Raw genomic sequence first — 110,877 nt, forward strand, 5'->3', positions numbered from 1 at the left:
GGACACGGGCGACGATGCGGCTGCGATAGCGTGCAGATCGAGCCTGCCCGGCGTCAGTTCGTAGAGCATGTCCTGCTCGACCGCCCGCCAGCGTGCGCACGGCCCCTCCAGCGGCTCGGACGCGAAGGCACGCCCGCCATGATCGAGGCAGTCCGACAGATAGAGCGTGGGCGCCTGACGGTCGTCGGCAAACCGGAACGCAAAAATCCGCGTCCCGTCGCTGAAGGCGCAGGTCAGGCGGATCGGCTGGCCGGCCGTGCCACGCCGCTCGGCAATGGCAAGCAGCTGGTCCAGCGTCTTACGCAGCGCCGCCGGCGCATCCACGTCCAGACCGTTGGACAGCATCATCAGGAAGAAGAGTTCGGAATCGGTCGTGCCCCGGCGCAGGGCATAATAGTTATCCCCGATCAGCGCTTCCATGTCCCGCCGCAAATGTCCGAAATTGCCGATGCCGCCATTGTGCATGAACGCCCAGCGCCCATGGGTGAACGGATGGCAGTTCTCGCGCGACGAGGCACCGGTGGTCGCGGCGCGCACATGCGCCAGGAACAGGCCCGAGCGCACCAGCCGGCAGATGCTGGGCAGATTGGTGTCCGCCCAGGCCGGCAACACGTCCTTGAACAGGCCCGGCTCCGGAAGGTGGCCGTACCAGGCGATCCCGAAACCGTCGCCATTGACGCGCAGCTTCGCCTCCTGGGCGTCCTGGCTCTGCACCAGCAGCGAGTGGCGCGGCCGGGCGATGATATTTTCCAGCGGAATTTCAGTACCGATATAGGCAGCCAGGCGGCACATGGCGGCAAACCCCAGAAACTGCCGGAAATGCCGGCAACAGGGCCCGATAGCGGGAGATGGGTGATCGCGGACCCGATACGGATCCTAGCGCGAAGTGGGTAACAAACCGTGTCGAATTTTCGGCAGGACACCCGACGTTCCGCGCTTTTGCGCAGGTTTCGCGCAACGGCGAAGGCGGAGCGGCTCCCCTTGTTGGGCGCAGCGTTCCGGCCTATGTCGCGAGAAATGGATTGCGGCCGACGTGAGTCGGCTTGCACCATCGGCATTCACCGCGAGGAAATCCGAGGAGCGGCGACGCGATGAGTGAAGAGACACCCAACGAGCCCGCAGCAATGGGCGATGGCAACGGGATCCTCGTTCCCCTGCCCTCGCGGGCGGTCCTGCGCGTCGCTGGGGCGGATGCGCACGGCTTCCTGCAGAACCTTCTGACCTGTGACATGGACGATGTCGACGCGGATGGCGCCGGTTACGGCGCCCTGCTGACGCCCCAGGGCAAGATCCTGTTCGACTTCCTGGTGGTCGCGGACGAGGCCGGCTACCTGCTTGATACGCTGCGGGAGACGGCAGCGGACTTCGCCCGCCGGCTCGGCTTCTACAAGCTGCGCTCCAAGGTCGAGATCGCCGACGTAAGCGAGACCTGCAAGGTCGCGGCCTCCTTCGGGCAAAAACCCGAGGCCGATGGCTGCATCGCGGTTGCCGACCCGCGCCTTGCCGGGTTCGGCTGGCGCGTGTTCGGCCCGCCCGCCGTCATCGACGTGCTTGCCACCGGCGAGACCGAGACAACCTATCACGCGCGCCGCGTCGCAGCCGGCGTACCGGAAGCGCCCTTCGACTTCGCGCTGGGCGATGCGTTCCCCCATGACGCGGACATGGACGATCTCAACGGCGTTGCCTTCGACAAGGGCTGTTTCATCGGCCAGGAAGTGGTGAGCCGAATGCGCCATCGGGGCACCGCGCGCCGCCGCATCATCAAGGTCGCCGGAGAACGCGACCTACCCGCCTCCGGAACGGAGATCCTTGCCGGAGACAAGCCCGCCGGGACGCTCGGGACCATCGATGGCAGCGCGGGCCTTGCTCTGGTCAGGCTCGACAGGATCGCCCAGGCACGCGCGCGCGGCGAGCCGGTGACGGCAGGCGGCGTGCCGCTGGAGCCGGCATTGCCGGATTTCGCCCGCTTCACCTGGCCGGAGACTGCCGCAGCTGCGGAGACCACCGAATGACGGCGCCCCGTTCGTGAGCCGCCCTGCCGGAAAGAAAGCGGAGCCGATGCGCGCCTGGCAGCGGATGCTGTCCGGCCGCCGGCTCGACCTGCTCGACCCTTCGCCGCTCGATGTCGAGATCGAGGACATCGCCCATGGCCTTGCGCGCGTGGCGCGCTGGAACGGCCAGACCATTGGCGACAACGCGTTCTCCGTCGCCGAGCATTCGCTTCTGGTGGAGCGGCTTGCACTGCAGATGGAGCCGGGCCTTTCGCCCGACAGCTGCCTGACCATCCTGCTGCACGATGCACCAGAATACGTCATCGGCGACATGATCTCGCCGTTCAAGGCGGTGATGGGCGGCAGCTATAAGGAGATCGAGGCCCGGTTGCAGGCGGCGATTCACCTGCGCTTCGCCCTGCCGGCAACAACGCCTGCGATCCTGCGCAAGCTGACCAAGAAGGCCGACCATGTCGCCGCCTATTTCGAAGCAGTGGAGCTTGCCGGCTTCAGCGACGAGGAAGCCTGCCGCCTGTTCGGCGAGCCGACCGGTTTCCCGAAGCGACGCGGGCAGCCGCCGCGCCTGGGGCTACACGCCTTGCCGGTCGCGCAGGCACAGAAACTGTTCCTAGACCGCTTTTCCGAACTCGAACGTGTTCGTGCATCGGCAAGCCGGTGACATGGGCGGCTGCAAGCCCTAAATAATTCAGGTGGACGCCGCGGCATCGGATGCGGTGTCGGTGCAGGTCAGGAAGACACAGGGAACGCCATGATAACCGTCTGTTCGCTCGCCCGTTTGCAGGAAACAGTGGAGCGGACCGGCGCGCGCAGAATGATCACCCTGATCAACGCAGGTACGCGGGTCGACCGGCCCGCCAGCATCGCTGCCGACGACCATCTTTTCCTCGCCTTCAACGATATCACCGCTCCCGCCGAGGGACTGACCCCTCCCGGGGAAGCGCATGTGCGCGAGCTGCTCGACTTCGTCGGCGACTGGAACCGCTCAACACCGTTGGTGATTCACTGTTTCGCCGGCATCAGCCGCTCCACCGCCGCAGCTTTCATTGCGACCTGCGCGCTTGCTCCCAAGGCGAACGAGATGGCGCTGGCCGGCGCGCTGCGGCGCGCTTCGCCGTCGGCGACGCCCAATGCCCGGCTGGTGGCGCTTGCCGACACGCTGCTGGAGCGTGAAGGCCGGATGGTCGAGGCGGTCCGCTCCATCGGCCGCGGCGCGGATGCCTTCGAGGGCACCCCGTTCACCCTGCCGGTCGCACCGAGCGATTCGCGAGCGGGTCCGGGGCGCGCATGATCGAGATCGGTCTCAACGCCGTCATCGTTTCCGTCGCCGCACCGCAGCCGCAGGTTCTCACTATCGCGGCCCCTCCAAACACCAGCGTTCCCTCGCTGCCCTTCGGCCCGTTCGATCCGACCCGCCACCGGACATTCGAGATCGGCCTGCGCGAATGGGTGGAGGAACAGACCGCGCTGAAACTCGGCTATGTGGAGCAGCTCTACACGTTCGGCGATCGCGGGCGGCATCACATCCATTCCGACGCCGGCCCCCATGTGGTCTCGGTCGGCTATCTGGCCCTTGCCCGCCAGACGCCAAAGTCGGACGAGGCCCTCACCCAGCAGAATGCGCAGTGGCGTTCCTGGTACTCGTTCTTCCCCTGGGAGGACTGGCGCGACGGCATGCCGCCGATGGTCGAACGCGAGATCCTGCCCGCGCTGAAGCGCTGGGCGGAGGCACCTGTTCCCGAACACAGCCCGCCGCGCGGCAACACGCGGGAGGACCGCGTCCATCAGGCCTTCTCGGTCACCGACGGAATGTGGAACGAGGAGCGCGTCCTCGACCGCTACGAGATGCTCTACGAGGCAGGGCTGCTGCACGAGGCGCAGCGCGACGGACGGCCGGCTGCGCAGGAGCGCGCGGGCCAGCCTCTTCTTGGCCAGCCGATGCTCCACGACCATCGCAGGATCCTGGCGACCGCCATCTCGCGCCTGCGGACCAAGCTGAAATACCGCCCCTTGATCTTCGAGCTGATGCCGCATGCCTTCACGCTGACGGACCTTCAGCGCTGCGTCGAGGCGATCTCCGGCCGGCACATCCACAAGCAGAACTTCCGCCGGCTCGTCGAAAAGGGCGATTTGGTGGAACCCACCGGCGAGACCTCGACCCAGACCGGAGGACGCCCGGCCGCACTGTTCCGCTTCCGCCACGAGGTGCTGAAGGAACGTCCCGCCCTCGGGCTGCGGGTCGGCGGTCGCTAGCCTATACCGCTTTCCGGACATAGGTTCCGGTTGCTGCCTCGGCCTCTTCGAGCAGGTCCCAGAGCTGGGCCACCTTCTCCGGTCCCATGGCCCGGCGCATCGCCCCTTCCGCCCGGCGCCAGCCAGCAACCGCCAACTCAAATTCCGCCCTTCCGGCCACGGTCACCGCGAACCGTCGCTCGCGGCGGTCGGTTCCGGACGCTCCGGCCACAAGGCCCGACGCATCGAGACGCTCGAGTGCGCGTGTCAGCGTGCTCCTGTCCGCTCCCACAACCTCGGTCAGTTCGGATGCGGTCATCGCGTCCGCCTCCGCAAGTGCCGCAAGAACGGCAAATTGCTGAGGCGTAAGACCACTGCCGCTGTCGGCAATGGCCCGCTCGTAAAGCCGTGTGACGACACGGCCGGCCCGATGGATGCGGTGACAGGAGCACAGGAGGTTCGATGCCATGCCCCAGCGTATCACAGCGGTATATGCGTGCATAGGCACGCAATATCCGCGACAAGACGATCTACAAACGTTTTCTCGTCTTGCCACGCCCACTTGCACCGCGTCGCATCACATGATTAGGTGCATATGCACGCTTAAGGGAGACGGCAGCAGATGAACATCGAGACGCGCACTTTCGGCCTTGCCGACCCGGCAGAAGCGGCAAAACTGACGGGCATCGGCCAGCTGGAGGCAATGATCGCCGGCCGTTTTCCGGCCCCGCCGATCTGCCGCACGATGAACTTCATCCTGACCGACGCGAACGCCGAGGGCTTTGCGCGCTTCGAGGGCGAGCCCTCCTTCGATCACTACAACCCGCTCGGCACCGTTCATGGCGGCTGGATCGCCACCATCCTGGACTCGGCTCTCGGCTGCGCGGTTCACGCGACACTTGGCATGGGCGAGGGGTACACGACTGTCGAGTTCAAGGTGAACAACGTCCGGCCGGCCTTCGAGACCAGCGGCCTGCTGACCTGCGAGGGGCGCGTCCTGCATCGGGGCCGGCGCATGGCGACCTCCGAGGCCCGGCTTGTCGACAGCGCGGGCAAGCTCATCGCCCATGGCGTCGAAACCTGCATGATCTTCCCCGCAGGCGAGGCCCGCTGACCGCAAGCCGCTTGCACTGACGGCGTGCGGGCGTATTGATCCGCCCATGTCGAGCCAGTACCCGCCTCAGATCCGGCCCCTGCCCGAGCGCAGCTACGCCCCCGAGCGCGAGCCGTTCCTTGTCGTGCTGCATTGCGACGACGACATCCTCGTCGTCGACAAGCCAAGCGGGCTCCTCACCGTTCCGGGGAAGGATCCCGCGCTTGCCGACTGCGTCGCGGCGCGGGCGCTCTCGCTCTACCCGCAATCGCGCATAGTCCATCGCCTCGACATGGACACATCCGGCGTGCTTGTGCTGGCGATGAACCCTGCGGCGCACCGCCATCTCGGCCTGCAGTTCGAGCGGCGCCATGTCGCCAAGACCTATCTTGCCCGCGTTGCCGGCAGCCCGTCCCAGGACGGCGGCACGATCGACCTGCCGCTGCGCTGCGACTGGCCGAACCGCCCCCGGCAGATGGTCGACCCTGAAGAGGGGCGCAGCGCGCTCACCCACTGGCGCGTTGTTGAGCGCGAGCGGCACGCGACACGGGTGCAGCTCGAACCGCTGACAGGTCGCTCGCACCAGCTGCGGGTGCATCTGCTGGCCATCGGCCACCCGATCCTCGGCGACCCGCTCTATGGCGACAGCGAGTCGCGCCAGGCGGCATCCCGGCTGCAACTGCATGCGCAGAGCCTGACATTGCACCATCCCAACGGCGGCGAGCGCATGACTTTCTCGGCTCCCTGCCCGTTCTGAAAAGTCCTGTCCGGCAAACAATTTCCCCCGATCCGGCAACACTGTCATTAACCAAGAACAGTGCCCCTCCCCTCCGCCTTTCGAAAGATTTCCGCGGTGTTTTGACCGCATTAACTCTCTCTCAAGGTTAAACGGCGACGATCAATTCAATCGATCTCGCCGTAGGCCCGTGTGGTCCGGCGCCCCAGACACGCTAGCCGCATGGACCGGAGTTGCCGCGTATGACTGGCACGGTGCAGACCTTCGACCCCCGCCAAGCCCCGCGGTGGCTTCGTACACGCAGCACCGGCACGCCGGGCCGCTACCGGCGCCAGCCGGCGGCGAAGCGCTCGAAATGGCGGCTCGCAGCCCTTGCACCGGCGATCTATCTCGCCTGGTCGGGCGGCATCGGTCAGCAGGACATCACGGCCCTTATCGAGGCAAGCCGGGGCAGCGCGCCGCGCTGGATGTCGGCCATCGAGGCCGCACCGCATTCCAGCAGTGTGACGCCGAGCTTGGTGCTCGCCGATGCCTCCCAGGGGCGCCAGCAGGATGCGCCGGATTACGCGATCACCAATGCCGCTCCGGGCACCGATGCCGCCGTCATTCGCGGCCTCGAGAACTTCGCCAAGGAAAGCGCGCCGAAGGCCCCGCCCGCTCAGACGCCGGTCAATCGCAAAGCCAAGGGCGACCGCTATGTCTCGCTTGCCCCGGACCGCCAGATGACCGGCGTCGCCGCCGGCTCGGTCTATGCGATGAGCAGCATGATCGGCAGCAAGACCCCTTCGGACATGCCGCGCGTCGCCTTCGTGCGTCCCAACCTGCCGGCCGGACTGTCCGGCACCGCTCTGGCCGCTGCCGGTGGCAAGACCGAGGGCGAGGCTCTCGATCTCGTCCGGCTGGCGATGGCCCGCAACGTCGCCGCCACCAGCGTCTCCTATGCCAGCGCCTATGCGCCCCAGGGCATGGACAATGTCAGGGCGCCGTTCGAAGCGCTGCTGGGCGGTTCCGGCCTGCCCCAAGCGGCGGAGGACGAGGCCTCGCTCGAGACCAACGCCAAGAGCGATCCGTTCTGGTGGGCGAACCGCGCCCTTCCCGCCAGCGTCATCACCTCCAAGGAACAGCGCTGCCTTGCCGAGGCCGTCTATTTCGAGGCCCGCGGCGAGCCGCTCGAGGGGCAGGTCGCCGTTGCCCAGGTGGTGCTGAACCGTGTGCGGAACCCGGCCTATCCGGAGACGATCTGCAAGGTCGTCTACCAGAACCGGCACCTGCGCAACCGCTGCCAGTTCTCGTTTGCCTGCGACGGCATTCGCGACAATATCGGCGAGAAGCCGCAATGGGAGCTGGCGCAGAAAGTGGCTCGCGAGACCGTTTCGGGCCAGCGTTATCTGGAAAAGGTCGGTGCTTCGACCCACTATCATGCGACTTATGTGAGCCCCCGCTGGGCCCGCTACATGAAGCGGCTGGACCGGATCGGCCAGCACATCTTCTACCGGACCAAGGGCGGCGGCTGGAGCTGAGGCAAGCCGCTCCCCGTCTCCCGTTTTCCCCAGTATCCATATCCGCAAGGCCGCCACGGGTTCGTTGGCGGCCTTGCCTTTAACATTTGCCCCTTAAGCCCTCCCGGCGAGGCCAGTTGCGGCCCATTGGCGACAATTCGTTTTAATTGCTGCATTTCCGGGAGAGGACGATTTCATGTTTTTCGTGGATGCATCTGCACGGCTGGCCCCGCGCCTGTCTGCAGTCATACCGTCATCCTTTTCAGGCATGCTCCGCAAATATCTGACCGAATCGGCCCACCCTCCGGCGCAGGCGGCATCCAGGGAACGTCTCCTTGCGTGTGCACTCCCCTCCCCGCAACGCGATGCGCCCCAGGAAGATCAAGCCGAATCTCATCCGGAAGAGCGAGCAGAGGCATCGGGAATGAGCGAAACCTCCCATCGGATCGCCGCCGCCTGGCAGAGCGCACAGAGCCTGCCGCTGTTCATGACGCAAGCGGAAGCTGCGCTCGACTATGCGTTCCAGCCGATCGTCGACATCGATTCCGGCGAGGTCTACGGCTACGAGGCGCTGCTGCGGCAGGTGGAGAAGCTCGGCTTTCGCGCCCCGCGCGACGTCTTCGACCACGCCCATGGCATCGGCTGCCTTGCCGAGCTCGAAACCCTGCTGCGCCGCAAGGCCATCGCCAAATTCTCGCGCATGAAGGCTGCCGAGAAGACCAAGCTGTTTCTCAACATCGATGCCCGGAACCTCGCTGCAACCGAGGACATGCTGGACAGCACCATCGCGGCGGTGACCGCGCACGGCCTGTCGCCCTGGAACATCTGCCTCGAAATCCCGGAAATCCACGAGCGCCTTGCCCAGGACGATCTGCGCGACCTCGTCAGCCGGGCACGTGATCGCGGCTTCGGCATCGCGCTCGACGATTTCGGCCAGGGCTATTCACAGCTGCGCGTGCTCTACCAGTACGAGCCCGGCATCCTGAAGATCGACCGCTTCTTCATCACCGCGCTGCAGAACGACGCGCGCAAGCGCCTGTTCGTGTCGAGCGTCGTGGAACTGGCGCATGTGCTGGGCATCCGGGTGGTCGCCGAAGGTGTCGAAACCCCGTCCGAGCTGCGGGCCTGCCGGGACGTCGGCTGCGATCTGGTCCAGGGCTATGTGGTCGCCCGCCCCTTCACGGATCTTGGAGAGGCACGGCCGAGCTACCCGGTGCCGACCGACCGTCCGCTGCGCTCCGACATGCGCAAGGTCGCCGAGCGCGACTTTCTGGAGCGCGAGATGGTCAAGCTCGCCGCCATCAGCGAGACGGGCAGCATCGCCCACGCGCTCGAGATCTTCCAGGCCAATCCGCACCAGAGCGTCCTGCCCGTGCTCAACGCCGCCGGCGAGCCGCGCGGCCTGATCCGCGAGGCGGACCTGAAGAGCTTCCTCTATCTCTCCTTCGGGCGGGATCTGCTGCTCAATCCGACGCTCGACAATCACCTGCAGCGCTTCGTGCGGCCCTGTGCGGTCGCCGACATCAACGCTCCGCTCGACCGGCTCGTCGATCTCGGCACGGAGGACTTCTCCGACGGGCTCCTGGTGACGCGGGCGGGGCGCTATGTCGGCTGCCTCCTCGCCGGATCGCTGCTCAAGATTTCCAACGAGGTCCGCCTGCAGATCGCCCAGGACCAGAACCCGCTGACCAAGCTGCCGGGCAACTCGGCCATCGCCGACCATGTGACGCGGGCCTGTGCCGAACCTTCGCGCGACCGGGCCTTCTGCTACATCGACTTCGACAATTTCAAGCCGTTCAACGATGCCTACGGCTTCCGTATCGGCGACCGGGCGCTGATCCTGTTCGCCGAGCTGATGAAGCGCCGGCTCGACACCTTGCGCGCCTTTGTCGGACATATCGGCGGCGACGACTATTTCGTCGGCCTGGAAGAGTGGACGCCCGACCGGGCCGGCCGGCTGATGGCCGAGCTTCGCGAGGAATTCGCCCGCAATGTGGAGAGCCTCTACAGCCCCGAGCACCGGCGCCAGGGCTATATCCTTGCCGAGGACCGCAAGGGGCGCGTCCAGACCTACCCGCTGCTGTCCTGCTCCATCGCGATCCTGCACATCCCGACCGGTCTTTCGATCGAGAACCTCGACCTCTTGAGCAACCACATCGCCCGCCTCAAGCAGCGCGCCAAGGCGGAGCCGGGCGGTGTCGCGGTCGCGACCTTCGGGGCCGACAGCGAGGACCGCAGCGCGGTGGAAGCGCTGCACAAGACGGCGGAGCGGCTCCGGGAAGCGCTTTAGGCTATCCGGAGCGCTGCTGCGTCAGCCGATCTCGATATCGAGGCCGAGATCCAGCACCGGCGCCGAATGGGTGATCCAGCCGACGGAAATCAGGTCGACGCCCGTTTCCGCAATGGCCGCAACGGTCTCGAGGCTGACGCCGCCCGAGGCCTCCAGCACGACCTGCCCTCCGGCGATCGCAACGGCCTCGCGCAGGCGGTCCGGCTGCATGTTGTCGAGCATGATCACATCCGGCTTGGCCTCCAGCGCCTCGCGCAGCTGGTCCAGCGTATCGACCTCCACCTCGATGCGCACGAGATGGCCGGCAAAGCGACGCGATGCCTCGATGGCCTGTCGCACCCCGCCGGCAACCGCGATGTGGTTGTCCTTGATCAGGATCGCGTCATCCAGGCCGAAGCGGTGGTTGGCACCGCCGCCGCAGCGCACCGCGTATTTCTCGAAAGCCCTCAGGCCCGGCGTCGTCTTGCGGGTACAGACGATGCGGGCCTTCGTGTGGGCGACAAGATCGGCGAAGGCAGCCGTCGCCGTTGCCACGCCCGACAGATGGCCGAGATAGTTCAGCGCCACCCGTTCGGCCGACAGCATGCCGCGTGCCGGTCCCGACACGCGCATCACGAGATCGCCCGGCTCCAGCCGGTCGCCGTCGCGCGCCAGGATCTCGACATCGATGGCCGGATCGCTCAGGCGGAAGGCAGCTGCGGCCAGATCGACACCGGACAGGCGTCCGGGGCGGCGGGCCGCGATCACCGCGCGCGCGCCGATCTCCGGCGACAGCGTCGCCTGGGCGGTGATATCACCCGCCCGGCCCCAGTCTTCCAGCAGTGCCGCGCGCACTGCGTCCTCTACCATCAGAGCAGGGAGCACCGGCAGGTTGGTTCCAGCACTGGTCATCATGCGTCTCCGACGGCCGGCAGGGCCTCGACGGCCCGGCGGCCGATGTCGCTGTCCACCGCCTTCCGCACCACGCCGGCAATGTCCTTCGCCGTCAGATAGGTGCGGCGGGCGAAGGCGGGATCCTCCTGCGGATAATCGGCGCGCGAATGCCCGCCCCGGCTTTCGCGGCGCAAAAGCGCGGCCGCGGCAACCGCCTTGCCCGCGGTCATCATGTTGCGGATCGAGCGGCGCTTGCAGCGCGCCTCCAGCGCGTCGATCACGGCAAGCGCGCCCGTCAGGCCCTCGGCCGTGCGCACCACACCCACACCGTCCGCCATGGTCCGGCGCAGCAGGCTGATCGCCTCGCGCTCCACCTCGTTGCGGCGGCTCGGCTCCTGGATGTGATCGTCGATGCCCGGCCAGTGCGCCGTGCGCGGATTGGGCATCTGGTTCTGGATGTCCTCGGCAACACGCGCGGCAAAGACCACCGTTTCCAACAGCGAGTTGGAGGCAAGCCGATTGGCACCATGGGCACCGGTCGAGGCGACCTCGCCGGCCGCCCAGAGATTGTCGAGAGAGGTGCGACCGTTGGCGTCGGTCAGCACGCCGCCCATGTGATAGTGCTCGGCCGGCGCCACCGGGATGGGCTGGCGCACCGGATCGATGCCGGCCTCCATGCAGGCGGCATAGACGGTCGGGAAGCGCTCGGGAAAGCTCTCGCCCAGCGCCTCGCGGCAATCGAGGAACGCCCCGCGTCCGGCAAGGTTCTCGGCAAAGACCGCCCTCGCGACGACATCGCGCGGCGCCAGTTCCTTCAGCGGATCGACCGTCTCCATGAAGCGGCTGCCATCGGCGTTGATGAGCGTTGCCCCCTCGCCGCGCAGCGCCTCGGAGGCGAGCGGCGCCGGGTCGCGGCCAACATTGAGGGCGGTGGGGTGGAACTGGACGAATTCGGTGTCGGCGACCACCGCGCCGGCATTGAGGGCCATGGCGAGGCCCTGGCCGTTGGCTTCCGGCGGATTGGTCGTCACCGCATAGAGGTGCCCGATGCCGCCGGAGGCCAGAACAACCGCGTGGGCGGGGAAGGCAAGGCGCTCGCGGTCGCCGCGGCGACGGGCGAGCACACCGGTGACGATCCGGCCCTCATGCAGCAGTTCTTCGCCCAGATACCCCTCGACCACCCGGATCGACGGCGTGTTGCGCACCGCAACGACCAGCGCGTCCATGATCGCACGACCGGCCATGTCGCCGCGCACGCGCACGATACGGTTCATCGAGTGCGCCGCCTCGCGCGACAGCTGCAGCCGCCCTTCCAGGTCCATGTCGAAGGGAACGCCGTAGCCGAGCAGGTCACGGACGCGCTCGCCCGCTTCTTCCGTCATCAGGCGGACGATCTTCTCCTCGCACAGCCCGCCGCCGACGGCGATGGTATCGGCTGCGTGAGCGGCCGCGCTGTCTTCGTCGGACACGGCTGCGGCAATACCACCTTGCGCCCATGCGGAGGACGCGCCCTCGCCGATGGGAGAGGCGGAGAGAATCGTCACCGGGCGCGGCGCCAGCTTGAGCGCGCAGAACAGGCCGGTCAGACCGCCGCCAAGAATGACGACATCATCGATATGGGAAGTCACGGGACGTGGCGACGTCATGAATTTCGTCCGGAAGGCCGGCAGCCGGGCGGCGGCCGGAGGAACGACGGTCGGGGCGGGCCGCCACGCGGCAATGCCGGACGCTGGCCGCGCCCGGCATTGGCTGTGTTGCCGTTGGAAGGACGATCACATCTTGAGGTTGATCATCCGCTCGACCGCAGTGCGCGCCCGGGCGGCGACCTGCGGATCGACCGTCACCTCATCCCGCATTTCCAGCAGGCAGTCCAGGATCTTGGACAGCGTGATGCGCTTCATGTGCGGGCACAGGTTGCACGGACGGACATAATCCACGCCCGGCGTCTCCGAGGCAATGTTGTCGGCCATCGAGCACTCGGTGACCAGCATCACCTTCTCCGGCCGATTGGTCTTGACCCAGTCGATCATGCCGGCGGTGGACCCGGTGAAGTCGGCCTCGTCGACCACTTCCGGCGGGCATTCCGGGTGAGCGATGATCTTCACGCTCGGCTCGATCTCGCGGTATTCGCGCAGCTCCGCCGCGGTGAAGCGCTCGTGCACTTCGCAGGCACCGGCCCAGGTCAGGATCTCGACATCCGTCTGGCGCGCCACATTGGCCGCCAGGTACTGGTCGGGGATCAGCAGCACGCGCGGCGCACCGAGGCTCTCCACCACCTGCACGGCATTGGCCGAGGTGCAGCAGATGTCGCACTCGGCCTTCACGTCGGCCGAGGTGTTCACATAGGTGACGATCGGCACGCCCGGGTGCTTTTCGCGCAAGGCCCGCACGTCGGCGGCGGTGATCGACTCGGCCAGCGAGCAGCCAGCATTCATGTCCGGAATCAGGACCGTCTTGTCCGGATTGAGGATCTTGGCGGTCTCGGCCATGAAGTGCACGCCGCACTGGACGATCACGTCCGCGTCGGTCTTCGCCGCTTCCTTCGCCAGCGCCAGGCTGTCGCCGACGATGTCGGAGACACCGTGGAAGATCTCCGGCGTCATGTAGTTGTGGGCGAGGATGACGGCGTTCCGCTCCTTCTTGAGGCGGTTGATCTCGTGGATCACGGGAGCAAGCACCGGCCACTCGATCTCCGGAATCAGGTGACGGACCTTCTCGTAGATCGGCGCGGTCGCTTCCGCGACTTCCGGCGTGTAGGCAAGATGAGGACGCGGCAGCATCGAATAGCCGCTGGCCCGTGCGGGTGCGGCGGTCGAGCATCCGGCATTGCTGCCGATATCGAGTGCGATGGTGGCCATGACGACCTCCCTTGACTTCGTCCGGGCCTCAAGCTCGCGCAGGGCCCGACCTCTACCGAGCAACATGACCGTTTTGCGAGACCTTTCGGTCGATCCGGTCATTTTGCTCACTTTGAGCATAAACTGCCGTTTAAAAAACGCGTCCTTAGCCGACGCTTATGCTCCCACGGGGCATATATAGGCACGTGCGCGTTCCTTGCCAATGCGTTTATTGGTCCTGACCCGGCTTTTTGTAAGACAAATCAAAAAATCCTTTTTAAATCAGCCATCTGATCACCCTCACCTGCGTCAATCTCGCGCATTTTCCGCCATTCGTTTCCGGCAGTTCGAATTTTTTTCGCGGTCCCTGCATCCAAACGGCCTCTTGGGAGAGTCACGGGTGTGCAGGTGCTGCGGATCGGCCGCAGCCCATGGATACGAGGATCAGTTCAAGTGACCAGGACGACTTTCGCTCTCGCGACCACCGCACTCATCGCCCTCGCCACGGCAGCTCATGCTGCGGACAACGACGGCCTCACCGCAATCGCCCTGTCGGGCGACAAGACCCTTCACAAGATCGACGCATCCACCGCCACGGTCACCGCCACCATGGATGCCCAGGGCGTCGACCGCCTGCTCGGCATCGACCTGCGGCCGGCCAACGGCCAGCTGATCGGCGTGACCGAGACGTTCCAGATCGTCGAGATCGATCCCGAGACCGGCGCTACCACGGTGATCTCCACCATGGACAAGGAACTGCCCGTCGCCGAGGGCGGCGCCGTGATCGTCGACTTCAACCCGGCGGCCAACAAGCTCCGCTTCATGTCGGGCACCACAAACCACCGCGTCGACATCGAAAGCGGCGCCGTGACCGTTGACGGCAGCCTTGCCTTCGAGACGGCCGACATGCATGCGGGCGAGGCGCCGGCCATCGTGGCGGCGGCCTACACCAACTCCTTCGGCAAGCCCGAGAAGACGGCGATGTACGACATCGACAGCACCATCGTCGCGCTGATCCGTCAGACCTCACCCAATGACGGCACGCTGGCAGCCGTCGGCAAGCTCGGCATCGAGGGTTCCGACGTCTATGCCTTCGACATTGCCACCGACGAGGCCGGCACCAACACCGCCTGGCTCGTCTCTGGCGGCGGGCTGCACACCGTCTCGCTCGAGGATGGCAAGATCACCCAGAGCTGGCCGCTCAAGGGCGCCGAGGGCGTAAGCGTGCGCGACATCACGTTCATGACGGCGAAGTAAGCCGCGAGGCTTTCGGGTTTTCGGGGTCGGCGCCGCCGGGTGCCGCCCCTGCTCCCTCCTCCCCGCATCGCCGGTGCATCGCCATGGCATCCCACACCTTTCCGCAGGTTCCCGCCGAGGCGGACCGGTTGCCAGCTGCTCCGGATTTCCTTTGCCAAGTCGCAGCGAAAGCTCCACCATCGGCACCGACTGCGAGGCGAGCCGCAGCCCCTCCTCCCGGGCAGGTTCGCGATGACCGGCTGAAGAAGAGCGGGACCTTGATCGACCACAGCGCCCTTGTCGCAGCCTGCGCCGCCGGTGACCGTGCCGCGTTGAAGACCCTTATGGACCATGAAGGCAAGCGGATGCTCGGCGTTGCGCTGCGCATGCTGCGCCGCCGCGACCTTGCCGAGGACGCGGTGCAGGAAAGCTTCGTCGCGCTCTGGCGCAATGCCGGCCAGTTCGATCCCGCGCGCGGCAGCGCCACGGGCTGGATCTACACGATCCTGCGCAACCGCTGCCTCACCCTGCTGCGCCAGGGCGAGAGGGATGTGCCGCATGGCGATATGGAGGCCTTCGACGAAGCGGCGGACGAAAGCGTGCTGGAAAACGCCTATCACCGGCTGGATGCGAACAGCGACCTCAGGCGCTGCCTGTCCGCCCTGGAGCCGAGCAAGCGCATGGCGATCCTTGCCTCCTACGTACTCGGCTACAGCCATGGCGAGATTTCCGGGCGCATGAAGGCGCCGCTCGGCTCGGTGAAGGCGTGGTTGAGGCGTGGCCTCACTCAGTTGCGGGAGTGCCTGTCATGACGCAGCGCCCGCTTGACGAACGCATCGACGAGGTCGTGCTCGGCCTCGCCAGCGAGGCGGAACAGGCCGAGATCGAGGCGCTTGCCGCCGCCGATCCTGTAGTCGCCGCAAGGCTGGAGCGCACCCGCGTCCGCTTCGGGGAGCTGGATGCGACCGCCGACGAGGTTCCCCTGCCCGACGGGCTCTGGAATCGTGTCGCCGCGCGTCTCGACGAAGCGCCGGCCGAGGCCCAGAAGCCTGCCGGTAATGTCGTTCCACTTGCCGCCAGGAACCGCGGCGACAAGCCTGCAGACACCCGCTGGCGCCTTGCCGCGCTGGCCAGCCTCGCCGCCTCGCTGGTTCTGGCCGTCGCGCTCGGCTGGTCGCTTCTCACCATGCCGCAGCCGACCGTGGTCGCCGTCCTGCTGGATGCCGGCGGCAAGCCGGTCGCCCTCGTGGAGGGCGCAGCCGACAACACCACCTGGATCACCCTGCTGGACGGCGCCGCCGTGCCGCAAGGCCAGGTCATGCAGGTGTGGACCAAGCCGACCGAGGAAGGCCCGCCGGTCTCGCTCGGGCTGCTGCCGAGCGGAACGGGCACGCGCCTGTCGGTGGAAGGCCTTCCGCCGCCGCGCCGCGACCAGCTCTACGAGATCACCTTCGAGCCGGAGGGCGGCTCGCCGACCAACCTGCCGACCGGTCCGATCCACGGCAAGGGCCTCGCGCAGCAACCGATCTGAGTGCGTCTGCCGCCGCGAAACCCTCCGTGAATTCATCAGGGATGTGAAAGCGAAACATGAAATTGTTTCGCTTTTTCACGGCCTGCGTATCGAGCATAATCCCGGCAACCGGCTTCGTTTGTCTCGCGCTGCCCTCCCGGGCGCGCGGGCGGCAAGCCCCCCTCAGCATGCCGGCAGGCGGCAGCAACGCTCTTCAGCCGAGCGGACCCTTTGCCCTGACCTGCCGCAGTGACAGGACCCTACGACGTGACCACCTCCGCGACGCGCGCGCCGTCTCCCGGCTCGCCCCTCCCCAAGGCCTCCGCCAACCTGCCGCTGATCATCATCTGCGGTTGCCTGATCGCCCTTCTCAGCTTCGGCCCGCGCTCCGCGCTCGGTCTCTTCCTCACGCCGATGACCGAGGCGCGCGGCTGGTCGCGCGAGATCTTCGCCCTGGCGCTCGCCATCCAGAACCTCATGTGGGGCGCGGCCCAGCCGATTGCCGGCATGATCGCCGACCGTTTCGGCACGGCGCGCACCATCGCTTTCGGCGGCGTTGTCTACACGCTCGGCCTCCTGCTGATGGCACAGGCGGAAAGCCCCTTGCTGCTGCATGTCGCCGGCGGTGTGATGATCGGCCTCGGCGTTGCCTTCTCGTCCTTCTCGCTGGTGCTCGCCGCCTTCGGGCGCGCCGTGACGCCGGAGCGCCGCTCGCTCGCCTTCGGCATCGGCACGGCGGCCGGTTCCTTTGGCCAGTTCCTCTTCGCTCCGCTCAGCCAGGGCCTCATCGACGGGCTCGGCTGGCACGACAGCCTCTATGTGCTGGCCGGCCTCATGGTCCTCATTCCCTTCCTGGCGGTGGCGCTGAAGGGCAAGCCGGCTGCCTACGTGCCCGGCTCGGCCATTGCCGACCAGAAGCTCACCGAGGCGATCTCCGAGGCCTTCCGCACCCGCGGCTTCATCCTGCTGACCTTCGGCTTCTTCGTCTGCGGCTTCCACGTCGCCTTCATCACCGTGCACCTGCCGCCCTATATCGCGGATCTCGGCCTCGACCCGAAGTGGGGCGCCATCGCCATCGCGCTGATCGGCCTGTGCAACGTGTTCGGGGCGCTTGCCGCAGGCTATATCGGCGGGCGCTGGTCGAAGCCCTATTTCCTGTCGCTGATCTATCTGGGCCGCGCCATTGCCATCACCCTCTTCCTGATGGCGCCGGCAACGCCGCTGACCGTGCTGATCTTCGCCGGCACGATGGGCTTCCTGTGGCTCTCCACGGTGCCGCCGACCTCCGGCCTCGTCGCGGTGATGTTCGGCCCGCGCTACATGGCGACGCTGTTCGGCTTCGTGTTCTTCTCGCACCAGATCGGCTCGTTCCTCGGCGTCTGGCTCGGCGGCCGGCTCTACGACCAGACCGGCTCCTACGACGTGATCTGGTATCTCGGCATCGCGCTCGGTCTCTTCGCGGCCATCGTCCACTGGCCGATCAAGGAAGAGCCGGTCGCACGGCTGGCCGGCACGCCTGCGGAATAAGGCGGGCGGCATCTGCCGCATCCGGACATGAAAAGGGCGCGGGACCTGCCGGTTCCGCGCCCTTTTTGCTGGTTCTGAAACCGGCCCGTCAGCCGGCGATTCTCGAGAAGTCGGCAACCTCGCGGGTCGCCTCGCGGATCTCGGCGAGCAGCCGCAGGCGGTTGAGGCGCAGGTCCGCATCCTCGGCATTGACCAGGATGTCGTCGAAGAACGTGTCGACCGGCGCACGCAGGCCCGCCAGCGCCGTCATTGCGCCGGCGAAATCCTCGCGCGACAGCGCATCGCGGATCTGCGAGCGGGCCGTGTCGATGGCCGCTGCCAAGGCGATCTCCGCCGGCTCGGCCAGATGGTCGGCATGGGGCGCACCGCAAATGGCGGCGCCGTCCTTCTTCTCCTCGGCGCGCAGGATGTTCGCCGCGCGCTTGGTGCCGGCCAGGAGGTTCGCGCCGTCCTCGGTCGCCAGGAACGCGCCCAACGCCTCCACCCGGCGCACCACCATCAACAGGTCGTCCTGCCCCTCCAGCGCGAAGACCGCGTCGATGAGGTCGTGACGGGCGCCCTGCTCGCGCAGATGCACTTTCAGACGGTCGGCAAAGAAGGAGAGGAGATCCTGGCGCAGCTCGCCGCCGGCTGCCGCCATCGCCGCGTTGGCGCTGGCAAGCAACTCGGACATCCGTAGCCGCAGCCCGTTCTCCAGCACGATGCGGATCACGCCGAGTGCAGCGCGGCGCAGCGCGAAGGGATCCTTGGAGCCGGTCGGCTTCTCGTCGATGGCCCAGAAGCCAGTGAGCAGATCGAGCTTGTCGGCGAGCGCCACGGCGACGGCGACCGGATCGGCCGGCACCTCGTCGGACGGGCCCTGCGGCTTGTAGTGCTCCTCGATGGCGCGGGCGACGGAGGCATCCTCGCCCTGCAGCTCTGCATAGGTGCGGCCCATCTGGCCCTGCAGCTCGGGGAACTCGTAGACCATCTGCGTCGGCAGGTCGGCCTTGGCAAGGCGCGCGGCGCGCGCCGCCTTTTCCACATCGGCTCCGACCAGCGGGGCGATCTCGCGCGCCAGCGCCTCGAGGCGGTTCACCCGCGCGCCCTGCGTACCGAGTTTTTCGTGGAAGACCACGCTATCGAGCTTCGGCAGCCGGCTTTCCAGCGGCGCCTTGAGGTCCGTTTCCCAGAAGAAGCGGGCATCGGACAGGCGGGCGCGGATCACCTTTTCGTTGCCCGCGATGGTCGTCGCGCCGCCATCGGAGGCGACGATGTTGGAGACGGCGACGAAGCGGTTGGACAGGCGCCCGGTTGCCGGATCGCGCATCACGAAGCACTTCTGGTTGGCGCGGATGGTCAGGCGAATGACCTCATCGGGCAGTTCCAGAAACGCCTCGTCGAAGCTGCCCACCAGTACGACCGGCCATTCGACCAAGCCGGCGACTTCCTCGAGCAGGCCCTCGTCCTCGACCAGTTCCAGGCCCAGCGCCATGGCGCGGTTGCGCGCATCGTTGACGATGATGTCCTTGCGCCGGTCGGCGTCGAGCACGACCTTCGCCTTCTCCAGCTTGTCGGCATAGTCCTCCAGCCGCCGCACCTCGAAGGCATCCGGCGACAGGAAACGGTGGCCGCGCGTCGTGTTGGACGAGACGATGCCGTCGATCTCGAAGGGCACCACTTCCGGCTCCTCGGTCTCCGGCCCGAAGGTCGCGACGATGGAGTGGAGCGGGCGCACCCAGCGCAGTTGTCCGCTGCCCCAGCGCATCGACTTCGGCCAGGGGAAGCCGCGGATGATGCCCGGCATCACTTCGGCGACGATGTCCGGCGTCGAGCGGCCGGGCTTCTCGATCACCGCGACGTAGAAGTCGCCCTTCTTCGGATCGGAGACGACCTGCGCCTCGTCGATGGAGGCAAGCCCCGCGCCGCGCAGGAAGCCTTCCAGCGCCTTTTCCGGCGAGCCGACGCGCGGACCCTTGCGCTCCTCGCGGGTCGGCTTCGAGCCGGCCGTCAGCCCGGCGATATGCAGCGCCAGCCGCCGCGGGGTGGAAAACGCCTTCGCGCCCTCATAGGTGACGCCCGCCTCGACCAGCGCATTTGTCACCAGCGACTTCAGGTCCTCTGCAGCGCGGCGCTGCATACGGGCGGGAATTTCCTCGCTGAAAAGCTCCAGGAGAAGATCGGGCATCGGGAGGTCTCGAATGGTTGGGCAGCCGGGCAGCCGGCGACCGTGACTGTTGCGCGTCCGTTAGCAAGAGCGGGGGAAAAAGTCACCCCCGCGCGTGAGAGCGAGGGCCGATATGCCTACCAGCCACCACCGCCACCGCCGCCGCCGCCGCCGCCGGAAAAGCCGCCTCCGCCCCCGCCGGAGCTCGACGACTTGGGGGCAGGAAGCGAGGAGGAGAAGGTGCCAGACATGGCCTCGACGCTCTTGCCGAGCGTGCCGGAGATGTTGTGCGCGTCGAAGCCGCGCCCCGAATACCAGCCCGGCGCATAGGAGGCCGCAGCGGCCGCCCCGGCCGCCGTCAGCAGCCAGGCCTCGAAGGCCTTCGACCAGGGCTTTTCCACATCGAGCGCCACCGCGTAGGGCAGCATGGTTTCGAAATGCGAGGGGCTCATCTTTGGGGCGCCCTGCATGTTCATCCGGCCCTTCTCGGCGACCTGAAGATACATCTTCAAGCCCTCGATTTCGTCCATCGCGCTGCGGCCGAGCGCGGTCGGGGCCCCGATCAGGAAGAAGAACAGGATGTTCACCGACAGCAGCGCCACGGCGATCAGCGCGAGCGGGGGAATGTCGCCCTGCAGCTGCAGCAGAGCAGCCGATGCGATCAGGTGCCCCATGGTGATGAAGCTGAACACGACGACCGTGATCGCGACGCGCAGCACCATGCCGGCGGAGCGCCGGAACGCCTTGCCGATCTGCACCGCGAACATCACCACGACGAAGGTCACCATGAAGATCGGGATCATCAGCGCGATCTGCTCCTCGCTGAGATTGCCGAAGGCAAGCAGCACGAAGATCGTCAGCACGGACAGCGCAACGCCCGGCACCAGGTAGAGCCGGTTCGTCTTGTAGTAGCGGTTGCGGTTCTCGCCCTCGATGGCACCACGGAAGTTGTTGCCGAGCTTCTGGACCGAGGTCCCGTTGGCCTTGGACACGGTGAAGCTGCCATCGCGGTTGTCGAGCCAGCTGGCAATCGCCTTCTCGCCCTTGGGCAGCCCGGCATAGTCGCCGCGCGTCCCTTCCGGCCGGGTCAGCGTCAGGTCGCCGGCCAGATCGTCCAGCACCAGCTTGCCCTTCACTGCGAGGCTGAGACAGGCCGCGGAGAGAGCGCGCCAGCCGCCATCGCCGAAGCCCTTACGCGCAACATAGTTGGACAGGGCCGGAGAAATGCCTTGCGGTCCCTCGAAGCGCGGGAAGATCACGCCCTTCGGCGGATCGCGGCCCACCGACCACCAGGCCCAAAGGTAATAGGCAAGGACGAGGACGAGGCCTATGCCGCCAAGGATTTCGGCCAGATGGTCCTGCAGGAAATAGCCGAACGCCTCATCCGCCGTCGGCTCCGTGACGACGCCCTTCGGCATCTCGGCGACGACGGTCAGGCCCTCGCGCGGCCCCAGCGGCCGGGTCGTGGCGAACACGACGCTGCGTCCGCCGTCCTCGAGCCGCGACGTGTAATCCTGGCCGGACGCGCCATAAGGTCCGGTATAGGCCGTATGGGCGGCAATGGCCGCCCCTTCCGGCAGCACGATGCGCGCCGTCGCCCGGTCGATCGGAAAATCCCACTCGTTGCCGGTCGCGTTCCAGTAGACCTCGTCGTGGTTCTCGAAGAAGCGCACCTGACGGTCGGTCCGGTAGACGATGGTGTAGGTGTAGGTGCCCGGCTGCAGGAACGTCTCCTCGCGGCCGATATAGATGCGCACGCCGCTTCCGCCGCGATTGACCGAATAGCCGTCCTCCTCGCCGTCCCGTTCCACCGAGACGAGGTCGAAGCCGGCGCGTGCCTTGCGGCCGCTTTCCGTCTCGAAGACCAGCGGGATATCGCGAAAGATGCCGCGGCGGATCTGGTTGCCTTCGGCGCGCACGCGGATGGTTTCGGTGACGGTCAGTTCGCCGTCGCTCGCCACCTCGATGGTGGAGTTGAAGGCGAGGATGCGCTCGTCCGCATGCGCCGCGACAGGGGCGAGCACCAACAGGCCTGCAGCGCAAAACGCAGCAAAGGCGATCAGGAAGGCGGGCGCGCGCATGGCAGGACTGCCCTTTTAGAAGCTGACCTTGGGCACCGCCCGCTCGGCCGGGTCGTCGATCTCGAAATACTCCTCCTGGGTGAAGCCGAACCGGCCGGCCACCAGGTTGGAGGGGAAGCTCTCGACCACGACATTGAGCGCGCGCACCGCGCCGTTGTAGTAGCGACGGGCCAGTTGCAGCGCATCCTCGACGCTTTCCAGCGACGACTGCAGCTCCCGGAAATTGGCGCTGGCCTTGAGGTCCGGATAGGCCTCGGCCACCGCAAAGAGCCTGCCGAGCGCCTGGGACAGCATGCCCTCGGCGCGCGCACGGCCGGCAACGTCCGCCGGATCGAGACCCGCCGCCTGCGCCCGCATCTCGGTGACCGCCTCCAGCGCCGCCCGCTCGTGCGTGGCGTAGCCCTTCACCGCCTCGACGAGGTTCGGAATGAGGTCGGAGCGGCGCTTGAGCTGGACGTCGATGCCGCTCCAGCCTTCGCGTACCATCTGCCGCTTCCGCACCAGATCATTGTAGATGTAGACGAGGTACAGGCCGATCAGGGCGATCAGGGCGAGCACGATCCAGGTGGCCATCAGGCGATACCCTCTCCAGTCACATTAAGCGCGTAACGCTACTGCAAGCAGGCTGCAGTGGAAACCGGATTGGTTGAAGGGAATGTGACGCAGGTCACCGGCAGCGCGAAAGCGGCCCGCGCAGCATTGCCCGTCTCAGCCGGTGGAGCACCCGACGCTGCCGGCTGTCTCTCAGCGATAGAGAAACAGGATTTCCTGCTTCGGGCTGCGACGCCAGACCTTGGGGTCGGAGGTAGCCCCGAAATAGTCGGTGAAATAGCGCTTGTGGATCCAGCCGCAGGAACTCCACTTCGGTGCCCGCACGCACATGTAACCGGAGAAGCCGCCGGCATCGTCGACAAGAACCGTGCCGCCCGGCAGCGGACGGCAATTCAAGTCGACCGGCTGGCCCTTCTTCGAGCTGGCAAGAGCGCTGCGGGCGGCCGCGTTCTTGTCCTGCCGGTTCGGGTTGCTCTTGTCGACGCGCCCGACGAACTCGAAATTGTAGGCGTGGGCGCGGGTCCGGAGCGTCTTGTTGAGCTTGTCCCACTCGCCCTTGGTTGAGCAGACGGACAAAGGCGTTATCCCCGCCTTGGTCTTGGCCAGGGCGGGCGAGGCGGCAACGAGAACGGCAAAAAGGGCCGAAAGGGCGAAAAAGGCCGGATGGTGCATGCAATGACTCCTTACGGAAACATCGCAGCAGCTAGCACACCTGCCTTCAACCTGCGAGCGAAATCCCGCCCTGATACCCTACCCCGCCGGCTTCCGTCTCCAGGAATGCCGCACCGCAGGCCTTGGCCAACTCGCGCACCCGCAGGATATAGCTCTGGCGTTCCGTCACCGAGATGACGCCGCGTGCATCCAGCAGATTGAACGCGTGGCTCGCCTTGATGCACTGGTCGTAGGCCGGCAGCACCACCTGGTGCACGGCCGCGCCCGATGCCTCGCGCGCCTTGGCGCCGGCGTCGAGCAGTCGGCGGCATTCCTCTTCCGCATCGCGGAAGTGGCGGAACAGCATCTCGGTATCGGCATGTTCGAAGTTGTGGCGGGAATATTCCTGCTCGGCCTGCAGGAACACATCGCCATAGGTCACCTTCTCGGCGCCTTCGCGGCCGTTGTAGTTGAGGTCGTAGACGTTATCGACGCCCTGGATGTACATCGCCAGGCGCTCCAGGCCGTAGGTCAGCTCGCCCGAGACCGGCGCGCATTCGAAGCCCGCGACCTGCTGGAAGTAGGTGAACTGCGACACTTCCATGCCGTCGCACCAGCACTCCCAGCCGAGCCCCCAGGCGCCCAAGGTCGGGCTTTCCCAGTCGTCCTCGACGAAGCGCACGTCATGCAGGGCGGGATCGAGGCCGATGGCATACAGAGAGCGCAGGTAGAGGTCCTGCAGGTTCTCCGGCGACGGCTTCATGATCACCTGGAACTGATAGTAGTGCTGCAGCCGGTTCGGGTTCTCGCCGTAGCGCCCGTCTGTCGGGCGGCGCGAGGGCTGCACATAGGCGGCCTTCCAGGGACGCGGGCCGAGCGAGCGCAGGGTCGTCGCCGGGTGGAAGGTGCCGGCGCCCACTTCCATGTCGTAGGGCTGCAGGACAACGCAACCCTGATCGGCCCAGAACCTCTGAAGCGTCAGGATCAACCCCTGGAAGGAGTTTTCGGGCCGCATGTGCGCAGGCACCGTCTCGCTCGTCATCTGCGTCGTCCTTGAATGCAAGAATGGATGGCCCGTCGGGGCCCGGGCGAGAGGTGCCATCAACACCCGGTGGCGTCAAGACATGGCGGCATCGCAAGGCCCGATCCGCCCGGCAGCACATCACGGAAAACTGTGCCCGGGGTCACAGCAGCGCATCTCACCTTACGTCATGTTCATAGTGCGATGACGACCGGGGAGGACACACATCCCGCGCCATCGAGATACGGACACCGGGAATGGTTCCCCGTCCGACATCCGGAGGAAGTGACATGACCGCGTTTCGAAAATTGACCCTGGCAACCGTACTCGCCCTGACAATGGCGGGTACCGCCGGTACGGCCTTTGCCAACAGCACCGCCGGAAATGGCGGCCCGGCTGCGGGCGCCGGCGCCGGTCAGTCGCAGGGCGGCTCCTCGTCCGGCCGGGTCTGGAGCTACAAGGGCGCTGCCGACGGCGTCATCCTGTGCGCGACCCCCAAGTGCATGAAGGCCCAGCAGGCAGCCGCTCCGACGCATGCGTCGAACTATCCTGGCGGCCTGCCGCGCAAGCCGCTGCCGAGCACCGCGGCAAGCTGTGACACCGTGCGCTACGTCTACCCCAACGGCACGATCATCGTGCAGCCGACCTGCCCGCGTGTGGTGAAGGGGGCGATCTCTACCCACCGCTAGAGTTCGCAGTGCATCGGGGCGTCGCGAGGGTCTCGCGGCGCCCGACGCACGCGGACAATGAAATCCGGTTCAGTCCTTCGGGCGATAGCGGCCCGTCTCCGGATCCTGCTCCAGCGTCTTGACCGGCAGTTCCCCGGTCGCCCGTTTGGCCGCTTCGGACACCCGGCGCTCGACGCGCGACATTTCCCGCCTCACCGCTCGTATCAGCAGATATCCGCCAATGGCGAGGCCTGCCGCCGCGATCACGTTGACCATGCCGTCCTCCCGATCCTCACAGTCCGTAGCGGGCCCAGAGCGCACGCTGCTCCAGCGCCCCGATCGCCTCGTCCGCCCAGCCTTGCGTCAGGCCGGCACCAATCTCCACCCCCACGCCCTGACGACGCGAGAACAGCGAGCGCGGTCCGCCGACCAGCCGCATTCTCACCTTTTCGCCGAACCGCTCGCGCAGGGTCGAACGAATATCGCCGATCCGGTCGATCAGTCCAAGATCGCGCGAGGTCGCACCGGTCCAGAACAGGCCGGTGAACAGGTCCGGCGCATCGGTAAGCACGTCGCCGCGGCGACGGCGCACCAGGGCGATGAAGCTCTCGTGCACTTCCTGCTGCAGCGCCTTCAGATGCACGATGTCCTCCTCGCGCTCCGGGCGGAACGGATCGAGGATCGCCTTGTTCTCACCGGCCGTGTGCACCCGTCGCTCGATGCCGAGCTTCGAGATCGCCTCGGAAAAGCCGAAGCCGGACGACACCACACCGATGGAGCCGACGATGGAGTTCTCGTCGGCGACGATCTCGTCGCCGGCAATCGCCAGCATGTAGCCGCCCGAGGCCGCCACATCCTCGACGAAGACGAGAACGTCCTTCTTCTTCTCGCCGGCGAGCTGGCGGATGCGGTCGTGGATCAGCCGCGACTGGACGGGCGAGCCACCGGGCGAGTTGACGATCAGCGCCACCGCCGGCGCATCGAAGGAGAAGGCCTTGTCGAGGAGCGGCGCGACGGTCGCCAGCGACAGGCCGGGGCGCAGGGGCGAGGCCATGCCGATCGCCCCTTGAAGGCGCACCACCGGGATGGTGGTGGGGACATTGCCCCATTTTCCGGGAAGGCGCTTGCGAAGGCTGTCGAACAAGGGGTGTCCTCGGGCTCGAAGTGGTCCGGCGGAAATACCGGTATCTTCGGGATATAGGTCTGCTGCGCGGCGATAAAAGAGCCGCCGTCAGGTACCGGAAGCCTCGTCCAGCGCGGCCTTGATGGCCAGGAAATCGCGCCAGGCATAGCGCTTTTGCACCGGACTGCGCAGCAGGTAGGCCGGATGGAGCGTTGCCATCGCCCGGATCGTCACCCCTTGCGCGGTCGGCCCCAGCGGCAGTTCCAGCCAGCGTCCGCGCAGCCGCAGGATGCCGTCCTGCACGCCGGTCAGCGCCTTGGCCGAAGCTCCGCCCAAAAACACCAGCACCTTCGGCTGCACCAGTTCGATCTGGCGCAGGATGAAGGGCTTGCAGATCTCGGTTTCCTGCGGGCTCGGCGTGCGGTTGCCCGGCGGGCGCCAGGGCACGACATTGGTGATGTAGACCTCGCCGCGCGCCAGGCCGATGGCCTCCAGCATCCGGTCGAGAAGCTGGCCCGAGCGCCCCACGAAGGGCAACCCGCGCGCATCTTCCTCCCGGCCCGGCGCCTCGCCGACGAACATCACCTTCGCATCCGCCGGCCCGTCGGCGAAGACCAGCGACTTGGCGGTGAGCTTCAGGTTGCAGCCGTCGAAACGGGCCAGCGTGTCGCGCAGCTCGTCCAGCGTCGCTGCCGAACGCGCCGCCTCGCGGGCGGCAACCACCACTTCATCGCCCGGAACGACCGCCGCACCGCCCACCGGCGCGCCCGGTGCATGAGCGGGCGCCGGCTGCATCGGCGGAGCAGATCGCGGTTGCGGAGATTGGGGCGGCATCTGCCGCGCAGGCGCCGCGGGTGCAGCAGGCGGCATTGCGGCCGGTGCCGCACGCCCCGAAGCTGCCTGCATCGACGGGCGCGGCGCCTCGGACAGGGCGAAGGCGTCCGCCGGGTCCAGCTCCAGCCAGCCGTCGGCTCCCGCGGAGATATAGAAGTCGAGCAGCGCCTCGAGCGCCGAGGACACCTTGCGCTCGCCCTCCCCATCCATCACGGACGGACGGTCGTCTTGCCTCTGGTCGGTCGGGTCAGCAGGTTCCATGGAGCTGTTGTGCCGCATCGCCGGGACAAGCGCAATTGCCCCGACCTTGACGTCCCGCAAAGCGTTTCGGATATTACTCTTACGTAAACGTCATATAACTGCCATCGGTTTATCGACATTGCGGCCTCTTTCGCGCTGCACTAAACAGAAACCCTTAGACCGAGGCACGCGGCACGAGAGGGAGAGAGGCATGAGCGACACGGAGACGCTTGGCGAACGCGAGAGCATGGAGTTCGACGTCGTCATCGTCGGCGCGGGACCGGCCGGACTGTCGGCAGCCATCAGGCTCAAGCAGATCGCCGAGGAGAAGGGCGAAGACCTTTCCGTCGTCGTGCTGGAAAAGGGCTCCGAGGTCGGCGCCCATATCCTGTCGGGCGCGGTGGTGGATCCCATCGGCGTCGACAAGCTGCTGCCGGGCTGGCGCGAGGAGGCGGATACGCCGTTCAAGACGCCGGTGACCGCTGACCACTTCCTGGTGCTGGGCCCTGCAGGTTCCATGCGGCTGCCGAACATCATGATGCCGTCCCTGATGAACAATCACGGGAACTACATCGTCTCGCTCGGCAATGTCTGCCGCTGGCTGGCGGAGAAGGCCGAGGCGCTCGGCGTCGAGATCTATCCCGGCTTTGCCGCGGCCGAAGTGCTTTACGACGACACCGGCGCCGTGGTCGGCGTTGCCACCGGCGACATGGGCATCGGCCGGGACGGCAAGCCCAATGCCAACTTCACCCGCGGCATGGAGCTGCGCGGCAAGTATGTCCTCATCGCCGAGGGCGTGCGCGGATCGCTCGCCAAGGAGCTGATCGCCCATTTCGATCTCGATGCGAATTCCGACGTGCCGAAATTCGGCATCGGCATCAAGGAGCTGTGGCAGGTCGACCCGTCGAAGCACCGGCCGGGCCTCGTGCAGCACAGCTTCGGCTGGCCGCTCGACAACAGGACCGGCGGCGGCTCGTTCCTCTATCATCTGGAGGACAATCAGGTCGCGGTCGGCTTCGTCGTCCACCTCAACTACAAGAACCCCTACCTCGCCCCGTTCGAGGAGTTCCAGCGGTTCAAGACCCATCCGGCGATCCGCGAGACGTTCGAGGGCGGCAAGCGCATCGCCTATGGCGCACGCGCCATCACCGAGGGCGGCTGGCAGTCGGTGCCCAAGCTCTCCTTCCCCGGCGGCCTGCTGATCGGCTGCTCCGCCGGCTTCGTCAACGTGCCGCGCATCAAGGGCTCTCACAACGCCATGCTCTCGGGCATGCTGGCAGCAGAGGAAGTCATGGCCGCGCTCGGCCGCGGCGAGGCGAATGCCGAGCTTGCCGGCTACGACACGGCCTGGCGGGAAAGCGAGATCGGCAAGGACCTGAAGAAGGTCCGCAACGTCAAGCCGCTGCTGTCGCGCTACGGCACGCTGTTCGGCACCATGCTCGGCGGCCTCGACATGTGGACGAACGAGCTCTTCGGCTTCTCCTTCTTCGGCACCGTCTCGCACGGCAAGCGGGATTCGGAGAGCCTGGAGCCGGCCGCCAAGCACAGCCCGATCGCCTATCCCAAGCCGGACGGAAAGGTGTCCTTCGACAAGCTCTCCTCGGTGTTCCTGTCGAACACCAACCATGAGGAAGACCAGCCGATCCACCTGAAGGTGAAGGACGAGACCCTGCAGAAGACGTCGGAGCACGATGTCTATGCCGGCCCGTCGAACCGCTACTGCCCGGCCGGCGTCTACGAGTGGATCGAGGAAGGCGAGGACGCCCCGCGCTTCCAGATCAACGCGCAGAACTGCGTCCATTGCAAGACGTGCGACATCAAGGACCCGAACCAGAACATCACCTGGACGGTGCCGGAAGGCGCGGGCGGCCCGAACTACCCGAACATGTGACGGCAGGCCGCATCCGCGGCGCAGACAAGCGCATGGACTTCTTTACGCTCAGAATTACTCCAACAGGACGGACGCAAGCATGCTGGCGACGATTGGCTACGAAAAGTCAACACTAGACGATTTCATTGCCACTCTTCTCCTTGGAGATATAGAGGTTCTGATCGATATACGAGATAGGGCACAATCTCGACGGCACGGCTTTTCGAAGACGGCACTATCTCAAGCATTGGCCGATGTTGGAATAAAGTATATTCATCTCAAAGCGCTCGGCGACCCTAAGGCAGGGCGCGATGCAGCACGCGCTGGCTTAATGAACAAATTCCGCGAAATTTTTTCTTCTGTTCTGGAACAGGATGCGGCAAAACAGGCACTGAGTGAGGTCGAAGTACTGGCCTCCTCAAAGCGCGTTTGCCTTATGTGTTATGAGCGTGATCACCATTGCTGCCATCGGAAGATGGTTTCCGATTACCTGGAGTCTTCATTAAAAGCAAAGACGATTCACTTGGGGGTAAAGCATGGCGCTTCGGGAGAGGCCGCAAGGCGACGAATGCCTTATAATTGTGAAAGCGCAACCGCATAGATCAAGCAAATACTTCGAAACTGTATGCTGTGCGGGTGTCGGGAGGGATAGAAAATGGCGCCGCCAATACCCTGTCCCCTTCCGAATTTTAACCGATGAGCAGAAATTTCGCCGTTGGGATTGGGTAAGCTACAAGTTCACAAAGTCTCCGAACGACCTTCGCAAGGAGACTCAGAAGGTTATTCCAGAAACCTTAACTGTCTCAGGACACCTGAAGAAAACCGAAAGAGCTGGCTTCATTAACCCGCTGGTTCGAGCGTTGTTTGAAGAGGCGAACGCAAGCGGCGATTCTCTAACATTAATTCGGCCGCATAAAATAGACCTGTCCTGGATTGAGAAAACGAAGGAGGAACTTGACGATGAGCGCGCGAAACACGCTGAACTAGCAAACCAGTTGTCGCTACTCGGGGAGCCCGCGAAGCCACTGGTACCTTGCCCTGTTCAATTCACGGTTCACTGGCGGGATGCAGACGGGAAAAACCGGAAGCACGAGTGCGACGACTGGGAAACCTCGTCAGCATTCAATCGGTTTGAGCGAAAATTCGGCCGAAAAGAAGCAGTCAATACTATTCAAGAAAAATATATGTCATATCATAAATCCGGACTCGCTCTTGCGTTCAGCACCCACAGCCGGAGAAACATTACTCACGGCACGCCAAATCAGTGGCTTCTTGTCGGAATAATTCGTCTAGATGAGTATAATCAAGGCGATCTTTTCGGAACGTAGATATTTTAAGCTAATACATCTCTTATCTTGCTAGGAGAGCAACTCCTGGGCCGGACATGCTACAGCACCGAGAATCAAAGCTATCTCAGGCGAATTCCCTGCCCGCCTCCAGCGTCTCGCGCATGAACGTGTCGACGAAGCGCTCCAGCGCCGGCCAGTCGGTGAATTCCATGTCGCCGGACGCGGACATCTCCACGCCCTTTTGCCTGAGAATGCGGTGGATCACCCAGCGCTTCAGCACGCCCATCTGCCGGTCGTGCACGGCGCCTGCCGCAAGGTGCAGATGCGTCGGTTCCCAGTCGAGTTCGTCGAACATCGCCTCGGCCGCCTCGCGGGCATTGGCGATGTCTTCCGCCTTGGCGGACGATGCGGACAAGCTGACGGAGATGAACGCGGTCGGCACCCGCTCCAGCCGCACAGTCTGGCGCCGGATGAAATCGAGCATTTCCGGCTGGTGACGGCCGACATGCAGCGAGGCGGCAAGCACGGCCGCATCGAAGGAGCCGAGCTCCAGCGAGGCCGCGGCCCTGGCATCGACCAGCGTCACGCTGTGCCCCGCCCCCCTCAGGCGCGCGGCCACCTTCTCCGATATCTTGCGTGTCTGTCCCTCGGTCGTGGCGTAGACCACGAGGAAGTGTGCCATTCCGTCCATCCTGCAGTGCCGCGTCCGGCCTTGCAGGTTGCATTAGCCGGACGAAGCTTTCATGACGGAAGTCAACACGATCAAGATGTAGCCGGCAAAGGAAATCGCACCCTCAGGTGCGATTTCGCGTCTGCGCCTCCACGGCGGCGAAGGCCGACATGTTGACGACGCCGCGCGAGGTGACCGAAGGCGTCAGGATATGCACCGGCTTTGCGGTGCCCAGCAGGATCGGGCCGACATGCAGGCTGTCGGTCATCACCTTCACCAGGTTGAGCGCGATGTTGGCGGCGTCGAGCGAGGGGAAGACCAGAAGGTTCGCTTCTCCGGTCAGGCGCGAATCCGGCATCACCCGGCCGCGCATGGCCAGCGACAGCGCGCTGTCGCCATGCATCTCGCCGTCGACTTCCAGGTCCGGCGCCATGTCCTTGAGGATCTCCAGCGCCGCCCGCATCTTGTCGGCCGAGGCCATGTCGCGGGAACCGAAGTTCGACGCGGACAGCAGCGCGGCGCGCGGCGTGATGCCGAAGCGGCGGATTTCCTCGGCCGCAAGCATCGTCGTCTCGGCGATCTCGCGCGCCGAAGGATCGACGGTGACATAGGTATCGGTGAAGAAGGTCGCGCCGTTCGAGTTGATCAGGAGCGACAGCGCCGAGAAGTCCTGCACGCCCGGCGCGTTGCCGATGATGCCGCGCACGTCGGCAAGGTGCTTGGAATAGCGCCCTTCCAGACCGCAGATCAGCGCGTCCGCCTCGCCCCGGTGCAGGGCCAGCGCGCCGATCACAGTGGTGTTCGAGCGCACCATGGTGCGGGCCGCCTCCGGCGTCACGCCGCGCCGGCCGACCAGCGAGAACAGCGTGTCGACATAGTCGCGGTAGCGGGGATCGTCTTCCGGGTTGATACATTCGATATCGCGACCCGGACGGATCTTGAGGCCGAAGCGCTCGCAGCGGCTCTCGATCACCGAGGGACGGCCGATCAGGATCGGGCGTGCCAGCCGGTCTTCCAGCAGCACCTGCGCCGCGCGCAGCACGCGCTCGTCCTCGCCGTTGGAATAGATGATCCGCGTCTCGCTGGAGCGGGCGGCGGCAATGATCGGCTTCATGATCATGCCGGAGCGGAAGACGAAGCGGTTCAGCCGGTCGTGATAGGCGTCGAAGTCGTCGATCGGCCGCATCGCGACGCCGGTCTCCATCGCCGCGCGGGCAACGGCCGGGGCGATGCGCAGGATCAGGCGCTGGTCGAACGGCGAGGGGATCAGGTATTTCGGGCCGAAGGTCTCGGTCACGCCGCCATAGGCGCGCGCCGCCACTTCCGAGGGCTCCTCGCGCGCCAGCTCCGCGATGGCGGTCACGGCGGCGAGCTTCATCTCCTCGTTGATCGTGGTCGCACCCACGTCCAGCGCGCCACGGAAGATGTAGGGGAAGCACAGAACGTTGTTCACCTGGTTCGGATAATCCGACCGCCCGGTGCACATCATCACGTCGTCGCGCACGGCGAGTGCCGCTTCCGGCATGATCTCCGGCTTGGGGTTGGCCAGCGCCATGATCAGCGGCTTCTCCGCCATCGCCGCGACCATCTCCGGCTTCAGCACGCCGGCGGCCGAAAGGCCGAGGAAGACGTCCGCGCCGGGAATGACCTCGGCCAGCGTGCGTGCATCGGTCTCCTGGGCGAAGATCGACTTCCACTCGTCCATCAGGGTCTCGCGGCCCTTGTAGACGACGCCTTCGATGTCGCTGACGAAGATGTTCTCCCGCGAGGCGCCGAGGGCGACCAGGAGGTTGAGGCAGGCGAGCGCGGCCGCGCCCGCGCCGGAGGCGACGATCTTCACCGACGCGATGTCCTTGCCGGCCAGTTCCAGCGCGTTCTTCACCGCGGCGGCGACGATGATCGCCGTGCCGTGCTGGTCGTCATGGAAGACGGGAATGTTCATCCGCTCGCGCAGCGCGCGCTCGATCATGAAGCATTCGGGGGCCTTGATGTCCTCCAGGTTGATGCCGCCGAAGGTCGGCTCGAGCACGGCGACCGCATCGACGAACTTGTCGACGTCGAGCTCGTCCACCTCGATGTCGAAGACATCGATGCCGGCAAACTTCTTGAAGAGGACCGCCTTGCCTTCCATCACAGGCTTGGATGCGAGCGGGCCGATATTGCCGAGCCCGAGCACAGCCGTGCCGTTGGAAACGACGCCGACAAGGTTCGCGCGCGCGGTGTATTCGGCGGCAAGCGAGGGATCGCGGGCGATCTCGAGACAGGGAGCTGCGACGCCGGGCGAATAGGCGAGCGCCAGATCGCGCTGGTTGCCGAGCGGCTTGGTCGCCTGGATCTCCAGCTTACCCGGGCGCGGATGCCGGTGGTAATAGAGCGCGGCCTCATCCAGATCGTTGACGGGCGTATTGTCTGTTTTTTTCTCGGTCATCGCGATCCACTACTCGATGCTGGCGGGCGGCAGGGCTGCTGGCACATCCGGTACGCTGCGGTCACCGGCTGTTCGTGTCCGTCCGGTCGACAGCGCGGTAGACCGGCGCGACAAGGACGAGAATGCGAATCAGCAGGTACAGGACCAGCGCGTTCAGGCAATGCCATACGAAATGCGTCCCCAAAGGGAAAGACGGGCAAAATGGGATATCACTCGTTCTGAAAGCAAGCGAAATAACGAAGATCGCCCCGGTCAGCGCCAGCGGTGCGCTGGCGGGCGGGCAGCGCCGCGCCGCAACCGCGGCCACGGCGAAAATGGCGAGCGCGGCCGGCGCATAGCCGGCAGAGGATCCCAGCACTCCCGACAGGAGCGGCGCCACGCCGTAGCTGGCCGCAAGAAAGCCGAGCGTCAGGCCGATCGACCAGGCAAGCCCGAGCCGCAGGATCCGCCGCATCGCCAGGAAGAAATAGGCGTAGATGAACACCGCGATCGGCAGCACGTCGGCCAGTGCCGCCCAGCGGGTGGCGACGGTGTGGAACAGAAACGAGCCGATGCCGACGCAGGCCACCACCACGATCAGGAACAAGGTGCCGCCATCGCCCGCCGCCTGCCGGCGCCACAGCATCCAGGCGGCGACGGCCGCGAGCAGGAAGGCGCCGTTCGTGATGGCGTTGACCGGCTCGGACCAGAACTCCGGTCCCAGCCGTTCGCAATAGGCATCGATCGGTGTCGTCCAGTCCATCGTCCGCTCCCTGCCCCCTCGCCCGCCTGTCGTCCATGGCTGGCGCCCGAGTGTGACCCGCCCTATCCTCTCGGGCAAATGCTACCCGCCGTCAGGCCCCAACAGTCAGGCCCCAAGAGGATCAGCACGCCGATGCATCGCATTGATGACAGCCGCCCCTTCGTTCCGCTCAACATTGCCGTCCTCACCGTGTCGGACACCCGCTCGCTGGAGGAGGACCGCTCCGGCGGCACGCTGGTCGCCCGGCTGCAGGAGGCCGGCCACCGCCTTGCCGACCGCGCCATCGTCACCGACGACGTGGAAAAGATCCGGGCGGTGGTAAAGGCCTGGACCGCCTCGCCCGATGTGGATGTGGTGATCACCACCGGTGGCACCGGCTTCACCGGACGCGATGTAACGCCGGAGGCCATCGAGCCGCTGTTCGAGAAGAAGATGGACGGCTTTTCCGAGGTCTTCCACCGGATCTCCTACGACAAGATCGGCACCTCGACGATCCAGTCGCGCGCGACCGGCGGCGTTATCGCCGCGACCTATGTCTTCGTCCTCCCCGGCTCCCCCGGCGCCTGCAAGGATGCCTGGGACGGCATTCTCAAGTGGCAGCTCGACTACCGGCACATGCCCTGCAACTTCGTGGAGATCATGCCCCGGCTCGACGAGCACCTGAAGCGCGGCAAGCTGCGCGAGGCGTGACGCGTCCGAAATCCTCCCCCTCACCTTCACGGATGCGTGATTGCCGCTTTCCGCCATGCCGGCGGGGCCTAAGTGCCGCAGCGGAGCTTTGTTGATCCCAACGGGAGGGTTTCAGGACATGATCGAACTCAGTCTCAACCGCAGGACGCTTCTGACCGGCGCCGCCGTCGGCGCTCTCGCCGCCCCGGCCATCGTTTCCGGCGCGGCGCGGGTGCGGGCGGAAGCGCCGATGCTCGGCACCGCCACCCCGAGCTTCAACCGCATCAAGTTCGGCGACTTCGAGATCACCACCATTCTCGACGCCGCGCGCGCAATGGACGGGCCGCACCCGATCTTCGGCGAAAACCAGGAGGCCGGAGCGGTCGCCGAGCTTCTGGAGGCCAACAACCTGCCGTCCGAGAAGATGGTCAACGGCTTCACGCCGGTGCTCGTCAACACCGGATCCCAGCTCGTCCTCTTCGACACGGGCCTTGGCGGCGATGCCGGCACGCTGGCGAGCCAGCTGTCCGCCGCCGGCTACACGCCCGACCAGGTGGATATCGTGGTGCTGACCCACATGCACCCGGACCATATCGGCGGCCTGATGAGCGGCGGCGCGCCGACCTATCCGAACGCCCGCTATGTCGCCGGCCAGGCCGAGTACGACTTCTGGTCGGCCGAAGAGCGCATGTCCGGCCCGACCGAGCGCGTCGCCACGCTCGTGCGCTCCAACGTGACGCCGCTGGCCGAGAAGATGACCTTCATCGGCGATGGCGGCGAGGTGGTCTCGGGCATCACCGGCATCGACACGTCCGGCCACACGCCGGGCCACATGTCGTTCCACGTGGAGAGCGGCGGAAAGCGGCTGCTGATCTGGGGCGATGTCGCCAACCACTTCGTCGCCTCGATCCAGCGGCCGGACTGGCATGTCCGCTTCGACATGGACAAGGAGAAGGCGGCGGCGACCCGCAAGCGCATCTTCGACATGGTGGCGACCGACAAGGTTCCGGTGACGGGCTATCACATGCCCTTCCCGGCCCTCGGCTACATCCAGGCGGCCGGCGAAAGCTATCGCTGGACCCCGGCGGCCTATCAGTTCGCGCTCTAGGAGATTCGGTTTTCCGGCATTGCGCCGGCGCACCACCTGCAGCCCCGGAGCATCTCCGGGGCTGTTTCATTTGGTTCAGCCCCTGTCTTTTTTACCTATGAATATCCAGCAACGCGCCGGAACCCCGCAGTTTTCCTGAAGTCACCAGGTTTCACAATCCGGACACATCTTTGTTACGCCATTGTTTCTCCCCGAAAAGACCCCTTGAACAACGCGGACGAGCCCAGATGGGACGCCACCTTTTCTCTCGTGGACGGCACGACGCCCCCACCGGTACACACAGACCCAGACCTGCGGTACCGAATACAGGCTCACATGGAGGCCAACACCATGAAGAGAACGATCATCGCCCTTGCGGCCCTCACCTTTGCCGGCACCGCCTACGCCCAGGACACGTCCTTCGCGACGGCCGACGCCGACCAGAGCGGCGACCTGACCTTCACCGAGGTCACTGCCGTGATGCCGAACGCGACCGAGGAGGCGTTCACCGCCGCCGACACCGACGGCAACGGCACGCTGTCCGAGGCCGAATACACGGCCATGCTCGAGAAGAGCGGCGGCTGATCCAGCCACCGCTACCTGCCCGACCGCCCCGTCTCTCCCTGCAGAGACGGGGCGGTCTGCATTTCGGCCCCTGTTTCTTTGCCCCTCCTCTTCCCCGCCTCGTCTGCCCGCTTCCCAGGCGGATTTGTTCCTGTTATGTTCCGAGCCATCGATCCACAGGGAACATCCGGGAAGTCCCATGGCCAGTCCGGCACACACGCGCCCTACCGATACCGATCTGCCGGACGCCTCCGAGGAGGCGCTGTCGGCCAGCGTCAACGCCCATCGCGGCCGCGGCCGGGCCGCCGGCCTCAACATGGCCGGCCGCTACGAGAAGGAGAGCCGCGACAGTTTCGACGACGGCTGGGGCAGCCTCGACGAGCTTCCCCCGCTCAAGACCCATGTGCAGGAAGAGCGGGCGCGCACCATCATCACGCGCAACGAATCGCCGGACATTTCCTTCGACCGCTCGATCAATCCCTATCGCGGCTGCGAGCACGGCTGCATCTACTGCTTCGCCCGGCCCAGCCACGCCTATATCGGCCTGTCCCCCGGTCTCGACTTCGAGACGCACCTGACGGTGAAGCCCAACGCGGCCGAGCTGCTGGAGCGCGAGCTGTCGAGCCCGAGCTACAGTCCGCGCACCATCGCCATCGGCACCAACACAGACCCCTATCAGCCGATCGAGCGGGAGCGGAAGCTGATGCGCGAGATCCTCTCCGTGCTCGACCGGTGCAACCACCCGGTCGGCATCGTCACCAAGTCGGCGCTTGTGCTGCGCGATCTCGACATCCTGGCGCCGATGGCCGAGCGCGGGCTGGTGCGTGTCGCCCTCTCCGTCACCACGCTCGACCGCAAGCTCGCCCGCGCGATGGAACCGCGCGCCGCAACGCCGGCCAAGCGGCTGGAGGCGATCCAGGGCCTGTCGCAGGCCGGCATTCCCACCTCCGTGATGATCGCGCCGGTGATCCCGGCACTCACCGATTCGGAGATGGAACGGATCCTGGACGCGGCGTGCGAGAACGGCGCCACGGGGGCCGGCTACATCCTGTTGCGTCTGCCCATCGAAGTCAGCCCGCTGTTCCGCGACTGGCTGCTGCGCCACCGGCCGGACAGCTTCCGCCATGTCATGAACCTCATCCGCTCCATGCGCGGGGGCAAGGACTACGATGCCCAATGGGGCAAGCGCATGCGCGGCGACGGACCCTATGCCAAGCAGCTCGCCAACCGTTTCGCCCTCGCCTGCAAGCGGCTGGGGCTCAACCGCAGCCGCAAGTCGCTGACCACCGAGCTGTTCATCCCGCCGACCGCCGGCGGTGTGCAGCTTCAGCTGTTCTGAGACAAAACCGCGCAAGCCCGGTGGATTTCGAAAGATTGCGGTTGCGCCGGCGCGCGCCAGGCGGAACCTTGGTGTCATGTATCTTTCGCTGTCCACCGCGCTCGAACTTGCCCTGCCGGCAGATCTCGACCCCTCGGCCGAGCACGCCTTGTCGCGGCAGTTCGAAGGACGGCTCGCGGGCATCGACGAGGCGGGCCGCGGCCCGTGGTCCGGTCCGGTTGCCGTTGCCGCCGTCATTCTCGACCATCAGGCGGTCCCCGACGGGCTGGCCGATTCCAAGAAACTGACCGAGGCGCGCCGCGAGCAGCTCTACGAGGAGATCCTCGAGACCTCCTTCGTGGCAGTCGCGCTCGCCTCGCCGCGCGAGATCGATGCGCGCAACATTCGCGCGGCAACGCTGCGCGCCATGGCCCGCGCGGCCCGCGCCCTTCCCGTTGCCCCGCTCGCCTGCCTGATCGACGGGCGCGACGTGCCCCCCGGCCTGCCCTGCCCGGGACAGGCCGCCATCAAGGGCGACGGGCGGCTCTTGTGCGTTGCCGCTGCCTCCATCGTCGCCAAGGTCACCCGCGACCGGCTGATGGCCCGCATGGACCAGGTCTTTCCCGATTACGGCTTTGCCGGGCACAAGGGCTACGGCACCGCCCGCCACGCCGCCGCACTTGCCGAGATCGGCGCCTGTCCGCTGCACCGTCGCAGCTTCCGCCCGGTCGCCGTGGCCCTCGGCCTGCGCGACGACTAGGCGGGGCGGAGATGCCGGAAGAGGGCAGAGCGCAGGAGCGGCGGAAACGATCCTCCGACATGAACCCCAAGCGCAGGATGTCATCCCGGTTTCGGCGAAGCCGAAGACCGGGAACCAGTAACCCCGAAAGGTAACGGCTCAGGCCCTAGCGCTGCCGCCAGACAGCCGGAGACGGCTGGCTTGGCGCCACCATCCGCTTCGGCGGATACTGGATACCCGCCTTCGCAGGTATGACAGCCGAGGATGTGGTGACCGCCTCCCGCCTCACACCTGCCGAGGGTGCCAATGGCTCCCGGCTCTCCGGCTTCGCCTGCGGCCGGGATGACGGCTTGAAAACGTGGCGCGGCCTCACCTCCCCCTCGGCCGTCACCTCGGCCAAGCGCAGCGCCGAGCCGGGACCGGAGAGCCGAGGGCCTCTCGGCCGCGCTCCCGCAAGACACCGCAACCGCCGTGGCTCTCCGGTTCCGGGTCTCGCGATGCTCGCCCGGAATGACGACCGGCGAGCCTGGTGCGAGGAGGCCATGCCACACAGGCCGAGCGTCACGCTCCTCTCTCCCCCCTTGTGGGCGAAATGTCGGCGCAGCCGACAGAGGGGGGTGGGCAGCGCCTGCGACGATCTTCCGATCAGCCGCACAAACGAAAACGGCCCCGCAAGCGGGGCCGTCTTGTAGCTGTATGAAGATGAAGCCTGCCTCAGTTGAGGCGCGTCTTCACTTCCTCGATGCTCTTGGCCAGAAGCTCTTCACCGACATTGCCGGCAACCTTCTTGGCGAGGATCGTCTCGGCGGCGGCCACCGCGATATCGGCGGCGCGCGCACGCACTTCCGAGATCGCCTGGGATTCGGCCTGGGCGATCTTGCGCTCGGCAGCGGCCGTGCGGCGGGCGATCAGGTCTTCCAGGGCCGCGTTGGCCTCGAGAGTCAGGCGGTCGGCCTCGCGCTTGGCTTCGGCGACGATGCCTTCGGCCTCGCTTTCGGCCTCCTGGCGGCGGCGCTGATAGTCGGCCAGCAGGGCCTGGGCTTCCTCGCGCAGACGGCGGGCGTCCTCAAGTTCCTTGCGGATCGTGTCGGCGCGCTTGTCCAGAGAGGTCCCGATCATGCCGGGGACCTTCACATAGACGATAATCGCCAGAAAGATGATGAGGCCGACGAAAGACCATGCAGTAGCGTCCATCAGTCTGTCCTCACTTCATCGCCGTATCGACGGCCTTGTTGAGTTCGGTCGCAGTCGGCGCCTTGCCGATCAGAGCCTCGACCAGCGCACTGGTGGTCTCCGTGGCAATCTCGCTGACATTGCCCAGCGCGGCGGCCTTGACCTCGGCGATGCGAGCCTCGGCCTGCGACAGCTTCTCGGCGAGACCCTTTTCGGTCTCGGAGCGGCGACGGTCGACGTCGGCCTTCAGCTTCTCGCGGGTTTCCTGGGCGATCTTGTGAGCGTTGTTGCGAGCTTCCGCCAGCGCCTGCTCATAGGCAGCGATCGCGGCGTTGCTCTCTTCGTTCAGACGGTTCGCCTCGGCGATGTCGCCGGCGATCCGGTCGCGGCGATCCTCCAGGATGCCGCTCAGGCGCGGCAGAGCCACCTTGCTCATGATCCAGTAGAGCAGGCCGAAGGTGATCGCGAGCCAGAGCAGCTGCGAAGGATAGGTCGCCCCGTCGAAAGGAGGGAACGTGCCGACCGAATGTTCGTCGGCCGGGATCTCGATGACAGCGTTGGTGCTGCCGTGTTGGGTCTCGGCGCCGGTCGTGGCCATTATCATCTCCAATGCCGCAGCCATGCTCGCATCGCGCTTTGCGCGAAGCGCCGGCCGGGCGCGCCATGCGCCCGGCCGGAAAGTTTGCGTCGCTGACGCAATCCGACGTCGTTATCAGACGGCGAAGAGCAGGAGAAGGGCGACGAGAAGCGAGAAAATGCCGAGCGCCTCGGTCACGGCGAAGCCGAAAATGAGGCGGCCGAACTGGCCATCAGCGGCAGACGGGTTGCGCAGGGCGCCCGACAGGTAGCTGCCGAAAATGTTGCCGAGGCCGAGAGCGGTACCGGCCATGCCAAGGCAGGCGAGACCCGCACCAATGTACTTTGCTGCTTCAGCTTCCATGACACTAGCTCCTTGAGGTGAGATTGCAGCGACGTAACGACGGCCCCGCCTTATTGCGGGGCCGAACCAAACTGACTCTTAGTGGCTCGGATGCAGGGCATCGTTGAGGTACATGCAAGTCAGAACCGTGAAAACATAGGCCTGCAGGAAGGACACCAGGAATTCAAGCCCGGTGATCGCGACGGTCATCGCGAGCGGCAGGATCGACAGCGCCGGCCCCATGATGCCCAGACCCTCGGCAGCGATCAGCGAGGTGACGAAGCCTGCGAAGACCTTCAGCGTGATGTGGCCCGCCAGCATGTTGGCGAACAGACGGACGGACAGGCTGACCGGACGCGACAGGAACGAGATGATCTCGATCGGCGTCACCAGGATGTACAGCACCGGCGGCACACCGTCCGGCATGAACAGCTTGAGGAACTTGGCGCCGTGCTTGGCGAAGCCGTAGATCATCACCGTACCGATCACCAGCATCGACAGTGCGAAGGTGACGATCAGGTGGCTGGTGACGGTGAAGAAGTAGGGAACCATGCCGATCAGGTTGGCGATCAGCACGAACATGAACAGCGAGAAGACCAGCGGGAAGAATCGCATTCCCTCGTTGCCGGCGGCATTTCTCAGCGTGTTCGCCACGAACTCGTAGGACATTTCCGCGATCGACTGCCAGCGCCCCGGAACCAGACCACGTCCGCTCGTGGACAGGATCAGGAACGTCGCCACGACAGCCGTGGTCGCCACCATGAACAGCGAGGAATTGGTGAAGGAAAGATCGAGGCCACCGACCTCAATCGGAACGAGCTTGGTGATCTTGAACTGAGAGATCGGATCGTTCGCCACCGGGTTAGCCCCTCGTCTAGCGGTCGCATGGCACGCCGGCGTGCGAATCCCTTTCGCTCACCGGCCTGAATTCAGGTTCGAACTATCCGTCGCGCGTCCTGTCTTGCTGCTCCGCGATCAAGCCGGCAGAGCGCAAGACGTTCAGCACGCCCGCGACGAATCCCAACAAGAGAAAGACGATCAAGCCCCACGGACTCGTGCCGAAACCCTTGTCGATCATCCAGCCTATGGCCGCCCCGACCAGAACACCTGCGACGAACTCCGTCGACAGTTTCATGGCCTGGGCAAAGCCCTGCCCCGTACCCGAGGACGACACGCTTTTCTGGCCTTCGGCCTGCGCCGTCTTTTCCTCGAGCGCCCGTGCAAGCCGGTTTCTTCGCTCGGACAGTTCCGCTTCCGTTGGCCGTGCACCCCGCACGTCCGGTTCGTTCTCGTTCGGAGACATTGCTTTGGTCCCCTCTCCCGATACGCTCCGGCGTACGCCGCCGACCCCTGGAAGCCGGGCGCACCATAGTCGGCGCCCCTGCCCCTGTCAAGAACACGCAGAAAACAGCCAAGCCATTGTTATAAATGCACTTTCAGGGTGGAAACCGGGCTGCGTCGAACTGTCCGCCGGCGCATCTTCACAGGACCGTGTTGCATCGCACCGCGATGATGCCGCCTCAGACCGCCTCGAGGAACCGCTCGGCGGTCTGCAGATCCACCGAAACCAGCTGCGAAACGCCGCGTTCGGCCATCGTCACGCCGAACAGGCGGTTCATCCGGGCCATGGTGATCGGGTTGTGGGTGATCACCACGAAGCGGGTGGCGGTGCTACGGGTCATTTCGTCCAGGAGATCGCAGTAGCGCTCGACATTGGCATCGTCGAGCGGCGCGTCCACCTCGTCCAGCACGCAGATCGGCGCCGGGTTGGTCAGGAAGACGGCGAAGATCAGCGCCATCGCCGTCAGCGCCTGCTCACCGCCCGACAGCAGCGTCATGGTCTGCGGCTTCTTGCCCGGCGGGCGGGCGACGATCTCCAGGCCCGCGTCCAGCGGGTCCTCGGCGTCGACCAGCTGCAATTCGGCGGTGCCGCCGCCGAACAGGTGGGTGAACAGGCGCTGGAAATGGCCGTTCACCGTCTCGAAGGCGGAGAGCAGGCGCTCGCGCGCCTCGCGGTTGATGTTGGAGATCGCCCCGCGCAGCCGCTTGATTGCCTCGATCAGGTCGTCGCGCTCGCCGACCAGCGAGCCGCGCTGCCCCTCGATCTCGGACAGTTCGTCCTCGGCGCGAAGGTTGACGCCGCCGAGGCGCTCGCGCTCGGCCTTCAGCCGCTCCACCCGGCGCTCGATGCCGTCCGGCTCGGGAAGCGGTGCCCCCTCCTTCAGCCCCGCCAGTCCCGGCAGTGCGGAGACGGCGACTTCCAGCGCCTCGTCGATTCGCGCCTCGATCTCGCTCTTGCGACCCGTTGCGGCGGTCAGCCGCTCCTCGGCGCGGATGCGCCGCTCGCGCGCCTCGCCCAGCATCGACAGCGCCTGATGCGCCTGCTGGTCGGCTTCGCGCTGCTTTTCCTCGGCGGTGGCCAGCGCATCGTCGGCAACGCGGCGCGCCTCCTCGGCGGCCGAGATCTCGCTCAGCAGCGACCGGCGCTTGAGCTCGATATCCTCAGGCGCCTCCATCAGCTCCATGCGCTCTTCCTCGGCGGCGGCGATGCGCTCGCCCAGCACCTCGATCTGCTGGCGCGCACCGGCCGCCCGCTGGATCCAGCTGGCCCGCTCGCGGGCGATGGCCTCCAGCCGCCGGCGGCGGAGTTCGCTCTCGCGCGCCAAGCCGTCGGCCGCCGCCTGCTCGCGCGACAGAGCGGCGCGCGCTTCCGCGGCTTCCGCCCGCGCGGCATCGATCGCGGCCTGCAATCCCTCGCTGCCGGAAATCTCCTCGAGTGCGGCGGCGGTCATTTCCACCGCCTCGCGCCCTTCGGCAAGGTCGCCGGCCAGCCGCTCCACGGTGGCGCGCAAACCCGCAAGGCGCGCCTCGGCCTCCGCATGGGTGCGCTCCAGCCGCAGCACCTCCTGGCGCGCCGCATCGGCGGCAGAGCGCGCCGCACGCACGTCCTGGCGTGCGGTCTCCTCGGCAGCGCCGGCGCCGGCCAGCGCCTGTTCGGCCGCAACGAAAGCCTCGCGCAGGACCTCCAGCTGCTCGCCCGCCGCGTCGATTTCCAGCTCCAGCGCCGCCAGCCGGTTTTTGCGGGCAAGGCGCTGCGCGGCCGCGGTCGGCGCGTCGGCGGACACGGTGAACCCGTCCCAGCGCCACACCGCGCCCTCGCGGCTGACGAGCCGCTGCCCCGGCTTCAGCTGGCGCATCAGGCCCGCTGCCGCCCCCTCCTCGACAAGGCCGATCTGGGCAAGGCGCCGGGCCAGTGCCGCCGGTGCCCGCACCACCTCGGAGAGAGGCCGGCAGCCGGCGGGAAGCTTGGGATCACCGGCCAACGTCCCGCCATCCGCCGCATCCGCGCTCCAGCGCATCGGGGCATCGCCGCCGACGGGGGCGTCCAGATCCTCGCCGAGCACTGCGCCCAGCGCCGTCTCGAAGCCCGGCTCCACCGTCATTGCCTCGACTACGGCCGGCCATTCGCCGGCCTGTCCGGCGGACAGCACCTCCTTCAGCGTGCGCGCTTCCGTCTCCAGGCGCGACAGCGCGGCTTCCGCATCGTTCAAGGGCCGGCGCGCGGCATCGACGGCGGCGCGGTGGCTGCGGGTCCGCTCCTCGGCCTCCAGCACGCGCTCTTCGGCGAGATCGAGCCGGCCTTCCGCGTCGAGCAGCGCCTCGCGTCCCATTTCCAGCGCCGGTGCGCCTTCGATATCGGCTTCCAGCGCGGCGACCTGCGCCGCCGCCTCGCCATGCTGGGCGACCAGCCGCTCGGCCCGCTGCACCGCAGTGCGATGCGCTTCCTCCAGCTGGCGCCGGCGGGCGACGATGCCCGCCTGTTCCTGGGTCAGAGCCGACAGCCGCTCCTCGGCCGCGGCCACGACTTCGCTTGCCGCCTCCACCGCAAGGCGCGCCTCCTCGGCGCGCTCCTCCTGTGACAGGTCCTCGCCGCGCAGCTCTTCCTCTTCGTCCGACAGCAGCGACAGGTGCTCGTCGTTCTCCGACACCAGCGCCTGCTCGCGGGCGATGTCCTGATGCAGCTGCTGCAGGCGTCCGGTCAGGTCCGACAGGCGCTCGCGGATGCGGCGCTCCTCGCCGTCCAGCTCATTGCGGGCGATGACCAGCCGCTGCACGGCCGCGCCCGCGCGGGCCGCCGCCTCGCGCATCTCCGGCACCTTGTGAGCGGAGATCGCCTGGTTCTTCGCCGCTTCCGCCTGGGCCAGCGACACCAGCCGCACGCCCTCCTCGGCTTCGGCAAACTCGGCCTGCGCCGCCGCCAGCCTGTCCCGGCAGTCGATCCAGCGCAGATAATAGAGCCCGGCCTCGGCGGAGCGTATCTCGGCCGACAGGTTGCGGAAGCGGCTCGCCTGCCGGGCCTGGCGGCGCAGGCTGTCCAGCTGGCCGTCGATCTGGACCAGCACGTCCTCCAGCCGCTCCAGGTTCTGCTCGGCGGCGCGCAGGCGCAGCTCCGCCTCGTGGCGGCGCGAATGCAGGCCGGAAATGCCGGCGGCCTCTTCCAGGATCTGGCGGCGGGAGGTCGGCTTGGCGGCGATCAACTCGCCGATCTGGCCCTGGCGCACGAGCGCGGGCGAGCGCGCGCCGGTCGAGGCATCGGCGAACAGCAGCTGGACGTCGCGGGCGCGCACATCGCGGGAATTGATCTTGTAGTTGGAGCCCGCCTCGCGCTCGATCCGCCGCGTCACCTCCAGCGCATCGCTGTCGTTGAAGCCGGCCGGCGCCGTGCGGTCGGCATTGTCGAGGAAGAGCGTGACTTCGGCGGTGTTGCGGGCCGGCCGGTTGAGGCTGCCGGAGAAGATGACGTCGTCCATGCCGGACGCGCGCATGTTCTTGTAGGAGTTCTCGCCCATCACCCAGCGCAGGGCCTCGACAAGATTGGACTTGCCGCAGCCGTTCGGCCCGACGACACCCGTCAGGCCGTCGCCGATGATGAATTCCATCGGCTCGACGAAGGATTTGAAACCGAGGACGCGGAGCTTGTTGAACTTCATGGGCGCAGCGTCAGGAGGCCGGCGGGGCGATCACGCCCCGCGCATGGGTCCGCTCGCCCGCCATGGCCCGCGCGCGGGCAGCCGCCGGCGCCCGGGCACCGGCGGGGCCGGACCTAGAGATACTTGGCAGCTTCCTTGTCGAGTTCCTCAGGCGAGATCGCACCGTTGACCTTGTTGCCGTTGAAGAAGAACGTCGGCGTCGAGTCGACCCCGAACTGGCTCGAAGCACGGTCGCGCGTCGCATTGATCCCGTCAAGCAGAGCCTGATCGGTCAGGACCTTTTCGAAGCTTTCCTGGGTGAAGCCGATCTGCTTGGCGAAATTCAGCAGCGAGTTATACGGATCCTGGGTGAAGGCCCAGGCGCGCTGCTCGGCGAACATGAAGTCGACCACCTCGAAATATTTGTCCTCCGGCACCGAGCGCGCCAGCATGAAGGCGGCCGAGGCGACGGGGTCGAGCGGGAACTCGCGGAAGACGAAGCGCGCCTTGCCGGTCTCCACATACTCCTTCTTGAGATGCGGATAGGTGTTCTTGTGGAAGTTGGCGCAGTGGCCGCAGGTCATCGAGGCGTATTCCACGATGGTGAGCGGCGCGTCCTCGCTGCCCAGCACCTTGTCGGGAAGCGCGCCCGGCTTCATCAGTTCCTCGACGTCGACCGACTGGGCAAAGGCCGGCATGGCCGGCAGCACGGTCCCGGCCAGGAGCAGGCCGGCGGAGGAACGCAGGATCAACTGTCGACGGTTCAGGCTCACGAGTATCTTCCCACTGAATGAAGGCATCTTTCGGCGTAAACGCTGTTTATCGCCTTTTGCGCGGAATTCAAACGACACGGATATTGTGGCGGCATTGGGAGCGCGGAAAACGGCGCGGTTCCGCCGACTTCACAAGATCGCGAGCAGAGCGGGCAGTCGCGGGCGCGGCTCGCGTCAGCGCGTGCGGGCCAGCACCGCCCGGCCCAGCCGCTCGAGGGCGGCACCCAGCGGCGTGCCCTCGACAGGGGCGAGGCGCTCGTGCAGTTCCGCCTCCTCCTCGCCGGTCAGCGGACGCAGCTTCGGCGGCGGCTTGCGGCGACGGTCGGTGACCGGGCGCTGCAGGATGCGGATCCGCTCGACCGCGGCCCAGCCGAAGAAGCCGTTGATGCGCTCGACCAGCTGCGGCATCTCGTGAGTCAGCAGCAGCGCGGTCGCCCCGTCCGTCTGCACCACCAGCGTCGCCGGGCGCGGGGTCTCGTCGAACTCGCCGCCGCGGCTGCCGCGCGGCCAGTCGAGCCGGATCGGCTGCACCCGGCCGGCATAGCGCTCGCCGACGATCTCCGGCCAGTCGGACAGGAGATCGGCGGCGGCAAAGCCGCGCTTGCGGCAGGCCGGCTCCAGCGTCTTGCCGATCAGGTCGGCAAGCGGACGCGCGCGTGTCACCCGGCGCATGTAGCCGGTGCCCGCTCCCGTATTGGTCCTGCTGTTCGACCTGCCGCCGGGTCGATATTGGCGCGAATCACTCATGTCCCCTGTTTCACGCGTGAATTGCGACCCTTTTGCGACGCGGGGGCTGCGGCCGGGCCTCCGTCACCATTGTCCACGTTGTGCGCACATCCCCGTCCGCGCCGCCTCCATCCACAGGCCGTACGGGCCGTGAAACACAGAAGACTTGAAATCCCCCCGTGCCGCCCGATCCTCTTGCCCCATGACCGCAGCCCCCACGACCGCAACCCACACCGCCTCCGCCCCCGATCTCGCCGCCGCGCTGCTCGCCTGGTACGACCGGCATGCCCGCGTGCTCCCCTGGCGCGTGTCGCCGCGCGACCGTGGGCAGGGGCAGGCCCCCGATCCCTACCGGGTGTGGCTCTCCGAGATCATGCTGCAGCAGACGACGGTGCAGGCCGTGAAGCCCTATTTCGCCGCCTTCACCGAGCGCTGGCCGACGGTGGCGGATCTTGCCGCGGCGGACGAGGCCGACGTCATGAAGGCCTGGGCGGGGCTCGGCTATTATTCGCGGGCGCGCAATCTCAAGGCCTGCGCCGAGGCGGTCGTGCGCCATCATGGCGGCACCTTCCCCGATACGGAGGAGGGCCTGCGCGCCCTGCCCGGCATCGGCCCCTATACGGCGGCGGCCATCGCCGCCATCGCCTACGACCTGCCGGCCGCCGTCGTCGACGGCAATGTCGAACGCGTCACCTCGCGCCTGCATGCCATCGAGACACCGCTGCCGGCGTCCAAGCCGGACATCCGCTCCGCCGTCGCGCTGATGGTGCCGCGCGAGCGGCCCGGCGACTTCGCCCAGGCGATGATGGATCTCGGCGCCAGCCTGTGCAGCCCGCGCAAGCCCGCCTGCGCGCTCTGCCCATGGTCCGCCCCTTGCGAGGCCCGGCGCCTCGGCATCGCCGAGACCCTGCCGGTCAAGCAGCGCAAGGCGGCAAAGCCCACCCGCTACGGCCTCGCCTTCGTCGTGAAACGCGAGGACGGTGCGGTGCTGCTGCGCCGGCGCCCGCCAAAGGGCCTGCTCGGCGGCATGAGCGAGCCGCCGGTCAGCGCCTGGGGAGAAGATGTCGACGGCGGTGACTTCACCCTGTTGCCGCCGGAGCTGGCCGCCGCGCGGCTGCGCTGGACGCGCGTTGCCAGCGACGTGCGGCACACGTTCACCCATTTCCATCTGGAGCTTGCGGTCTGGCACGCCACGGCACCGATGGACCTTGCCGCGCCGGACGGCTGCTGGTGGTCGGCGCCTTCCGACATCGGCAGCGAGGCGCTGCCGACGGTGATGCGCAAGGCGGTCGAGGCGGGCCTCAAGGCCTGACGTAAAGTTCCTCAGCAATTCGATTGCGTTTTCCGAAGAACTGCCGCATAGACGCGCACCTTTCGCCGTTGCGGAGACTTCGGCCGATGTTCACGCATTCCATTCCGGCATTGTTTTCCAGGGAAGAAACCCGCGAGATCGTTCGCCTTGCGGACGACGCGCAGGCGGCTGCGGGCGGTCTCGTCGGCGGCCTCCAGCACAACGATATCCGCCGAGCGCAGATCGCCTGGCTCGACGACACCGGCAGCGCCGCCTGGGTCATGGAGCGGATCGTCTCGGCGGTGGCGACCGCCAATCGCGAGCAGTTCGACTTCGCCATCACCGAGTTCGGCGAGCGGCTGCAGGTCGCGACCTATGACGAGAGCAATGCCGGCCACTACGACTGGCATTCCGACATCGGCGACGGCCCCATCGCGCGGCGGCGCAAGCTGACCATCGTGGTGCAGCTCACCGAGCCGGCCGATTATCAGGGCGGCGAATTGCAGATCAATCTCGGCAGCGCCGTGTTGTCGGCCGAGCGCGGCATCGGCGATGCCACGCTGTTCGCCTCCTTCATGCTGCACCGGGTGGCGCCGGTCTCGTCCGGCCAGCGCAAGTCGCTGACCTGCTGGTGCCACGGACCGCAGTTCCGCTAGAACCGGGAGCGCCCTTTACTGGCCGCCTTTTACTGGAAAGCGGTCTCGGCAAAGGAGCGCAGCTTTCTGGAATGCAGCCGTTCGCGCGGCATCGCCCGCAGAATCTCCATGCTGCGGATGCCGATGCGCAGATGCTGCGCCACCTGCCGCTTGTAGAAATCCGTCGCCATGCCCGGCAGCTTGAGTTCGCCGTGCAGCGGCTTGTCGGACACGCACAGCAGCGTGCCGTAGGGCACGCGGAAGCGGAAGCCGTTGGCCGCGATCGTCGCCGATTCCATGTCGAGCGCGATGGCGCGCGACTGGGAAAAGCGCTGCACCGGCTCGCGGTGATCGCGCAGCTCCCAGTTGCGGTTGTCGATGGAGGCGACCGTGCCCGTGCGCATCACCCGCTTCAGCTCGTAGCCGGCAAGGCCGGTGATCTCCTCCACCGCCCGCTCCAGCGCCACCTGCACCTCGGCCAGCGGCGGGATCGGCACCCAGGTCGGCAGGTCCGCGTCCAGCACATGGTCTTCGCGCACATAGCCATGGGCCAGCACATAGTCGCCGAGCTTCTGGCTGTTGCGCAGGCCGGCGCAGTGACCCAGCATCAGCCAGGCATGCGGGCGCAGCACCGCCACATGGTCGGTGATGGTCTTGGCGTTGGACGGACCGACGCCGATATTGATCATGGTGATGCCGGAGGCGTCCGGACGCACCAGGTGATAGGCGGGCATCTGCGGCAACCGCTGCGACTGCCCGTCCTGCCGCTCGCGGCCCGCCTCCGTCACCAGGTTGCCCGGCTCGACAAAGCGGGTATAGCCGCTTGCCGGATCGCTCATCAGCTCCTGCGCCAGCCGGCAGAACTCGTCGATATAGAACTGGTAGTTGGTCAGGATGACGAAGTTCTGGAAATGCTCGGCCGCCGTCGCGGTGTAGTGCTGCAGCCGGTGCAGCGAATAGTCGACGCGCGGCGCGGTAAAGGGTGCCAGCGGCCGCGGGGCTCCCGCCGGCACCTCGAAGGTGCCGTTGACGATGGCATCGTCCAGGATCGACAGGTCCGGCAGGTCGAAGACATCGGCCAGCGGGCGCTGCAGCACCTCAGCCGCCCCTTCCACATGGGTGCCGTCATAGAAGGCGAAATGCAGCGGGATCGGCAGGGAGCTCGTTCCCACCTCCACCGGCACCTCGTGATTGCGCAGCAGCAGCTCGATCTGTTCCTTGAGATAGTTGCCGAACAGGTCCGGGCGCGTCACCGTCGCTGCGTGGACGCCGGGGCCCGACACGAAGCCATAGGCCAGCCGGCTGTCGATGCGCGAATGGGTGGCGGTGGCGATCCGCACTTCCGGATAGCAGGCACGCACCCGCCCTTGCGGAATGCGGCCCGCCAGGAAGTCGGCAAAGGCATCGCGCAGGAAAGCGGCGTTGGTCTCGAACAACTCCCGCAGCCGGTCGACGGCGGCCTGCGCGTCCGTAAAGGCCTGGTAGGGAGCGTGCGGCGGCTCCCAGGTCGCCAGTTCCTGCGAGGGATCGGTGTTCGTGAACTCGTTGCCCATGGGCGTGCCTTTCTTTCTCTTGTTATTCTGGCAAGCCATTATGAAATTTCTTGCGGGGGCCGAAAAGTTTTTTCTCAGACGGTTTTCACGCCGCCGGCCATGCCCCTCCCGTTAACCTTCCCGCGCCGCGGCCGTTGCATTTCGCAAGTCCCCTCCCGGCCTGTTCCGAAAATCGGCAGGCCATGCAGGACATTAGGCAGAACTTGCCGCCCCGGCCCCCTTGCCCCAGCCGTTAACGAAGCGAAGCAGTGCGCCCCCGAAGGCCGCGAAAGGTAAACAGAGGATTGATTCAAAAGGCGTTTTTTTCTCCGGCGCCTTAACTCCCGATTTACCAAGCCCGGTAACCATGATGCTCGTAATTGCGTGAGGTTCTGCGTCGCAATGAGTGTACAGCGTATCGGGGTGCCCACCGTGGCACCCCACTCCTTCCGAGCCCGTTCGACCGCCCCCAGCGCCGCCCCCGGCGCCGAGTGGATGGACACGATCATCAAGGGCGACTGCGTGGCGGCTCTCGAGCGCCTGCCGAAGGCGTCGGTGGATCTCGTCTTCGCCGACCCGCCTTACAATCTCCAGCTGGGCGGTGAGCTACATCGCCCGGACCAGTCGCGGGTGGATGCCTGCGACGACCATTGGGACCAGTTCGACAGCTTCGAGGCCTATGACGCCTTCACCCGTGCCTGGCTGATGGCCGTGCGGCGCGTGCTGAAGCCGGATGGCGGCCTGTGGGTCATCGGGTCCTATCACAACATCTTCCGGGTCGGCACGATCCTTCAGGATCTCGGCTTCTGGATCCTCAACGATGTCGTGTGGCTGAAGTCGAACCCGATGCCGAACTTCCGCGGCAAGCGCTTCACCAACGCCCACGAGACGATGATCTGGGCGTCGAAGTCGAAGGACGCGAAGTACACGTTCAACTACGAAGCCCTGAAGACGTTCAACGACGACCTGCAGATGCGGTCCGACTGGAACCTGCCGATCTGCACGGGCAGCGAGCGGCTGAAGGATGGTTCGGGGCAGAAGGTGCATCCGACCCAGAAGCCGGAAAGCCTGCTCTACCGGGTGCTGCTTGCTTCGAGCAATCCGGGCGACGTTGTGCTCGATCCCTTCTTCGGCACCGGCACCACCGGTGCGGTCGCCAAGCGGCTCGGCCGTCATTTCGTCGGCGTCGAGCGCGAGCAGGACTATATCGACGCCGCCAGGGCCCGCATCGATGCGGTCACGCCGGCGGAAGACGCCGCGCTGGCGATCAGCCAGGGCAAGCGTGCCGCCCCGCGCATTCCCTTCGGCAACCTGCTGGAGGCCGGCCTGCTGGCGCCGGGAGCCGAGCTGACCTGCGCCAAGGGCCGCAAGCGCGCCACCGTGCGTGCCGACGGCTCGCTCGCCAGCGGCACCCATGCCGGATCGATCCACAAGGTCGGTGCGCTGGTCCAGGGCCTGGAGGCCTGCAACGGCTGGACCTACTGGCATTACGAGGATGCCGGCAAGCTGAAACCCATCGACGCGCTGCGCGAGACGCTGCGCGGCGCCAAGGCCGCCTGACGCACCCCGTCCGGCGCCCGCCCGTTCCTGAGAAGCGCTTCCCCGCGCGAAGGGCCGCCTCCGACCGGACACTCCGGCGGGGGCGGTTCCGCGTGCGGCACCCGCATCAGGCGACGCCGAGAGGCCCCTCGCCACGCTCGATCATCAGGGGCACGATCAGGTCTTCCTCGTCGTCGAGATGCCGCATCAGGCCGTTCACCAGCAGGTCGCTGTCGGCGGCATAGGTGTCCGCCGCCCGGCGGATACGGTCCATGTCGCCGCCCTCCAGCAGGCCCAGCAAGCCATTGGCGCTGGTGATCACCCGGCCGATACGCTCATGGATCAGCTCGTGATCGTTTTCCAGGATGTCGAAGCCGCGTTTGAGCCGCGTCTCCGCCGCCGCGAAGACCGGAAAATAATGCTGGTCCTCGATCATGTGGTGATGGTGCAGCTCGGTCAGGAAGTGCTGCAGGCGCGGCGCGAAGAAGCCGCCGAACTGCATCGCCTCGACCTCCCCCTCGCGAAACCGCGTCAGCGCATCGGTCAGCGCCCCGCCCAGCTGGCGGAACCCGTCATGGCGAGTCAGCCAGAAGCGGGCGAGATTGCCGAGCTCCGCATTCCCGTCCCAGCCCTCGCGCGGATGGCGGCGCAAAAGGTACAGCAGTTCCTCGGAAAGCCCCTGCCGCAAGTCGAGATCGTCTGTCACCGCCACCGCTCCTGACGTTTTCCTGATGTTCTCCGCCCCGCCTCATGCGGCAAGATGGGGCGCAAGGTCAATGCGGCAACGCGGGATAGGGCGGCGATGTCCTCGGATCCGCTCCACTCGCCCCGCCCTCTCCCGGCGTCCTCCCGGACGGCGCGTGAGCGCCGAGCCGGGACCGGAGAGCCGACGGCGTTTGAGGGGCGCTTCTGCCCGAAGCCACATATCAGGGTGTCGTCCCGGTTCCGGCGCAGCCGGAGACCGGGAACCAGTAACCACGGCACGGGCGGCACCGTCCTCGGAGCCGCCCCAGGCCCGGCTGAGGCCGGTGCGGCACCACGCAAACCAGCGGATACTGGACGCCTGCCTGCGCAGGCGTGACAGCCGAGAGGATGCCTCCCCCCAAACGAAAACGCCCGGCGCAAGGCCGGGCGTTCGGTTCGTTCAGCCGGCACAAATCCCCGGCGTTACTCCGCGGCCTGCGGCTGCACCGCCTGGGCTGCCGGGCGCTCCCACTTGAGCACCGGGTTGCGCGCCGCCCGCGTCTCGTCGAGACGGCCGCGCGGGGCATGGAACGGCGCCCCCTTGAAGCGGTCCGTCTCGCCCTTCTGCGCGCTCAGGACGAGGTCGCGCATGGTGGCGATGAACAGATCGAGCGAGGAGCGGCTCTCCGATTCCGTCGGCTCGATCAGCATCGCGCCGTGGACGACCAGCGGGAAATACATGGTCATCGGGTGGTAGCCCTCGTCGATCATCGCCTTGGCGAAGTCGAGCGTGGTGACGCCGGTATCCTTGAGGAAGCTGTCGTCGAACAGCACCTCATGCATGCACCAGCGCTGGCCGAAGGGCAGGCTCATCAGGTCCTGCAGGCCGACGCGCACATAGTTGGCGTTGAGCACCGCGTCCTCGGACGCCTGCTTCAACCCGTCGGCGCCGTGGCTCTTCATGTAGGCGAGCGCGCGCACATACATGCCCATCTGGCCGTGGAAAGCGGTCATCCGGCCGAAGGGCTGCTCGCCGTCCTTGAGCTCGGCATCCGTTTCCACCCACTCGATGCCGCCCTCGCCCTTGCGCAGGAAGGGCAGCGGCGCGAACGGCGCCAGGCGCTCCGACAGCACCACGGGACCTGCACCGGGACCGCCGCCGCCATGCGGGGTGGAGAAGGTCTTGTGCAGGTTGATGTGCATGGCGTCGACGCCGAGATCGCCCGGACGGGCCTTGCCGACGATGGCGTTGAAGTTGGCGCCATCGCAGTAGAAATAGCCGTCCGCGGCGTGGATCGCCTCGGCGATGGCGATGATGTCGCGCTCGAACAGGCCGCAAGTGTTCGGGTTGGTCAGCATGATGCCGGCGATGTCGCCCTCATGCTCCTTGATGCGCGCCTTGACCGCCGCCGGATCCACCGTGCCGTCCTCGCGCGCCTCGATGGAGACCACCTTGTAGCCGAGAAGCGCGGCCGTTGCCGGGTTGGTGCCATGGGCCGATTCCGGCACCAGGACGATCTTCGGGTCGCGCCCGGCCGCCTGATGCGCGGCCTTGATCGCCATCATGCCGCACAATTCGCCATGGGCGCCGGCCTTCGGGCTCATCGCCACCGCGCTCATGCCGGTCATGGTGACCAGCCAGTGCGCCAGCTCACCGATCAGCTCGACCGCGCCGGTCACCGTCGACAGCGGCTGCAAGGGATGCACGTCGCCGAAGCCCGGCAGGCGCGCCATCTTCTCGTTGAGGCGCGGATTGTGCTTCATCGTGCAGGAGCCGAGCGGATAGAGCCCCGCGTCGATGGCGTAGTTCTTGGACGACAGGCGCACATAGTGGCGCATGGTCTCCGGCTCGGTCAGCGCCGGCAGGTCCGGCACCGCCTTGCGGGCGTGGCTGCCCAGCGCCGGCGCAAAGTCCTCCGCCTCGTCGAGGTCGACGCCGCACACGTCCATGCGGCCGATCTCGAAGAGCAACGGCTCTTCCATGGCCAGCGCCTTGTTGCCGGTGAAGGTCGCACGCTCGCTGGTGATCGCCGTCTCGGCAGGGGCGGACGGACGGCCCTGATTGTTCATGCTCATGCCAGCACCTCCTTCAGTGCCGCGACGAAGGCCGCGCGGTCCTCGTCGGAATTGACTTCGCTCGATGCCACGAGCAGCAGGTCGGCAAGGTCGGCCTGGCCCGGCTCCAGCCGCGACACCGGCACGCCGCCGAGCACGCCCTTTTCCGCGAGCGCCTCGACCACCTCGGCCGCCGGCTTCGGCAGCTTGACGGTGAACTCGTTGAAGAAGGCGTCGTTGAGCACCTTGACGCCGGCAACGCCTTCCAGCGCGCCCTTCAGCTTCACCGCGTTGGCGTGGTTGATGCGGGCGAGCTTGGCGAGGCCGTTGCCGCCGAGCAGCGTCATGTGGATGGTGAAGGCCAGGCAGCAGAGGCCCGAATTGGTGCAGATGTTCGACGTCGCCTTGTCGCGGCGGATGTGCTGCTCGCGGGTCGAGAGCGTCAACACGAAGCCGCGCTTGCCGTTGGCATCGACCGTCTCGCCGCACAGGCGCCCCGGCATCTGGCGGATGAACTTCTGGCGCGTCGCGAAGAGGCCGACGTAAGGCCCGCCGAAATTGAGGCCGTTGCCGATGGACTGGCCCTCGCCGACGACGATGTCGGCGCCCTGCTCGCCCGGCGCCTCGATCAGGCCCAGCGACACCACCTCGGTGAAGACGGCAATCAGCAGCGCGCCATGGGCATGCGCCTTCTCGGCGATCGGCTTCAGGTCGATCAGCTGGCCGTAGAAGGACGGCGACTGCACCACCACGCAGGAGGTCTCGTCGTCGATGGCCGCCAGAATGTCCTCGGTGCCTGCGGGGTCGGCCGGCAGTGCCTCGACCCGGTCGCCGGCCATCGAGCTCAGACCCTCGACCACCTGCCGATACTGCGGGTGCAACCCGCCGGACAGCACCGCCTTGTTGCGGCGGGTCACCCGGTGCGCCATCAGCACGGCTTCGGCCGTGCCGGTCGAGCCGTCATACATGGAGGCGTTGGCGACTTCCATGCCGGTGAGCGCGGCCACCTGGGTCTGGAACTCGAAGAGATACTGCAGCGTGCCCTGCGTCACCTCCGGCTGGTACGGCGTGTAGGAGGTGAGGAATTCGGAGCGCTGGATCAGGTGGTCGACGCTGGCCGGCACATGATGCTTGTAGGCGCCGGCGCCGACGAAGAACGGCACCGAGGAGGCGGCGACATTCTTGCCGGCCATGCGCGACAGGTCGCGCTCGACCGCGAACTCGCTCTGGCGGCGCGGCAGATCCAGCAGACCGTCGATGCGGGCGCTCTTGGGGATGTCGACGAAGATCTCGTCCACATCCGAAATGCCGACACGCGCCAGCATGTCGGCACGGTCGGTATCGGACAGCGGCAGATAGCGCATGTCACGCTCCTTGGGAGTTGTCGGCAAGCGTGGCGGGCACGGCCTCGACCACGATCTCGCTCTTGACGGAATTGGCGATGAAGCAGGCCTCGTGCGCCTGGTGATGCAGGGCGTCGATCCGGCCCGGCTCGGGCAGCGTGTCGCCGGCCAGCACGAGCTGCGGGCGCAGCGTAACGCGGGTCACGGCCATCTTTCCGGGCGCGACCCGCTCCATGGTGCCCTCGGCCGCGTCGCGGTAGCTCTCGACCACCAGCCCGTCGCGGCGGGCAAGATCGAGGAACCACAGCATGTGGCAGCTGGAGATCGCGGCCACGAAGGCCTCTTCCGGGTCGATTGCCGCCTCGACGGAGTTGGGCAGCGGCACGACACTCGGCGAAGCCGAGGCCGGCACGGTGATACCGCCGTCGAAGGACCAGTCATGGCCGCGGCTGTAGGCGTTGGCGGCAAAGTCGCCCTGCCGCCGCCAGCTCACATCGGCCCGGTAGAGGTGCCGTGCCATGGATCAGAGCCCCTCTACATGCGCCTTGTAGGCGGCCTCGTCCATCAGGCTGTCGAGCTGCGAGGTGTCGGCCAGGCGGATCTTGACGAACCACGCCGCGCCTTCCGGATCCTCGTTCACCTTGCCCGGCTCGTCGGCCAGCACGCCGTTGGCCTCGACGATCTCGCCGTCGAGCGGGGCATAGACCTCGGAAGCTGCCTTGACGCTTTCGACGACCGCCGCCTCGTCGCCCTTGGAGACCTTGCGGCCGACCTCGGGAAGCTCGACGAACACGACGTCGCCCAGCTGCTGCTGGGCATAGTCGGTGATGCCGACCGTGGCGACGTCGCCCTCGACGGTGATCCACTCGTGGTCTTCGGTGTAGCGGGTGCTCATTTCACTTGTCCTCCGGAAGGCCTTCAGGCCGCTTCAGGTTGTCTGGAACGATAGGCAAAGGGCCGTCAGGCGGACGGCTTGCGATAGTAGCGCTGGGGAACGAAGGGCATGTCGGCGATGCTCGCCTCGAGCTCGCGGCCGCGCACCACCAGCTTCACCGGCGTGCCGACACCCGCATGGGCCGGGTCGACATAGCCCATGGCAATCGGGGCACCCAGCGTCGGCGCGAAGCCGCCCGAGGTGAGAACGCCGATAACGCTGCCATCGGCGGCGCGGATCTCCGCGCCCTCGCGGGCCGGGGCACGGCCGGCGAGCGTCAGGCCGACGCGCACGCGCGACGGCCCGTCCGCCAGTTCGGACAGGATGCGGGCCGCGCCCGGAAAGTTGGCCTCGTCCTTGCGGCGCTTCTGCAGCACGAAGGTGATCGCGCCCTCGACCGGCGAGGTGGTCTCGTCGAGGTCGTGGCCGTAGAGGCAAAGCCCGGCTTCGAGGCGCAGCGAATCGCGCGCGCCGAGCCCGATCGGGGCGACGCGCTCGTCGGCGAGCAGGGCCCGGGCCAGCGGCTCGGCAGCACCGGCCGGCACGGAGATCTCGTAGCCGTCCTCGCCGGTATAGCCGGAGCGCGACACATAGACGGCGATGCCGTCGAACTCCATCTGCGCAACGCCCATGAAGGCCATGTCCGCGGCGGCGGGCGCATGGGCGGCCATCACCTCGGCTGCCATCGGGCCCTGCAGCGCGATCAGCGCGCGGTCCTCGATGACCTCCAGCTTCACGTTGTCGGGAAGGTTCGCCGCGATCAGCGCGTAGTCGACCGCCTTGCGCGAGGCGTTGACGACTAGGAACAGCCGGCCTTCGTTCTCGGCGCCCTGCGGCCGCGCGACCATCAGGTCGTCGACGATGCCGCCTTCGGCATTCAGAAGTACGGTGTAGCGCTGGCGGCCGGGCTTCAGCACGGCGACGTCGGAGGGAACCATCGCCTCGAGCGCGCGGGCCGTCGTCTCGTGGTCCGGGCCGACCAGCCAGGCCTGGCCCATATGCGACACGTCGAAGAGGCCGGCCTTCTCGCGGGTATGGCTGTGCTCGGCGATGATACCGGCGGGATACTGGACCGGCATCTCGTAGCCGGCGAACGGCACGAGACGCGCACCGAGCTCGCGGTGCAGGTCCGTCAGGGGCGTCGAAAGCAGAGGTCCGTCGGCGTGATCGGCCATGTGGTCGTCCTGGCGCTAGAGGGTCTGGTGACGCGAACACGGTTTCGTATCCACGCACCCCCTCTGTCCTGACGACCTGAGAGATTTCCCGCCCGGCTTCCGGTCCGTGACCGGCGCCCGTAATTGAGGCGGTTACTCCTTCGGTGAGCCCGGCCCCGACCCGAAGGGCGGTCCGGACTTCTTTCCAGAGCGTTGCTCGACCTGCGGTCCTTTTGCCTGAGAGTTTCCGGGGCGGTTGCTCCTTCGGCGCCGGCACCCGTGATGCCGATCTCTCCCGCAAGTCCTTGAAGCAGGATCGCGAAGACGTGCGTCTTCAGGTCCCTGCCGGCGGCGCACAACGTCCACGCCGCCTTTCGTGTCGCATTGTCGACAGCGCCTGTCGCACTGTCAACATGCCCTCCCTATTGCCGACGTTTTCCCTTCTCGTCCAGCGCAATCTGCACCTTGGCCGAACCGCCCTGGGGAATAGAGACATTCTCCTCCACCAGCGCCCACTGCTCCGCCGGCGCGCCCGCGCCAAGCGTCACCGGGATGGACAGCTGGCGAACCTGCGGCTTGGCCTTTGCAGCGTCGGTATCCGAGACGGAAATGCGCAGCGGCAGCAGGATCTCGCCACCCGGCCAGGCCGGGCCCGGCGTCACGCGTCCGGACACGCCGACAGTCATCAGCACGCCGCCATCGGCGCCGCGCTGGCACTTGCGCGCCCACTTCTCGATATTCGCCTGGTAGCGCAGGCCCTGCGGGTCGTCCTGCTTGCCCCGATCGTAGGTCATGAGCAGATAGCCGTCGGGCTCCACTCCCAGCGGCGGACAGGGGACCTCCTGGCGGAAGGTCTCGGGGTTGATGTCCTCCACCACCGACTTGCCGGCGGCGTTGCCGGAGATCACGGTCTTGGCCACATCGTTGCTGACCCCTGCGATATCCGTACCGCAGGCCGCAACGGCAAGGCCGAGTGCGAGCGAGGCGAGCGGGCCCGTACGACGGATCCAGTCGGCGTGCTGCATGCCAATCTTCCCAATTCTGCTCAAGGACGCATACTCGTTCAGGGGAACGTCTATATCAGGCGGACCGGCGCTTGGCGAGCGGCTGCGGGCGCGCGGCGATTTCCCGCCTCACGACTTGGCCGGCCACCCTTGACACGCCCTGCCCCCATACCTCTATTGCCAGCAAAGCCCGTGCGTCGCGGCTCCCCGCCGACGCCGACTGCAAGGAGGCCCTCTTGGCTTCAGACCCTTCCGCCGGAAACCGCCCGCCGCTCAAGGTGCTGCTCTGCGCCCCGCGGGGCTTTTGCGCCGGTGTCGACCGTGCCGTCCAGATCGTCGAGCTGGCGCTCGAGCGCTTCGGCGCGCCGGTCTACGTGCGTCACGAGATCGTGCACAACAAGTTCGTCGTCGAGAGCCTGAAGACCAAGGGCGCCGTCTTCGTCGAGGAGCTGGACGAGATCCCGGACGGCCATCACGACCGCCCGGTGGTGTTCTCCGCTCATGGCGTGCCGAAGTCGGTGCCCGAGGACGCGCGCTCGCGCAACATGTTCTATCTCGACGCCACCTGCCCGCTGGTCTCCAAGGTCCACAAGGAGGCGGAGATCCACTTCCGCCGCGGCCGCGAGATCGTGCTGATCGGCCATGCCGGCCATCCGGAAGTCATCGGCACGATGGGCCAGCTGCCCGAGGGCGCGGTGCGCCTCGTCGAGACGGTGGAGGACGCGCGGGCGTTCGAGCCGGCCGGCGACCGGCCGCTCGCCTGGATCACCCAGACCACGCTGTCGGTGGACGACACCGCCCAGATCGTCGAGGTGCTGACCGCCCGCTTCCCCGACATCGTCGCCCCGCACAAGGACGACATCTGCTACGCCACCACCAACCGGCAGGAAGCGGTGAAGGCCGTTGCCCCGGACGTCGAGGCGCTGATCGTCGTCGGCGCGCCGAACTCGTCGAACTCGCAGCGCCTGCGCGAGGTCGCCGAGCGTGCCGGCTGCCCGGTCGCGCTGCTGGTGCAGCGCGCCGCCGACATTCCCTGGGACGCGCTTCCGCCGCTGACGAGCCTCGGCATCACCGCCGGCGCTTCCGCGCCCGAGGTCTTGGTGGAGGAGATCATCGCCGCCTTTGCCGAACGCTACGAGGTCACCGTCGACAGCGTGCGCACGGCCGAGGAGACGATCTCCTTCAACCTGCCGCGCGCCTTGCGCGAGGCGGCCGAGTAACGTCGCGCGGCAACGGGGGGAAAGCGGATGGAGTGGCTTGGCGTCTTCGTCGCGGTGTTCGCGATCTTCCTGCCGGCCCTGATGCTGCCGGGGCCGGACTTCATCGCCGTCGTGCGCTCCTCGATGGCGCATGGCGCCCGCGCCGGACTGCTGACCACCGCCGGCGTCTCGCTCGGCCTTGGCGTCTACGCGACGCTCTCGCTCGTCGGCCTCTCCGCCCTGCTCGTGCAGTACCAGTGGCTTGCCGTGGTGCTGCGCGTTGCCGGCGGGCTCTACCTCGCCTGGCTCGGCCTCCGGCTGCTCTTTGCCCGGCCACAGGAGCTGGAGCTTGATGCTGCCGCCCGCACCCCGCGCCGCAATCCGCTGATCTTCGGCTTCCTCGTGACCATGACCAACCCGAAGGCCATCGTGCTGTTCGCCAGTGTCTTCGCCACCTCGGTCAGCGCCCAGACACCGGCCTGGGTGCTCGTCGCCATGGTGGCCCTGGTCGTCGTCTCGGCCGCGCTGTGGTACACGCTGGTCAGCCTGTTCATGTCGTCCGCGCCGGTGCTGCGCCGTTTTGCCGGCCTGCAGCACTGGATCGAGCGCGTGGCCGGCGCCTGCTTCGTCGCCATCGGCGGGCGCATCCTTGCCGATGCACGCAATCCGCTCTCGCCCTGACCCTTCTCACGCCCGGAAAACGAACCCGACCCCATGGCTGTCTACACTGACGTCTCGGACGAGGACCTTGCGGCCTTCGTCGCCCTTTACGATATCGGCGACACGCTGGCCCTGAAGGGCATCGCCGAAGGCGTCGAGAACTCGAACTTCCTGCTGCACACGACGAGCGGCTATTTCATCCTGACGCTCTACGAGAAGCGGGTGAACCCGGCCGACCTGCCGTTCTTCCTGGAGCTGATGCGCCATCTGGCGGCGCGCGGCATTTCCTGCCCGCAGCCGATCGCCGCGCGCTCCGGGGCCATGCTGGGCGAGCTGGCCGGCCGGCCCGCCGCCATCATCTCGTTCCTCGACGGCATGTGGGTGCGCCGGCCCAAGCGCGAGCATTGCGCGGAGCTCGGCGAGGCGCTCGCCCGCTTCCATCTCGCCGGTTCGGACTTTGCCGGCCAGCGCCCCAACACCCTGTCGGTGGACAGCTGGAGGCCGCTGCTCGGCGCCTCGCTCGACCAGGCCGACACCGTCGTCCCGGGTCTCGGCGCAGAGCTGACCGCCGAGCTCGACCATCTGGAGAGCCGCTGGCCGACCGGTCTTCCCTCCGGCGTCATCCACGCGGATCTCTTTCCCGACAACGTCTTCTTCATTGGCGAGCGTCTGTCCGGGCTGATCGACTTCTATTTCGCCTGCAACGATGCCTTCGCCTATGACGTGGCGATCTGCCTCAATGCCTGGTGTTTCGAGCCGGACCTCTCGTTCAACGTCACCAAGGCGCGGGCGCTGCTCAACGGTTATCGCCAGGTGCGCGACTTCACGGATGCGGAGTTCGCCGCCCTGCCGCTCCTGGCGCGCGGCTCGGCCCTGCGCTTCCTGCTGACCCGCCTGCACGACTGGCTGCGCGTGCCGCCGGGCGCGCTGGTCACACCGAAGGACCCGCGCGAATACCTGCGCAAGCTGCGCTTCCATCAGGGCGTTTCCACCGCCTCCGACTACGGGCTCGCCCCATGAGCGAGGCAGCGGCGGAGACGCGCGTCACCATCCACACGGACGGTGCGTGCTCGGGCAATCCGGGTCCCGGCGGCTGGGGCGCGATCCTGCGTTTCGGCGAGCATGAGCGCGAGCTGTGTGGCGGCGAGGCCCAGACCACCAACAACCGCATGGAGCTGACGGCGGCCATCGAGGCGCTGAACGCCCTCAAGCGCTCGTGCAAGGTCGACCTGCACACCGACAGCACCTATGTGCGCGACGGCATCACCAAGTGGCTCTACAACTGGAAGCGCAACGCCTGGCGCACCGCCGACAAGAAGCCGGTGAAGAATGCCGAGCTGTGGCAGGCGCTTGATGCGGCACGCGGCCGCCACGACGTCACCTGGCACTGGGTCAAGGGTCATGCCGGGCACGACGAGAACGAGCGCGCCGACGAGCTCGCCCGCAAGGGCATGGCACCGTTCAAGAAAAAGTAGCCGTCCCGCGGGGGCGGCCCGACTTCTCGGATCAATCCTCGACGAACGCGCGCAGCCGCGCCGCCGCATCGTCCCACTGCCGCGAGGCCCGCTCCAGATAGCGGCTCGCCTCGGCCAGCCCGGCCGGCTGGATGGCGAAGCGGCTCTCGCGGCCGACCCGGGTGCTGGAGACGACGCCCGCCTCCTCCAGAACGGCCAGATGCTTGCTGATCCCCTGCCGGGTCAGGCCGGTGCCGCGCGTCAGCTCGACGACCGACTGCGCGGGCCCGTCCGCCAGCCGGGACAGCAGCGCCAGACGTGTCGGGTCGCCGAGCGCGGCGAACACCGAGGCGACGGAGGACGAGTCAGCTCGAGGGCGCGACATGCCTGGCAATGTTCTCCGCCTGGATGTTCCAGCCCTGGGTGTTGCCGCGCAGGACCTCGAGCCGCCGCGCATCCGACAGAGCCTCGAAGCCGCTTTCGGTGATCGTCAGCAAGGTTCCCCCCTCCACCGGCTCCAGCCGGAACTCGACCAGCGTCGTGGGCTGATCGCCAACCGCGAGGCCGGACGCCTCGTCGAAATCGTGCCACCTGAAGGAGAGCAGCCGCTCCGGCTCCATCTTCTCCACGGTGGCGAGCCAGGGATAATGTTCGTAGCCGGGATAGGTCATCCGGCCGGTCGAGATGCTGCCGGGAACGAACGGCCCGTCGAGCCTGACCCGAAACCACGCGCCGAATTCCTCGTGGTCCGACAGCGCCCGCCAGACCCGCGAAACCGGCGCCTTCAACTCCACCTTCTTGACGATCCTGTCGCTCATCACGCAACCCTCCGGTTGCCTTTTACCTTACAGCACAGGGATCAAAACGCAACCATTCGGTTGCCTTTCAAGGATTGGGAAAAGGGATCCAATTTCCCGCGCGGTCTTACGACCGCAGCGCGTCCATCTCCGACTGCAGCAGCTTGGTCGCTTGCGCGGCTTCCATCGGCTGGCCGAACAGGAAGCCTTGCGCGTATTCGCAGCCGAGCTGGTGCAGCTCGAGCGAATCGGACTCCGTCTCCGCCCCTTCCGCCACCACCTGCATGCCGAGGTCGTGGCCGAGCGCGATGATCGAGCGCAGGATCACCGGACGGGCACTGCGGCCGTTCGGGCGCACGAAGGACTGGTCGACCTTGATCGTGTCGAAGCGGAAGCGCTGCAGGTAGCTGAGGCTGGAATAGCCGGTGCCGAAATCGTCCAGCGACAGGCCGGCGCCGAGCGCGCGCAGCCGCTCCAGCATCCGCGCCGAATATTCCGGATTGGCCATCACCACCGATTCCGTCAGCTCCAGCTTGAGCGTTCCCGGCGCGATGGAGGAGCGCGACAGCACCGACTTCACGTCGTTGATCAGGTCGTGGCGCAGCAGCTGCAGCGAGGAGATGTTGACGCTGGCGAACAGCGGCACCGGCAGGCGGAAGGTCTGCTGCCAGTCGGCGAGCTGGCGCGCACCCTTGTCGAGCACGAACAGGCCCAGCTCGTTAATGATGCCCGACTGCTCGGCGATGGGGATGAATTCCGCCGGCGAGATCGCCCCGCGCGTCGGGTGGTTCCAGCGGGCCAGCACCTCGAAGCCGGCGATGGAGCGGTCCACCAGGCGCACGATGGGCTGGTAGAACACGGTGATGCCGTCGGTCTTCAGCGCCTTGCGCAGGTCGCCTTCCAGCTCGGCGCGGCTGCGCGTGCCGGTCTGCAGCGTCGGGCGGAACACCTCCACCCGGTCGCCGCCGAGCCGCTTGGCATGGTTCATCGCCATGTCCGCCTCGCGCATCAGCTCGGCCGCCGAGGACCCTTCGGTCTCGTAGATGGCGATGCCGACGGAGGAGGTCAGGAACACTTCCCGCTCGCCGAAGGTGATGGGCGAGCGCACCGCGCGGCGCACCGCGTCGGCGAAGGCGGCGATCCGGTCGGCCGACTGTTCGGAGAGAAGCAGCAGCGCATAGGTGTCGCCGGACAGGCGCGAGAGCGAATCCTGCGGCTTGAGCTGGCGCGAGACGCGCCGCGCGATGGTCAGCAGGATGCTGTCGCCGGCGGACAGTCCGATGGAATCGTTGACCTGCTTGAAGCGGTCGAGATCGATGATCAGCACGGAAGGACGGCCGAGCTTTTCCGCGCGCGAGCGGGCGATGGCCGCCTGCAGCCGGTCCATGAACAGCTCGCGGTTGGGCAGGCCGGTCAAGTTGTCATGCACCGCATCGTGCAGCAGCCGCTCCTCGGTCACCTTCTGGTCGGTGATGTCGAGCAGCGTGCCGACGCAGCGGATCACCTCGCCGTCGGAGCCGACGATGGGCCGCGCGCGCAGGCGGAACCAGCGGAAATGGCCGTCGTCGGCGCGCAGGCGGAAGGCCTGCGAGATGCGGCCGCGGCGCTGGTCGATCACCGCGTCCAGCGTGGTGCGGAACGTGTCGCGATCCTGCGGGTGCAGCACGTCGAGCCAGTCGCGCGCCGGTCCCTCCAGCAGGCCCTGCTTGAGGCCCAGCAGGTCCTCCACCTCGTTGCCGGTGGAGATGCGGTCGCGGTCGACGTCCCAGTCCCAGATGATGTCGCCGGAGCCGGTCAGCGCCAGCGCCCGCCGCTCCACGTCGGAAATCAGTCCTTGCGCGATGGCACCGCCCGCGAAGGCGTGCTGCATCACCGTGAAGCCGATCAGCAGCACGATCAGCACCAGGCCGCCGGCCAGCGCCGGCTGGACGATGTCGTTGGCCAACGATCCGGTCACGGTCATCGCCGCGCCCACCAGCCAGGACAGCAGCAGCACCCAGGTCGGCACCAGCATGATCGCCCGGTCGTAGCCCTGCAGCGCCAGCGCCGCGATCACCGCAAAGCCCAGCACGCCGATGATGCCGAGCGAGACGCGGGCGATGCCGGCGGCGACGGAGGGGTCCCAGACGGCGATGCCGAGCAGGCCGAGCACCAGGATCAAGGTGCCGAGCGCCAGGTGGCTGTAACGGATGTGCCAGCGGTTGAGGTTCAGATAGGCGTAGAGGAAGATGATCAGGCTCGCCGCCAGCGCCACCTCGGCGCAGGCGCGGTACAGCTGTTCCTCGCCCGGCGTGATCTGCAGGACCTTGTTCCAGAACCCGAAGTCGATGGTCAGGTAGGCCAGAACCGACCAGGCCAGAACCGCCGTCGCCGGGAACATGATCGTGCCCTTGACCACGAAGAGGATGGTCAGGAACAGGGCGAGAAGGCCGGAAATGCCGAGGATGATGCCGCGATAGAGCGTGTAGGCGTTGACCGTGTCCTTGTAGACGTCCGGCTCCCAGAGGCGCAGCTGCGGCAGGCCGGGCGTGCGCATCTCCACCACATAGGTGACCACCGCGCCGGGATCGAGCGTGATCAGGAAGACGTCCGCCTCCTGGCTCGACTGCCGCTCGGGCGCGATGCCCTGGCTCGGCGTGATCGAGGCGATGCGCGAGGCGCCGAGATCCGGCCAGATCAGCCGCGAGCCGACGAGCTGGAAGAACGGGGCGACGATCAGCCGGTCGATCTGTTCGTCGCCGGGATTGGACAGGGCGAAGACGGCCCAGCTGGTGTTGGTGCCGTCGCGCGAATTCACCTCGATGCGGCGGACGATGCCGTCGGCGCCGGGCGCGGTCGAGACCTGCAGGCTGGCGCCCTCGTTGGGATAGAGATCGACGGCGCCGGTCAGGTCCAGCGCATCGGTGGAGGAGCGAACCTCGACCGCCTCGATGGCTGCTGCCGGAGCATAGGTGATCAGCCACGCCGCCAGCGCGAGCACAAGGAACCTGAAAAGGGGCAAGCGGTTCGTCCGTTTCACGTCGCGCAACGCGCGTTGCCGGAGACTTATCGGCATCCAACCCATCTCACAAGATTTCTTTCTCTCCGGCACCGGCGTCCGTGCCGGGGTCCGCCGGGACCTGCGCCTGCCAGACGGCGACGCTTGCGGCGGAGATGGTGGCAAGGCCCTGCGGCGCGGCGGTATCGCCGGCCAGACGGGCGAACAGCAGATGATCCTGCCATTCCCCGGCGATACGCAGGTAGCGGCGGGCGTAGCCCTCGCGGCAAAAGCCGGCTTTTTCAAGGAGCCGACGCGAGGCGACATTGTGCGGCAGGCAGGCGGCCTCGACCCGGTGCAGCGACAGTTCAGAAAAGGCGAAGGCGAGCAGTGCCTGCACCGCCCGGCTCATATGGCCCCGTCCGGCATGCGGGGCGCCCATCCAGTAGCCGAGCGAGGCGGTCTGCGCCACGCCGCGGCGGATGTTGGACAGCGTCGCCCCGCCCACCAGCACCCCGTCGGCGAGGCGGAACAGGAAGAAGGGGTAGGCCCGGTCCTCGCGCATCTCGCGCGCATAGCGGCGCAGGCGCCGGCGATAGGAGGCACGCGACAGCTCGTCCGCCGCCCACAACGGCTCCCAGGGCTGCAGGAAGGCGTGGCTCGCCTCTCGCAGTGCCGCCCATTGGGCATGGTCCTGCGGCTGCGGCTGGCGCAGCATCAGGGCAGTGTCCCCCTCCCCCGCAATCAGGGTCCGGACCGGCTCGGAGCCGGAGAAGGCCCGGAACAAGGACATGTCCGCCTCCGTGCGGGTCTCAGGCGCCGACGGCGCGCGCCGGCATGGCACCACCCAGCCGCTCGGCCACCGCGTCGGCGTCGAGCGGCAGCGGCAGGCCGCCCGTCTTCGGCCCGACGACGGAGAGCGTCGGCACACCGGCGAAGACCTTGGCGGCGGCAGCGCGCACGCTGTCCAGCGTCACCGCGTCGATGCGGCTCTGGATCTCCTCCGGCGACAGTACCTCGCCATGGATCATCAGCTGGCGGGCGATCTGGCCCGCGCGGGCGGCGGGGCTTTCCAGCGACATCATCAGTCCGGCGCGGATCTGCGCCTTCGAGCGGTCGAGGTCGGCCTGCACGATCTCCTGCGAGGCGCGGCCGAGTTCGTCCACCAGCACGGGGAAGAGCTCGCCGATATCCTCCTCGCCGGTCGCCGCATGGACGCCGAACAGGCCGGTGTCCTGGAACGCCCAGTGGAAGGAGTAGATCGCGTAGCACAGGCCGCGGGTCTCGCGGATTTCCTGGAACAGGCGCGAGGACATGCCCCCGCCCATCACCGAGGCCAGCACCTGCACCGAGTAGTAGTCGGGCGCGCGGTAGGGCACGCCCTCGAAGCCCAGCACCAGCTGGACCTCCATCAGCTCGCGCTCCAGCAAGGTGCTGCCGCCGTTATAGTGGGCGGCGACCGGCTCGATGCTCGGCTTGCCCGACAGACCGCCCAGATGCTCTTCGGCCAGCTTCACCACCGCGTCGTGATCCACCGCGCCGGCGGCTGCCAGCACCATGTTCTCGGCCCGGTAATGCTCGGAAAGATAGGCGCGCAGGTCCTCCGGCGTGAAGGACATCACCGTCTCGCGGGTGCCCAGGATCGGCCGGCCGATCGCCTGGTTGCTCCAGGCGGTTTCCTGGAACTGGTCGAACACCTTGTCGTCGGGCGTGTCGTGCGCGGCACCGATCTCCTGCAGGATCACGTGCTTCTCGCGCGCCAGTTCCTCCGCATCGAAGCTGGAATTCTGCAGGATGTCGGCGATCAGTTCGACCGCCAGCGGCACGTCCTCGGCCAGGATGCGGGCATAGTAGTTGGTGTGCTCGACGCTGGTGGAGGCGTTCAGCTCGCCGCCGACCGCCTCGATCTCCTCGGCGATCTGCCGCGCCGTGCGGGTCGCCGTGCCCTTGAAGGCCATGTGTTCGAGCAGATGAGTGATGCCGTTCTGGTCCGGCGTCTCGGAGCGGGAGCCCGCTCCCACCCACACGCCGAGCGCGGCGGTGCGCAGGTGCGGCATGGTGTCGGTCACGACCCTGAGGCCGTTGGCCAGCCTCGTCACCCGCACCTGCATCAGGACACCTCCATCGTGGCGGCGCGGGCTGTATCGAGGATGTGGCGTTCGATCTCGCCGCGTTCGGCCGCCATCTTCGTGAAGCGCTCCGGCGCGCTCATCATCGGCTCCAGCTCCGGCGGCAGCGCCGGACGCACGCCGCAGGCCGCCTCCACCGCGTCGGGGAACTTGGCCGGATGCGCCGTCGCCAGCACCACCATCGGTGCATCGCTCGCCGGCTGCTGCTCGGCCACATGCAGGCCGATGGCCGTGTGCGGGTCGAGCAGGTAGCCGGTCTCGCGCATCGTGCGCTCGATGGTCGCCGCCGTCTCCGCCTCGCCGCAGCGCCCGGCATCGAAGCCCTCGCGAATCGCCGCCAGCGGGCCGTCCGCCAGCTCGAAGCGGCCGGACTGCGAAAGCCGCGCCATCAGCGAGCGGATTTGCGCGCCGTCGCGTCCGTGCACCTCGAACAGCAACCGCTCGAAGTTGGACGAGATCTGGATGTCCATCGACGGCGAGATCGTCGGCACCACGCCGCGGGTCTCGTAGGCGCCGTTTTCCAGCGTGCGGGCGAGAATGTCGTTGGCGTTGGTGGCGATCACCAGCCGCTCGATCGGCAGGCCCATTTGTGCCGCGACATAGCCGGCTAGGATATCGCCGAAATTGCCGGTCGGCACAGTGAAGGACACCGGGCGATGCGGCGCGCCGAGGGCGGCACCGGCCACGAAATAGTAGACCACCTGCGCGACGATGCGCGCCCAGTTGATCGAGTTGACGCCGGCCAGTTGCACCCGGTCGCGGAAGGCGGCATGGGTGAACATGCCCTTGAGGATCGACTGGCAGTCGTCGAACGTGCCGGCGAGCGCCAGCGAGTGCACATTGGCCTCGGTCGGCGTCGTCATCTGCCGGCGCTGCACGTCGGACACGCGCCCGTCCGGGAACAGGACGAAGATGTCGGTGCGCTCGCGGCCGCGGAAGGCCTCGATCGCCGCCCCGCCCGTGTCGCCCGAAGTGGCGCCGACGATGGTGGCGCGCTGGTCGCGGGCGGCCAGCACATGGTCCATCAGCCGGCCGAGCAGCTGCATCGCCACATCCTTGAAGGCGAGCGTGGGACCGTGGAAAAGCTCCAGCACGAAGCGGTTCGGCGCCACCTGCACCAGGGGCGTCACCGCCGGGTGGCGAAAGCCCGCATAGGCCTCGCGGATCATCGCGGCGAGATCCTGCCGGGAAATGTCGTCGCCGACGAAGGGCTCGATAACCGCCTGGGCGACTTCCGCATAGGGACGTCCGGCAAAGCCGGCGATGGTCTCGCGCGACAGTTTCGGCCAGGTCTGGGGAACGTAGAGACCGCCATCCGCGGCAAGTCCGGTCAAAAGAACGTCGGAAAACCCGAGAACCGGCGCCTCGCCCCTGGTACTGACATATTTCACGGCGGCGATATCCTCCAGAAAGTCTCTCTTGCGAACCGGGAGCGGATGCGTCCGCCGCGCCAGTTCGCCCGGCGGGGCGGCTCCCCGTCCCTGGCGTTCCGGCCTCGGTCGCATCCCGGTCTGCGGTCCGGTGTGCCCTTGCAAGCCCGGCGGCCTGCCTGCCCCGGCAGCTCCGCCTCGTCCGGCCAGGCGCCCGTCGGGCGCTGGCGGTCAATGCTCAGGCGCACCCTATCCCTCGGCTCGGGTCCGGGCAAGCCGGATGGTTTGCCAGCAGCAATGCGCGCACCGGGTAACACGACCCGCCGCCCGCAAACCCGCGCCCGGCGCCGGGACCGCGCGGTGTTCAGGCGTGGCCGGCTTCGCTGGACAGCATGGCCGGCGCGATGCCGATCTTGGCGAGCGCCCGGTCCCACTTGCTGTCGAGCGCGGTGTCGAAGACGATTGCCTCGTCCGCCGGTCCGGTGATCCAGCCGTTCTCCTGGATCTCGGCTTCCAGCTGCCCGGCGCCCCAGCCGGCATATCCCAGCGCCAGCATCGCCTGTGCCGGCCCGCGCCCTTCGGCGATGGCGCGCAGGATGTCGAGCGTCGCGGTCAGGCAGATGCCGTCCTGCACCGGCATGGTCGAGTTGGCGATGACGAAGTCCTGCGAATGCAGCACGAAGCCGCGCCCGGTCTCCACCGGGCCGCCGCGATGCACCTGCATGCGGTCGGCCGGCGCCGGCAGGCGGATGCTCTCGTCGTCGGGGATGATGTCGAGCTGGCGCAGCAGCTCGGGAAAGCTGAGGCTCGGCGCCCGCTGGTTGACGATGATGCCCATCGCCCCTTCCGCCGAATGGGCGCACAGATAGATCACGGAATGCGCGAAGCGCTCGTCCGCCATCTGCGGCATCGCGATCAGCAGCTGCCCCGCGAGCGAGGTCCGGCTGAGGTCGTCGCTTTTCATGGCCCCTGGTTCCTCTCCTGCGCCCGGCCCATTTCGCCGGGCCCGTCTCGCCCGGCCACTATCGCCCGCCCATCCTGCCGGCACGCCCTGCGGCATGTTTCTCCGGCCTGCGGCCGCGAAGCGGCGCGCTAGCGGGGCTCCATCTTACGTCGGGCCTTGCAGCATGTTAACCGCCGCAGCGCCCGCGATCACGCAGATGTGGCGCTTCGCCTGTGGACCCGCAAGGCGATTTGCGCCAACACTGCCAGTCGCTTGGCCGACAAGATGGAGCAATTCGCCGGGATTGCCATGCAGAACAGGACCTTTTTTGCCCGCCGTAACTCGCGCGCCCTTGCGCGCCTTGCCGCAGCCGCCCTGCTGCTCGGGTCCCTGGCGCTTGCCGGCCCCTTCGGCGGTGCTGCCCAGGCCGGCGAAAGCCCGTGGATACGCGTGGGCGCGGCCGGCATCCGCCTCGTCTCAACCGGCCCCAACTCCACGGGCCCCACCACCCCTGGCGAGGCGCCGGCTGCCGGGGACGCGGCGCTGGAGATCCGCCTTGAGGACGGCTGGCATACCTATTGGCGCTTTCCGGGCGAGGCCGGTATTCCCACGGCCGCCGATTTCAGCGCCTCCTCGGGCCTTGCCTCGGCAAGCCTGCGCTTTCCCGTGCCCGAGCGCTATTCCGATCCTTACGCCACCTCGATCATCTATCACGACCGCATCGTGCTGCCGATCGACCTGGAGCCGACACCGGGCGAGACTGCGCCCGTGCTTCGCGCGCATGTGACGTTCGGCATCTGCCGCGAGATCTGCATGCCGGGCGAGGCCCAGCTGGAGCTGCCGCTGGCCGAAGGCGGACCGGACTTTACCGCCCGCCAGGCGATTTCCGCCGCAAGGGCCGCCCTGCCGCGGCCGCAGGGCGAGGCGCCGCCGCGCATTGCCGCCATCGAGCGGAAAGAGCTCTCCCCGGCCGAGGGCAAGGCGCCCGAGGAAACCCTCGTCATCACCGCCGAGCTGGCATCGCCGACCGATCTCGTCGACCTGTTCGCGGAAGGTGCGCAGGGCTCCTACAACGGCGTGCCGGTGCTGCTGGAGCGGGACGGTACCACAGCCCGCTTCACCCTGCCCGCGCGCGGCCTTGCGAGCAACAACGACGGCTCCCGCCCTCTGGCCCTTACGCTGGTGGAGGGCGCGACGGCCGTCGAGCATCGCAGCGAATTGCCGCCGGCGGCGAACTAGTCTGTCGCTGCCGCTCGACGGACGCGCCGGAACACCCTATGTCAGGAGGCGGACGCCATGCGGCGGCCTGCCGCATCGCGACGCCCTCCGGCTCACCTTTCTGAGGAGACTTCCGAACATGACGATCAAGGTTGGCGACACCCTGCCCGAGACCAAGTTCAAGATCATGACTGCCGACGGCCCGGCCGAGCGCAGCAGTTCCGATCTCTTCGCTGGCCGCACCGTGGTTCTCTTCGCGGTTCCCGGCGCCTTCACGCCGACCTGCCACAACAACCACCTGCCGGGCTTCGTCGAGCACGCGGACACGATCCTGTCCAAGGGCGTCGACGAGATCGCGGTGGTGTCGGTCAACGACGTGTTCGTGATGAATGCCTGGGCCAAGGCCACCGGCGCCGAGAAGATCACCTTCCTGGCCGACGGCAGCGCCGACTTCGCCAAGGCGATCGGCCTGGAGCTCGACGCCTCGGGCGCCGGCCTCGGCATCCGCTCCAAGCGCTATGCGATGATCGTCAAGGACGGCAAGGTCACGGCACTCAACATCGAGGAAATGCCGGGCAAGGCCGAGGTTTCGGGCGCCGCCGGCATCCTCGCCGCGCTCTGATCCTGACGCCTTCGGCCGGGACCTTCGCGCACCGGCCGGAGCCACCGCTTGCCGGTGCTTTTCAAGCCGGGCCGCCTCGCGGTCCGGCTTTTTCATGGCGTGGGCCATAACTCCGCCCTGACCCGGCACCTCGCGCGGCCCCCCCCCCAAGGATGTCATCCCGGTTTCGGCACAGCCGAAGACCGGGATCCAGTAACCCCGCGCGGTTCGAGTGAGGCCTCGGCGGTGCCGCTAGCGGCCTTCGCGATGGCCGGCAGACGCCTGTGCGCCACCATCCGCCCAGGCGGATACTGGACGCCTGCCTGCGCAGGCGTGACAGCCATAGAGGTGGCCATGCGCTCGCGCCTCGCCCCTGCCGGGGTTGCCATTGGATCCCGGATCGTCGGCCTTGCGGCCTCGTCCGGGATGACAACCGAGAGGGCGAGATGGCGATCAGCACCGGGTTGACGGCCCGAGAATGACACATCCGCCCGCATCCCCACGGCCGTCACCCCGGGCAAGCGCAGCGCGACCCGGGGCCTATTGGTTGCCAGAGCGGCTGTGACGACGCTTGATCGCTGCCCCACGGTTTCCGGCACTCCGTCCCTCCCTTCGTCACCCCGGACGGCGCGCAAGCGCCGAGCCGGGGCCGGAGAGCCGAAAACCTCTCGAAGGCACTCCCGAAGGCACTCCCGAAGGCTCCCACCACCGCCGTGCCTCCCCGGTCCCGGGTCGCGCTGCGCTTGCCCGGGAAGACGCAAGGGAGCGGCTGGTGCGTCGGTGGCAGGCCCCGAAGACGCTCCGCCCCTACTCCCCGGACGGGCGGCGGGTCTCGCTGCGGGCGAAGGCGATGAACACGCCGATCAGCACGAGGCCGAGGCCGTACCAGGTGACCGCGTATTGCAGGTGGTTGTTGCGGAAGGAGATGAGGGTCTCGCCCGCCTGCGGCAAGCCGCCGGCCGGCGTTGCCTCGGCGCGCAGGTCCACGCTGAAGGGCGCGAGCGGCGCATCGTCGACGCCGAGCGAGGCCGCCATCTTCGGCGCCTCGCGCACGAACCAGACCTGCGTCTTCGGATCGGCATCCAGCGTGAACATGTTGCCGCGTTCGTCGCGCCGCCACAGGCCGGTGATCTCCACCTCGCCTGCCGGCGGCTCGCTGCCCGGCCGGCTCTCGGGCAGGCGGCGGGACTCCGGCACGAAGCCGCGATTGACCATCACCACCGGGCCGGCCTCGGTGCGGAACGGGGCATAGACCAGATAGCCCGGGCCGCCGAAGGTGCCCTGCGGCTCGGTAAGCGCCAGATAGTAATAGACCTCGCCGTCCAGGAAGCGGCCCGTCAGGCGCACGGGCCGGTAGTCCCAGGCGTCCTCGTCGATCCCGGCCCACGCGTCCGGGGCGGGCGGATCCACGGGCGCAAGGTCGATGCGCTCCTCGACCCGCTCGATGAGCGCGAGCTTCCACTGCAGGCGCAGCACCTGCCAGGTGCCGAGCGCCATCAGCGCGCAGAACACGATGAAGGCCACCAGTGCCGGCAGCAGCAGGCGGCGCTTGGCGGCGGGCGCCGGCGCGGGGGATGCGTTACTCGTCAACCCGTCCCTCCTGGGCGCTGTGCTTGTATTGCTGGGCGATCATCAGGCCCTTGAGCGGCCGCAGCATGCCGAGGCCGAGAATGAGGGTGAGCGGCAGCCACAGAACCATGTGCACCCAGATCGGCGGGCGGATCGACATCTCCACGGCCAGCACCAGGCCGACGACGATGAAGCCGACGATCATGATGATGAACACCGCCGGGCCGTCGCCGCTGTCGGCGAAATCGAAGCTCAGGCCGCAATTGGAGCAGGACGGGCGGGTCGCCAGATAGCCCTTGAACAGACGGCCCTGGCCGCAGCGCGGGCAGCGTCCGGAAAGGCCGGTGCGCAGCGGGTCCTGCGGCGGATAATGCGCGCGGTCGGCGGTCGGTTCAGTCATGTGCGTTGCGCTCCTGGCGCTAGAGCCCTGCAGGCTACCGGACCGCGGGCGCGGTCAGGGGCGGATCTCGATCGGCGTACCGTTGGGAACCAGCCGCCAGATCTCATCCATTTCCGCATTGGTGACGGCAATGCAGCCGTCGGTCCAGTCGACATATTGATGCAGGAAGCCGAGCCAGCCCAGCCCGTTGCGCATGCCGTGGATCATGATCATCCCGCCCGGGTCCTCGCCGCGTTCGTTGGCGCGGCGCTTGTCGTCCTGGTCCGGATAGGAGATGTGCAGCGACAGGTGGTAGGCGCTTTGCGGGTTGCGCCAGTCGATCGTGTAGCGCCCCTCCGGGGTGCGGCCGTCGCCCTCGCGCTGCTTGTGGCCGAGCGGGTCGCCGCCGAGCGCGATCGTGTAGCTCTTCAGCACCGCGCCGCTCGCATCGAGCAGCTGCAGGCGCCGTTCGCCCTTTTCGACCAGGACCTTCTCGACGCGAGGCTCTTCGGTCTGCGCGGCGGCCTGATCGGCGGCGGCGGACCGCGAAAAAGCAAAGTCCGCGGCGACAGATGCCGCCGCGGACAGGATCAGAAACGCCGTCTTCAGCAGACGGTACCGCATGGTCTCGCGCCTTGCGTCAGTGGGCCGGGCCGGCCGCCCAGACGTAGATCGTGACGAACAGGAACAGCCACACCACGTCGACGAAGTGCCAGTACCAGGCCGCCGCCTCGAAGCCGAAGTGCTTCTGCGGGGTGAACTGGCCCATGCTGGCGCGGATCAGGCAGACCAGCAGGAACACGGTGCCGACGAACACGTGGAAGCCGTGGAAGCCGGTCGCCATGAAGAAGGTCGCGCCGTAGATCGAGCCGGAGAAGGCGAAGGCCGCGTGGCTGTACTCGTAGACCTGGCAGATCGTGAAGAGCACGCCGAGCACGACCGTCAGCGTCAGGCCCCACTTCAGGCCCTCGCGGTCGTTGTGAACGACGGCATGGTGGGCCCAGGTGACCGTGGTGCCGGAGGTCAGCAGGATCAAGGTGTTGAGCAGCGGCAGGTGCCAGGGATCGAAGGTCTCGATGCCCTCCGGCGGCCACACGCCGCCGGTCGCCTCGACGCGGGCATACTGCGCGGCTTCGCCGGTGAACAGCGAGGCGTCGAAGAAGGCCCAGAACCAGGCAACGAAGAACATCACCTCGGAGGCGATGAACAGCAGCATGCCGTAACGCAGGTGCAGCTGCACCACCGGGGTGTGGTCGCCGGCCAGCGACTCGCGAACGGTGTCGCGCCACCAGCCGAACATCACGTAGAGCACGAGCAGCGTGCCGACCGCGAAGATGCCCCAGCCGGCCAGGTTGAAGCCGAACACAAGGAACTCGTTGCCCTGGGTGTGGCGGAACAGGCCGACCGCGCCGAGCGCCATGATGAAGGCGCCGACGCCGCCGAGGAACGGCCACGGGCTCGGATCTACGATGTGGTAGTCGTGGTTCTTGGCATGCGCCATGGGTACACTCCCCCGATTATAGTCGTGCCGCCGGCGAGCGGGCCGTCGCACTCACATGCGGTTGCTTGGATCCGATGTCGCGGCAGGAGCCGCGGCCACCGGCGTTTCAGGTCCCTTTGCAGGGAAGAAGGTATAGGAGAGGGTGATCTCCTTGATATGCTTCAGGTGCGGGTCCTCGTCCATCGCCGGATCGATGAAGAAGACCACCGGCATCTCGACGGATTCACCTGCTGCAAGCGGCTGCTCGGTGAAGCAGAAGCACTCGAGCTTGTTGAAATAGGCGCCGGCCTCGAAGGGCGTGACGTTGAACACCGACGTGCCGATGTTGGAATCGCCGCCGTTGTTGTGCGCCGTATAGGCGGTCTGGCGGCTCTCGCCCATGCGCAACGTGATCGCCCGCTCCTTGGGACCGAACGCCCAGGGCAGGTTCGAGTTGACGTTGCCGTCGAAGCGCACGGTGATCGTGCGGTCGATGATCGTGCCGGTCGGCGCGTCGGCGCGCTGGGTCGTGCCGCCATAGCCGGTGACCTGGCAGAACAGCTCGTAGAGCGGCACGGCGGCATAGGCCGCGCCGACCATCGTCATCACGCCGCCGAGCACGGCGACGGCGATGCGCCGGTTCTTGCGGGCGAGCCGGTCGCTCTGCGCGGCGGTTGCATCGCGCGGCGTCGCGGATGCCTGGTCGGGGGTGTCGGTCTGTCGCGTCATGCGATGCCTTCCTCTCGCAGGGTCCGTTACAGGGGCCGGTTGAGCACGCCGGGTCCCATCTTGACCAGCGTGATCACGTAGAACAGCAGCACCAGCCCGGCGATGGCCAGGCCGATGGCGACCGAGCGCTTGCGCTGGCGGCGCTTCTGCTCTTCCGTCTGGCGCATGCCGTCCTCGCTCACAGCCAGCCTCCCGCGATCAGCCGGGCGACGATGCTGTCGGCGAGCAGCAGGGCGAAGATCAGGAACAGGTAGACGAGCGAGAACGCGAAGAGCCGCACCGCCGCCTTGCGCGCCGCATCGCCCTCGCGCCGCGCATAGACGCGGACCGCGTACCAGACGAAGGCAACGCCCAGCACGGCCGCTGCGACGCCATAGACCAGCGAGGCGAAGCCCAGCAGGGTCGGCGCCACGGCGATCGGGGCCAGCAGCACCGAATAGACGAGGATCTGCGTGCGCGTGGCGTCCTCGCCGGCGACGACGGGCAGCATCGGCACGCGGGCGGCCTCGTAGTCGCCGCGCTTGAATAGCGACAGCGCCCAGAAATGCGGCGGCGTCCACATGAAGATGATCAGGAACAGGACGATGCTTTCCACCGTCACGGTGCCGGTCACCGCGGCCCAGCCGATCATCGGGGGGAAGGCGCCGGCGGCGCCGCCGATGACGATGTTCTGCGGCGTCGAGCGCTTCAGCCACATCGTGTAGACGACGGCGTAGAAGAAGATGGTGAAGGCCAGGAGGCCGGCGGCCAGCCAGTTGACCGCAAGGCCGAGCACCAGAACCGAGAAGGCCGAGAGCGTCAGGCCGAAGGCGAGCGCCTCCTCGGGGGTGACCTTGCCGGCCGGGATCGGGCGGCGCGCGGTGCGCGACATGACCGCGTCGATGTCGGCGTCGTACCACATGTTCAGCGCGCCCGAGGCGCCGGCACCGACGGCGATGCACAGGATCGCGACCGCGCCGAGCACCGGGTGGATGCTGCCAGGAGCGATCAGGAGGCCGACCAGCGCGGTGAAGATGACGAGCGACATCACGCGCGGCTTGAGCAGCGCCAGGTAGTCGCCGACATCGCCCTGCCCGCCAAGGGCGACGGCGTCCAGCCTGCGGTCCTGGTAGTCTGCGAGCGACATGTCTGTTCCGGTCTCTTTCGTGCGTGCCGATGGCCCGTCGGCGTCGCCGCCGGGCATTCGTCTTGCGCGGGTTCCTGCCCGGTGCGGGCGAAATCTCTTGCCCGTGCCGATGCGGCAGGCGGGCGGGGTTTCAATGGCGCGGCGCCCCGAAGGGCGCCTGCCGGAGGCGGGGCCGTTGAAGGCCCCTGCCGGGGGACCGCGCCGGGATGCCGGCGCGGCCTGTCCGTGTCACGCCGGGATCACTTGATCCGCGGCAGGGTCTCGAACTGGTGGTACGGCGGCGGCGAGGACAGGGTCCACTCCAGCGTCGTCGCGCCCTCGCCCCACGGGTTGTCCGCAGCCTGGCGCTTCTTGGCGAAGGCCTCGAAGATGCCGAACAGGAACACCAGGACCGCGAAGGCCGAGATGTACGAGCCGTAGGACGACACCGCGTTCCAGCCGGCCATCGCGTCCGGATAGTCGACGTAGCGGCGCGGCATGCCGGCCATGCCCAAGAAGTGCTGCGGGAAGAACACGAGGTTCACGCCGACGAAGGTGATCCAGAAATGGGCCTTGCCGATGGTCTCGTTGTACATGTAGCCGAACATCTTCGGGAACCAGTAGTACCAGGCGCCGAAGATGCCGAACACGGCACCGAGCGAGAGCACGTAGTGGAAGTGCGCCACCACGTAGTAGGTGTCGTGCATCGCGCGGTCGAGGCCGGCATTGGCCAGCTGCACGCCGGTCACGCCGCCCACGGTGAACAGGAAGATGAAACCGACCGCCCACAGCATCGGGGTGCGGAAGGAGATCGAGCCCTGCCACATGGTGGCGATCCACGAGAAGATCTTCACGCCGGTCGGCACCGCGATGACCATGGTCGCCGCGACGAAGTAGGCCTGCGTGTCGACGTCCAGGCCGACGGTGTACATGTGGTGCGCCCACACGATGAAGCCGACGACGCCGATCGCGACCATGGCGTAGGCCATGCCGAGATAGCCGAAGATCGGCTTGCGGGCGAAGGTGGAGATGATGTGGCTGACGATGCCGAAGGCCGGCAGGATCAGGATGTACACCTCCGGGTGACCGAAGAACCAGAACAGGTGCTGGAACAGGATCGGGTCACCGCCGCCGGCCGGGTCGAAGAACGTCGTGCCGAAGTTGCGGTCCGTCAGCAGCATGGTGATGGCGCCGGCCAGGACCGGCAGCGACAGCACCAGGAGGAAGGCGGTCACGAGCACCGACCAGGCGAAGAGCGGCATCTTGTGCAGCGTCATGCCCGGGGCGCGCATGTTGAAGATGGTGGTGATGAAGTTGATCGCGCCGAGGATCGAGGAGGCACCGGCCACGTGCAGGGCCAGGATCGCCAGATCCATCGCCGGTCCGGGCTGGCCGGAGGTCGACAGCGGCGGGTAGATCGTCCAGCCACCGCCAACGCCGTTGGCGCCCGGAGGACCTTCCACGAACAGCGACAGCAGCAGCAGCAGGAATGCCGGCGGCAGCAGCCAGAACGAGATGTTGTTCATCCGCGGGAAGGCCATGTCCGGCGCACCGATCATGATCGGCACGAAGAAGTTGGCGAAGCCGCCGATCAGCGCCGGCATCACCATGAAGAAGATCATGATCAGGCCGTGCGACGTGGTGAACACGTTGAAGGTGTGCGGATCGGAGAAGTACTGCATGCCCGGCTCCTGGAGCTCAAGGCGAATGCCGACGCTGAGCGCGCCGCCGATGATACCCGCGATGATCGCGAAGATCAGATAGAGGACACCGATGTCCTTGTGGTTGGTCGAATAGACCCAGCGCGTCCATCCCGTAGGACGGTCCTGATCGCCGTGGGCATGCGCCGCAGTGGCCATCTTCCAGCTCCCTCGTTAGAGAATTTTACCTCGGTCCAGTCGACCGGGGACAAGCCCGATCCGAACCTTGCGGCGTGCGGGGCCGGGCCTCGCACGCCGAGACGTCGATCAGCGCGCGGCCACGTCCAGCGAGCCGGCAGCCGGGGCAGCGGCAGTGCCGGCCGGCTTCTCGATGGTCGCCATCAGCTGACGGGTCGCATCCTCGACGCTGTCCTTGGCGGCTTCCGCCCAGGCCTGGAACTGCTCTTCCTCGACCACCCGGATGGCGATCGGCATGAAGGCATGGTCCTTGCCGCAGAGCTCGGAGCACTGGCCGTAGAAGATGCCGGTCTGCTTGGCGTTGAACCAGGTCTCGTTCAGACGACCCGGAACCGCATCCATCTTCACGCCGAAGGCCGGCATGGCGAAGGAGTGCATCACGTCGGCAGCGGTGATCTGCAGGCGCACGGTCTTGCCGACCGGCACGATGACCTCGTTGTCGACGGCCAGCAGGCGGGGATATTCCTCGATCGGGCGGCCGTATTCGGCGGCGCGCTCGGCCCGCTCGGACTCCTCGCGCAGCATGATCGACTCGAAGGAAATGCCGGACAGGCTCTCATCGGTGTACTCGTAGCCCCAGTACCACTGGTAGCCGGTCACCTTGATGGTCATGTCGTATTCGGGGATCTCGACCTGCTTGTAGAGCAGGCGGAACGAAGGGATCGAGATCATGACCAGGACGAGGATCGGGACCAGCGTCCACACCACCTCGATCATGGTGTTGTGGGAGGTCCGCGACGGCGTCGGGTTGGCCTTGGAGTTGAAGCGCATGATGCACCACACCAGCAGGGCCAGAACGAACAGCGTGATGATCGTGACGATCACCAGCGTAAAATCGGTGAACCAGGTGATGTCTTCCATCACTTCCGTCGCGGCCGGCTGGAACCCCAGCTGCCACGGCATCGGCTGGGCGGCCACCGCCGCACCGGCAAAGGCGAGCGGGGCGAGCGCCACCGCTGCAAACTTCGTCAGACGCTTGACCAATCCTGTCACGTCCGTGCTCCCTTCCTGACCCCGCCGGCCAGCTGAACCTGGCGGAATCCCATTACTTGTCTCTCAGGCACTGCGCCGCCCCGGCGCCGCGCCAAGCCCGTCTCCGGGTCCACCCCGCGCCACGCCCGATACCCCTTAGCTTACCGCATGTCGATAAGACAGAAAGGGGTGTCAAAACGCCGCAAGGGTTACTTGACCGCAGTTTGACCGATATCAAAGTCGGCCTGAAAAACCATAAGCCGCCGCATTGCGCAATGCAGTAGTTTCGTGAATGCCCAAATTCCGGCCGAATCCTCGCCTTCCTTTCGCCACGGGCTGCGGGGACACCCCTTCCGCCCCGCACTTTTCGGGAAAGGACGGGGATCGGGCGGTTTCGCCTTGAAATCGACCTTTCGAGGGCCGACAAAGCGGAATGCGCGCGGTTTCGTGCGAATCAGACGACGATCACGCCCGTCCGGGACCCCTTTGCCGCTCTCTCCTGCCCGCGCCGCTCCGCTGGCCGCGATCTGCAGGGACGGAGCGCAACACCGGTGGGCGATACGGCGCCGTCCGTACCGCACACGGCGCCTTGCGCACCTCACGAAGACCGGGAAACCGGCCAAGGGAATTGTACCGCTGCGAACCTACGGAGTCTCGCCCGTGCCTGTTTTGACCAAGCCGACCACGTTCCGCCTCGCGGCCGTCCTTGCCCTTGTGGCCGCCGTCCTGGCCAATGTCGCGGCCATTCCCCTGGCCCATGCCCAGGGCGCGGTGCGCTCCGTGCACGGCGACTGGCAGATGCGCTGCGACACGCCGGCCGGCGCGCAGGAAGAGCAATGCGCGCTGATCCAGAACGTCACCGCGGACGACCGCGAGAATGTCGGCCTCTCCGTCATCGTGCTGAAGACCGCCGACAAGCAGTCGCGCCTGCTGCGCGTTCTGGCGCCGCTCGGCGTGCTGCTGCCGATGGGCCTCGGCCTTCGCGTCGACGACGCCGATGTCGGGCGCGCCGGCTTCGTGCGCTGCCTGCCGAACGGCTGCATCGTCGAGGTGGTGATGCAGGACGACCTGATCGAAAAGATGCAGAAGGGCAGCGCCGCCACCTTCGTCATCTTCCAGACCCCGGAAGAAGGCATCGGCATCCCGATCTCGCTGAACGGCTTCTCCGAGGGTTTTGCCGCCCTGCCCTAAGCGATCGTTCGGTTTTTCCGGCGCGTTGAAGCCGGAGACGCGGATTTCGGCGGCCGGGTCTTCCCGGCCGTTTTCGCGTCCGGGGCCGGGTGTTTTCGTCCCGCCGTCTCCGGCGGGGCTGTGCAAGCGCGGCCCGAGCCCCTAGTTTCCCTCCCAGATGATCTCTTTCGCGGGACCCGACCGATGAGCGATGCGACGACCGACCTGATTGCCGGTGCCGGCTTGAGCGAGGAGCAGGCGCGCAGCGTGCTCGCCCGCGCTCTCAAGGGTGCCGACGACGGCGAGCTCTTTCTCGAATACCGGCAGTCGGAGAGCCTCGTCTTCGACAATGGCCGGCTGAAGGGCGCCAATTACGACACCAGCCGAGGCTTCGGTCTGCGCGCCGTTGCCGGCGAGGCGGCCGGCTACGCCCATTCCGGCGAGGTCTCCGTCGCCGCGCTCGAGCGGGCAGCCGATGCGGTCTCGGCCGTCGCCTCCGGCCATTCGGGCACCTATGCGGAGGCCCCGCCGCGCACCAACGCAAAGCTATATGGCGACGGCAACCCCATCGCCTCGCCGGTCTTTGCCGACAAGGTTACGCTGTTGCAGCGGATCGATGCCTACGCGCGGGCCCGCGATCCCAAGGTGCGGCAGGTCAGCGTATCGCTCGCCAGTTCCTGGCAGGTGGTGGAGATCCTGCGCGCCGACGGGCACCGGGTGCGCGACGTGCGCCCCTTGGTGCGCTTCGGAGTCTCGGTGGTCGCCGGCGACGGCAGCCGGCAGGAGAGCGGCTCGCACGGGTTCGGCGGGCGCGATATGGTCGAGGCCTTCCTGACCGAGGACAGCTGGAAGCATGCGGTCGACGAGGCGCTGCGCCAGGCGCTGGTCAATCTGGAGGCCGTGCCGGCCCCCGCCGGCAGCTTCGACGTGGTGCTTGGCCCCGGCTGGCCTGGCATCCTGCTGCACGAGGCGGTCGGCCATGGGCTCGAGGGCGACTTCAATCGCAAGAAGACCTCCGCCTTCGCCGGCCTGATGGGCCAGCGCGTCGCCTCCAAGGGCGTCACCATCGTCGACGACGGCACCATCGGCGGGCGGCGCGGCTCGCTCACCGTCGACGACGAGGGCACGCCGACCGGGCGCACCGTGCTGATCGAGGACGGCATTCTCACCGGCTACATGCAGGACCGGCAGAACGCCCGGCTGATGGGCGTCGCCCCGACCGGCAACGGCCGGCGCCAGTCCTTCGCCCATATTCCGATGCCGCGCATGACCAACACGGTGATGCTGGCCGGCGACCGCGATCCGGGCGAGATCCTGGAAGGCGTCCAGGACGGCATCTACGCCGTCTCCTTCGGCGGCGGCCAGGTCGACATCACCAGCGGCAAGTTCGTGTTCTCGTGCACCGAGGCCTACCGGATCGAGAACGGGCGCATCGGCGCGCCGATCAAGGGCGCCATGCTGATCGGCAACGGGCCGGACGCGCTGACGCGGGTCGAGGCCATCGGCAACGACATGGCGCTCGATCCGGGCATCGGCACCTGCGGCAAGCAGGGCCAGGGCGTACCGGTCGGCGTCGGCCAGCCGACCCTGCGCATCAACAAGATGACCATCGGCGGCACCGCCGTCTGAGGCGGGAGGCGCCTGTCGCCTCCCTCCCCTTCGGACGTCATCCCGGGCAAGGCGCAGCCGCGACCCGGGACCGGCGAGCCACGGCGCGTGCGGGTCGTTCCAGGCGCTACCTCTTTAAGAGAGGGCGATCACGCCTCGTCCAGGAAGAACGGCAGGAGCGCGGCGAGCGTTGCCGCCGGATCCTCCTCCACCAGGAAATGGCCGGCATCGACGCCCTGCCCGCGTACATCGCTCGCCCAGCGCGACCAGGTCTCGACCGGCGTTGCGGTCTTTTGCGCCAGGCCGCCATTGCCGTAGAGCGCCAGCAGCGGGCAGGCGATCTTGCGGCCTGCCTCGCGGTCGGCGGTGTCGAGCTCCATGTCGATGGTCGCCCCGGCCCGGTAGTCTTCGCAGGCCGCGTGCTGGCGGGCGGGCTGGGAGAAGGAGGCCCGGTAGTCGGCGAGCGCCCGGGGATCGAAGGCCGACAGGTCCTTGCGCGCCGTCCAGCTCGCCAGCGTGTGGTCGAGATAGTAGTCGGACGCGCCGGCGATCAGGCGTTCGGGCAGCGGCTTCGGCTGGGCCAGGAACAGCCAGTGATAGATGGCCATGCCGTAGCGCCAGTCCATGTTCTGCCAGTAGTCGTAGGTCGGCAGGATGTCGAGCACGGCGAGCCGCCGCACCTTGTCGGGGTGGTCGAGCGCCATCCGGTAGCCGACCCGCCCGCCGCGGTCGTGGCCGGCGACCATGAAGCTGTCGTGACCGAGCCCGGCCATGACCGCGACCATGTCGGCCGCCATCGCGCGTTTGGAATAGAGATGATGGGCCTCGTCGCCCTCCGGCGCGCTCGAGCGGCCGTAGCCGCGCAGGTCCGCAACGACGACGGTGAAGTGGCGGGCGAGCTCGCCGGCGATGCCGTGCCACATGGCATGGGTCTGCGGGTAGCCGTGCAGCAGCAGGAGCGCAGGACCCGTCCCGCCGATGCGGCAGAAGATATCCACGCCCTCGCCGCGGGATATCCCCGTCGTGAATCCTGGAAAGAGATCGTCGCCGCCCTGCATCAAAGCCTCCCGAACCGTCTGGTCGGCAGGCCCTCGTCGCGGAACCTGCGCGGGGGCGATTGAAGCGGCTGCGGCCGTCCGGCGCAATCGGCGATTTTGAGAAGCGATTCTCGAAATTTGCCGAGTTCGAGACGGAGTTTTGCAAAATCCGTCTCGAAATCCGGCAAGGCCCGAAAGGGGCCTCAGGCGGTGCCGTCCTCGCGCGCCACCGCCCGCCAGCCGATGTCGCGGCGGCAAAAACCTTCAGGCCAATCAATGCGTTCGATGGCGGCGTAGGCGCGCTCGCGGGCTTCCGCGACGGTGCGGCCGAGCGCCGTGACATTGAGCACGCGCCCGCCGTTTGCGAGCACCCGGCCCTCCTCGTCCAGCCGCGTTCCGGCGTGGAACACCTTGAGCGCGGGGTCCCCCTCCAGCGCCTTGAGACCGTGGATAACCGTGCCCTTGTCGTAGACGCCGGGATAGCCGTTCGCAGCCAGGACCACGGTCAGCGCCACCTCGTCGCGCCAGCGCGCGCCGACCTTGTCGAGCGTCCCGTCGATGCAGGCGAGCATCAAGGTGACGATGTCGTCCTTGAGCCGCATCATCAGCACCTGGCACTCCGGATCGCCGAAGCGGACGTTGTATTCGATCAGCTTCGGGCCGTCCGCGGTCATCATCAGGCCGGCATAGAGCACGCCGACGAAGGGCGTTCCCTCGGCTGCAAGCGTTGCCACGGTCGGCTCGACGATCTCGCGCATGGCGCGCTCGGTCAGCTCCGGCGTCATGACCGGCGCCGGGGAATAGGCGCCCATGCCGCCGGTGTTCGGGCCGGTGTCGCCCTCGCCCACGCGCTTGTGGTCCTGGGCGCTGGCGAGCGGCAGCACGTTGCGGCCGTCGGACAGCACGAAGAGGCTCGCCTCCTCGCCTTCCAGGAACTCCTCGACCACGACCTCGGCGCCGGCAGCGCCGAATTCTCCGTCGAAACAGGCATCTACCGCGGCAAGCGCCTCGGCCTCGGCCATCGCCACGACGACGCCCTTGCCGGCGGCAAGCCCGTCCGCCTTGACGACGATGGGCGCGCCGACCTTGGCGATATAGGCCTTGGCGGCGGCGGCATCCGTGAAGCGGCCATAGGCGGCGGTGGGGATCGCGGCGCGGGCACAAAGGTCCTTGGTGAAGCCCTTCGAACCCTCCAGGCTCGCCGGCGCCTTGCGCGGACCGAAGGCCTTGATGCCGGCGTCCATCAGCTCGTCGACGAGGCCGGCGACCAGCGGTCCTTCCGGCCCGACGACGACGAGGCCGATCTCGTGGTCGCGGCAATAGGCGATGACGGCGGCCGGGTCGGATGTGTCGAGCGCGACGCAGGTGGCCTCCTCGGCGATGCCGGCATTGCCGGGGGCGACGTGGAGGCGGCCCGTCAGCGGCGAGTTGACGATGGCCCAGGCAAGGGCGTGTTCGCGGCCGCCGGATCCGATCAGGAGGATATTCATCTGTCGCACACCCCGTCGCGATGGTTTTGAGGAATTGCCGCCTCCTAGCCTGCGGCGGGGTCGCAGACAAGCCCTGACGCGCCCGCCGGCCTTTCATCCGCAGCCCAAAGGCGGTATCACGGCGCGGGCGGATAGCCGACAGGTGAGGCGATGCAAAACGACACGATCGCGGGCCGGGTGGCGGATGCGGTGCGGGGACACTGGGTCGACACGCGGGCTCCGGAATGGCTGCGGCCCTACGCAAGACTGGCCCGCTGGGAGCGGCCCATCGGCTGGTGGCTGCTGCTTTGGCCGTGCTGGTGGTCGGCCGCGCTTGCCGCCGTCGCCGGCGGCCGGGCCCTGCCCGACCCCTGGCACCTTCTGCTTTTCATGATCGGCGCCATCGCCATGCGCGGCGCCGGCTGCACCTATAACGACCTGATTGATCAGGACATTGACGACAAGGTGGCGCGGACGCGTTCGCGCCCGCTGCCGTCGGGCCAGGTCACGCGGATGCAGGCCAAGGCCTTCCTGGTACTGCAGGCGCTGGTCGGGCTTGCGGTTCTGGTGCAGTTCAACGGCTTCGCCATCCTGCTCGGCATCGCCTCGCTGGCGGTCGTTGCGGTCTATCCGTTCATGAAGCGGGTGACGAGTTGGCCCCAGCTGTTCCTGGGCCTTGCCTTTTCCTGGGGCGCGCTGATGGGCTGGGCGGCCGCGTTCGGCCGGCTCGACTGGCCGGCGGTGGCGCTGTATTGCGGCGGCATCCTGTGGACGATCGGCTACGACACGATCTACGCGCATCAGGACAAGGAAGACGACGCGCTGGTCGGGGTTCGCTCCACCGCGCGCCTGTTCGGCGAGTGGACCAAGCCGGCGCTCGCTGCCCTTTACGGCGGGGCGACGGTGCTGTTCGCGCTGGCGCTGTTCGGGGCGGATGCGGGACCGGCTGCCTTTGCGGGCCTGGCCATCGGCCTTGCCCATCTCGTCTGGCAGATCATCCGGCTCGACATCGACGACCCGGATCAGTGCCTGAAGCTGTTCCGCTCCAACACGACCTATGGCTGGATCCTGTTCGCCGGCCTCGTGCTGGAAGCGATGGTGCAAGCGCTCCTGTAAACAGCGCCTGCCTTTTTTGCGTTCAGTTGCGGGCGATCAGCTCGCGCTCGCCGCGATGGACGGCGGTTTCCTGCGAGCGGCTGCCCGGCTTGCGGCGCAGCAGGAAGCGCGGACGGCGCGCGGTCAGCGCCGCGACACGGCGGCGGGTCGGCGCCATCGGCGTGCGGCCGGGATGGCCGGATCCGTCAATGCGGCTGACACTGCCGTCCGGCTCGACCAGGAGAAGCGGCAGACCGAGGGCCTCGCCCCAGGCGCACCAGTCTTCGGCAAGGTCTTCCAGACGGTCGTCGCTCGCCAGTTCGATGGACATTGCGGGATCCCGGTGCATCAGGCCGATACGGGCCTTCAGCGTGCCCGGGGCCTCGCCCGGCGTGACCTCGGCGAAGACGCCGAGGAAGACGGCGACCGGCTGGGCAAGGGTCAGCGGCAGGCCTGCGAGCCGGCGTTTGACGATGACCTGCTGGCGGTCGATATAGACGTCGAGTTGCGTCGGCTCGCAGGCCGTGCCGCGGGCCGCGAAGCGGTGCGGCATCTGCGAGGGATCGAGCCGCGCGGTGCGGCCCGATCCTTTTGCAGTGGCGTCCTGATGTGCTGTTTGACGGCTCAATTCGCTCTCCATCGGGCCAATGTTTTTGTCTGGCCTCTGATGGCTTCACACTAGCAGCGAGCCGTCCCGATCCGCTTAACAAGCACGGTTAACGCTTTTCCGTTGCAACCAGGGTTAGGGATTGGTCACCGAACAGGGCAAACAAAACCTGAACCGCCTCCGCGACCGTCTTGCCGAAGCGCGGCCCCGGCACTACGGTCGCCACCGACCATTCAGCGGACCGCCTCCCGCCCCGCAAGGATCACGAGATGCAGCACCCGATTGACCAGACACGGCTGATGGACGAGGCCCGCGCGCTCGTCGCTGCCGCCCTCAAGGCAGGCGCCGACGCGGCCGACGTGGTGGCCGCCACCGGCGTCTCGCTCGGCGTCGAGATGCGCGAGGGCAAGCTGGAGGAGAGCGAACGCTCCGAGGCCGACGACGTCACCTTGCGCGTGTTCTGCGGCCACCGGGTCGCCAGCGTTTCCTCCAACGACTTCCGCGAGGGCGCTGCCCTTGCCGAGCGCGCCGTCGCCATGGCCCGCGTCGCCCCGGAAGACCCGTTCGCAGGCCTCGTGCCGGCGGGCGAGCTCGCCAGCGAGTTTCCCGATCTCGAACTGCTCGACGACGTGCAGGTGGACGCCGAGGCGCTTACCGAGCGTGCCCGCGAGGCAGAGGCTGCCGCCCTTGCCGTGAAGGGCGTCAGCCGCTCGGGCGGCGCCAGCGCCTCGTTCCGTCTGGCCGGCATGGTGCTGGCGACCAGCGAGGGCTTTTGCGGGGGATATCTCGTCTCGCGCCACGGCGTCTCGGCCACCGCGGTCGCCGGCGAAGGCACGGCGATGGAGCGGGACTACGACTTCGACAGCCGCGGCTTTCTCGGCGATCTTGCCGACCCGCGCGAGATCGGCCGGCGTGCCGGCGAGCGGGCTGTCGCCCGGCTCAACCCGCGCAAGCTCTCCACCCGCACCGCCGACATCGTCTACGAGCCGCGCGCGGCGCGCTCGCTGCTCGGCCATTTCGCCGGCGCCATCAACGGCGCGGCCATCGCGCGGGGCACCAGCTTCCTGAAGGAGCGGATGGGCGAGCGGATCTTCAGCGCGGGGATTTCCATTACCGACGATCCGACCCGCCCGCGCGGCCCGGCGAGCCGGCCCTTCGACGGCGAGGGCCGCCCCGTCGCCCCGCTGGTGCTGGTGGAGGACGGCGTCCTGAAGACCTGGCTGCTGGACACGCCGGCAGCGCGCGAACTCGGCCTTGCGCCCAACGGGCGGGCATCGCGCGGGGGCGCGGGCACCAGCCCGTCGACCACCAACCTCACCCTGTCGCCCGGCACGCGCTCTCAAGAGGAGATGCTGGCGGAGATCGGCACCGGCCTGCTGGTCACCGATCTCATCGGCCACGGCGTAAACGGCGTCACCGGGGATTACTCGCGCGGAGCTTCGGGCTTCTGGATCGAGGATGGCGCCATCGCCTATCCGGTCTCGGAGATCACCATCGCCGGCAACCTGATCCCGATGTTCGCCTCGCTCGAAGCGGGCAGCGACCTCGACACGCGCTCGGCCTACCAGGTGCCGAGCCTGCTGCTGAAGGGCCTCACCATTGCCGGCGAGTGACGCGCACGCCAATCGCGACGACATGGAGCTGATCGCCCGTGCCGCACGCGCGGGCGGGGAAATCGCCCTGTCCTATTTCCGCAAGGATCCGCGCCGCTGGACCAAGGAGAACGACTCTCCCGTGTCCGAGGCGGACCTTGCCGTCGACCGGCATCTGGCCGAGGCGCTGCAGGCCGCGCGCCCCGACTACGGCTGGCTGTCGGAGGAAACCGCCGACGACAGCTCGCGGCTGGCAGCCCGGCGCAGCTTCGTGGTCGACCCGATCGACGGGACGCGCGGCTTTCTCGCCGGCTCCGGCGAGTGGACCGTGGCCATCGCCGTCGTGGAGGACGGGCGGCCGGTGGCTGCCGCGCTCTTCCGGCCGGTCGGCAACGACCTTTACACCGCCACCCTCGGCCAGGGCGCCTGGCTCAACGGGCGTGGGGTCGCCGTCTCCGGCCAGCCGGCGCTGGCCGGCGCCAGCGTCGCGGGTCCCAAGTCGATCACCGGCCAGGCACCGATGATGCGCACCGGCATTTCCCATGCCGGCTACGTGCCCTCCCTCGCCCTGCGGCTGGCGTTGGTCGCGGAAGGCCGGATCGATGCCGCCGTGGTGCGGGAAAATGCCTGCGACTGGGACCTTGCGGCGGCGGACCTTTTGGTGCAGGAAGCGGGCGGCCGGCTCGAGGATCTCGACGGGCAGCCGCTCGCCTACAACCGGGCGAGCGTCCGGCATCCGGCACTGGTCGCCGGTCCGCCAGCCCTTGCCGCACCGCTGCGGCCGATCCTTGCGCGGCTCTTGACGAACCCGTGATACCGGCCGGATCTTCCGGCCCGACCCTTGCGAACCCTGTTTGCGGAGTGACGTTCATGACGACCACCGAACCCGGCAAGCAACTGCTCCACCTCGTCTTCGGCGGCGAGCTCGAGCATGTCGACGGCCTGACCTTCCGCGATCTCGAGGACCTCGACATCGTCGGCATCTACCCGAATTACGCCAGCGCCTACGCGGTGTGGAAGCAGAAGGCGCAGCAGTCGGTGGACAACGCCCATATGCGTTACTTCATCGTCCACATGCACCGGCTGCTCGACCCCGAGACCGAGGGCAAGTAACCCTTGGCAAGCCGTCTTTCCCGGGTCCCGGCCATGCTGTCGGGCGGATCATGCTGAAGCGCGCGGGCCGCAGCCCGCTCCTGCAGAAGCTGGTCGGCAATGCGCTGGCCGGCTACCTGCTTGCCGTCCGCAAGACCAGCTCGTTCCGTCTCGACCCGCCCGACCTCTACGAGCGCCTCGAGGTGGACCTGCCGGCCATCGTCGCCATGTGGCACGGGCAGCACTTCGTCATGCCCTTCGCCCGGCCGCCGAGCTATGACGTGAGGGTGATGATCTCGCGCTCGGCCGACGGCGAGATCAACGCCATCGCCGCGAGCAAGCTCGGCCTCGGCCTGATCCGCGCTTCCGGCGCCCATCACGCCCACCAGGTGAGCAAGCGCGGAGGCCTGCGCGGTTTCATCGAGGCGATGCGCTGCCTGAAGGACGGCGCCAGCGTGGCGATGACGGCGGATGTGCCGAAGGTCTCGCGCGTCGCCGGGCTCGGCATCGTCCAGCTCGCCCGCCATTCCGGCCGGCCGATCGTGCCGATGGCGGTGGCGACCAGCCGGCATATCGACCTTTCGACCTGGGACCGGGCGACGATCAACCTGCCCTTCGGCCGGATGGTCGTTGCGTCCGGCGAGGCGATCCATGTCGCCCCGGACGCGGACGATGCCGCACTGGAAGAGGCGCGCAAGGCGGTGGAGGCGTCGATGAACGAGACCACCGAGCGCGCCTACGCGCTGGCCAAGTCCGGATGACCGCGCCCGGTCCGACGACGACACCTCCGCCGGCCGGCACCGTCCGCGCCGGGGTGTTGTCGCGCCTGGCCGGGGAAACCCTCCTGCGCCTCTATCGCGGCTTCGGCTACGCCATCGCGCCGCTGCTGCCGCTGCTCTTCGCCCGCCGCGCACGGCGCGGCAAGGAGGACGAGGCACGGCGCGGCGAGCGCTTCGGACGCACCTCGCACCCGCGCCCGGACGGCCCGCTGGTCTGGCTGCATGCGGCCAGCGTCGGCGAGATGAACGCCTCGCGCCCGCTGGTGCGGGCCCTGCGCCGACGCGGGCTCGGCGTGCTGCTGACCACCGGAACGGTGACCTCGGCGCGGATCGCCGCTGCCGAAGCGGATCCGGGCGTCATCCACCAGTTCGTGCCCTACGACGCGCCCCCCGGCATCGGCCGGTTTCTCGATCATTGGCGCCCGGATCTTGCCATCACGGCGGAATCCGAGATCTGGCCGACGACCATCTCCACCCTTGCCCGGCGCGGCATTCCGCTCGCCATCGCCAGCGCCACCATGTCGCCGCGCTCGGCCGAGGGCTGGCGGCGGATGCGGCCCTTCGCCCATGCGATCTTCTCGCGCATTTCGCTGTGCCTCGCCCAGACGGCGGAGGACGCGGAACGGCTCAGCGAATTCGGTGCGCCTCGGGTCGAGGTCTGCGGCAACCTGAAATTCGACGGCGGCGAGCTGCCGGTCGACCCCGCGGCACTCGAGGCCATCCGCCAGGTGCTCGGCTCGCGCCCCGTGTGGCTGGCCGCCAGCACGCACGAAGGCGAGGAAGCAATGGTCGCCGAGGTGCACGAGGCACTGCGCGGCGAGTTGCCGGACCTGCTCACGGTCATCGTGCCCCGGCATCCGGAGCGGGGCGGCGCCATCGCCGCCAGCCTTGCCGCGCGCGGACTGCGGCTCGCCCGGCGCTCGGAAGGCCTGCTGCCGGATGCGGACTGCGACATCTATCTCGGCGACACGATCGGCGAGATGGGCCTCTACTATCGCATCGCGCCGGTCGCCTTCATCGGCAAGTCGCTGGTGCCCGAAGGCGGGCAGAACCCGCTGGAGGCCGCCCGCCTCGGCACGGCCATCGTCACCGGCCCGCATGTCTTCAATCTGCTGGATATCTACACGCCGCTGTTTAAGGCCAAGGGCGCCGAGGTCGTGCACGACACGGGCGAACTGACCGCAGCGGTGCGCAGGCTGCTGGGCGACCAGACCCTGGCGGCCCGGCAGGCGGCCATCGCCGCCGATGTCGCCAGGGCCGGCAGCGGCGCGCTGGACGCCAGCCTTGCGGCTCTCTCACCGCTGCTGCCGCCCGCAAGGGACGCAGGCCGGTGAGCGGCGGGCTCCAGGCCCCGTCCTTCTGGTGGCGGCCGCCCGGCCCGGCCGCCTTCGCACTCGCCCCGTTCGGCTGGATCTACGGCGCGATCACCGCACACCGCATGGCCGGCAAGCCTGCCTATACGGCTGCCGTGCCGGTGATCTGCGTCGGCAATTTCACGGTCGGCGGCACCGGCAAGACGCCCTTCGCGCTGGCCTTGGCCAAGCTGCTGCGTGAACAAGGAGAGCGGCCGGTCTTCCTCACCCGCGGCTATGGCGGCAGCTTGTCCGGCGGACCGCCGGTGCTGCTCGACCCCGCAAGGCACGGCCCGCGTGATGCGGGCGACGAGCCCCTGCTGCTTGCTGCCGGCGGCCCGGTGGTGATCGCCGCCGACCGGGCGAAGGGCGCAAGACTGGCCGAAACGCTCGGCAGCGTGATCCTGATGGATGACGGGTTGCAGAACCCGGCGCTGGCCAAGACCGTATCGCTGGCGCTGGTCGATGCGGCGTCCGGCACCGGCAACGGTTTCTGCCTGCCGGCCGGGCCGTTGCGTGCGCCGGTGAAGCGTCAGCTTGTCCATGTCGATGCGCTGGTGATGATCGGCGACGGCACGGCGGCGCAGCCGGCAGAGGCGGCAGCGCAGGCCCGAGGCCTGCCGGTCTTTCGCGCAAGTCTGGCAGCGCGCGAAGCTCAGTGGCTGACCGGGATGCGGGTTCTCGCCTTTGCCGGCATCGGCCGGCCGGAGCGGTTCGCGCAGAGCCTGCGCAACGCCGGGGCAGAGGTGGCAGACACACGCTTCTTCGGCGATCACCACGCCTTTACCGAGCGCGAAGCGCGGGAGCTGCTCGACCGCGCAGCGCAGCAAGGCCTCGCGCTCGTCACCACCGCGAAGGATCGCGTGCGGCTTGGCGCCGGAGACGGCTCTGGCGCGCTGGCGCGGCTGGCAGAGAGCACGCAGGTCCTGGACGTGGAGATGCGTGTGGAAGATCCGCAGGGCCTGGCCGCGTTTCTCGAAGCGCGCCTTTCTCAGGGCGTTTCGCCGCACTCCTGATAGCGGGCAAGGGCCGCCTGCGCGTCGACATAGGCCTCCTGGCGCGACACGCTCCAGTATTTCAGCTCGTCGAGCGGGATCGACTGGCCGGTCACGGCGCAGCGCACGAAGGTGCCCGGGGACAGGATCTGGAAGTCCGCGTCCAGATAGCGGATGCGCGCCTCGCCCGGCACGCGCGGGTTCTCGTATCGGTTCATGCGTCTGGTGCCTTTCGCGGCCTCTCGCGGCCGCCTTTGCGTCCTGAATACAGGCCCCTTCGTCCCTTGACCACCCCTTGCCGCGCCGCCGCGGCCCGAGAGGCCCCGCCTCACCTTCGCGTCTCCGGCGGCGTCTCCGGCGGCGTCTCCAGCGGTGTCTCCGACGTCGAGTCCTCGCCCTCGCCGCCGCGGCGCGGGGTCACCCGGTGCAGCGTATCGGCTCCGGCCATCGGCCCGCCCTGCATCTGCAGCTCCATCCGCTCTCGGTCGCGCAGGCGCACATCCTCCTCGATCTCGGCGATCCGGTCGGAGGGGATGCCGAGCTCGGCGAGCGCGGCGCGGCCGAAATGCACGCTCGATTCGAAGGTTTCGCGGATGTGGTAGTCGACGCCCCGCCGGGTCAGCTCCAGCGCGTGGACCCTGTCAGTGGCGCGGCAGAACAGCTTGGCGTCAGGGAAATGGGCGCGGATGAGATCGATGGCCTGGCCCATCACCTTGTCGTTCTCGATGCACAGCGCCACAAGGACGGCCCGGCCGGCACCTGCCGCCTCCAGCACGTCGGGGCGGGTCGCATCGCCGACATAGACCCGGTAGCCGAGCTTGCGGGCATAGGCGACGCGTTCCGGGCGGTTGTCGAGCGCGATCACCTCGACACCCTCCGAGGTCAGCATCTGCGAGACCATCATGCCGAAACGGCCGAAGCCGACGACGAGCACGGTCGGCATGGCCTCCTCGAAGGTCTCGATGGCATCGGTCACGACACCATGCCGCTGCAGCCGGCGGGCTAGCATGTCGTGGGCAAGGCAGGCGACCGGCGTCAGCAGCATGGAGACCACGACGACGGCGATCAGCAATGTCAGCATGTCGCGGCCGAAGATGCCGGCCACCGCCGCCGCGGTGAACAGCACGAAGGCGAACTCGCCGCCCTGCGGCAGCGTCACCGCGATCCTCAGCGCATCGGAATTGGACGATCCGAACAGCCGCGACAGGCCCCAGATCAGCACGCCCTTGAGCACCATGGTGGCGACGACGCCCGCGAGCACCAGCCACCACTGCGCCAGAACGACGGGCAGGTCCAGCGACATGCCGACGGAGATGAAGAAGAGGCCCATCAGCAGCGAGCGGAACGGCTCGATGTCGGCCTCCAGCGAATGGCGAAAGCTCGATTCCGACAACATGACGCCGGCCAGGAATGCCCCGAGCGCCATCGACAGGCCGACCGCGTGCATGATGCCGCCGCTGCCCAGCGCCACCAGCAGCGCCGCCGCCAGCATCACCTCGCGGGCGCGGGCCCGCGCCAAGAGCGAGAACAGCGGGGTGAGAAGGTAGCGGCCCGCGAGAACGACGCCAGCGACGGCCGCGACGGTAATGCCGAGCTCGATGGCAATGTCGGCGCCGCGCGCTTCACCGCCGCGCGGCGACAGGACCGGGATCATCGCCAGCAGCGGCACGATCGCCATGTCCTGCAAGAGCAGGATGCCGAAGGCGCGCTGTCCGTAGGAGGTCGTTAACTGGCCGCGCTCCTGCAGGATCTGAAGCGCGAAGGCGGTGGAGGAGAGCGCAAGGCCGAAGCCGGCGATCAGCGCCACCTCCAGCGACAGACCGCCGAGCAGCGCCACCGCGACGAGGGCGATGCCGCACAGCAGGACCTGCGAAGTGCCGAGGCCGAAAATATCGCCCTTCATCCGCCAGAGCCGCGCCGGCTCCAGCTCCAGCCCGATGACGAAGAGCAGCAGCACCACACCGAGTTCGGCGACGCTGCGGATCTCCACCGCCGAGCGGATGAAGTCGAACCCATGTGGACCGATGACGAGGCCGGCGGCGAGATACCCGACCACGGAGCCGAGACCGAGCTTCCTGGCGATCGGCACGGATGCGACCGTCGCGGCCAGCACCGTGAGCGATTCGAAGAAAAAGGGAGGTGCGGCGTCGGTTGCCATGATGTCTCTTGATGTGCCTGCCGGCAGGGGATTGGATGGGATGCGGCAGACCCCTCTGCCCGAATCCGTTGGGAAATCCTAATTGAATTGCTCCGCAGCGAACAGGAGGCCGCACCGATGGCCAGCGATCTCAAGACGCTGATGGCACGGCACGCCCGGCCCGGCCGCATCTCGTGGATCGGCCTGCGCCCGGCGCGGCTGGCACCGGTGGTCCAGGTGGACAGCGCCGAGGCAAGCGCGGCCGGCCTTGCCGGCGACCACTATGTCAGCGGCGGAAAGCGCGCCGTCACGCTGCTGCAGGGGGAGCATCTGGCAGTGATCGCCGCGCTGGCCGCCCTGGCCGAGGTCGATCCGGCGCAGCTGCGCCGCAACGTGGTGGTGCATGGCCTCAATCTCGCCGCCGTTCGCCATCACCCCTTGCGTCTCGGCACCGCGCTCCTGCGCATCTCCGGCCCTTGCGCGCCGTGCAGCCGCATGGAGCGGGTGCTGGGTCCGGGCGGCTACAATGCCATGCGCGGCCATGGCGGCTACTATGCCGAGGTGCTGGAGCCGGGCCGTTTCGCCCTTGGCGACGCCGTGGTTCCCGAGGCGCGCGAACCGACGGAACGAGACATTTGACGACCGGCCTTGCGCCGGCAGGAGACACGATGACAACCGCGCGGATCGGATTGGCCCTTGGCGGCGGGGGAGCCCGCGGCATCGCCCATGTGCCGGTGATCGAGGCGTTCGACGATCTCGGCGTACGGCCGACGGCCATTGCCGGCACCTCCATCGGCGCGATCTTCGGCGCGGCCCACGCCGCCGGCCTCGACGGCAAGGCGCTGCGCGAGATCTCGCAGGCGACCTTTGCCGACCGGAACTCGGTACTCGCACGGCTGTGGAAGCTCAGGCCGCGTAAGCTCGGCGATCTGTTCGGCAGCCCGCGCATCATGCAGTTCGACGCGTTGAAGGTGCTGGAGCAGTTCGTCGGACAGCACATTCCGGCGACGTTCGACGAGCTGGAAACGCCGCTGACGCTGATCGCCACGGATTTCTATCAGTGCCGCGAGGTGCGCCTCGAACGGGGCTCGCTGCACCATGCGGTGGCCGCCTCCATCGCCATTCCCGCCCTGTTCAAGCCGGTGACGGTCGGCGGGCGGATCATGGTCGACGGCGGCCTGGTCAATCCGCTGCCGTTCGACGCGCTGCCGTCCAATATCGACATCGTCGTCGCCAGCGACGTGGTCGGTTCGCCGATCCCGCGCAAGGGACGCAACCTGCCGGGCGCGGGCGATGCGGTGTTCGGCGCAACGCAGATCCTGATGCAGTCCATCGTGTTGGAAAAGCTGAAGAACCGTCAGCCGGACGTGCTGGTGAAACCCGACATCTCCGGCTTCCGGGTGCTCGACTTCATGAAGACCGCGATGATCCTGGAGGCGGCGGAGCCGATGCGCGAGATGGTCAAGCAGCGGGTGGCGGCGGCCATCGAGGCCTACGAGACCGGGCGCGAGATCGCCTGACACAGGTCTTGCCGCCTTGAAGCACGCCGGCGGGGCGCTATCCTAATCTGGCGGAAAGCCAGCACGGAGCCCCGCCATGGACCCGACGACGTTCCCCGCCCCTCGCCTGTCCGTCCGTTCGTGGCAGGAGACAATGCGCAGCGCCCTGGCCCGGCTGGGCGGGATGCTCGGTTTTCTGGGGATCGCCGCAGGTCCGGCCGCGGCCTCCTGCCAGCTGCTCGCCGACGGGTGGATACAGGCCCCGGTGCCCATCGTGCGGCAGGCAGCGCTGGCGATGGACCAGGTCGGCATTACCTTCATCGGCCATGCCACCTTCGAGATCGAGACGCCCAGGGGCGTGCGCATCGCCACCGACTACAACAACGTGCACCGGCCGGGGCGGCTGCCGCGGGTGGTGACGATGAACGGCGCTCATTCCACGCATTTCACCCTCAATCCGGATCCGGGGATCGAGCATGTGCTGCTCGGCTGGAACCCGAACGGCGGGCCGATGGACCACGACCTCACTGTCGAGGACGTGCGCATCCGCAACCTGCAGACCAACATTCGCGGCTGGGACGGCGAGACGCGCCCGCTCGGCAATTCGATCTTCGTCTTCGAGGTGGCGGACCTGTGCATCGCCCATCTCGGCCACCTGCACCACCGGCTGACGCCGGAGGATCTGGCGCGGCTCGGCACGATAGACATCGTCCTCGCGCCGGTCGACAACGCCTCGACGCTGCGGCTCGACAGCCTGGTGGAGGTGATCCGCGCCGTGTCGCCGCGCATCGTCATCCCGATGCATGCCTATACCTACGGCTCGCGCGAGAGCTTCGTCGCGCACATGGCAGGCGAAGGGTTCCGGATCGAGATGTCGGAGAGCCCGCTCTACATCGCGAGCCGCACGACGCTGCCAGCCGAACAGACCGTGCTGGTGCTGCCCGAGGGGTGAGCGCCCCGCTTCACACGCCCGCTCGCCTCACCCGTGCAGGGCGATGCTGTCTTCCGGCGCCTCGTCGCGCTCGGTCATGCCGTAGTCGCGAATGACGGCAGCTACCCGCAGCCGGTAATTGGCGAAATGGGTGCCGCGCCCCGCCGCCTGCGCCATGCGATGACGCGCCTCGTGCCGCCACTTCGACAGGGCTTCCTCGTCCCGCCAGAACGAGATCGAAAGCAGCTTGCCCGGCTCGGTCAGGCTCTCGAAGCGCTCGACGGAGATGAAGCCGTCCTGATCGGCGAGCAGCGGCTTCAGGCCCGCCGCAATGTCGAGATAGGCACCCTTGTGGCCGTCTTTCGGCCAGACTTCGAAGATCACCGCAATCATGTTCCTCTCCCTCCCTCGCCCGGCAGCGGCCGTTTATGCTTGCCGTCTGGCGGGCTTTCCTCAGCCGCGCCTGTCCCTGAAAAAGCCGCGCAGCAGATCCGCCGCGTCGCGCTCGGCAAGGCCCGAATAGACCTCCGGCGCATGGTGGCACGTGGGCTGCGAATAAAAGCGCACGCCATTCTCCACTGCCCCGCCCTTGGGATCGGACGCGCCGAAATAGAGCCGGCGGATGCGGGCGAAGGAAATCGCCGCCGCGCACATCGGGCAAGGTTCGAGCGTGACGTAGAGGTCGCAGTCGGGCAGCCGCTGGCTGCCGAGGGTCGCTGCGGCGCGGCGCATCACCAGGATTTCGGCATGGGCGGTCGGGTCGCTCAGCTCCAGCGTGCGGTTGCCGTCGGCGGCCAGGATCTCGCCGCCGCGCACCAACACGGCGCCGACCGGCACCTCGCCGCGTGCTGCCGCCGCGCGCGCTTCCTGCAGCGCCAGATCCATGAAACCGCCGGAGCCCGGAACGGGGCTTTCGTTGCCTGTCATGGCCGCGACCCTACAGCCAGGAAGAGCCGTTTGGAATCGCCAAGTCGGCCCTCCCGCGCCCCCTTGCACAAACCGCATGACGAGGCCCTGAAAAAGCGCGCTTCCCGCAGCCCTGCGGCTCTGGTATGACGCGGCACCATGACCGAAGACAATCGATCCTCGCGGCCCCCGCGCCGCGCCCCCGCGCCGGGGAAATCCGGCAGCGGACGCCCCGGCAACGGCAAGCCGCGCGCAGCGCGCGGCAATGACGGCCCGCATCGCGCTGCGGACGGAGCGGAGACGCGCGGACCGCGCAAGAGCTTCGGCCCGAAGGCCGGAGGCGAGCGCAAGTTCGGCGAGCGACGCGGCGGCCCGGATGCCGGCGGCAAGCGCTTCGGCGAGAAGAAGAGCTTCGGCGACAAGAAGGGTTTCGGCGGCAAGAAGAGCTTCGGTGAGAGCAAGGGCGCCCCGAAGCGCGACAAGACGCCGCCTCCGGGCGCTGCTCCCCTGGCCGCGCGCACCGAGGATGCCGAGCGCGTCGCCAAGGTGATCGCCCGTGCCGGCCTGTGCTCGCGCCGCACGGCCGAGAGCTGGGTGGTCGCCGGCCGCGTTGCGGTCAACGGCACCGTCCTGACCTCGCCCGCCGTCACCGTATCGGAGGCCGACCGCATCACCGTGGACGGCGAGCCGCTGCCGGAGCGTGAGCGCACCCGCCTTTGGCTCTACCACAAGCCGCGCGGCCTGGTGACGACCAACTCCGATCCGGAAGGCCGGCCGACCGTGTTCGAGCGGCTGCCCAAGACCCTGCCGCGCGTCCTGACCGTCGGCCGTCTCGACATCAACACCGAAGGCCTGCTGCTGCTGACCAACGACGGCGGCCTGTCGCGGGTGCTGGAACTGCCGGCGACCGGCTGGCTGCGGCGCTACCGCGTGCGCGCCTATGGCGAGATCACGCAGGACCGGCTCGACAAGCTGGCCGACGGCATCGAGATCGACGGCGTGCTTTATGGCGCCATCGAAGCCCAGATCGACAAGGAGCAGGGCGACAACGTCTGGATGACGCTCGCGCTGCGCGAAGGCAAGAACCGCGAGATCAAGAAGGTGCTGGAGCATCTCGGTCTTGCCGTGAACCGGCTGATCCGCATCTCCTTCGGCCCGTTCCAGCTTGCCGAACTGCCCGAGGGCGAGGTTCGCGAGATCCGCGGCAAGGTGCTGCGCGACCAGCTCGGCGAGCGACTGGCCGCCGAGGCCAATGCCGATTTCGAGGCCCCGCTCCTGACGCCGGGCGGCGAAGCCGACAACGAGAGCGCGAAGCCTGCTCGCAAGTCCGCTCCTGCCGCCGGCTCGCAGCGCGGCAAGCCCGCCGGCGGCAAGCCGGGAGCCGCGAGGACCGAGGACCGCTATCTCAGTGCCCGCGAGGGCCGCGAGGCGCGCGAGAAACCCTCCCGCACCCGCCGCAAGGAAGACAGCCGGGCCGCACGCCCCTCGCGCAACGAGCCGGAGCCGTCCGCATACGTCTCGCCGCGCTCGCGTTTCCGCTTCACCCCGGACACGATGCCGCGCACCCCCAAGGGCGATGGCCAGTCGGCCGGCGCGCGTCGGCGAATCTGGGACGAGGACGGCTCGCTGGTGGTCGACACCGCCCCGCCGTCCGAGGATGCACCGCGCGGTGCCGGTCGCGGCAAGCCGGGCGGAGGCAAGTCCTTTGGCGGCAAGGCTGGCGGCGGCAAGTCCTTCGGGGACAGGGCCGAACGCAAACCGTTCGGAGCACGCTCGGGCGACGACCGCCAGCGCCGCTCCGGCCCGCGCGAGGATCGGCCGCGCGAGGATCGGCCTCGTGAAGACAGGCCTCGGGAAGACAGGCCCCGTGGTGATCGGCCCCGTGGGGATCGCCCCTTCGGCGATAGGCCGCGGAGCGACCGTCCCCGCGAGGATCGTCCGAGAGGCGACAGGCCCTTCGGCGACAAGCCCAGAAGCGACCGTCCCCGTGAGGATCGCCCGAGGGGCGACAGGCCGTTCGGCGGCAAGCCGGGCGGGGACCGGCCGCGCGGCGATCGCCCGAGTGGCGGACGTCCAGGCGCGGGCCGCCCGGGTGGCGGTCGTCCCGCGGGCAAGGGACCGGGCGGCAAAGGTCCGGGCAGCCGGGGACCGGGCGGTAAAGGTCCCGGTGGAGGCTGGCGTCCGTGAGGATTGTTGCCGGACGCTTCCGGGGCTCTCCCATCGAGGCGCCGCGCGGTGACGCGACGCGCCCGAGCAGCGACCGGCTGCGCGAGACGCTGTTCAACGTGCTGACCCACGGCCATGGCGAGGCGCTGCAGGACACGCGGGTCCTCGACCTGTTCGCCGGCAGCGGTGCGCTGGGGCTGGAGGCGCTGAGCCGCGGCGCCCGCCACTGTCTCTTCGTCGAGGAGGCAAGTGCGGCGCGTGCGGCGATCCGCTCCAATGTCGAGGCACTCGGCCTGACCGGCGCGACCAAGATCTTCCGCCGCGATGCAACGCGCATCGGGCCGGTCGGCACCATTGCGCCCTTCGATCTCGTCTTTGCCGACCCGCCCTATCGCAAGGGCTTGGGCGAGCAGGCGCTGGCCGCCTGTCTTGCCGGCGGCTGGCTGGTGCCGGGCGCGCTGGTGGTGCTGGAAGAAGACGCCAAGACCGAGATCGCGCCGGTGGACGGACTGGAAGAGCTGGACCGGCGCACCGTCGGCGACAGCCAGTTCGTCATCTTCCGCCGCTCTTGAAGCCCATCAAGGCATCGTTTCAGGGCATCGGGGCCGGTGCTGACTGGCAATCGGCGCCTTGCGGCGCGGGCGGGTGCGCCTCAGCGCCGCCGTCAGGCCCTTCGGGGCCTTTTCCTCGAGCCAGATGAACGCCTCGTCGAGCCGCAACAGACGGCGACGGCGCGCGCGCAGCCAGCGAGTTGCCTGGCGGCTGCTGCCGAGAATCAGGATCAGCCCGCCGGCGATGAGCGGCACGCCCGTGGGAAGCGGCGTCCACACGGTCGCAAGACCGAGCAGGATCATCACCACGGCCGCCGCCCAGACGAACAGTTTCATGCGCGATCTGCTCCGCATCGAGACGGGGCGCGGCACGCGCACTCCCACCGGCAGCCAGATGACACGCGGGACGTGACAGATGAATGACCAAGGGCGCGTGCCGGAGCGCGTATGACGCCCCCTGCCCGCTTGGCTACTTGCGGCCGAACAGGCGCTCGATGTCCGAGAGCTTCAGCGAGATCCAGGTCGGGCGGCCGTGATTGCACTGGCCCGAATTGGGCGTTGCCTCCATCTCGCGCAGCAGGGCATCCATTTCCTCCGGCCGCAGGCGGCGGCCGGCGCGCACCGACCCGTGGCAGGCCATGGTCGCGGCGACATGGTCGAGCCGCTCGCGCACGCGGGTGGAGCTGTCCCATTCGGCAAGATCGTCGGCAAGGTCCGTAACGAGGCCGCGAATGTCGATCTGGCCGAGCATGGCCGGCGTCTCGCGCACAGCGACCGCGCCGGGCCCGAACGGCTCCAGCACCAGACCGACGGCCTCCAGCTCCTCGGCGCGCTCGGCAAGACGCGCCACATCCTCCTGCGGCAGTTCCACGATCTCGGGGATCAGGAGGCCCTGCCGGGCGACACCGCGCTCCGCCAGCGCGGCCTTCAGCCGCTCGTAGACCAGCCGCTCATGCGCTGCGTGCTGGTCGACAATGACGAGACCGTCCTCGGTCTGGGAGATGATGTAGGTGGCGTGAACCTGCGCCCGGGCCGCACCGAGCGGGCGGGCCTGTCGCTCCTCCGTCGCTTCGCTCGCATGGGCGTGAGCGCGGGCATCGGCCGAGGGCATGTCCAGCGTCTCGAAGCCGGCCTGCGCCGCCTCGCCGAATCCGCTCGCGGGGGCTGGCGGCGCGTCCTGCTCCGCGCCGTCCAGCGGCCGGAAGGGCGAAGCGCGCCAGTCGGAGGAGGCCGGGGCAGGCGATGTTACGGAGCGTTGGTAGCCGTAAGAACTGCCCGAGGCGGGACGCAAGCCGGCGGACGGGCCGGCGGCATAGCCGGTCGAGAAGGACGCCATTGCGGCCTGTGCGGTATGCGAGGAGGCAAGATGACCGGCCTCGGCGAAGACCTGGCGCAGCGCGCCGACGATCAGCCCGCGCACGAGCTGGGCGTCGCGGAAGCGCACATCCGCCTTGGCGGGATGGACGTTGACGTCGACCTGTCGGGGATCGAGCTCGATGAACAGGACGGAAACCGGATGCCGGTCGCGGGCGAGCACGTCGGCATAGGCCCCGCGCAGGGCCGACATCAACAGCTTGTCGCGGACCGGCCGGCCGTTGACGAAGAAGAACTGCGAGAGCGAATTGGCCTTGTGGAAGGTCGGCAGGCCGGCAAGCCCATGCAGCCGCACGCCCTCGCGCACTGCGTCCACCGGCCGGGCGTTCTCGACGAAATCGGTGCCCATTACCTGGGCGATGCGCGCCTCCAGCGCCCGCTCGCCGCTGGCCGCCGCATAGGTCGTGGTCTGGCGATCGCTGCCCGACAGCTCGAAGCGCACCGACGGATTGGCCAGCGCCAGCCGGCGCACCACATCGGTGACCGCGGCCCCTTCCGCCCGGTCGGACTTCAGGAACTTGAGCCGGGCCGGCGTTGCGAAGAAGAGGTCGCGCACCTCAACCTGGGTTCCGCCCGCATGGCTGGCCGGGGCCGGCCCGTCCTTGCGCCCCCCCTCGACCCGGATGGTCCAGGCATGGGCCTCGGACACGTGGCGCGAGGTCATGGCAAGGCGCGCGATGGCGCCGATGGAGGGCAGCGCCTCGCCGCGAAAGCCGAGGCTGCGGATGTCGAACAGATCGTCCTCGGAGAGCTTGGACGTGCAATGGCGCTCGACCGCCAGCGCCAGCTGCTCGCCGGGAATACCGCAGCCGTCGTCGTCGACGCGGATCAGGGTCTTGCCCCCGGCCGCCGTCGACACGCCGATGCGCGCCGCGCCTGCGTCCAGCGCGTTCTCGACCAGCTCCTTGACCACACTGGCCGGCCGCTCGATCACTTCGCCTGCCGCGATCTGGTTGATCGCGTGGTCGCTCAACTGCCGGATCGTCATTCCCGGACCTTCACCTTGCGAATCGTCCCCTCGCCCGGCGCCAGCATCGCCCGTTTGGACGCGCGGGGCCAGCCGCCCGCGCGGCTTCCCCCAAAACGTGAAAGGGGCGCTCTCGCGCCCCTTTCATCACCATCTTCCAAGTCGCGGTTCGTCGCCCTCAGGCGGCGACCACGTCCTTGAGGAAACGCTCGATCTCCTGGCGGAAACGCGCAGTGTGGTGCGCCGCCTCGCCGGTTGCCCCCAGCACCTGCTGGGCCGATCGGTTGGTTTCCTCTACCGCCGTGTCGAGCTCGCCGATGCTGTCGACAACCGAGCGCGTGCGCACCGCGGCGAGCTGGATGTTGGAGCTGATCTCCGTCGTCGCGGCCCCCTGCTGCACCACCGCCGTGGCAATGGCGCTGGTGTGGTCGTTGACCTCGTCCATTGTGGTGGCGATCTCGGCGATGGCCTTGGCCGTCTCGGTCGTCGCCGCCTGGATCGCCACGATCTGCCCCGAAATCTCGCCGGTCGCGCGCGAGGTCTGGTCGGCGAGCTGCTTCACCTCCGCCGCGACGACCGCAAAGCCCTTGCCGGCCTCGCCGGCGCGCGCCGCCTCGATGGTGGCATTGAGCGCCAGGAGGTTCGTCTGCTCGGCAATCGCCTGGATCAGGGTGACCACTTCGCCGATCTTGGCGGCGGAAGCGGCAAGTCCCGCGACCTTCTGGTTGGTCGCCCGGGTGCTGTCGGTGGCGCGGGTGACGACGGTCGTGGTGCGCTCGACCTGATCGGAGATCTCGCGGATCGAGGAGGACAGCTCTTCGGCAGCCCCCGCGACGGACTGCACATTGCCGGACGCCTCGCGCGAGGCCGAGGACGCCCCATCCGCCTGCTCGGCGCTGGAGGCGGCGACCGTTTCCAGCGTGCGGGCGGTCGTCTCCAGGCTCGCATTTGCGTGGTCGACCGCTGCCAGCACCTCCTGTGCGGTCGACTGGAACCCCTTGATCAACGCATCGACCTGCCGCTGGCGCGCATCGCGCGCCTGCCGGTCGCCATGTTGCTCGCGCTCCAGCCGCTCCTGCTCGATGCGGTTGTCGCGGCAGACCTCGATGGCACGGGCAATATCGCCGATCTCGTCCGAGCGGTCGCGGCCCACGACCTGGAAAGCGGTATCGCCCGCCGCCAGCTCCATGATCTGGCTGGTGACGGTGCGCAGCGGATTGCAGATCGAGCGCACGGCGAAGACGACCGCGCCGCCGGCAATCGCCAGGAGCAGCAGGCCGACGCCGATGCCGGCCGCGCGCGCCATGTCCGCGATGCCGACATAGGCGGTACGGTCGACCGCGATCACCGCAACGGCAATGGGATTGCCCGAATAGTCGCCGACATTGACCTGATCGACGTAGAAATCGCCGGATGCCGAGACGATGCCGCCGCTGGCGGTCCGGGCGGCTAGCGACAGCGGATCCATGTCGGCCGGCAAGCGGTTGCCGATCACCTCCAGCGCATCACCGCCCTCGGCACCGAACCGCAGCACCGCGAGCGGATAGCCGGTCTTTTCGGTGAAGTCGGCCACGAACATTTCGTGGAACTCGAGGCCGAACTCGACCGAGCCCTTGTGCTGGCCCTCGACGACGATGGGCACGACGCCACGATTGCCGATACCGGCGACGCCCTTCTCCAGGCCGGAAATGTCCTTCACGCCGCCGTTGGTCTCCACCACCGTGGCCCGGAAGGACGACAGGTCATCGCCGAACTTTTCCGGCTTGTGGACCCGCAGGAACGACGTTGCGGGCGGCAGGTGGAACTGGAACTGCCGGATGCCGAACTGTTCCTTGAGCGCCTTGAAGGCCGGGACGAACTCGCCCGCCAGCCCCTCGCGGTCGCCGGCGGCGAAGCGCTGCTGCACCGATGCCTGCCCGGCCACCACCTTCGCCAGCAACAGGGCCTGGCGGCTTTCCGCCTCGATCTGCGCCTGCAACTGGCGCTTGGCGCCGGCCACCTCGCGCTGCAAGGCCGTCTCCGTCAGGGTTCCGGCCACCCATTGCGAGATGGCGAAAGCGGAAACCGCGCCAAGCAATGCCAGTGCAATCGTCACCAGCATCATGCGTGCTCGTATCGTCTTCATGCGTGATCCTCTGGGCGACCGGTCGGCGGGGAGCTGGAAGGAAAAGAATTTTTATTTGCACAAATTTGAATATTCATAGGTGACCGAGTCTTCACCTGAGGTTGAGCAACACATGCTGAACAATCTCTTAAGCGCAAACGTTTGACGCTGCGGCAACACGCAAGGCAGAGCGACTTTTCTAACGCAGGGCGGGCCGGCCGCGCTGGCGTCTTGTCCTTTTTGCCGGGGATCGCCTATGGTCCGCCGGCACGCCGCCCTGCGCCGCGCCCGTTCCGCCTGCCGAAAAGAGACACTGATGACCCAGCCCGCACCGCTTCTCGTTCCCGGTCTTTCCGCCCTGGCGCCGTCCTACCGTGCCGTCCTGTGCGATGTTTGGGGCGTGCTGCACAACGGTGTCGCGGCGTTTCCCGAGGCCTGCGAGGCGCTGGCGCGCTTCCGCCGGGATGCCGGCGGGATCGCCGTGCTGATCACGAATGCGCCGCGCCCGACAAGCTCCGTTCTGAAGCAGCTCGAAGGGCTCGGTGTGCCGCTCGACGTGTTCGACGATGTGGTGACCTCGGGCGACGTGACGCGCGGCCTGCTGGCCGCCACCCGCGAGCAGCCGGCGTTCCATATCGGCCCGGCCCGCGACCTTACCCTGTTCGAGGGGCTCGACATCCGCCTCGTCGGCGAGGACGAGGCCGAGCAGGTGGTGTGCACCGGCTTCCACGACGACGAGAACGAGACGCCGGAAGACTATCGTCCCCTGCTGGAGCGCCTGGCGGCGCGGGGCCTGCCGTTCCTGTGCGCCAACCCAGATATCGTGGTGGAGCGCGGCAACCGGCTGGTCTGGTGCGCGGGCGCCATCGCCCGCCTCTACGAGGATATCGGCGGTACGGTGACCATTCTCGGCAAGCCGCACGCGCCGATCTACGAGGAGGCCATGGCGCGCGTGGCGAAGATCGCCGGGGAACAGGTGGCCCGCGAGCAGATCCTCGCCATCGGCGACGGGCTGCCGACCGACATCCGCGGCGCCGTCGCCAACGAGATCGACGTGCTGTTCATCACCGGCGGCATTCATGGCGCCGACTTCGGCCCGGTCGAGGCCCCCGACGAGGGGCTGGTCCGCCGGCGGCTGGCCGAGGAAGGGCTGACTGCGCGCGCGGCGGTGCCGCACCTGCGCTGGTAGCCCTACCCGCGCCCTTCCTCTGCTGCGCCCTTTCCGGATCGCGAAAAACCGCCATTTCCGGCACATCTTCTGTTTGCATGCCGCAACCGGCGGGATATGCTGACGGTGGGGAAGGGTTTTACCGGCCCCCTACAGAATTTTGCCGAGACGCGAGGCTGGGGGGCTTCATGCGGTTTCTTGCAGACTTTCTGCCATTCATCAAACGTGCAGCGACCCGGTCGATGGTGCTGGTCGCCGCCGGCGGCTTCGGCCTTTCCGGCCCGGCTGCCGCGCAGGACGGCACGACGCCGCTGCAGACCTTCCAGACCTATGTCATCAACAACGACCTGACCAACGCGCAGTTCTTCCTGCAGAACGGGCTGGTCACCGCCGCGGAGATCGACACGGGCGCCCTGTTCCTCAAGGCGCTCTTTGCCAACAACTCCCGCGCCTCGAGCACGCGCCCGCTCGACTTCTCCAATGTCGAACAGGTGGCGCGCCTGCACGACTATCTCTCGGCCCTGGCACCGGTCGACATGAACGGGCGCGAGCGGTGCTGGAATAACAACACGCGCATCACCGAGCGCTGGTGCGGTCTGGCGACAACGATGCTGGCGCAGGGCGTGTCGCCGCAGGTCATCTCCTTCTACCTGCAGCGCGGCCTCGACCTTGCCGCACGGCCCGAGGAGGTCGCCTCCCCGGCACTGGCGCTGATCGCCAATCTCGGCAGCCGCTATTCGATGGAGGACCTCAACTGGTTCTCCCAGAACGGGCTGCAGCTCGGCTCCGAGACATTCCCGCTGTCTCATTTCACCAGGCTTCAGGCGTATTACGAACTCAACCTCGACGACGCCTACAAGATCCCCGAAGCGCGGCTCGACAGCCAGCCCTTCAACTTTCTCGACGCGCTGTCGATGACCCTGACCAGCCGGCGGCAGAACGGTCACGAACGCAGCGCCAACCAGGATTTCCTGTGCCGCTACATCATGTTCGTCGCGGGCCAGATGCCTCCGACCTTCGACCATTTTTCCTTCCTGCTGCGCAATGTTCGGGAGTTTCGTGGCGCCAATATCGGCAGCACCGAAAAGGCCAGCAGCCGCCGCTTCGGCACGTTTTACTATGAAGTCTTTCCGCAAAGCTGTGTTTCGATGATCGGGGCGATGGCTCTCAGCAGTTCCGAACTCGACCGCATGATCAGCCTGTTCGCAGCCGAGCAGGACATGTCGACCGCCCAATGGCTCGTCAATCTCAAGCAAGGAGCCCTGCAGAGCAATGTTCAGAAAAACTAGTCTCCTCGTCGCCGCGGCCAGCCTCGCCCTCATTCCCGTCGCAACGCCCGAGCCGGCCCATGCGGGCGGAGAAGGCGTTGCCGCCGGCATCATCGGATTTGCCGCCGGCGCCATCATCGGCAGCCAGATGAACCGCCCGCGCGAACGGCGCGTCTACCGCACGGCGCCGAAGCGCCCGCGCCGAAGCGCGGCCGAGCGCGAATACTGGATGAACGTGCAGGCCTCGCTCAACAGCCTGGGCTTCGATGCCGGGCCGGTGGACGGCGCGCCGGGCCGCAAGACGCGCTCCGCGGTGACCCAGTTCCAGATGAGCATCAATGCGGTGCCGAACGGCAAGCTGACATCCGAGCAGGCCAGCGTGCTGTTCGCGCGCGTCAATCCCGGCAACAGCATGGCGACGGCCCCGGCCCAGCCCGCCCCCTACATGCAGCCGGGCACGATGCCGGCCTACCAGCAGCAGCCGGCCTATCAGCAGCAGCAGCCGCAGCCAGCCTACGGCATGCCGGTCGGCGGCTACCCCGCGCAGCAGGGCTTCCCGCCCATGCAGCAGCCCGTCCCGCAGGGGGGACAGCAACAGCAGGCTGCCTTCCCGGCTCCGCAACAGGGCGGTTTCCCGCAGCAGGGCCAGCAGGCTGCCTTCCCGGCCCCGCAGCAAGGCGGTTTTCCGCAGCAGGGCCAGCAGGCGGCCTTCCCCGCGCCGACACAGCAGCCCGGAACAACGGCCGCCGCGACCGGTTCGGCGACGTTCCCGCTGGTGAACGGTGCGGTCTCGGGAGCCGGCACCCAGCCGGCTGGCGGTTTCCCGCCCCTCGCTGCTCCCGGCGGCCAGGGCGCGGTCCCGGCAACAGCCCCGGCCCAAGTGCAACAGCCGGAGCCGGCGGCAGTACCCACCCAGCAGGCAGCGATGCCGGCGACGGCGCCCGCCCAGCAGGCAGCCCCGTCTGCTCCCTCGCAGGCCCAGCCGATCATCCAGACGGACGCAAGCGGCAACCAGTTCGTCGAGATCAATGGCCAGCGCTTCTACATGAACGCGGCTCCGGCAGCGCCCGCAGCTCCCACCGCCACGTCGCCGGCAGCTGTGGTCGTAACAGCCGAGACCGGCACGCAGCCGCAGCAGTAACCGGCGGCACGGAAAGCCGTCCGGCATGAAAAGCAGAGTTGCGTGAAAAGGCGGACATGAAAAAAGGCCGGATCAACCGATCCGGCCTTTCTTTCAGTTTCTGGCCACTCGCGGGGGGCGCCGGCCAGGCTGGCTCGCGTCTCTTGGTGGACGCGCGGAACGGGTATTCCCCTCCCGTTTTGCCGTGTCTCTTCTCGCCCTGTCCGACCTCAGCCGAACAGGCGGTCGATCTCGTCCTGCGCATCCGACAGCATGCTGTCGACATCGGCCTGCGACACGCCCTCGCCCGCATGCTGGGGGCCGTGCAGGATCAGGTCGCGGCGGCGGCGCTCTTCCTCGGTCTCTTCCTGCGGCGCGTCATCGCTCTCGGCAATGCGCAAGCGCTCGACGAAGGCCGAAACGCGGCTGTCGATGGCATTCAACGCGTTGACGACCTTGGAGATGCGCTGACCGGTGATGTCCTGGAAGGCGCAGGCCTCGAAAATCTCGATCATCTTGTCGTTGACCAGCGCCTGGTAGGCGTCGGGTTCCATGTCGCCGGCGGCCATGATGGTCTCGGCCGCCTCCATGATCGTGTGGGTGGCGGACTCGGTCGATTCGACGATGGCATCCAACTCCCGGCCTGCTTCCGGGATCTGGTTGTTCTTCATGTCGTTCGGGCGCAGGTTGACGATCTCGACTTTCAGCCGGGAGATCTCGTCCGCGATCGACGTCAGCTCCGCCGTGATCGTCGGCTGCACGGAGTGGAGAAACTCGCGCATCGAGCCGGTCATGACCTCGGCAAGGTCGATCACATCGTTCAGCGTCACATCGCCCTGACGGTCTCGGTTCTGCTCCAGGAACGCGATGAGCTGCGCGAGATCCTTCTTTTCCATAGCGCCCATGGATTCTTTTCCTTTTGGCGCGGCCTTGTCCGGCCGCGCATCATCCATCCGCGCCCGGCACATGGACGCAGCTCTCCTGCCCTCAGGCGGCTGTGCCGCCGTCTCCCTGCAGAGTCTTGCTTTCCGGAACCGTCCGGATCAGTCGGAGAAGACCGCCTCGATCTTGCCCTTCAGCGTCTGTGCGTTGAACGGCTTGACGATGTAGTTGTTCACGCCGGCCTTCTTGGCCGCGATGACGT

106 protein-coding genes, 1 pseudogene and 1 riboswitch (2 of these 108 running past the window's edge) are annotated in these 110,877 nt (G+C 67.7%); of the genes and pseudogenes, 47 read left to right on the plus strand and 60 right to left on the minus strand.

The features are described from left to right. Nucleotides 1-792, minus strand: partial view of a class II glutamine amidotransferase gene (locus ACVJ6E_RS04465; RefSeq protein ID WP_120268733.1) — the 5' portion only. The gene continues 27 nt to the left of window position 1, outside the view; 792 of the gene's 819 nt are visible here — the first part of the coding sequence; the start codon lies at nt 790-792; its stop codon lies beyond the left edge, outside the window. Between the two features lie 299 nt (nt 793-1,091). Here ACVJ6E_RS04465 and ygfZ point away from each other — a divergent pair, with 299 nt between their 5' ends. The 4 genes from ygfZ to ACVJ6E_RS04485 all read left to right on the plus strand — a co-directional run bounded on the left by ygfZ (nt 1,092) and on the right by ACVJ6E_RS04485 (nt 4,262). Then, nucleotides 1,092-2,012, plus strand: coding sequence for a CAF17-like 4Fe-4S cluster assembly/insertion protein YgfZ (gene ygfZ, locus ACVJ6E_RS04470; RefSeq protein WP_491676397.1), 921 nt, complete (start codon nt 1,092-1,094; stop codon nt 2,010-2,012). 46 nt (nt 2,013-2,058) lie between these two features. Next, nucleotides 2,059-2,670: an HD domain-containing protein gene (locus tag ACVJ6E_RS04475; protein WP_120268731.1), complete on the plus strand. Its 612-nt coding sequence runs from the start codon at nt 2,059-2,061 to the stop codon at nt 2,668-2,670. A 90-nt stretch (nt 2,671-2,760) separates the two neighbouring features. Continuing rightward, the gene (locus tag ACVJ6E_RS04480) at nt 2,761-3,300 is read left to right on the plus strand and encodes a tyrosine phosphatase family protein (RefSeq protein ID WP_120268730.1); all 540 of its coding nucleotides are present in this window, start codon (nt 2,761-2,763) and stop codon (nt 3,298-3,300) included. Next, nucleotides 3,297-4,262, plus strand: a complete 966-nt coding sequence (locus tag ACVJ6E_RS04485) for an NUDIX hydrolase (protein WP_120268729.1) — start codon at nt 3,297-3,299, stop codon at nt 4,260-4,262. Before ACVJ6E_RS04480 ends, ACVJ6E_RS04485 begins: the two co-directional genes overlap by 4 nt. A gap of 1 nt (nt 4,263) precedes the next feature. On the opposite strand, the gene ACVJ6E_RS04490 is transcribed toward ACVJ6E_RS04485, so the two are convergent. Next, a complete protein-coding gene (locus ACVJ6E_RS04490) occupies nt 4,264-4,743 on the minus strand; it encodes a MarR family transcriptional regulator (RefSeq protein WP_120268728.1) in 480 nt (159 codons plus the stop codon). A 120-nt stretch (nt 4,744-4,863) separates the two neighbouring features. On the opposite strand from ACVJ6E_RS04490, the gene ACVJ6E_RS04495 reads away from it, so the two are divergent. From ACVJ6E_RS04495 to ACVJ6E_RS04510, 4 genes are all read left to right on the plus strand, one after another. Next, a complete protein-coding gene (locus ACVJ6E_RS04495; RefSeq protein WP_120268727.1) occupies nt 4,864-5,355 on the plus strand; it encodes a PaaI family thioesterase in 492 nt (163 codons plus the stop codon). Nucleotides 5,356-5,401: 46 nt separating this feature from the next. Then, nucleotides 5,402-6,091, plus strand: coding sequence for an RluA family pseudouridine synthase (locus ACVJ6E_RS04500; protein WP_120268726.1), 690 nt, complete (start codon nt 5,402-5,404; stop codon nt 6,089-6,091). 221 nt (nt 6,092-6,312) lie between these two features. Continuing rightward, nucleotides 6,313-7,590 (plus strand): cell wall hydrolase, encoded by a 1,278-nt coding sequence (locus tag ACVJ6E_RS04505; protein WP_120268725.1) that lies wholly within the window; start codon nt 6,313-6,315, stop codon nt 7,588-7,590. A 403-nt stretch (nt 7,591-7,993) separates the two neighbouring features. Then, on the plus strand, nt 7,994-9,859 hold the full coding sequence (locus ACVJ6E_RS04510) for an EAL domain-containing protein (protein ID WP_158592672.1): 1,866 nt from the start codon (nt 7,994-7,996) through the stop codon (nt 9,857-9,859). Nucleotides 9,860-9,880: 21 nt separating this feature from the next. Here the strand turns inward: ACVJ6E_RS04510 and nadC are convergent, their stop codons facing one another. From nadC to nadA, 3 genes are all read right to left on the minus strand, one after another. Beyond that, the gene (gene nadC / locus ACVJ6E_RS04515) at nt 9,881-10,750 is read right to left on the minus strand and encodes a carboxylating nicotinate-nucleotide diphosphorylase (protein WP_120268723.1); all 870 of its coding nucleotides are present in this window, start codon (nt 10,748-10,750) and stop codon (nt 9,881-9,883) included. Continuing rightward, complete coding sequence (locus ACVJ6E_RS04520) at nt 10,750-12,378, minus strand: L-aspartate oxidase (RefSeq protein WP_120268722.1); 1,629 nt, start codon at nt 12,376-12,378, stop codon at nt 10,750-10,752. Before ACVJ6E_RS04520 ends, nadC begins: the two co-directional genes overlap by 1 nt. Before the next feature lie 126 nt (nt 12,379-12,504). Next, nucleotides 12,505-13,590, minus strand: a complete 1,086-nt coding sequence (gene nadA / locus ACVJ6E_RS04525) for a quinolinate synthase NadA (RefSeq protein WP_120268721.1) — start codon at nt 13,588-13,590, stop codon at nt 12,505-12,507. A 432-nt stretch (nt 13,591-14,022) separates the two neighbouring features. Between nadA and ACVJ6E_RS04530 the strand changes: the two genes are divergently transcribed. The 4 genes from ACVJ6E_RS04530 (at nt 14,023) to ACVJ6E_RS04545 (ending at nt 17,842) form a co-directional block, all read left to right on the plus strand. After that, on the plus strand, nt 14,023-14,826 hold the full coding sequence (locus tag ACVJ6E_RS04530) for a DUF4394 domain-containing protein (RefSeq protein WP_120268720.1): 804 nt from the start codon (nt 14,023-14,025) through the stop codon (nt 14,824-14,826). 257 nt (nt 14,827-15,083) lie between these two features. Beyond that, complete coding sequence (locus tag ACVJ6E_RS04535; RefSeq protein WP_491676398.1) at nt 15,084-15,617, plus strand: sigma-70 family RNA polymerase sigma factor; 534 nt, start codon at nt 15,084-15,086, stop codon at nt 15,615-15,617. Then, nucleotides 15,614-16,336: an anti-sigma factor domain-containing protein gene (locus ACVJ6E_RS04540; RefSeq protein ID WP_120268719.1), complete on the plus strand. Its 723-nt coding sequence runs from the start codon at nt 15,614-15,616 to the stop codon at nt 16,334-16,336. Before ACVJ6E_RS04535 ends, ACVJ6E_RS04540 begins: the two co-directional genes overlap by 4 nt. A 246-nt stretch (nt 16,337-16,582) precedes the next feature. Further along, nucleotides 16,583-17,842 (plus strand): MFS transporter, encoded by a 1,260-nt coding sequence (locus ACVJ6E_RS04545; RefSeq protein ID WP_120268718.1) that lies wholly within the window; start codon nt 16,583-16,585, stop codon nt 17,840-17,842. 88 nt (nt 17,843-17,930) lie between these two features. On the opposite strand, the gene glyS is transcribed toward ACVJ6E_RS04545, so the two are convergent. The 5 genes from glyS to ACVJ6E_RS04570 all read right to left on the minus strand — a co-directional run bounded on the left by glyS (nt 17,931) and on the right by ACVJ6E_RS04570 (nt 24,287). Then, nucleotides 17,931-20,009, minus strand: coding sequence for a glycine--tRNA ligase subunit beta (gene glyS, locus ACVJ6E_RS04550; protein WP_120268717.1), 2,079 nt, complete (start codon nt 20,007-20,009; stop codon nt 17,931-17,933). Between the two features lie 116 nt (nt 20,010-20,125). Continuing rightward, nucleotides 20,126-22,069 (minus strand): DUF2207 domain-containing protein, encoded by a 1,944-nt coding sequence (locus ACVJ6E_RS04555; protein ID WP_120268716.1) that lies wholly within the window; start codon nt 22,067-22,069, stop codon nt 20,126-20,128. Between the two features lie 15 nt (nt 22,070-22,084). Next, nucleotides 22,085-22,642: a LemA family protein gene (locus ACVJ6E_RS04560; RefSeq protein ID WP_120268715.1), complete on the minus strand. Its 558-nt coding sequence runs from the start codon at nt 22,640-22,642 to the stop codon at nt 22,085-22,087. A 171-nt stretch (nt 22,643-22,813) separates the two neighbouring features. After that, nucleotides 22,814-23,293, minus strand: a complete 480-nt coding sequence (locus ACVJ6E_RS04565; RefSeq protein WP_120268714.1) for a hypothetical protein — start codon at nt 23,291-23,293, stop codon at nt 22,814-22,816. Nucleotides 23,294-23,339: 46 nt separating this feature from the next. Next, nucleotides 23,340-24,287 (minus strand): glycine--tRNA ligase subunit alpha, encoded by a 948-nt coding sequence (locus tag ACVJ6E_RS04570; protein WP_199270633.1) that lies wholly within the window; start codon nt 24,285-24,287, stop codon nt 23,340-23,342. Between the two features lie 296 nt (nt 24,288-24,583). On the opposite strand from ACVJ6E_RS04570, the gene ACVJ6E_RS04575 reads away from it, so the two are divergent. After that, the gene (locus tag ACVJ6E_RS04575) at nt 24,584-24,982 is read left to right on the plus strand and encodes a hypothetical protein (RefSeq protein ID WP_147421853.1); all 399 of its coding nucleotides are present in this window, start codon (nt 24,584-24,586) and stop codon (nt 24,980-24,982) included. Between the two features lie 69 nt (nt 24,983-25,051). On the opposite strand, the gene ACVJ6E_RS04580 is transcribed toward ACVJ6E_RS04575, so the two are convergent. From ACVJ6E_RS04580 to ACVJ6E_RS04590, 3 genes are all read right to left on the minus strand, one after another. Further along, nucleotides 25,052-25,237, minus strand: coding sequence for a hypothetical protein (locus ACVJ6E_RS04580; RefSeq protein WP_120268711.1), 186 nt, complete (start codon nt 25,235-25,237; stop codon nt 25,052-25,054). Nucleotides 25,238-25,253: 16 nt separating this feature from the next. Continuing rightward, complete coding sequence (locus ACVJ6E_RS04585) at nt 25,254-26,105, minus strand: S49 family peptidase (protein WP_120268710.1); 852 nt, start codon at nt 26,103-26,105, stop codon at nt 25,254-25,256. Between the two features lie 87 nt (nt 26,106-26,192). Beyond that, nucleotides 26,193-27,128: a uracil-DNA glycosylase gene (locus ACVJ6E_RS04590; protein WP_120268709.1), complete on the minus strand. Its 936-nt coding sequence runs from the start codon at nt 27,126-27,128 to the stop codon at nt 26,193-26,195. A gap of 241 nt (nt 27,129-27,369) precedes the next feature. Here ACVJ6E_RS04590 and ACVJ6E_RS04595 point away from each other — a divergent pair, with 241 nt between their 5' ends. From ACVJ6E_RS04595 to ACVJ6E_RS04605, 3 genes are all read left to right on the plus strand, one after another. Next, nucleotides 27,370-29,049 carry an electron transfer flavoprotein-ubiquinone oxidoreductase gene (locus tag ACVJ6E_RS04595; protein WP_120268708.1) on the plus strand — a complete coding sequence of 560 codons (1,680 nt, stop codon included), beginning with the start codon at nt 27,370-27,372 and terminating at the stop codon, nt 29,047-29,049. 79 nt (nt 29,050-29,128) lie between these two features. Continuing rightward, complete coding sequence (locus tag ACVJ6E_RS04600; protein ID WP_120268707.1) at nt 29,129-29,629, plus strand: DUF488 domain-containing protein; 501 nt, start codon at nt 29,129-29,131, stop codon at nt 29,627-29,629. Then, a complete protein-coding gene (locus ACVJ6E_RS04605; protein ID WP_147421852.1) occupies nt 29,565-30,356 on the plus strand; it encodes a DUF8758 domain-containing protein in 792 nt (263 codons plus the stop codon). Before ACVJ6E_RS04600 ends, ACVJ6E_RS04605 begins: the two co-directional genes overlap by 65 nt. Before the next feature lie 85 nt (nt 30,357-30,441). On the opposite strand, the gene ACVJ6E_RS04610 is transcribed toward ACVJ6E_RS04605, so the two are convergent. The 3 genes from ACVJ6E_RS04610 to ACVJ6E_RS04620 all read right to left on the minus strand — a co-directional run bounded on the left by ACVJ6E_RS04610 (nt 30,442) and on the right by ACVJ6E_RS04620 (nt 34,157). Continuing rightward, a complete protein-coding gene (locus ACVJ6E_RS04610; RefSeq protein ID WP_158592671.1) occupies nt 30,442-30,999 on the minus strand; it encodes a flavodoxin domain-containing protein in 558 nt (185 codons plus the stop codon). Between the two features lie 112 nt (nt 31,000-31,111). Further along, entirely contained in the window at nt 31,112-33,415 is a 2,304-nt protein-coding gene (locus ACVJ6E_RS04615; RefSeq protein ID WP_120268705.1) for an NADP-dependent malic enzyme, read from the minus strand. Nucleotides 33,416-33,476: 61 nt separating this feature from the next. Beyond that, complete coding sequence (locus ACVJ6E_RS04620; RefSeq protein ID WP_120268704.1) at nt 33,477-34,157, minus strand: ceramidase domain-containing protein; 681 nt, start codon at nt 34,155-34,157, stop codon at nt 33,477-33,479. A 132-nt stretch (nt 34,158-34,289) separates the two neighbouring features. Here ACVJ6E_RS04620 and moaB point away from each other — a divergent pair, with 132 nt between their 5' ends. The 5 genes from moaB (at nt 34,290) to rnhB (ending at nt 38,555) form a co-directional block, all read left to right on the plus strand. After that, a complete protein-coding gene (gene moaB / locus ACVJ6E_RS04625) occupies nt 34,290-34,847 on the plus strand; it encodes a molybdenum cofactor biosynthesis protein B (RefSeq protein WP_120268703.1) in 558 nt (185 codons plus the stop codon). 118 nt (nt 34,848-34,965) lie between these two features. Next, complete coding sequence (locus ACVJ6E_RS04630) at nt 34,966-35,934, plus strand: MBL fold metallo-hydrolase (protein WP_120268702.1); 969 nt, start codon at nt 34,966-34,968, stop codon at nt 35,932-35,934. Nucleotides 35,935-36,264: 330 nt separating this feature from the next. Next, a complete protein-coding gene (locus tag ACVJ6E_RS04635; RefSeq protein ID WP_147421851.1) occupies nt 36,265-36,498 on the plus strand; it encodes an EF-hand domain-containing protein in 234 nt (77 codons plus the stop codon). A gap of 178 nt (nt 36,499-36,676) precedes the next feature. Beyond that, the gene (locus ACVJ6E_RS04640) at nt 36,677-37,816 is read left to right on the plus strand and encodes a PA0069 family radical SAM protein (protein WP_120268700.1); all 1,140 of its coding nucleotides are present in this window, start codon (nt 36,677-36,679) and stop codon (nt 37,814-37,816) included. A 76-nt stretch (nt 37,817-37,892) separates the two neighbouring features. Then, nucleotides 37,893-38,555 carry a ribonuclease HII gene (rnhB, locus tag ACVJ6E_RS04645; RefSeq protein ID WP_120268699.1) on the plus strand — a complete coding sequence of 221 codons (663 nt, stop codon included), beginning with the start codon at nt 37,893-37,895 and terminating at the stop codon, nt 38,553-38,555. 693 nt (nt 38,556-39,248) lie between these two features. On the opposite strand, the gene ACVJ6E_RS04650 is transcribed toward rnhB, so the two are convergent. The 8 genes from ACVJ6E_RS04650 to ACVJ6E_RS04685 all read right to left on the minus strand — a co-directional run bounded on the left by ACVJ6E_RS04650 (nt 39,249) and on the right by ACVJ6E_RS04685 (nt 47,116). Next, the gene (locus ACVJ6E_RS04650; RefSeq protein ID WP_185924364.1) at nt 39,249-39,728 is read right to left on the minus strand and encodes a F0F1 ATP synthase subunit B; all 480 of its coding nucleotides are present in this window, start codon (nt 39,726-39,728) and stop codon (nt 39,249-39,251) included. Nucleotides 39,729-39,738: 10 nt separating this feature from the next. Continuing rightward, nucleotides 39,739-40,305 carry a F0F1 ATP synthase subunit B gene (locus tag ACVJ6E_RS04655; protein WP_120268697.1) on the minus strand — a complete coding sequence of 189 codons (567 nt, stop codon included), beginning with the start codon at nt 40,303-40,305 and terminating at the stop codon, nt 39,739-39,741. Between the two features lie 114 nt (nt 40,306-40,419). Next, on the minus strand, nt 40,420-40,647 hold the full coding sequence (locus ACVJ6E_RS04660; RefSeq protein ID WP_067220716.1) for a F0F1 ATP synthase subunit C: 228 nt from the start codon (nt 40,645-40,647) through the stop codon (nt 40,420-40,422). Nucleotides 40,648-40,725: 78 nt separating this feature from the next. Next, nucleotides 40,726-41,484, minus strand: coding sequence for a F0F1 ATP synthase subunit A (locus ACVJ6E_RS04665; protein ID WP_120268696.1), 759 nt, complete (start codon nt 41,482-41,484; stop codon nt 40,726-40,728). An 82-nt stretch (nt 41,485-41,566) separates the two neighbouring features. Then, a complete protein-coding gene (locus ACVJ6E_RS04670; protein WP_120268695.1) occupies nt 41,567-41,929 on the minus strand; it encodes an AtpZ/AtpI family protein in 363 nt (120 codons plus the stop codon). Nucleotides 41,930-42,146: 217 nt separating this feature from the next. Continuing rightward, nucleotides 42,147-45,617, minus strand: coding sequence for a chromosome segregation protein SMC (gene smc / locus ACVJ6E_RS04675; protein WP_120268694.1), 3,471 nt, complete (start codon nt 45,615-45,617; stop codon nt 42,147-42,149). A gap of 113 nt (nt 45,618-45,730) precedes the next feature. Further along, nucleotides 45,731-46,369 carry a DsbA family protein gene (locus tag ACVJ6E_RS04680; protein WP_120268693.1) on the minus strand — a complete coding sequence of 213 codons (639 nt, stop codon included), beginning with the start codon at nt 46,367-46,369 and terminating at the stop codon, nt 45,731-45,733. Between the two features lie 174 nt (nt 46,370-46,543). Further along, nucleotides 46,544-47,116, minus strand: coding sequence for a DciA family protein (locus ACVJ6E_RS04685; protein WP_208996689.1), 573 nt, complete (start codon nt 47,114-47,116; stop codon nt 46,544-46,546). 181 nt (nt 47,117-47,297) lie between these two features. Here ACVJ6E_RS04685 and mutY point away from each other — a divergent pair, with 181 nt between their 5' ends. Next, entirely contained in the window at nt 47,298-48,407 is a 1,110-nt protein-coding gene (mutY, locus tag ACVJ6E_RS04690; protein ID WP_120268691.1) for an A/G-specific adenine glycosylase, read from the plus strand. An 86-nt stretch (nt 48,408-48,493) separates the two neighbouring features. After that, nucleotides 48,494-49,042, plus strand: a complete 549-nt coding sequence (locus tag ACVJ6E_RS04695) for a 2OG-Fe(II) oxygenase (RefSeq protein WP_120268690.1) — start codon at nt 48,494-48,496, stop codon at nt 49,040-49,042. A 29-nt stretch (nt 49,043-49,071) separates the two neighbouring features. On the opposite strand, the gene ACVJ6E_RS04700 is transcribed toward ACVJ6E_RS04695, so the two are convergent. Next, entirely contained in the window at nt 49,072-50,574 is a 1,503-nt protein-coding gene (locus ACVJ6E_RS04700) for an AMP nucleosidase (protein WP_120268689.1), read from the minus strand. A gap of 474 nt (nt 50,575-51,048) precedes the next feature. Here ACVJ6E_RS04700 and ACVJ6E_RS04705 point away from each other — a divergent pair, with 474 nt between their 5' ends. Then, a complete protein-coding gene (locus ACVJ6E_RS04705; protein ID WP_491676409.1) occupies nt 51,049-52,113 on the plus strand; it encodes a site-specific DNA-methyltransferase in 1,065 nt (354 codons plus the stop codon). 106 nt (nt 52,114-52,219) lie between these two features. On the opposite strand, the gene ACVJ6E_RS04710 is transcribed toward ACVJ6E_RS04705, so the two are convergent. The 7 genes from ACVJ6E_RS04710 to ACVJ6E_RS04740 form a co-directional block, all read right to left on the minus strand. Beyond that, nucleotides 52,220-52,798 (minus strand): hemerythrin domain-containing protein, encoded by a 579-nt coding sequence (locus ACVJ6E_RS04710; protein WP_120269241.1) that lies wholly within the window; start codon nt 52,796-52,798, stop codon nt 52,220-52,222. A gap of 461 nt (nt 52,799-53,259) precedes the next feature. Next, nucleotides 53,260-54,852, minus strand: coding sequence for an aminomethyl-transferring glycine dehydrogenase subunit GcvPB (gcvPB, locus tag ACVJ6E_RS04715; RefSeq protein ID WP_120268687.1), 1,593 nt, complete (start codon nt 54,850-54,852; stop codon nt 53,260-53,262). Beyond that, nucleotides 54,849-56,195, minus strand: a complete 1,347-nt coding sequence (gene gcvPA, locus ACVJ6E_RS04720) for an aminomethyl-transferring glycine dehydrogenase subunit GcvPA (protein ID WP_120268686.1) — start codon at nt 56,193-56,195, stop codon at nt 54,849-54,851. Before gcvPA ends, gcvPB begins: the two co-directional genes overlap by 4 nt. 1 nt (nt 56,196) lies before the next feature. Further along, nucleotides 56,197-56,694, minus strand: a complete 498-nt coding sequence (locus tag ACVJ6E_RS04725) for an OsmC family protein (protein WP_120268685.1) — start codon at nt 56,692-56,694, stop codon at nt 56,197-56,199. Between the two features lie 3 nt (nt 56,695-56,697). Next, a complete protein-coding gene (gene gcvH, locus ACVJ6E_RS04730; protein WP_067339736.1) occupies nt 56,698-57,069 on the minus strand; it encodes a glycine cleavage system protein GcvH in 372 nt (123 codons plus the stop codon). A 65-nt stretch (nt 57,070-57,134) separates the two neighbouring features. Continuing rightward, nucleotides 57,135-58,283: a glycine cleavage system aminomethyltransferase GcvT gene (gene gcvT / locus ACVJ6E_RS04735; RefSeq protein WP_120268684.1), complete on the minus strand. Its 1,149-nt coding sequence runs from the start codon at nt 58,281-58,283 to the stop codon at nt 57,135-57,137. A gap of 194 nt (nt 58,284-58,477) precedes the next feature. Beyond that, a riboswitch (glycine riboswitch) is annotated at nt 58,478-58,570 on the minus strand. A 114-nt stretch (nt 58,571-58,684) separates the two neighbouring features. Next, nucleotides 58,685-59,287 carry a hypothetical protein gene (locus tag ACVJ6E_RS04740; RefSeq protein ID WP_120268683.1) on the minus strand — a complete coding sequence of 201 codons (603 nt, stop codon included), beginning with the start codon at nt 59,285-59,287 and terminating at the stop codon, nt 58,685-58,687. A 215-nt stretch (nt 59,288-59,502) separates the two neighbouring features. Between ACVJ6E_RS04740 and ispH the strand changes: the two genes are divergently transcribed. The 4 genes from ispH to rnhA are packed head-to-tail and all read left to right on the plus strand — an operon-like array spanning nt 59,503 to nt 62,600. Next, nucleotides 59,503-60,486, plus strand: coding sequence for a 4-hydroxy-3-methylbut-2-enyl diphosphate reductase (ispH, locus tag ACVJ6E_RS04745; RefSeq protein ID WP_097175065.1), 984 nt, complete (start codon nt 59,503-59,505; stop codon nt 60,484-60,486). 27 nt (nt 60,487-60,513) lie between these two features. Further along, the gene (locus ACVJ6E_RS04750) at nt 60,514-61,146 is read left to right on the plus strand and encodes a LysE family translocator (protein WP_120268682.1); all 633 of its coding nucleotides are present in this window, start codon (nt 60,514-60,516) and stop codon (nt 61,144-61,146) included. Nucleotides 61,147-61,179: 33 nt separating this feature from the next. Further along, on the plus strand, nt 61,180-62,145 hold the full coding sequence (thrB, locus tag ACVJ6E_RS04755; protein WP_120268681.1) for a homoserine kinase: 966 nt from the start codon (nt 61,180-61,182) through the stop codon (nt 62,143-62,145). Beyond that, nucleotides 62,142-62,600: a ribonuclease HI gene (rnhA, locus tag ACVJ6E_RS04760; RefSeq protein ID WP_120268680.1), complete on the plus strand. Its 459-nt coding sequence runs from the start codon at nt 62,142-62,144 to the stop codon at nt 62,598-62,600. The genes thrB and rnhA overlap by 4 nt, the downstream gene beginning before the upstream one ends. Before the next feature lie 31 nt (nt 62,601-62,631). On the opposite strand, the gene ACVJ6E_RS04765 is transcribed toward rnhA, so the two are convergent. The 7 genes and pseudogenes from ACVJ6E_RS04765 to ACVJ6E_RS04795 all read right to left on the minus strand — a co-directional run bounded on the left by ACVJ6E_RS04765 (nt 62,632) and on the right by ACVJ6E_RS04795 (nt 70,816). Then, nucleotides 62,632-62,964 (minus strand): metalloregulator ArsR/SmtB family transcription factor, encoded by a 333-nt coding sequence (locus ACVJ6E_RS04765; protein ID WP_120268679.1) that lies wholly within the window; start codon nt 62,962-62,964, stop codon nt 62,632-62,634. Then, nucleotides 62,945-63,397 carry an SRPBCC family protein gene (locus ACVJ6E_RS04770; RefSeq protein ID WP_120268678.1) on the minus strand — a complete coding sequence of 151 codons (453 nt, stop codon included), beginning with the start codon at nt 63,395-63,397 and terminating at the stop codon, nt 62,945-62,947. Before ACVJ6E_RS04770 ends, ACVJ6E_RS04765 begins: the two co-directional genes overlap by 20 nt. 106 nt (nt 63,398-63,503) lie before the next feature. Continuing rightward, nucleotides 63,504-66,431, minus strand: coding sequence for an EAL domain-containing protein (locus tag ACVJ6E_RS04775; RefSeq protein ID WP_120269240.1), 2,928 nt, complete (start codon nt 66,429-66,431; stop codon nt 63,504-63,506). A 10-nt stretch (nt 66,432-66,441) separates the two neighbouring features. Then, complete coding sequence (locus tag ACVJ6E_RS04780) at nt 66,442-67,146, minus strand: GNAT family N-acetyltransferase (RefSeq protein ID WP_120268677.1); 705 nt, start codon at nt 67,144-67,146, stop codon at nt 66,442-66,444. Nucleotides 67,147-67,165: 19 nt separating this feature from the next. Then, a complete protein-coding gene (locus ACVJ6E_RS04785; RefSeq protein ID WP_491676410.1) occupies nt 67,166-68,410 on the minus strand; it encodes a M16 family metallopeptidase in 1,245 nt (414 codons plus the stop codon). A 152-nt stretch (nt 68,411-68,562) separates the two neighbouring features. Then, a pseudogene (gene thrC / locus ACVJ6E_RS04790) lies at nt 68,563-69,987 on the minus strand (threonine synthase); the annotation flags it as partial. A gap of 229 nt (nt 69,988-70,216) precedes the next feature. Next, complete coding sequence (locus ACVJ6E_RS04795; protein WP_120268674.1) at nt 70,217-70,816, minus strand: YqgE/AlgH family protein; 600 nt, start codon at nt 70,814-70,816, stop codon at nt 70,217-70,219. A 288-nt stretch (nt 70,817-71,104) separates the two neighbouring features. On the opposite strand from ACVJ6E_RS04795, the gene ACVJ6E_RS04800 reads away from it, so the two are divergent. Together ACVJ6E_RS04800 and ACVJ6E_RS04805 are read left to right on the plus strand one after the other, a co-directional pair. Further along, nucleotides 71,105-72,034 carry a protein-disulfide reductase DsbD domain-containing protein gene (locus ACVJ6E_RS04800; RefSeq protein ID WP_158592670.1) on the plus strand — a complete coding sequence of 310 codons (930 nt, stop codon included), beginning with the start codon at nt 71,105-71,107 and terminating at the stop codon, nt 72,032-72,034. A 118-nt stretch (nt 72,035-72,152) separates the two neighbouring features. Beyond that, on the plus strand, nt 72,153-72,635 hold the full coding sequence (locus ACVJ6E_RS04805) for a peroxiredoxin (RefSeq protein ID WP_120268672.1): 483 nt from the start codon (nt 72,153-72,155) through the stop codon (nt 72,633-72,635). Between the two features lie 786 nt (nt 72,636-73,421). On the opposite strand, the gene ACVJ6E_RS04810 is transcribed toward ACVJ6E_RS04805, so the two are convergent. The 9 genes from ACVJ6E_RS04810 to coxB all read right to left on the minus strand — a co-directional run bounded on the left by ACVJ6E_RS04810 (nt 73,422) and on the right by coxB (nt 80,767). Further along, nucleotides 73,422-74,204, minus strand: a complete 783-nt coding sequence (locus ACVJ6E_RS04810) for an SURF1 family protein (RefSeq protein ID WP_199681153.1) — start codon at nt 74,202-74,204, stop codon at nt 73,422-73,424. Beyond that, nucleotides 74,194-74,583 (minus strand): DUF983 domain-containing protein, encoded by a 390-nt coding sequence (locus tag ACVJ6E_RS04815; protein ID WP_120268671.1) that lies wholly within the window; start codon nt 74,581-74,583, stop codon nt 74,194-74,196. Before ACVJ6E_RS04815 ends, ACVJ6E_RS04810 begins: the two co-directional genes overlap by 11 nt. A 54-nt stretch (nt 74,584-74,637) precedes the next feature. Next, nucleotides 74,638-75,186 carry a L,D-transpeptidase family protein gene (locus ACVJ6E_RS04820; protein WP_120268670.1) on the minus strand — a complete coding sequence of 183 codons (549 nt, stop codon included), beginning with the start codon at nt 75,184-75,186 and terminating at the stop codon, nt 74,638-74,640. Between the two features lie 16 nt (nt 75,187-75,202). After that, nucleotides 75,203-76,063 carry a cytochrome c oxidase subunit 3 gene (locus ACVJ6E_RS04825; protein WP_120268669.1) on the minus strand — a complete coding sequence of 287 codons (861 nt, stop codon included), beginning with the start codon at nt 76,061-76,063 and terminating at the stop codon, nt 75,203-75,205. Nucleotides 76,064-76,114: 51 nt separating this feature from the next. Further along, nucleotides 76,115-76,771, minus strand: a complete 657-nt coding sequence (locus tag ACVJ6E_RS04830; RefSeq protein ID WP_120268668.1) for a cytochrome c oxidase assembly protein — start codon at nt 76,769-76,771, stop codon at nt 76,115-76,117. A 26-nt stretch (nt 76,772-76,797) separates the two neighbouring features. Beyond that, complete coding sequence (locus tag ACVJ6E_RS04835; protein ID WP_158592669.1) at nt 76,798-76,953, minus strand: cytochrome c oxidase system small membrane protein; 156 nt, start codon at nt 76,951-76,953, stop codon at nt 76,798-76,800. Beyond that, nucleotides 76,950-77,897: a heme o synthase gene (locus tag ACVJ6E_RS04840; RefSeq protein ID WP_120268667.1), complete on the minus strand. Its 948-nt coding sequence runs from the start codon at nt 77,895-77,897 to the stop codon at nt 76,950-76,952. Before ACVJ6E_RS04840 ends, ACVJ6E_RS04835 begins: the two co-directional genes overlap by 4 nt. 239 nt (nt 77,898-78,136) lie before the next feature. Then, nucleotides 78,137-79,735, minus strand: coding sequence for a cytochrome c oxidase subunit I (gene ctaD / locus ACVJ6E_RS04845; protein WP_120268666.1), 1,599 nt, complete (start codon nt 79,733-79,735; stop codon nt 78,137-78,139). Between the two features lie 108 nt (nt 79,736-79,843). Then, nucleotides 79,844-80,767 carry a cytochrome c oxidase subunit II gene (gene coxB, locus ACVJ6E_RS04850; RefSeq protein WP_371811354.1) on the minus strand — a complete coding sequence of 308 codons (924 nt, stop codon included), beginning with the start codon at nt 80,765-80,767 and terminating at the stop codon, nt 79,844-79,846. A gap of 639 nt (nt 80,768-81,406) precedes the next feature. On the opposite strand from coxB, the gene ACVJ6E_RS04855 reads away from it, so the two are divergent. Together ACVJ6E_RS04855 and tldD are read left to right on the plus strand one after the other, a co-directional pair. Continuing rightward, nucleotides 81,407-81,937 carry an invasion associated locus B family protein gene (locus ACVJ6E_RS04855; protein WP_185924343.1) on the plus strand — a complete coding sequence of 177 codons (531 nt, stop codon included), beginning with the start codon at nt 81,407-81,409 and terminating at the stop codon, nt 81,935-81,937. A gap of 183 nt (nt 81,938-82,120) precedes the next feature. Continuing rightward, nucleotides 82,121-83,545 (plus strand): metalloprotease TldD, encoded by a 1,425-nt coding sequence (gene tldD / locus ACVJ6E_RS04860; RefSeq protein WP_120268665.1) that lies wholly within the window; start codon nt 82,121-82,123, stop codon nt 83,543-83,545. A 128-nt stretch (nt 83,546-83,673) separates the two neighbouring features. On the opposite strand, the gene ACVJ6E_RS04865 is transcribed toward tldD, so the two are convergent. Together ACVJ6E_RS04865 and purD are read right to left on the minus strand one after the other, a co-directional pair. Beyond that, entirely contained in the window at nt 83,674-84,582 is a 909-nt protein-coding gene (locus tag ACVJ6E_RS04865; protein WP_120268664.1) for an alpha/beta fold hydrolase, read from the minus strand. 182 nt (nt 84,583-84,764) lie between these two features. Continuing rightward, nucleotides 84,765-86,051, minus strand: coding sequence for a phosphoribosylamine--glycine ligase (gene purD / locus ACVJ6E_RS04870; protein WP_120268663.1), 1,287 nt, complete (start codon nt 86,049-86,051; stop codon nt 84,765-84,767). Nucleotides 86,052-86,201: 150 nt separating this feature from the next. On the opposite strand from purD, the gene ubiA reads away from it, so the two are divergent. Beyond that, nucleotides 86,202-87,146 carry a 4-hydroxybenzoate octaprenyltransferase gene (gene ubiA, locus ACVJ6E_RS04875; RefSeq protein WP_120268662.1) on the plus strand — a complete coding sequence of 315 codons (945 nt, stop codon included), beginning with the start codon at nt 86,202-86,204 and terminating at the stop codon, nt 87,144-87,146. 22 nt (nt 87,147-87,168) lie between these two features. Here ubiA and ACVJ6E_RS04880 read toward each other — a convergent pair whose 3' ends face one another. After that, nucleotides 87,169-87,753, minus strand: coding sequence for a DUF6101 family protein (locus ACVJ6E_RS04880; RefSeq protein WP_208996688.1), 585 nt, complete (start codon nt 87,751-87,753; stop codon nt 87,169-87,171). 248 nt (nt 87,754-88,001) lie between these two features. On the opposite strand from ACVJ6E_RS04880, the gene ACVJ6E_RS04885 reads away from it, so the two are divergent. From ACVJ6E_RS04885 to lpxK, 6 genes are read left to right on the plus strand one after another with little or no spacing between them, the layout of a single operon-like run. Further along, nucleotides 88,002-89,345, plus strand: coding sequence for a TldD/PmbA family protein (locus ACVJ6E_RS04885; RefSeq protein WP_120268660.1), 1,344 nt, complete (start codon nt 88,002-88,004; stop codon nt 89,343-89,345). Continuing rightward, a complete protein-coding gene (locus ACVJ6E_RS04890) occupies nt 89,332-90,138 on the plus strand; it encodes a 3'(2'),5'-bisphosphate nucleotidase CysQ (RefSeq protein ID WP_120268659.1) in 807 nt (268 codons plus the stop codon). Before ACVJ6E_RS04885 ends, ACVJ6E_RS04890 begins: the two co-directional genes overlap by 14 nt. Nucleotides 90,139-90,194: 56 nt before the next feature. Next, nucleotides 90,195-90,437 (plus strand): DUF4170 domain-containing protein, encoded by a 243-nt coding sequence (locus ACVJ6E_RS04895; protein WP_067220627.1) that lies wholly within the window; start codon nt 90,195-90,197, stop codon nt 90,435-90,437. A gap of 50 nt (nt 90,438-90,487) precedes the next feature. Next, a complete protein-coding gene (locus tag ACVJ6E_RS04900) occupies nt 90,488-91,177 on the plus strand; it encodes a lysophospholipid acyltransferase family protein (RefSeq protein WP_120268658.1) in 690 nt (229 codons plus the stop codon). Continuing rightward, entirely contained in the window at nt 91,174-92,529 is a 1,356-nt protein-coding gene (locus ACVJ6E_RS04905; protein WP_120268657.1) for a 3-deoxy-D-manno-octulosonic acid transferase, read from the plus strand. Before ACVJ6E_RS04900 ends, ACVJ6E_RS04905 begins: the two co-directional genes overlap by 4 nt. After that, a complete protein-coding gene (gene lpxK, locus ACVJ6E_RS04910; protein ID WP_120268656.1) occupies nt 92,526-93,563 on the plus strand; it encodes a tetraacyldisaccharide 4'-kinase in 1,038 nt (345 codons plus the stop codon). The genes ACVJ6E_RS04905 and lpxK overlap by 4 nt, the downstream gene beginning before the upstream one ends. On the opposite strand, the gene ACVJ6E_RS04915 is transcribed toward lpxK, so the two are convergent. Together ACVJ6E_RS04915 and ACVJ6E_RS04920 are read right to left on the minus strand one after the other, a co-directional pair. Then, nucleotides 93,539-93,760, minus strand: a complete 222-nt coding sequence (locus ACVJ6E_RS04915; protein ID WP_120268655.1) for a DUF2093 domain-containing protein — start codon at nt 93,758-93,760, stop codon at nt 93,539-93,541. The two genes, lpxK and ACVJ6E_RS04915, sit on opposite strands and share 25 nt — an antisense overlap. Nucleotides 93,761-93,870: 110 nt before the next feature. After that, nucleotides 93,871-95,700, minus strand: coding sequence for a monovalent cation:proton antiporter-2 (CPA2) family protein (locus ACVJ6E_RS04920; protein ID WP_120268654.1), 1,830 nt, complete (start codon nt 95,698-95,700; stop codon nt 93,871-93,873). 117 nt (nt 95,701-95,817) lie between these two features. Here ACVJ6E_RS04920 and ACVJ6E_RS04925 point away from each other — a divergent pair, with 117 nt between their 5' ends. From ACVJ6E_RS04925 to ACVJ6E_RS04935, 3 genes are all read left to right on the plus strand, one after another. Continuing rightward, complete coding sequence (locus tag ACVJ6E_RS04925; protein ID WP_120268653.1) at nt 95,818-96,318, plus strand: MOSC domain-containing protein; 501 nt, start codon at nt 95,818-95,820, stop codon at nt 96,316-96,318. Nucleotides 96,319-96,347: 29 nt separating this feature from the next. Next, the gene (locus ACVJ6E_RS04930) at nt 96,348-97,199 is read left to right on the plus strand and encodes a patatin-like phospholipase family protein (RefSeq protein ID WP_120268652.1); all 852 of its coding nucleotides are present in this window, start codon (nt 96,348-96,350) and stop codon (nt 97,197-97,199) included. A gap of 133 nt (nt 97,200-97,332) precedes the next feature. Then, nucleotides 97,333-98,130 carry an MBL fold metallo-hydrolase gene (locus ACVJ6E_RS04935; protein WP_120268651.1) on the plus strand — a complete coding sequence of 266 codons (798 nt, stop codon included), beginning with the start codon at nt 97,333-97,335 and terminating at the stop codon, nt 98,128-98,130. A 27-nt stretch (nt 98,131-98,157) separates the two neighbouring features. On the opposite strand, the gene ACVJ6E_RS04940 is transcribed toward ACVJ6E_RS04935, so the two are convergent. Both ACVJ6E_RS04940 and ACVJ6E_RS04945 read right to left on the minus strand, forming a co-directional pair. After that, entirely contained in the window at nt 98,158-98,502 is a 345-nt protein-coding gene (locus ACVJ6E_RS04940) for an antibiotic biosynthesis monooxygenase family protein (RefSeq protein ID WP_120268650.1), read from the minus strand. Nucleotides 98,503-98,562: 60 nt separating this feature from the next. Further along, nucleotides 98,563-99,036, minus strand: a complete 474-nt coding sequence (locus tag ACVJ6E_RS04945; RefSeq protein ID WP_120268649.1) for a nucleoside deaminase — start codon at nt 99,034-99,036, stop codon at nt 98,563-98,565. A 138-nt stretch (nt 99,037-99,174) separates the two neighbouring features. Here ACVJ6E_RS04945 and ACVJ6E_RS04950 point away from each other — a divergent pair, with 138 nt between their 5' ends. Then, nucleotides 99,175-101,202 (plus strand): pseudouridine synthase, encoded by a 2,028-nt coding sequence (locus tag ACVJ6E_RS04950; RefSeq protein WP_199681152.1) that lies wholly within the window; start codon nt 99,175-99,177, stop codon nt 101,200-101,202. Further along, nucleotides 101,199-101,753 (plus strand): 16S rRNA (guanine(966)-N(2))-methyltransferase RsmD, encoded by a 555-nt coding sequence (rsmD, locus tag ACVJ6E_RS04955; RefSeq protein WP_120268648.1) that lies wholly within the window; start codon nt 101,199-101,201, stop codon nt 101,751-101,753. Before ACVJ6E_RS04950 ends, rsmD begins: the two co-directional genes overlap by 4 nt. 6 nt (nt 101,754-101,759) lie before the next feature. On the opposite strand, the gene ACVJ6E_RS04960 is transcribed toward rsmD, so the two are convergent. The 3 genes from ACVJ6E_RS04960 to ACVJ6E_RS04970 form a co-directional block, all read right to left on the minus strand. Continuing rightward, entirely contained in the window at nt 101,760-102,068 is a 309-nt protein-coding gene (locus ACVJ6E_RS04960; protein WP_120268647.1) for a hypothetical protein, read from the minus strand. Between the two features lie 133 nt (nt 102,069-102,201). Then, nucleotides 102,202-104,094: a DNA mismatch repair endonuclease MutL gene (gene mutL, locus ACVJ6E_RS04965; RefSeq protein WP_120268646.1), complete on the minus strand. Its 1,893-nt coding sequence runs from the start codon at nt 104,092-104,094 to the stop codon at nt 102,202-102,204. 157 nt (nt 104,095-104,251) lie between these two features. Beyond that, nucleotides 104,252-106,198 carry a cache domain-containing protein gene (locus ACVJ6E_RS04970; RefSeq protein ID WP_120268645.1) on the minus strand — a complete coding sequence of 649 codons (1,947 nt, stop codon included), beginning with the start codon at nt 106,196-106,198 and terminating at the stop codon, nt 104,252-104,254. Nucleotides 106,199-106,493: 295 nt separating this feature from the next. Here ACVJ6E_RS04970 and ACVJ6E_RS04975 point away from each other — a divergent pair, with 295 nt between their 5' ends. From ACVJ6E_RS04975 to ACVJ6E_RS04985, 3 genes are all read left to right on the plus strand, one after another. Beyond that, nucleotides 106,494-107,366, plus strand: a complete 873-nt coding sequence (locus ACVJ6E_RS04975; RefSeq protein WP_120268644.1) for a TIGR01459 family HAD-type hydrolase — start codon at nt 106,494-106,496, stop codon at nt 107,364-107,366. A 167-nt stretch (nt 107,367-107,533) separates the two neighbouring features. Beyond that, a complete protein-coding gene (locus ACVJ6E_RS04980; protein ID WP_120268643.1) occupies nt 107,534-108,634 on the plus strand; it encodes a hypothetical protein in 1,101 nt (366 codons plus the stop codon). After that, entirely contained in the window at nt 108,618-109,754 is a 1,137-nt protein-coding gene (locus ACVJ6E_RS04985) for a peptidoglycan-binding domain-containing protein (RefSeq protein WP_120268642.1), read from the plus strand. The genes ACVJ6E_RS04980 and ACVJ6E_RS04985 overlap by 17 nt, the downstream gene beginning before the upstream one ends. A gap of 209 nt (nt 109,755-109,963) precedes the next feature. Here the strand turns inward: ACVJ6E_RS04985 and ACVJ6E_RS04990 are convergent, their stop codons facing one another. Together ACVJ6E_RS04990 and ACVJ6E_RS04995 are read right to left on the minus strand one after the other, a co-directional pair. Further along, nucleotides 109,964-110,638, minus strand: a complete 675-nt coding sequence (locus ACVJ6E_RS04990) for a protein phosphatase CheZ (RefSeq protein WP_208996687.1) — start codon at nt 110,636-110,638, stop codon at nt 109,964-109,966. Between the two features lie 138 nt (nt 110,639-110,776). After that, nucleotides 110,777-110,877, minus strand: the 3' end of a protein-coding gene (locus ACVJ6E_RS04995; protein ID WP_067220588.1) for a response regulator. It continues 283 nt past the right edge of the window; only the last 101 of its 384 coding nucleotides appear in the window; its start codon lies off the right edge, out of view; its stop codon occupies nt 110,777-110,779.

This window comes from Stappia sp. G46H5W (assembly GCF_058448995.1).

Bases quoted from the DNA above. Each gene is read 5' to 3' on its own strand.
- ACVJ6E_RS04960 (WP_120268647.1), bottom strand. From the start codon at position 102,068: ATGAAACTGTTCGTCTGGGCGGCGGCCGTGGTGATGATCCTGCTCGGT.
- ACVJ6E_RS04595 (WP_120268708.1), top strand. From the start codon at position 27,370: ATGAGCGACACGGAGACGCTTGGCGAACGCGAGAGCATGGAGTTCGAC.
- glyS (WP_120268717.1), bottom strand. From the start codon at position 20,009: ATGCCCGATCTTCTCCTGGAGCTTTTCAGCGAGGAAATTCCCGCCCGT.
- ACVJ6E_RS04600 (WP_120268707.1), top strand. From the start codon at position 29,129: ATGCTGGCGACGATTGGCTACGAAAAGTCAACACTAGACGATTTCATT.
- ACVJ6E_RS04495 (WP_120268727.1), top strand. From the start codon at position 4,864: ATGAACATCGAGACGCGCACTTTCGGCCTTGCCGACCCGGCAGAAGCG.
- ACVJ6E_RS04505 (WP_120268725.1), top strand. From the start codon at position 6,313: ATGACTGGCACGGTGCAGACCTTCGACCCCCGCCAAGCCCCGCGGTGG.
- ACVJ6E_RS04795 (WP_120268674.1), bottom strand. From the start codon at position 70,816: ATGAAAAGCGACGACCTCAGCCGGACCTCGCTCGCGGGGCAGCTGCTG.
- ACVJ6E_RS04615 (WP_120268705.1), bottom strand. From the start codon at position 33,415: ATGACCGAGAAAAAAACAGACAATACGCCCGTCAACGATCTGGATGAG.
- ACVJ6E_RS04685 (WP_208996689.1), bottom strand. From the start codon at position 47,116: ATGAGTGATTCGCGCCAATATCGACCCGGCGGCAGGTCGAACAGCAGG.
- ACVJ6E_RS04610 (WP_158592671.1), bottom strand. From the start codon at position 30,999: ATGGCACACTTCCTCGTGGTCTACGCCACGACCGAGGGACAGACACGC.
- rnhB (WP_120268699.1), top strand. From the start codon at position 37,893: ATGTATCTTTCGCTGTCCACCGCGCTCGAACTTGCCCTGCCGGCAGAT.
- ACVJ6E_RS04660 (WP_067220716.1), bottom strand. From the start codon at position 40,647: ATGGAAGCTGAAGCAGCAAAGTACATTGGTGCGGGTCTCGCCTGCCTT.
- ACVJ6E_RS04920 (WP_120268654.1), bottom strand. From the start codon at position 95,700: ATGGCAACCGACGCCGCACCTCCCTTTTTCTTCGAATCGCTCACGGTG.
- ACVJ6E_RS04490 (WP_120268728.1), bottom strand. From the start codon at position 4,743: ATGCACGCATATACCGCTGTGATACGCTGGGGCATGGCATCGAACCTC.
- moaB (WP_120268703.1), top strand. From the start codon at position 34,290: ATGCATCGCATTGATGACAGCCGCCCCTTCGTTCCGCTCAACATTGCC.
- ACVJ6E_RS04830 (WP_120268668.1), bottom strand. From the start codon at position 76,771: ATGACGCGACAGACCGACACCCCCGACCAGGCATCCGCGACGCCGCGC.
- ACVJ6E_RS04805 (WP_120268672.1), top strand. From the start codon at position 72,153: ATGACGATCAAGGTTGGCGACACCCTGCCCGAGACCAAGTTCAAGATC.
- ACVJ6E_RS04885 (WP_120268660.1), top strand. From the start codon at position 88,002: ATGCAGCACCCGATTGACCAGACACGGCTGATGGACGAGGCCCGCGCG.
- ACVJ6E_RS04800 (WP_158592670.1), top strand. From the start codon at position 71,105: ATGCAGAACAGGACCTTTTTTGCCCGCCGTAACTCGCGCGCCCTTGCG.
- ACVJ6E_RS04640 (WP_120268700.1), top strand. From the start codon at position 36,677: ATGGCCAGTCCGGCACACACGCGCCCTACCGATACCGATCTGCCGGAC.
- mutY (WP_120268691.1), top strand. From the start codon at position 47,298: ATGACCGCAGCCCCCACGACCGCAACCCACACCGCCTCCGCCCCCGAT.
- ACVJ6E_RS04670 (WP_120268695.1), bottom strand. From the start codon at position 41,929: ATGTCTCCGAACGAGAACGAACCGGACGTGCGGGGTGCACGGCCAACG.
- ACVJ6E_RS04590 (WP_120268709.1), bottom strand. From the start codon at position 27,128: ATGGATGGGGAGGGCGAGCGCAAGGTGTCCTCGGCGCTCGAGGCGCTG.
- ACVJ6E_RS04705 (WP_491676409.1), top strand. From the start codon at position 51,049: ATGGACACGATCATCAAGGGCGACTGCGTGGCGGCTCTCGAGCGCCTG.
- ACVJ6E_RS04765 (WP_120268679.1), bottom strand. From the start codon at position 62,964: ATGTCGCGCCCTCGAGCTGACTCGTCCTCCGTCGCCTCGGTGTTCGCC.
- ACVJ6E_RS04540 (WP_120268719.1), top strand. From the start codon at position 15,614: ATGACGCAGCGCCCGCTTGACGAACGCATCGACGAGGTCGTGCTCGGC.
- ACVJ6E_RS04915 (WP_120268655.1), bottom strand. From the start codon at position 93,760: ATGAACCGATACGAGAACCCGCGCGTGCCGGGCGAGGCGCGCATCCGC.
- ACVJ6E_RS04485 (WP_120268729.1), top strand. From the start codon at position 3,297: ATGATCGAGATCGGTCTCAACGCCGTCATCGTTTCCGTCGCCGCACCG.
- gcvPB (WP_120268687.1), bottom strand. From the start codon at position 54,852: ATGAGCATGAACAATCAGGGCCGTCCGTCCGCCCCTGCCGAGACGGCG.
- nadC (WP_120268723.1), bottom strand. From the start codon at position 10,750: ATGACCAGTGCTGGAACCAACCTGCCGGTGCTCCCTGCTCTGATGGTA.
- ACVJ6E_RS04750 (WP_120268682.1), top strand. From the start codon at position 60,514: ATGGAGTGGCTTGGCGTCTTCGTCGCGGTGTTCGCGATCTTCCTGCCG.
- rnhA (WP_120268680.1), top strand. From the start codon at position 62,142: ATGAGCGAGGCAGCGGCGGAGACGCGCGTCACCATCCACACGGACGGT.
- ACVJ6E_RS04605 (WP_147421852.1), top strand. From the start codon at position 29,565: ATGGCGCTTCGGGAGAGGCCGCAAGGCGACGAATGCCTTATAATTGTG.
- ACVJ6E_RS04785 (WP_491676410.1), bottom strand. From the start codon at position 68,410: ATGCCGCACCTGCGCACCGCCGCGCTCGGCGTGTGGGTGGGAGCGGGC.
- ACVJ6E_RS04570 (WP_199270633.1), bottom strand. From the start codon at position 24,287: ATGCGGCCCGAAAACTCCTTCCAGGGGTTGATCCTGACGCTTCAGAGG.
- ACVJ6E_RS04725 (WP_120268685.1), bottom strand. From the start codon at position 56,694: ATGGCACGGCACCTCTACCGGGCCGATGTGAGCTGGCGGCGGCAGGGC.
- ACVJ6E_RS04555 (WP_120268716.1), bottom strand. From the start codon at position 22,069: ATGCGCGCGCCCGCCTTCCTGATCGCCTTTGCTGCGTTTTGCGCTGCA.
- mutL (WP_120268646.1), bottom strand. From the start codon at position 104,094: ATGACGATCCGGCAGTTGAGCGACCACGCGATCAACCAGATCGCGGCA.
- ACVJ6E_RS04775 (WP_120269240.1), bottom strand. From the start codon at position 66,431: ATGCCGATAAGTCTCCGGCAACGCGCGTTGCGCGACGTGAAACGGACG.
- gcvT (WP_120268684.1), bottom strand. From the start codon at position 58,283: ATGGCCGATCACGCCGACGGACCTCTGCTTTCGACGCCCCTGACGGAC.
- ACVJ6E_RS04900 (WP_120268658.1), top strand. From the start codon at position 90,488: ATGCTGAAGCGCGCGGGCCGCAGCCCGCTCCTGCAGAAGCTGGTCGGC.
- ACVJ6E_RS04480 (WP_120268730.1), top strand. From the start codon at position 2,761: ATGATAACCGTCTGTTCGCTCGCCCGTTTGCAGGAAACAGTGGAGCGG.
- ACVJ6E_RS04895 (WP_067220627.1), top strand. From the start codon at position 90,195: ATGACGACCACCGAACCCGGCAAGCAACTGCTCCACCTCGTCTTCGGC.
- ACVJ6E_RS04695 (WP_120268690.1), top strand. From the start codon at position 48,494: ATGTTCACGCATTCCATTCCGGCATTGTTTTCCAGGGAAGAAACCCGC.
- ctaD (WP_120268666.1), bottom strand. From the start codon at position 79,735: ATGGCCACTGCGGCGCATGCCCACGGCGATCAGGACCGTCCTACGGGA.
- ACVJ6E_RS04980 (WP_120268643.1), top strand. From the start codon at position 107,534: ATGCGGTTTCTTGCAGACTTTCTGCCATTCATCAAACGTGCAGCGACC.
- ACVJ6E_RS04635 (WP_147421851.1), top strand. From the start codon at position 36,265: ATGAAGAGAACGATCATCGCCCTTGCGGCCCTCACCTTTGCCGGCACC.
- ACVJ6E_RS04950 (WP_199681152.1), top strand. From the start codon at position 99,175: ATGACCGAAGACAATCGATCCTCGCGGCCCCCGCGCCGCGCCCCCGCG.
- ACVJ6E_RS04580 (WP_120268711.1), bottom strand. From the start codon at position 25,237: ATGGTCAACGTGATCGCGGCGGCAGGCCTCGCCATTGGCGGATATCTG.
- ACVJ6E_RS04500 (WP_120268726.1), top strand. From the start codon at position 5,402: ATGTCGAGCCAGTACCCGCCTCAGATCCGGCCCCTGCCCGAGCGCAGC.
- ACVJ6E_RS04840 (WP_120268667.1), bottom strand. From the start codon at position 77,897: ATGTCGCTCGCAGACTACCAGGACCGCAGGCTGGACGCCGTCGCCCTT.
- ACVJ6E_RS04560 (WP_120268715.1), bottom strand. From the start codon at position 22,642: ATGGCCACCTGGATCGTGCTCGCCCTGATCGCCCTGATCGGCCTGTAC.
- thrB (WP_120268681.1), top strand. From the start codon at position 61,180: ATGGCTGTCTACACTGACGTCTCGGACGAGGACCTTGCGGCCTTCGTC.
- ACVJ6E_RS04620 (WP_120268704.1), bottom strand. From the start codon at position 34,157: ATGGACTGGACGACACCGATCGATGCCTATTGCGAACGGCTGGGACCG.
- tldD (WP_120268665.1), top strand. From the start codon at position 82,121: ATGAGCGATGCGACGACCGACCTGATTGCCGGTGCCGGCTTGAGCGAG.
- ACVJ6E_RS04475 (WP_120268731.1), top strand. From the start codon at position 2,059: ATGCGCGCCTGGCAGCGGATGCTGTCCGGCCGCCGGCTCGACCTGCTC.
- ACVJ6E_RS04990 (WP_208996687.1), bottom strand. From the start codon at position 110,638: ATGGGCGCTATGGAAAAGAAGGATCTCGCGCAGCTCATCGCGTTCCTG.
- ACVJ6E_RS04575 (WP_147421853.1), top strand. From the start codon at position 24,584: ATGACCGCGTTTCGAAAATTGACCCTGGCAACCGTACTCGCCCTGACA.
- ACVJ6E_RS04740 (WP_120268683.1), bottom strand. From the start codon at position 59,287: ATGCAGCACGCCGACTGGATCCGTCGTACGGGCCCGCTCGCCTCGCTC.
- ACVJ6E_RS04520 (WP_120268722.1), bottom strand. From the start codon at position 12,378: ATGACGTCGCCACGTCCCGTGACTTCCCATATCGATGATGTCGTCATT.
- ACVJ6E_RS04820 (WP_120268670.1), bottom strand. From the start codon at position 75,186: ATGCGGTACCGTCTGCTGAAGACGGCGTTTCTGATCCTGTCCGCGGCG.
- ACVJ6E_RS04940 (WP_120268650.1), bottom strand. From the start codon at position 98,502: ATGATTGCGGTGATCTTCGAAGTCTGGCCGAAAGACGGCCACAAGGGT.
- ACVJ6E_RS04770 (WP_120268678.1), bottom strand. From the start codon at position 63,397: ATGAGCGACAGGATCGTCAAGAAGGTGGAGTTGAAGGCGCCGGTTTCG.
- ACVJ6E_RS04930 (WP_120268652.1), top strand. From the start codon at position 96,348: ATGACAACCGCGCGGATCGGATTGGCCCTTGGCGGCGGGGGAGCCCGC.
- ACVJ6E_RS04970 (WP_120268645.1), bottom strand. From the start codon at position 106,198: ATGAAGACGATACGAGCACGCATGATGCTGGTGACGATTGCACTGGCA.
- ACVJ6E_RS04565 (WP_120268714.1), bottom strand. From the start codon at position 23,293: ATGCACCATCCGGCCTTTTTCGCCCTTTCGGCCCTTTTTGCCGTTCTC.
- ACVJ6E_RS04630 (WP_120268702.1), top strand. From the start codon at position 34,966: ATGATCGAACTCAGTCTCAACCGCAGGACGCTTCTGACCGGCGCCGCC.
- ygfZ (WP_491676397.1), top strand. From the start codon at position 1,092: ATGAGTGAAGAGACACCCAACGAGCCCGCAGCAATGGGCGATGGCAAC.
- ACVJ6E_RS04655 (WP_120268697.1), bottom strand. From the start codon at position 40,305: ATGGCCACGACCGGCGCCGAGACCCAACACGGCAGCACCAACGCTGTC.
- smc (WP_120268694.1), bottom strand. From the start codon at position 45,617: ATGAAGTTCAACAAGCTCCGCGTCCTCGGTTTCAAATCCTTCGTCGAG.
- ACVJ6E_RS04975 (WP_120268644.1), top strand. From the start codon at position 106,494: ATGACCCAGCCCGCACCGCTTCTCGTTCCCGGTCTTTCCGCCCTGGCG.
- ACVJ6E_RS04650 (WP_185924364.1), bottom strand. From the start codon at position 39,728: ATGGACGCTACTGCATGGTCTTTCGTCGGCCTCATCATCTTTCTGGCG.
- ACVJ6E_RS04510 (WP_158592672.1), top strand. From the start codon at position 7,994: ATGAGCGAAACCTCCCATCGGATCGCCGCCGCCTGGCAGAGCGCACAG.
- ACVJ6E_RS04905 (WP_120268657.1), top strand. From the start codon at position 91,174: ATGACCGCGCCCGGTCCGACGACGACACCTCCGCCGGCCGGCACCGTC.
- ubiA (WP_120268662.1), top strand. From the start codon at position 86,202: ATGCAAAACGACACGATCGCGGGCCGGGTGGCGGATGCGGTGCGGGGA.
- ACVJ6E_RS04815 (WP_120268671.1), bottom strand. From the start codon at position 74,583: ATGACTGAACCGACCGCCGACCGCGCGCATTATCCGCCGCAGGACCCG.
- ACVJ6E_RS04945 (WP_120268649.1), bottom strand. From the start codon at position 99,036: ATGACAGGCAACGAAAGCCCCGTTCCGGGCTCCGGCGGTTTCATGGAT.
- ACVJ6E_RS04985 (WP_120268642.1), top strand. From the start codon at position 108,618: ATGTTCAGAAAAACTAGTCTCCTCGTCGCCGCGGCCAGCCTCGCCCTC.
- ACVJ6E_RS04825 (WP_120268669.1), bottom strand. From the start codon at position 76,063: ATGGCGCATGCCAAGAACCACGACTACCACATCGTAGATCCGAGCCCG.
- gcvPA (WP_120268686.1), bottom strand. From the start codon at position 56,195: ATGCGCTATCTGCCGCTGTCCGATACCGACCGTGCCGACATGCTGGCG.
- ACVJ6E_RS04865 (WP_120268664.1), bottom strand. From the start codon at position 84,582: ATGCAGGGCGGCGACGATCTCTTTCCAGGATTCACGACGGGGATATCC.
- purD (WP_120268663.1), bottom strand. From the start codon at position 86,051: ATGAATATCCTCCTGATCGGATCCGGCGGCCGCGAACACGCCCTTGCC.
- ACVJ6E_RS04925 (WP_120268653.1), top strand. From the start codon at position 95,818: ATGGCCAGCGATCTCAAGACGCTGATGGCACGGCACGCCCGGCCCGGC.
- ACVJ6E_RS04780 (WP_120268677.1), bottom strand. From the start codon at position 67,146: ATGTCCTTGTTCCGGGCCTTCTCCGGCTCCGAGCCGGTCCGGACCCTG.
- ACVJ6E_RS04700 (WP_120268689.1), bottom strand. From the start codon at position 50,574: ATGGGCAACGAGTTCACGAACACCGATCCCTCGCAGGAACTGGCGACC.
- ACVJ6E_RS04935 (WP_120268651.1), top strand. From the start codon at position 97,333: ATGCGCAGCGCCCTGGCCCGGCTGGGCGGGATGCTCGGTTTTCTGGGG.
- nadA (WP_120268721.1), bottom strand. From the start codon at position 13,590: ATGGCCACCATCGCACTCGATATCGGCAGCAATGCCGGATGCTCGACC.
- gcvH (WP_067339736.1), bottom strand. From the start codon at position 57,069: ATGAGCACCCGCTACACCGAAGACCACGAGTGGATCACCGTCGAGGGC.